Origin of the sequence: Agrobacterium sp. CNPSo 2736 (assembly GCF_004005385.1) — a bacterium.
GTDB lineage: Bacteria > Pseudomonadota > Alphaproteobacteria > Rhizobiales > Rhizobiaceae > Agrobacterium > Agrobacterium leguminum.
Genome location: NZ_RZTX01000011.1, coordinates 1 through 113,950, shown reverse-complemented (window position 1 = coordinate 113,950; position 113,950 = coordinate 1). Strand labels below are relative to the sequence as shown.

Below are 113,950 nucleotides of genomic sequence, written 5' to 3'. Positions count from 1 at the left end.
GCTAAGCGCAGGGGGGGCATCCGGATTTTGCAATCAGCGAGCGAAATCGCTCGCTCATTTCAGGGTTGGCGGGATTATAGACCATCATGTTGAGATCCGAGCGTCCCTCCACCGCAAAGCATGAAAACTCCAGTTCGATTGTTCCCAGAACCGGATGGTGTAGGCGCTTGAGGCCCTCGTGCATGCTTGTGACCTCGTTGTCATCCCACATGGCCTTGAATTCGGAGCTGGCGGCCGAGAGCTCATCGACAAGTTGCTGGATGCCGGCGCCAGCGCCGGCGCGCGCGGCATCTGCCCGGAACGCGCCGACCACGTAGCGGGCGACATTGCGCCAGTCCTCTTGGGCAGTGCGCACCCGTTCATCGGAGAAAATCAGACGCAGAATGTTGCGGTTCTCCCTCGCCAGTTTGCTGTAATCCGTGAGGATGACGGCGGCGGCCCGGTTCCATGCCAGAACGTCCCATGTCGCCGTTCTGATGATCGCGGGGCTGAAGGGCAACGCGTCAAGCACGCCCTGAAGACGGGGCGTTATCGTCTCGGGCTGGCGATAATGCTGCTCGGGCGGATGTCCGAAGGCCAATATATGCAGGTGGTCGCGCTCGGGATCGGTCAACATCAGTCCTTTGGCGATACGATCCAGCACATCCGCCGAGGGCGAACCGCCGCGACCCTGCTCCAGCCACGTATACCAGGTCGGACTTATGTTAGCACGCTGGGCGACCTCCTCCCGGCGCAGACCGGGTGTGCGGCGGCGGCCGATGGGAAAACCAAACGTTGCAGGATCAAGCCGCAGGCGGCGATCGCGCAGGAAGGTGCTAAGTGCATTCTCCGTCATTGCATTCCTCGTCGCAGCCTGTTGATAATTATACCATGATAAAGTCACTACTTTAACAGGACAATTCTTCATGAGATCACCCTCCCCGTCAACGCGGGAGATTTTGTATGCGTGTTTTTCTGACAGGTGCCACCGGGTTCATCGGCTCCCGGATTCTTCGTGAACTGCTCATCGACGGCCATGAGGTGATCGGCCTCACCCGCTCGGAGGCAGGCGCAAAAGCGCTGCAGGCCGCTGGAGCTTCCGCCCACATCGCAACGCTGGAAGATGCGGCCAGACTCGCCGGGGGCGCAGAGACTGCCGATGCCGTCATCCATACGGCTTTCGACCATGATTTCGCGAATTTCGCCGCCAATTGCGAAAAGGATCGCCGGGTGATCGCGGCGCTCGGTGCCGTATTGGCTGGTTCCGACAGGCCGATGCTCATCACCTCAGGGGTCGGCATGGGTGACCTCGGCAATGGCGAACCCGCCCGGGAGGATGTGTTCGATACGCATCATTTCAATCCGCGCGTCGCCTCGGAACTCGCGGGCCAGGAGCAATTGCAGGCGGGCGTCAATCTCGGCGTCGTCCGGCTCCCGCAGGTGCATGACACGGTAAAACAGGGCCTCATCTCGCCCTATATCGAGATGTCGCGCGAAAAAGGCATCGTCGCTTATGTCGAGGACGGCGGCAATCGCTGGTCAGCCGGGCATGTGGACGATGTGGCGAAGCTCTACGTGATGGCGCTCCTTCGGGCCGAGCGGGGTGCTCGCTATAATGCCGTGGCGGAAGAAGGCGTTATGGTGCGCGATATTGCCGGGATAGTTGCCGAGAGGCTTGGGCTGCCGCTCGTTTCCATAGGCAAAGAGGACGCCGCCGGCCATTTCGGCTGGTTTGCCCTGTTCGCCGCCATGGATCTTACGGCCTCCAGCGCGCTCACCCGGGAGAAACTCGGTTGGATACCGACTGGACCGGGCCTGCTCGACGATCTTAGAGCCATGGACTACGCGACGATCGAATAACCGGCAGGCGGGCGTCCGCCTCACGCCTGTCGTCAGGATCAGATGCGGTGAAGATGGCAGCACCGGGAAAACCGATGCTGCTTCCAAACATGGTGGATGTTCAGGTGGCAGGCATCACTTGCCCGACGCCCGTCTGCCAAGGCCCAGCAGGTGGTAAAAGGCAATCGCTCCGATTGTTGCCGTGCCGATGCCATCGAGCGTGAAGCCCGCGACATTGAGCTTGAAGTTGCCGGCGCCCAGCACCAGCGCGATACCCACGGTGATGAGGTTGCGCGGCTCGGAAAAATCGACCCTGTTTTCAACCCAGATCCGCCCAGCTGTCGCCGCGATGAGGCCGAAGACCACGACGGAAAGGCCACCGATGACCGGTCCGGGAATGGTCTGAATGAGCGCACCGAATTTCGGCGAAAAGCCGAGAATGATGGCCACCAGTGCAGCTACGACGAAGACGAGCGTCGAAAAAATGCGGGTTATCGCCATGACACCCATGTTTTCGGCATAGGTCGTCATGCCGGTTCCACCGAAGGCGCCTGAGAACATCGTCGCAATGCCGTCACCGATAAAGGCGCGACCGAGATAACGATCGAGGTTCTGCCCGGTCATCGCGCCTATCGCCTTGATATGCCCGAGATTTTCCGCCACGAGGATGACGACGACCGGAGCAATCAGCGCAATCGCGGAGCCGGAAAATACCGGCGCGGTGAATGTCGGCAGACCGAACCACGATGCGGCCGCAACGCCTGCAAAATCGACCGGTTTGCCGAGACCGAGGCCGTTCGCCACCACGAGATAAGCGATATAGGCAATCGCGCCGCCGAGAAGAATGGGCAAGCGGCGCGCCATGCCGGGCGCGTAGACAGCAATCGCGCCGACCGATGTGACAGTCAGGATCGCAATCCAGCGCGACAGCTGGTCGCCGTCGGGATTGCCCGGGCCGGAGCCGGAAGCGCTTGCAATCGCAATGGGTGCGAGAACGAGACCAATTGCCGCTACAATCGCGCCGGTCAGAACCGGCGGCATCAGCTTTTCGATCCAGTCATGGCCGGCGATCATGACGATGACGCCGATCAGGGCATAAAGCACACCGGCGGCGATGATGCCGCCGAGCGCCAGCGCGATATCAGGACTCGCCGCACCCGCGGCCGCCCCCGTTGCCACGAGCACCGGTCCGATGAACGCAAAGGAAGAGCCAAGATAGCTCGGGACACGTCCGCCAACGGCGATGAAGAAGATCAGTGTCGAGATGCCCGAAAACAGGATAGAGACGTTCGGATCAAACCCCATGATCAGTGGTGCAAGAACCGTCGACCCGAACATCGCCACGACATGCTGAAGACCGAGCACCGCGGTCTGCCCCGCAGGCAGACGCTCATCGGGCAGGATGAGCCCTTCGGTTTTCAGTCGCCAGCGCGGAAAATAACCACCGGTATCACTCATGTCGTCCCCCCAGGAAACAGCCGGCACGCGCTTCCCGGATTTTCCGGTTTCAGTTCGTCGCCGCGCAAAAGATTTGCTTTTTATGATTTGCGCCCGCCTCCGGAGATCGAATCGGCAGCCGATGCATCTTTTCTCCGTTAGCGCGATCGGCTGCACCTGTCATCGGCAACGGACCGTTTCCCACTGTTACGCATTCCGGCGCGGAACAATCAGCTCCCGCGCCGGTCAAAAAAGATACCAGATCGACGGTATTAGCGCGCTTTTTCAAGCGCCGTCAGAATCTCATAGGCCGCCGAAACCCGCTCCTCATTGGGGTAGTTTTTATTGGCCAGAATGACGATGCCCAATTTCTGCTTTGGTATGAACGCCACATAAGCGCCAAAACCATTGGTGGAGCCGGTCTTGTTGATGAAGACATCCTGGCGCGGTTTCATGGGCGGTGAGATTTCGGAAACCGGAACAGTCTTGAGCAGGGCACCGGAATTCAGCTCTCGCAATGTCTTCAGCGGTGCGGGATGGGCATATTGCTCCCAGACCATGTCCTGCGTCATTGCGCCGACGCTGAAATATCCCGTATGGGTGTTGGTGAGCGCCTGCTGGATTTTTCCGTCCAGCTTTTCCAGTCCCATATTCGCATTGACGAAACGGATCATATCTTCCGCTGTCGATTTGACGCCGTAGGCTTCCGAAGAGAGAACGGCGGGTGTCACGCGGACGGGCTCGCCCGTTCGCTTGTAGCCCTGCGCGTAATCGGCCATCTTTGCCTCAGGCACCACGGTAAAGGTGTTCTTCAAGCCCAGAGCGGGAAAGAGGGTATCTTTCATGGCGTCATCGAAGCTTTGGCCCATGGCCTTTGCGGTGATGTATCCGAGCATTCCGATGCTGGGATTGGCATAAGTTCTGTGTGTTCCGGGCTTGTATGAGGGTTTCCAGGCCTTGAGGTAGGTCAGCAACTGCTGTTCCGTCTTGACGTTATCCGGCACCTGCAACGGAAAACCGCCGGCGGTGTGGGTGCCGAGTTGCATCAGCGTGACATCACCGAAGGGCTTGCCCTTCATGGAGGGAAGATAATCTTCCGCCTTGCCGGAGAGCGAAAGCTGGCCATTCATCTCGGCATAGGTGCTGAGGGTGACCGTGAAAGTCTTGGAGATGGAGCCGAGTTCGAAAAGCGTCTGCGCCGTCACCGGCTGGCCCGAGCTTTTGGACATGACGCCATAGGTGAAGATGTGGCTTTCACCATCGACACTGATACCAACGGCAAGGCCCGGAATGCCGTTTTTCTCCATGACCGGTTTGATCGCGGCATCCGTTATCGCCTTCAGCTTCGCATCATCTGCGGCGAAGGTCTGCGTGAACAGGCTCGTCGAGAGCAATGCGGCCAGTGCGACGTGTCTGCGATTAAGTTTCATCTTTCGCGTTCTCCAAAACCTTGGGTGGATTTTCAGCCCGTGGGCCGTCCCCAGCGAAAGACGTTTAACCGGGCTACATTGCACGAACAAATCATGATATCTCGGAGGAGACACAAGAAAATCTAGGTCTTGAATGGTTCGGCAATTTCTTCCCCTGAACGGCTTACGGGCTTTTGAGGCATCGGCGCGGCACCTGAGCTTCACCCGCGCGGCCATCGAATTGTGTGTGACGCAGGCGGCTGTGAGCCAGCAGGTGAAAGGGCTGGAAAAGCGGCTTGGCGTTTCGCTTTTTCAGCGGCTTCCACGCGGCCTGAAGATTACCGCCGAAGGCGAGGCCCTGCTGCCGACGGTGACCAGCTCCTTCGACCAGATGGCGACGACGCTCGACCGGATCGAGGCCGGGCAGGTGCGCGAATTGCTGTTTCTGGGTGTCGTGGGAACCTTTGCGGTGGGCTGGCTGCTGCCCCGCCTGAATGCCTTTCAGAAGCAGCACCCCTTCATCGATGTCAGGGTTTCCACCAATAATAACCGGGTGGATATGGCCGCTGAAGGGCTGGATTTCGCCATTCGTTTCGGCCAGGGGTCCTGGCATGGCACGGATGCCTTTCGTTTATTCGAGGCGCCTCTCTCCCCGCTCTGCACGCCGAAACTGGCGGAGACGCTGAAAACGCCCGCTGATCTGATGGAAGCGACGCTGCTGCGCAGCTACAGGGCAGATGAATGGAGCAACTGGTTTGCCGCGGCCGGCGTGACGCCTGCGGCGCAGGTGAATGCCGGCATTGTTTTCGATACGTCTCTGGGAATGATGGAGGCCGCCCTGCAGGGGCTGGGCGTGGCGCTGGCGCCGCCATCGATGTTTTCGCGGCATCTGGCCTCCGGCGCGATCATCCAGCCTTTTCCGGTTACCATTTCGCTCGGGAGCTATTGGCTGACCCGGCTGCAATCGAAACCGCCCACCCCCGCCATGCAGGCCTTTTCCGACTGGATGTTCGACAGCATCGGCGCTGCGGGATAAGGCTTATGTCAGGGTGAGCAGAACGCCGCCGCCCGCGCAGAGGACCACCACGGCCCATGGCGGGGTTTTCCAGGTCGTCAACAGGATGAAGCCAGTGAGCGCCAGGGTGAAATCCTTCGGGGTGAAGATGGCGCTTGTCCAGACCGGATCATAAAGCGCTGCACCCAGAATGCCGACGACGGCGGCATTTGCGCCGCGCATGGCGGCCTGTGCCAGAAGGTGTTTGCGGAACCCTTCCCAGAAAGGCAGTGCGCCGACGAGCAGCAACATGCCGGGCAGGAAGATCGCGACAAGGGCGATCGCCGCACCTGCAACGCCGTTTGGCTGCGGCCCCACCACCGCACCGAGATAGGCGGCGAAAGTGAAGAGCGGACCGGGCACGGCCTGGGTTGCGCCATAACCGGCGATGAAGGCATCCTCCGTGACCCACCCCGTGGCGACGACTTCCGATTGCAGCAGCGGCAACACCACATGGCCGCCGCCGAAGACGAGCGCACCGGCGCGATAAAAGGCATCGAACAAGGAGAGTCCCTGTGACGCCGCGACCGCCGCAAGCAGCGGCAGGAAGCCAAGAAGCAGGGCAAAGGTGGCGAGCGCAATGTATCCGGCGCTTTTCGGCACCCGGAAGGCGAGATGGGTGGCCTGTCGCGCGGCATCGGCGCGGCAGAAGACAAGCCCGGCGAGCGCGCCGACGGCAAGCGCCAGGATCTGCCCGAAGGCGCCGGCGACAAACACGACGCAGACGATGCCGGCAAGCGCGATGCTGGCCCGCTCACGATCCGGCGCAAGGCTTTTTGCCATGCCCCAGACCGCCTGCGCCACGACGGCGACGGCGACGATTTTCAGCCCATGCAGGAGGCCGGTGCCGACCGGCCCTTCGATGGAGGCGGCAACCATGGCGAAGAAAAGAAGGAGAATGGCGGATGGCAGGGTAAACGCCGTCCAGGCCGCCAGCGCGCCGAGCGGGCCTGCCCGCAGCAGCCCGAGCGCAAACCCCACCTGACTGGAGGCCGGGCCGGGAAGAAACTGGCACAGCGCCACGAGATCGGCATAACCAGCCTCGTCGATCCATTTGCGCCGCACGACCAGCTCATCGCGAAAATAACCGAGATGGGCGATGGGACCGCCGAAGGAGGTGACGCCAAGCTTCAGGAAGGCTGCGAAAACCTCGCCGGGCGTGCCGTGTCTCTGGCCGTGCACTTCGGTCTCCATGCTTCGCGTTGACGATTTCACCAAAGAACTCCCTGCGTGCAACGGCTAGTCGTCAACACATATCAGCCTCAAGACGGTTTCGGTATCAGATACCATTATGACAGGCATATGAAGGGACTGACGGCGTTGACGCCGGAACGTTGCGATAACGTTCCGGCGTCGTTTGGCGATTATCCGGCGAAGGGCCTATCGCTCGGTCGGCAACAGGTCGGCGAAGTGCGAAATCCAGCCATTTTCATCCGTGCCGCCGGAAAAGCCCGTTGCCTCCCAGATGATGTGATGCCTGTTACTGCCGTTGTGAATAGTCACCGCGGCGGCAATGGGGGTCGGGGATCGCCACGAAAAGTTGCGGTTCGCCCCGGGCTCGAGATGGCTGAGGGATTCGAGCTGAACATCGTCGAGGAAAAGCACCGTGCTCATCTGGGTCTCATACAGGTACTCCCATCGGGCCTGCGCCAGCGCATTCGCTGCCGCAACGAGAAGATTGCTCTCACCGACGGGATCGGCCAGGGCCGCCAGGCGCCATGCGGCGAAGATATTGGCGATATCCCCCGTGCTGAGCCCGAGGCTCGAGAGGAATTCGATGGTCTGCGCATTGCCGAAAGCATCATAGCCCGCTTCACCAAAGGGCCGGATATGCTTGACCACGAAATTGCTGAGAATTGGCATGTGTGTCTCCTTTTTTGGACATGAGCCACCTGGTCCCGGACGTAGACGTGCGGGATCGCATGGTGGGATCTGTGGGTTGATTGGGTGCCGGATATCTCCGGCAATCGAGGGGAATGCGGTCGGCTTGCCGGCTTAACCGAAGGCGATGGCGACGCGGGCCGGCATGCCCAGAAATTCCTGCAGGCCGATGCGGGTTCTGGCTCCGCCCCGCCCGGCCGGCCATGGATCGAGGATATGAAGTTCGAGATCCTTGCCGTTCACGGTGTAGCCGTAGACGAGGTAATAGTGGTACTCCGTTCCGATCACGAAGACGCGGTTGTTATCGATCTCGTGTCTGACGATATCGGCCGTCAGGCCATTGACGAAGTGGCCGCCCGTCGTGGTGTGATCGAAGGCGTTCCACTGGCTGGAAACCAGCTTGACGACATTGCTGTTCGCATTAGCGCCGCCCTGTTCATCGATGCCGGCGGATTGATCCAGAACCTGCGCCAGCTCCCAGCGTTCCTGAACCTGCGGATCGACGGTCGCAAGCGCTTCGGTGTTGCGCCTTGCAATCTCGTATTGGGTGGCCGCGGGAAGCCCGTAATAGGCCCGCACCATCTGCTCGACGGCGGCAAAGCACCAGGCGGGGGTGTCCTGAGGCACCAAAATGGGAGGGTTGTTGATTGTCGGCATGGTCTTCTCCTTTCTGAAAATGACGTGGCATGGGGCGCTTCGATGGCGGCCGGATGCCTGTCGTTGATTTGGTGAATATGGAAGTTTCGGCGGCCGTCCTGCCGGCATCTGCGCCGGCAGGACATTGCCCATGATCCCATGCCCGGGGGGACGTGTTCGGCCGGGACCATGGAAACGCTTCCTGCCGGGCCGGGACAGGAGCGGCAGGCTCCCACGGGATCAGGCGGTTTTGCCCAGATCCTGACGATAGGCCTGCAACGACGCGATTTTTGCGTCCGCGGCGGCCTCACGTTCGGCGACGATGGCCGAGACCTTTTCCGCGATCCCTGCCAGATAGCCCGGCAGCGCGCCGCTAGGGATATAGGTGCCCTGCAGCTTGTTGAGCATCGACCATCCGTCCGCAAAGCTGCGATTGAACAGGTCAGAGACGATCACCACCGCATGCCACTGGGCGGTCTGCCTGACGAAGAACTCGTCGACGGAGCGAACGAGTTGGGCGAAGCGGTTCTTGCGAATGACCTCCACTTCGGCAACATTGTCGATAGCCTTGATCTGGTGCTCGGCATCATCTGCAACCGCCTGCATGAAATCGGCGAAGCTTTTGAAGAAGAAGGCGACTTCCTGGATGATTTCCTTCATGCGTTTCAGCGCCGTGATGCTGACATTGAGCGATTGAACCGCAAGCTTGATCTTGTCGTCCTCGGCCTGTTTTCCTTTCAGGAGCGCATTGATCTTTATGAGCTCAGCGGTCTGGGTGCGGCGTTCCTTCTGATATGCCTCCGCCTTGTCGATCATCTGCATCTGGATTTCACGCAGGCTCGCCGCTTGCTGCTGCTGCTCATCGGTAAGCTTGCCCAGTCCCTTGTCGAGCGCGTCGAGCGAAGCCTGCAGGCTGGAAATCAGCGTCTGCTGACCTGCAATCTTTTCCTCCTGCGCCTTCAGTTCCGCAGCGCGCGCGGTCAGGCGTTTATCGAGTTCGGCAAGCTCGACCGCTTTGCTCGATTTCGGATCCGCACCCTCGGCGTCCTTCGCCAGCGCCGACCTGTTGTCCTGCAGCACTTTGATATCCGTCTTCAAGGCGTCGCGTTTTTCCTCACTTTTGCGCAATTCGGCTTTCTGCTCGGAAAGTTTGCTCTGCGTTGCGGCCGCATCCGCCTTGTCGTCGCCCGTCGGCGTGCGGGAGCCGCCACCCTGCCCCCGCCCATCAGCGCCCTGACCATCCTTGGACTGTCCCGAAAGCGCACCACCAACGGAAGAGGCCAGCATGGAGGCTGGGCCACCTGCGACCATGGCGATGGCGGGAACGACGCCTGAAATCATCTGCGCCCCGACGCGGACGATCGACATGATAAAAGCGCGGTCTTCTGCCGTATTGGCCCGTTTTTCATATTCGCTGGCTTTCTTTTCGAATTCCGCGACCTCCGCCGTCAGTTCCTTCACGAGCGATTCAAGCTGCTCGCGCCGAGCATCGGCCTCCCGGATCTCCCGCTCCATCACCGCCTTGTCTTCGAGACGCCGGCTCAAAGCCGTTTCGCTCATACTCGTGGCTTGCGTTATGTCGTAGATGATGGCGTCATAGGTCTCGGCAAGGGAAACGAGGTCGTTACGCACCCCCAGTGCTTTATCGCGGATACGTTCTGCCAATTTTATCAGTTTGTTGGAGACGAACGCCTTGACCTCGGCTTGATCATTCCCCTCCTTGACATCGAGCCAGTCCGGGAAAAGAAAGGCGATGGACTCGCCGATGCGGCTGGCCGTATCGATCGCTCTTCTCATGACTATTTCGCTTTTCTGCTGCGAAGCAATCAACCCGTTCATGATCGCGGTGATGCGATTACGAATCTTGTCCTCCTCCTGCGGCGTGGTGTTGTAGGCTATGTAGAGGAGATCGATCGCATTGTCGGTATCGCGCTTGGCGCGCTCGACATCGTAGGTCCCCTGGATCTTATCGACATAGGATCGGACGAGCGCCGTATTCGACTTGGGAAGATTGAAGCTCGGCTGCGAAACAATCGCATCGACGTCGGCGTCGATCGCGCTGTTGATCTGGGCGGCCCGACTTTCAAAATTAACGACATTGTTCATTTTAAAGACTCCTGTTGGTGTGTGGCTGGTTTCCGATAAGCATGTGACTACTCAGGGCGAGCATCGACGCTTCGCCTCGTCCGGCAGGTCAGCTTCGGTGGAGGAAATGAATTGCGGTACGCTATTGGTCAGACCCGCGATTTCCTCAGACAGCCGCGTCACCTGGCGTATCTGCGCATCGTCGGGATTGACTTCACGCGCGTCCTGGAGGGCATTGCTGAAGGTGCCGACCTGGATGTTGAAGTCCTGAACCTTGACGTTAATGGTGGAAATCGCCGCCTTGAGCTTGATGATCTGCTCTTCGAGCTGATTCACGGCATTCTGGTTTTCCGCGCGGCTCTGCCGCGCTGACTCAAGCTGGCGGCGATTGTCTTCCAACTGTTTGTGAACGCCCGCAAGGGCTTCTTCTGCACTGCGCAACCGGGGCTGCGCGGTACGGAGTTCCCGCTCCGCATTGTTCATCCAGCCCAGCGCCTTGACCGCGGCATCACCGGCCTGGCAGATCCCGGGCAGGAAGATCAGCACCTGGCTGCAGATTTTTACTCTTTTAGCCTGCTCCTCCATTTCCCTTCGGGCTTTTTCGAAAGCGGCATAGCGCGTTTTGACATACTCGCTCTCAGACCGGACCTGCTCCTCATAACCTTTCACGCTGGCTTCGGATTGCGCCACCTGCCGCTCCAGCTCGATCTGCAGGGACAAGGCCTGCCCCAGCGCCGCCTCGCGGTCGGCGCTGAGCTGCTGTTGCGCCGTCAGATGTTCCATCAGGCACACGGATCGGCGGCCGAGCAGCTCGCGGCTCGCTTCCGCCTGCTCCAGCTTCGACTGGAAAGCCGCCGTCTGCTCGGCGGTGAGGGTGGCCGCGTTCGCAAGGGCCGGCTGGCCCATGGACGGGATATCGAATTGCATTGCGAAGGCCGCAAGGCCGGCAAAAACAACGTGTTTAAGTTGTATCATTTCAACCTCCTCTGGAGAATTGGGGATGAATAAAAGGCATGACGGGCTCCATGCGCCGCCCGGCATCGCTGCCGACCGTGCCAGAGACATGGCAGTAACATTCGGATATCGGGTGGTTTCGGACGCATCGTCTGCGACGTCGTCAAGACCTAAAAAACAACCATCAAAGATTGCATTCAGGGCAAATGAACGGAAGATTCCGCATCCGACACTTTATTAAATTATGCAATAAAAACAGTATATAAAGCCATTATCAGCGTTACTCTCGCAAACCGTCTCAAAAGGGAACACATTTTTACGCGCCCCTTAACATTCAATTTATGAGAGTATTTTTTAATACCGCTCAACAGAGCTTCGGGGGAGTGCAACAAAATGCACGCATCTTCCGGAGCGGAACTTTTTGGCCGTCACGACTGCCCTGCACGGCCGTCGTCAGCCAACAGAACTCACGTTTTCGAATTCGCCATAAAGTAGCGATGAGCAAAAAACCAAGGGAGAAAGGTATCCGGAAAAGCAGGCGCCCCAGCTTCAAAGACACACCCGAACAGGGACTTCGTCCGGCCTCGACCGGACATGCTTCGAGAGAGGCTGGACATACTTGCGAACCGAATCCTGAATGACGATGCCTTTGGTGATGCTGTCGCCTATCTTTGCACCCACATATCGACCGCCTTCAAACAGGAGCAGCGCCTCGTCCGCGCGCTCGGAGACTTCGGCGCATTCGCCACCGTCATGTGCGCCGCAGGCATCGCATCGGTCCATGGCGGGCAATTTACGCTGGCGGCGGTTCAGGCAGTCGTCGTTCCACCCGGCTGGGCATCCAGCCGCAGGACACGCGCGTTGATCGACTGGCTGGAACTGGAAAATACCGCGCAGCGTCACCCGCCCGGCGGCGATAACCGCGAGCGGCCGTGGTCGCTAAACGGGTGGATTATTTCGGCAATCGAGACGCTTGCCAGCACCTATCGCCTCGCGGCCTCGCCGTGGGAAACCCTCCCGGCGCCTGCGAAGGGAGCAATCGGAACGGACGCCCTTATCGACGGTGTGAGCTGGTTTCTGCGGCACGCGCAGGATCTACCTTTTCTCTCAGAGGAAATGCGGATGTTCCTTGGGCATGCGCCGGGTTTCCCCATCCTGCTGGACCTGCTATCCGCCGCGAAGACAGATGCGTGCGATGCGACGGGTTGCGTCTTCTCCCGCAAGGCGACGGCGCGCGCCTATGGGGTCAGCCGCGCCCATGTCACGGCCATCCTTGCCAGGGCCGAGCGGTTGAACATCCTGAAAAGAAACGGATCCAGAATAGTTCTGAGCGATCTGGCATTGCAGAACGTCCGGCGCGATCTGGCCTATCAGCTCGCCTTCGTCGTTTTATGGGCGGAGGCGGTGAGACCGTCGCCGCCGTCTGCCGATGCCCCGGAGAGCCTGTCCGGCTGGAATGGCTCCAGCAATCCGCGATAGGGCTTGGCGAGCGGCGTGGCATAGGCACCGCGCTTGGCGGTGGACAACCCCATGGACACCAGCGATTCCGCCTGCTTGACGGCCGCCGCGACGCCATCGACAACCGGGACGCCGAACTCATCGCGCAGTTCGGCAGCAAGATCCGCCATGCCGGCGCAACCAAGCACGATCGCTTCCGCCCTGTCCTCTTTCAGGGCCAGCGAGATTTCCGCGCGCAGCCTTTCACGAGCGTTCGAGGCGGGATCTTCCAGCGACAGAACCGGAATATCGGCGGCGCGCACATTGCAGCGGGCGGACATGCCATAACGATGGACGAGATGTTCCAGCGGCAGCCGCGAGCGTTCCATCGTCGTGACGATGGTGAATTTCTGGGCGATGAAGGCGGTGGCGGAGACCGCCGCCTCGCAGATGCCGATAACCGGAATATCGGCCAGAGCGCGGGCCGCATCGAGCCCGGTATCGTCGAAACAGGCGATGATCGCCGCGCCGGCGCCAAGCGCGGGCGCCTTTGCCAGCTCCAGCAGCAGGCCGGGCACGGCGAAAACCTCGTCGTAATAACCTTCGATGGAGACAGGCCCCATGGACGAGGTTACGGCCAGTATGTCCGTATCGCGGCCGGCTATCCGCGTCGCGGCGTCGGCAATGGTCGCGGTCATGGATTGCGTGGTGTTGGGATTGATGACGAGAATGCGCATTTTACGTTTCTTTATCCGCGTGAATGGCGGCGGTTGAGCGTGACGATCAGGCCGAGCGTGGCCGCGATCACCAGGAAGGAAAACAGGGTTGTAACAGCACCGAGCGCATAAAGCACCGGCGTCGTGACATTGGTGGTCATGCCGTAGATTTCCAGCGGCAGCGTGTTGTAGGTGCCTGACGTCATCAATGTACGGGCGAACTCGTCATAAGAAAGCGTGAAGCCGAAGAGGCCGACGCCGATCAGGCTCGGCGCGATCATCGGCAGCACCACATGGGCGAAGGTCTGCCAGGAGGATGCGCCGAGATCGCGGGCCGCTTCCTCATAGGACGGCGAAAAACGGTTGAAGACGGCCAGCATGATGAGCACGCCGAAGGGCAGCGTCCAGGTGAGATGCGCGCCGAAGGCGGAGGTATACCATGACGGTTCCAGCCCGAGCTGCTGGAACAGAACGCCGATGCCGAGCGAAATGATGATCGACGGCACCACGAGGCTTGCGACCGACAGATAGAACAACGGCGTCGCACCGATGAATTTGCGCCGGAAGGCAAGGCCCGCCAGCAGCGAGACCAGCACGGTAACGGCCATGACCATCAGGCCAAGCGCGAAGGAGCGGCGGAAGGAGCCGCCGAAATCGCCGACGGCCTGCTGTTCGAAGAGATTGCCGAACCAGTGCAGCGAAACGCCGTTCAGCGGGAAAGTCAGGCCACCATTCGGCCCCTGGAAGGCGAGGATGAGGATGGCCGACAGCGGACCGTAAAGAAACAGCACGAAGAGGGCGAAAAAGAATGCGAGGATATAGAATTCGCGGCCGCGTTTTTCCTGATGCATGGGATCAAAGCTCCTTGCGGATATCGACGATGCGCAGGATGCCCGCGACCATCAGAAGAACGAGGATGAGCAGGATGACGGCGTTCGCAGCGGCGGCCGGATATTGCAGCAGCGACATCTGGTTCTTCATCATCAGCGCCACCGAGGCGCTCTGGCCGCCGGACATGACCTGAACGGTGGAGAAATCGGCCATGACCAGCGTGACGACGAAGATGCTGCCAATCGCCATGCCGGGCTTGGCAAGCGGAATGATGACGTTACTGAGCGTCTGCCAGCCCGTCGCGCCGGCGTCACGCGCCGCCTCGATCAGCGATTTGTCGATGCGCATCAACGTGTTGAAGATGGGCGTGACCATGAACAGCGTATAAAGATGCACCATGGCGAGCACCACGGCGAAATCCGAATAAAGCAGCCATTCGATAGGCTCGGGAATGATGCCGGTGCCGACCAGCGCGCTGTTGACGAGGCCGTTTCGCCCAAGCACCGGAATCCAGGAAATCATGCGGATGATGTTCGACGTCAGGAAGGGCACGGTGCAGACGAGGAAGAGCACCATCTGCATGGTGGTGGTGCGAATGTGGAAGGCGAGGAAATAGGCGACCCAGAAACCGCAGAACAGCGTGATCGCCCAGACCATGGCGGCATATTTCAGGGTATTGAGATAGGTCTGCCAGGTGACCCAGGAGCCGAGCGTTTCCAGATAGTTGAACGTCACGAAATCCGGATACATCTGGGCGAAATCGTAATCCCAGAAGCTGACGACGGCGATCATGAGGATCGGCAAAGCCAGGAAAAAGCCGAGGATCAGCAAAAGCGGTGCGGCCTGAACATAGGAGACGAGCTTTTGCGGCAGCGCGAAGCTGCGGGGCGGCCTGTCCTTTTTGTCGCTGACGCCGATGAGTCTGACCGTCACCATCATGAAGCCTTTCGCTGTTTATGGGCAGGCACCGGCGGCATTGACCGCCGGCGCCGTCTTTTCAGGACATCAGGCCGCGATGAATTCGTTCCAGCGGCGGACCATGTAGCGGTCTTCATCCATGACGGAGTTCCAGCACGCGACCTTGCCCATGCGTTCCTCGAAGGAGCCGCCATCGCGCACCGCGCCGGCCTTTTCCATGACCTTGCCGTCGGGCGCGATGATATCGCCCTGCGCCGGCTTGCCTTCGACCCAGTAGCCCCACTCGTCGGCGCTCATGTGCTCCTTGGCCGTTTCCATGGCGGCGGAATAATACCCCTGACGGTTGAGGTAAGCGCCGACCCAGCCCGAGGTGTACCAGTTGATATATTCATAGGCCGCATCGAGCTTCGCGCCCGAAAGGTGCTTGGCAAGCCCGAGACCGCCGCCCCAGGAGCGATAACCTTCCTTCAGCGGCTGGTATTTGCAGGCGATGCCCTTGGAACGGACAGCCGCAACGGCGGGCGACCACATGGACTGGATGATGACTTCGCCCGAGGCCATGAGGTTGACGCTTTCGTCGAAGCTCTTCCAGAAGGCGCGGAACTGGCCGTCCTTCTTCGCCTTGATGAGGAAGTCGATGGTCTTGTCGATCTCCTCCTTGGTCATGTTGCCCTTGTCGGCATATTTGATGTTGCCCATGGCTTCCATGATCATCGCCGCATCCATGATGCCGATGGAGGGGATGTTGAGAATGGAGGTCTTGCCCTTGAACTTCGGGTCCATGATATCGGCCCAGCTGGTGATATCGCGGCCGACGAGATCGGGGCGGATGCCGAGGGTGTCGGCGTTATAGATGGTCGGGACCATGGTGAAATAATCGGTCTCGCCCTTGGCGAACTTCTTGTCGCCGGGCTTTTCGACGAAACCGACCGTGTGCGGGGCCGTGCCCTGCGCCACGACGCTGTCCGGCTTCAGCTTGCCGTTTTTGAACAGCGGCACGATCTTGTCGTAATATTTGAGCTTCTTGATTTCCATCGGCTGGATGACGCCGGCCGGATAGACCTTCTTCAGGATCCAGTATTCGATATCGGCGATATCGTAGGAATTCGGCTGGGTGACGGCGCGCTGGGCGGCGGCATCCGAATCCGTCGCCGTCATTTCGAGCGTGATGCCGAGATCGGCCTTGCACTTTTCGGCAATGGCGTTGAGGTTCGATACACCCGTGCCGAACTGGCGGATGGTGATCGGGTTCTGCGCCCAGATGGTCGGGAAGCCGGTGATGAGGCCGGAGCCGATCGCCGCACCCGTGGCGGCAGCGCCCGCCTTCAGGAGGCCGCGGCGGGACAGGCCCTTTTTGCTGCTGGTGGTATCGGTCATTTCAAAGTTCTCCTCTGGTTATTTTTGGGGTCACTTCTCTACCCGGCCGAGCACGATGGCATCGGCCGCATTCCATGAAAGCGGTATGGCGTCTCCGGTCCTGACCGGATTTTCGAAGAAGGCGGCATCGCTGAGGATGACGTTGAAATCCTCGATGCCCGCGCCGGTTACGGCGATCTTCACGCTTGCGCCGCGATATTCGACATTCGAGACGATGCCGGTGAAACCGAGGCCCGGCTGGTCTGCTTCACCGACGCGCACCCGGTCGGTGCGCACGGCGATATCGACCGCGCCGTCATCCGGGGCGACGCCACTTGCCGTGAAAATGCCGCCGCCCGCCACTTCGAGCGTGACGAGATCGTCCGTTTTTTCCCGGTAACGCCCGGAAATGACATTGTGGTCGCCCATGAAGCGGGCAACGAAGGCGGTGGCCGGGCGCTCGAACACCTCGCGCGGCGTGGCTGCCTGTTCGATGCGGCCGTCATTCATGACGACGATGATATCGGCCAGCGCCATGGCCTCTTCCTGGCTGTGGGTGACGTGGACGAAGGTGATGCCAAGCGAGGTCTGCAGCTTCTTCAATTCTGCGCGCATGCGGATCTTGAGGAACGGGTCGAGCGCCGAAAGCGGCTCGTCCAGCAGCAGCGCCTCGGGATCGGTAATCAGCGCACGCGCCAGCGCCACGCGCTGCTGCTGACCGCCGGAAAGCTGGGCCGGCCGGCGGCTGGCATAGGGTTCGAGCTGCATCAGCCGCAACATTTCGAGCGCCTTCGCCCGGCGGGTTTCCTTGTCCACACCCTTCATCTTGAGGCTGAAAGCGACATTGTCGACGAGATCGAGATGCGGAAACAGCGCATAGGACTGGAACATCATCGCCGTGCCGCGCCGGGCGGGCGGCAGATCGGTGACGACTGTATTGCCCAGCCGGACATCGCCGCTGGAGATGCTTTCGTGGCCGGCAATCATCCGCAATGTCGAGGTCTTGCCGCAGCCCGACGGGCCAAGCAGGCAGCAATAGCTCCCGGCCGGAATCTTGAGGCTTATCGCATGCACGGCGGTGGTGTTGCCGTAAATCTTGGATACGGACGCGATGTCGATTGCTGCGGCTTTGCTCATAAACACTCTCCTGCGACGTCTTTGTCATGCAGGAGGCGTGCCAACCGGCCTAGCCATTGATGTAAAACGATATTTTTCTGCGCCTTGGAGACCCTTGCGCGGACCTGCCCAATTTTACAGCGATTGTTTTCGATTCATTGCAGAAATTGTATGCAATCCGCGAACCCGGAATGCCCCGCGCTTCACCCGGCCTTGAACCGGTCGAAAGCGGTGAGATATTTGACCGTGGGATCGGCGTCCCAGCGGTAGATTTCGGTCCGCAGGAAATGCAGTTCCTCTTCGAGCTTTTCCTCCGGCAGTTCCACCCACCAGGATTTCGGCCGGCCATCGGAACCGTCCGACCAGCGATAGCCCCGCTTTTTCAGGTGATCCTTCATATCGAACGGGCTGTTTTCCGCATAGAGGCGCACCCTTGAGCGCCGGCTCGCGTCATGGAGTTCGGCAAAGGGCGTACTGCCCTGGCCGGGGCGCGTCTGCTCCAGCACTTCCAGCAGGGCGAAACAATCGTCCACCGCGCGATGACCATCGTGGAAATAGCCGGATTGCCCGATCAGATAACCGAGCTTGTTGCCCTCGAAACCACGCGTGCGCCAGTCTATTTCCGAAACGGAGCAGGCCCACGCCTTATCGCGGAAGATCGGCGAGAAGGCCTCGCAAAAGGGGCGGTCGAAACCGGCATTGTGGGCGATGATCAGATCGGCATGGGCAATGAGGGAGGTCAGCCGGTCCATGTCTATCGACTGTCCCGCGACCATCTCGTCGGTAATACCGGTCAGGCGGGTGATCTCTTCGGGAATGGCGATACCCGGCTGCCGCAACCCGCCATAGATGCCGGTGACATCGCCGATTGTGCCGTTATCATCGAATGTGAAGGTGATGACGCCGATTTCGATGATCTCGTTCGTGCGATGGTCGAGGCCCGTCGTTTCCGTATCGAGGATCACACCCTGGCGGGAAAATTCCGGCCTTGGCCGATCAACGACCGCGCGCGGCTGCAGGCGGCGCAGGACACGATAATTGCCGGTGGATTGAAGATAGGCGGCAAGGGCCTCATCGTCCGTACCGGTCTTCTGGGTCGCTTCGCGACCGCCCGCTTTTCGCCCTCTTTCAGCCTGCGGAAGCCGCGCTGCCGCGGGTGCGAAAAAATCCAACTGGGAGGTCATTATGCGCCTGTCCGCCGTGCCCGGAAATCAAGATTGAGTATTCCAACATATGCGCACAGGCTCACAGTAACAACAGCGGTCGCTCTCATCCACAGAAACGGCATAACTCACGGGGTACAGTTAAGGGTTGCGGCTTCAATTTACGATGGTAAAAAAGCGCACCGTTCCCGTGTTCAGGAGAGAAGAAGAATGCCGCTTCCATCGCCTTCCAACCCGAAAACGCTCGCTGACCAGAGCCGGCTAAAACTGTTTCCACTGCAGAGCGGGCCGCATTTCGCCAATGCAGGCCTTACCAACGGGGCGAGCGGCATTGTCTTTACCGGCTATACGCGCGATGCGAGCCTCGACAACGAAGCCTTTTCCTGCTGCGGCAGTTACACCCTGCGCAATTCCGTCCACGCCGCGATTGCCGGCACGACAAGCGACAATTGCACGGTCTTTGCCCTGAAGAGCATCATCAACCAGCGCCCGTGCCTGGCGGTCGGGAAGTTCGACCCGGATGGCAAGCCGCTGCCATTGTCGAAGTCGGAATTCGAAGAGGTCACCAAACCCCTGTTCCAGTTCGCGGACAAGGTTTCGCCGATTCTCGGCAGCGAACCGGCGCCGGGCATCCAGATCCGCAGCGGCGACGCCTCCTATAATTATCAGGTGGACGCACGCAGCGGCCGCTTCCGCTTCACCTATAAGGACGCCATGAATGGCGGTCGTTTCGGACCTTCGGCCGACGGCAATTTTTCCCTGGAGCATGACGGCCATCGGCTCGCCAGAATAAGCGCCGGCGGCAGCTATAGCAGCTCGGACAATTCGATTGCCGCCTCGGCCTATCGCGACATCGAATCCCGCGGCTTCGAAACGACGGTGCGCAGCGGCCAGGCTTCCGCCATGTTCGGAAGAACCTACACGGAAAACGCCATTACCCGCAAAATCGGCGTCGGTTACGGCGACACCTCGTTCCGGCGCGAGGATACGCCGGGAGGAACGATCAAGGAAACCCTTGGGCACAAGCTGGACAAGGTCACGCTTGAAGTCTCCCGCACGCGTGACCGGGCGAAGGGCACCGAATATATGCTGACCATCAAGATGGAGCTTTGAGGCTTCGGCAATCGGAACGGCCGCGACAGCGGTTCCTCAGGAGGCCTGCCGGTCGAGAAGGTTTTCGCAATTGGCCGGATTGCCGATGATCTCGCTCGTCCTGACGATGGAGGCGGCATCCGCCGTTATCTTGACGATGCAGTCGCGGCGATGTTCCTTGATCTTCATGCCCTCGGTTTCCGAGACCTGCGCCTGCCCGTCGACGGTCTTGACTTCGCGCCTGTTGCTGAGGCCGGCATAAATCTCCCTGTCTACTTTCAGCCAGTAGGATTCGGTTTCGCCGTTTTCGATGATGACCTTGTTCGGGCGGCCGAGTCGGGCGATTGCGGCCTCACGCGGTTGCCCCACGAAACCTGCGACTGTGCGGGAAATCTCCGTCTCGCCGGCGCTGGTGCACGCCGCAACGACGACCAGCACGGCCGCCAGACATCCTCTTTCAAGCCATCTCATTTCCAGATCATTCCCTACAAAACCTCGCCGGCCCCGGTTCTCGGCCGGCATCCGGGGCAAATCTAGGCACGATCATTTTGCACGGAAAGATCGAACGGCCGCAAAGCCGATCAACTTGTTATGATCAGCCCTGTCGCGAAAGGACGATTTACCGGTTCGGCACGTGCCGTTTTTACCTGTTGCGGAACACGGTGCAGGGAACGCCCGCCCGCCGGATATCGCCACAAAGCGCATTGGCTTCGGCTCTGGTTTCCCGGCCGATGCGGGCTGCATAACGCGGCCGCGAACCGAAATTCCCGCCCCGCTGCCGCACGATCAAAGCCCGCTCGGCATTCAGCGGCTCCGAAAGCTGCAGGATCGCCCGGGTGAAAAGCCGGTTCGCCACGGCCGGATTATAATGCGCCGCAAGCTGCACGCCCCAGGGCGCCCAGTCGGCCGATGCAATGAGAACGGGATCGTTCATGGTGCGGGTGTCGGCGAGACGCACGCAGGCATCGAGGAAGGAACGGTTGTCATCCAGCGCCGGCGCCGCCTTTTCCGGCGGATTGTCCTTCCATGTCTCCACCGGATAACCGGTGATCGCGAACACATAATCGCGGGTTTCGGTGGGCAGGCGGCCGTTGGCGATGAAGTTTCGCAAGCCCGCCTCCCCCGCATTGTAAGCTGCGGCGGCAAGGCCGAAATTGCCGAACTGCACGTTCAATTCGGAAAGATATCGGGAAGACGCCTCAAGCGCGGCGATGATGTTGAAACTGTCTTCGAGACCGCGCAACCGCGCCGTTCCCGGCATGAACTGGGCAATGCCCTCCGCCCCCTTCGGACTGACCGCATTGGGCCGAAACAGGCTTTCCCGCCAGATCAGCCGGGCGAAATAATCCGGCGGAACGGCATGGCGGGCGGCGAGAACCTCAATGGCATGGCAAAGATCGTTATTGTAACTGCCGGCATTGATGCACAGGTCCGGCGCGACGGCATGGGTATAGGCGCAGGCGGCTTTTTCCCCGGCGGGTTCTTCGGCTTGCGCCGCGCCGAAGGCTGCGGTCAGCAGACACAGGGCAAGAGCCATGCGGCTTGTCGATATCCCTGCCAAGCGAAAGTCCCCGAAAATTCCAGACGCGATGTGCCGATTATCGGCCAATCCGGAAGATATGCCCAGCTTTCCGGCTTGTCATCACGTATCGAACATCGAATGGACTGGCGTGATCGGATGGGAAGGCAAGTCGAGCCAATCACGCCGACGTCATCCTCGGGCCTGCCCCGAGGATCTGCAACGTATTGATTTTATTAAACGTGATTAGATCCTCGGCACAGGGCCGAGGATGACGCCGAGAGAATGTTGATACTCAGCGGCTGACTTTAATGGGTGCTGCGGACCGTCCGGAATTTAAACCGGACGACAGTGGCACAGGGCCGATGATGAGAGAATGTGGGCTCACCACCGGCTTCAAAGCAACCGAGGCCTCACTCTAAAAGTCCTGCCATTCCTCATGCTTGACGGCAACCGCGGCGGAACCGCGCGCCGCAGGCGGGCGGGATGCGCTGCGATGCGAGCTCACCGGCGCGGATTGCTGCTCGAAGCCGCTGCGCGCAGCGGCGGAGGAGCGCGGAGCGTCCTCGAACCGGAATTGCCCCAGAAGTTCGAACAGGGCCGCCGCTTCCCGCGCAAGGCTGTGGCTTGCGGCGGTCTGCTCCTCGACCATGGCGGCGTTCTGCTGGGTGCCCTGATCGACAGTGTTGACCGCCTGATTGATTTCCGCGAGCGCCGTGGACTGTTCGCGCGCCGCATCGACAATCGCAACGACATTGGTGTTGATATCCCGCACCTGCTCGGCGATCTCCTGCAGGGCCGAACCCGCCCTGGTGACGAGACCGACGCCGTTTTCCACCTGCGCGCCGGAGGCATTGATCAGGCTCTTGATTTCCTTGGCGGCCGTTGCGGAACGCTGCGCGAGTTCACGAACTTCCTGTGCAACCACGGCAAAACCCTTGCCCGCCTCACCCGCGCGGGCGGCTTCCACGCCTGCATTCAATGCCAGAAGATTGGTCTGGAAGGCGATTTCGTCGATCACGCCGATAATGTTGGAAATCTCGCGCGATGATTTTTCGATCTGGTCCATGGCGCCGATCGCATCGCGCACCACCTGGCCCGAATGTTCCGCATGGTCGCGGGCACGGGCGACGATCTTGCCGGCCTCTTCGGCGCGGCGGCTCGAATCGTTGACGGCTGTGGTGATTTCTTCGAGCGCGGCTGCCGTTTCCTCGATGGAGGCGGCCTGCTGCTCCGTGCGTCTGGCGAGATCGTCGGCAGCGGACCTGATCTCGTTGGAACCGGACGAAATGGCGCCGGCATTTTCAGACACCAGCGTCATGGCCCTTTTCAGCTTTTCCGAAGCCGCGTTGAAATCCGTGCGCAATCTTTCAAGCGAGGGGATGAAGGGTTTGTCGATGCTCTGGGCAAGATCGCCCTCGGCCAGATCGGTGAGGCACTGCGCCAGCTTTTCGACGTTTTCGACGCGGCCGGTCACGTCGGTCGCGAATTTGACGACCTTGAACACCTTGCCGTTGAGATCGAAGATCGGGTTATAGGACGCCTGAATGAAGACCTTGCGGCCGCCCTTGCCAAGCCGCATGAACTCGTCCGCCACGAGATCGCCGCCGGCCAGCCTTTCCCAGAACTGCTTGTATTGCGGCGACTGCGTATAGGCCGGTTCGCAGAACATGGAATGATGCCTGCCCTGCACCTCCGCCAGCGAATAACCGAGCGCCGCCAGAAAATTCTCGTTTGCCGTCAAAACCTCGCCGTTCGGGGAGAATTCGATGATGGCCTGCGCCCGCGAGAGCGCATCGATCTTGCCCGCATCTTCCGCCGCCTTCAGCTTGCGGTCGGTAATATCGGTGGCGATCTTGACCACCTTCACCGGCTTGCCGCGACGAAACACCGGATTGTAGGACGCCTCGATCCAGACTTCCCGGCCGCCCTTGCCGATGCGCTTATATTGCCGCTGATCGAACTGGCCGGCCGAAAGCTTGGACCAGAAGGCCTTGTAATCCTGCGAGGACACGACCGCAGGTTCCACGAACATGCTGTGGTGCCTGCCGACGATTTCCGAAAGCTCGTAACCGAGCGCCCGGCAGAAATTCTCGTTGGCGGTGAGAATCTTGCCCGAAAGGTCGAATTCAATGATGGCCTGGGATTTGGAAAGCGCGGCGAGAACCGCGAAAGCATTGGCACCACGATCAAGAATACTCACGCGCGTTTCTCCGATGAAAAGGGATGATTTCTATTCAAAATCATTCGTGAATATTATGATTACATTATTAAATAATATTTAAGGATAAAGTTGATGTTCGTCATCTGAAGTTGCAGATAGCGTGGCAATGTGTTGCCTGCCGGTGTTCCCTCGCTGCCGTTTTTTGGGAACGTTCGGCGCATGGTCGCATTCTATACCGAATGGGGAACCGGCAATGGCCGGCGAATTTCCGCGTCGGCATGACGACGATTTCAATTTGGGAGGAACACACAAATGAAAAAGAACACGATCTGTATCTGGTACGACAAGGATGCCGAGGCTGCGGCCAGATTTTATGCCGAAACCTTTCCAGATAGCGCGGTAACCGGCGTTCACCATGCGCCGAGCGACTATCCCTCCGGCAAGAAGGGAGACGTGCTGACGGTGCAGTTCACCGTGGCAGGCGTTTCCTGCATCGGCCTCAATGGCGGGCCGGTCTTCAAGCAGAGCGAGGCTTTCTCGTTCCAGATATCGACCGAAGACCAGGAAGAAACCGACCGTTACTGGAACGCCATCGTCGGCAATGGCGGCGAAGAAAGCGCCTGCGGCTGGTGCAAGGACAAATGGGGCGTCTCCTGGCAGATCACGCCGCGCGTGCTGATGGAAGCCATGGCCGCCGGCGGCGCGGAGGCCAAACGCGCCTTCGACGCGATGATGGACATGAAGAAAATCGACGTTGCCGCCATCGAGGCTGCACGTCGCGGTTGATTGGCGAAAGCTGTTCAGCAGCAAGTAGCGATGCAAGCCGGGAACAGGAAGCACTTGATAAACAAGATTAAATTCCGATTTTCCGCATTTGTCGCACTTTTTTCGCCGCGCAGAAAGGTCTGCGCGGCCAGTCATCATAAAACGTTCAACAAACTGTAAGCCATCCGTCAAAGACGGCTGTTAGCAGAGCCCGTGGCTACGTGCCGGGGACATGAGGTCCTTGCCGAGCAGGCCATCATTCCATCAACGGGGCTCAACTCATGAAATCTTCCGCTCTGACTTCCTTCGTGGCCGGCGTCGCCATTGCCGCCGCCTTCGGCGCCACGGCTGCCCAGGCAGAAAAGACCAAGTTCGAATTCTGGTACGGTCTTTCCGGCGATCTCGGCGACCGCGTTCAGGAAACCTGCAAGAAGTTCAACGACTCCCAGGCCGAATTCGAGATCGTCTGCACCTCGCAGAACGATTACGAATCCACCCTGCAGAACACCATTGCCGCCTATCGCGCCAAGAAGCAGCCCGCCATCACCCAGATTTATGACGCCGGCACGCTGGACATGATGCTGTCCAAGGCTTTCGTTCCCGCCAAGAAGCTGATGGCCGACAATGGCTACAAGATCGACTGGAACAATTATTTCCCCGGCATCGCCAATTATTACGCCACGGCTTCGGGCGAGCTGAACTCCTTCCCCTATAATTCTTCGACCGCGATGTTCTATTACAATGTCGACGCTTTCGAAAAAGCCGGCATCACCTTCAAGCCCGACACATGGGAACAGGTCGAAGAAGCTTCGAAGAAGCTGAAAGCCGCCGGTTTCGAATGCCCGCTCGCCTTCAACTTCGACACATGGATGCTGATGGAGCAGTTCTCCGCCATCCACAACCAGCCGATCGCCACCAAGGCCAACGGTTATCAGGGCCTCGACGCGGAACTGACGATCAACAAGACCAAGTTCGTCGACCAGGTGAAATTCTTCAAGAAGATGCAGGACGAGAAGCTGTTCGTCGTCAAGACCAAGCAGCTCGGCATGGACATCCTGCCTGCCTTCACCTCGCAGACCTGCCAGATGTTCATGACCTCCATCGCCAACCACGGCACCGTCGGCAAGTCCATGCCGGAAGGTGTGAAGTGGGACGTCGCCATGCTGCCGATCTGGAAGGGCACCGAGCGTCACAACTCGCTGGTGGGCGGCGCTTCGCTGTGGGTTCTCGCCGGTCGTCCGGAAGCTGAATACAAGGGCGCTGCCGCATTCCTGAACTTCATCGCCCAGCCTGACATGGTTGAGTGGTGGTCGACGGTCACCGGTTACATTCCGGTCACCAAGACCGGCTTCGACGCCATGAAGGCCAATGGTTTTTACGACAAGGCCCCCTATAAGGGCCGCGAAAAGGCCATCGAGAGCCTGACGTTTACGCCGCCTTCCGAATATACCCGGGGTATCCGCCTCGGCGGTTTCACGCAGATCCGCAAGGAAGTCGCCACCTCGCTCGAAGCCATCTTCATGCAGAACGCCGATATCCAGGCTGAACTCGACAAGGCCGTCGAGCGCGCCAATACCGGCCTGCGCCGCTTCGAAAAGACCTATGAAGGCGCCAAGCTGAACTAAGCGCGCTTCCATCGCCGTCAAAGGCCTGTCCGGACAGCCGTTCGGGCAGGCCCGCCGAAATCTCGAACCCTGCCGGACTCCAATGGAAAAGCGTACCGTCTTCAAAAGCACATGGCTGCCTGTGCTCTTCGCCCTGCCGCAGTTCCTGCTTATCCTTCTGTTCTTCTATTGGCCGGTTGCGGCGGTGCTGAACTGGGCATTCACGCTGGAGCCGCCTTTCGGCGGCCAGGCGGAATTCGTCGGTTTAGCCAATTTCATCGAAACCTTCGGCGATCCGCTTTATTGGCAGTCGATCCTCACCAGCCTGATCTTTGCGATCGCCGGGCCGTTTTTCGCGATCCTCATCGGCCTTGTGCTCGCCCTTGCAGTCGATCGCCAGCTTCCGGGCTCGGGCTTTTTCCGGGTGCTTTATATCCTGCCCTATGCGATTGCCGGTCCTGCCGCCGGCATGGCCTTCCGCTTCATCCTGTCGCCGGAACGCGGCATCGCCGCATCGCTGAATTCTTGGTGGCCCGATATCTGGAACCCGGCCAAATACGGCGAGCACGCGCTCATCCTCGTCATCGTCATCTTCATCTGGAAATGGGCGGGCTACACCTTCATCTTCCTGTTCGCCGGCCTGCAATCCGTGCCGCGTTCACTGACGGAGGCGGCCGCCATGGACGGTTCCGGGCCCATTCGCCGCGCCATCGACATTCAGGTGCCGCTGCTGGCGCCGACCCTGTTCTTCCTCACCGTCATCATGATGACCGAAGGTTTCGTCGGCGCCGACACGTTCGGCATCGTCGCCTCCACCACGGAGGGCGGCCCAAACCACGCCACCGAAGTGATGGTCTACCGCATCGTCAGCGAGGCCTTCGAGGGGCTGAACTATTCCGGCGCCTCGGCGCAGAGCCTCGTCCTCATCGGCCTCATCATGGTCTTCACCTTCATCCAGTTCCGCTTCGTCGAGCGGCAAGTCCATTACAAGTGAGGCGGCGATGATCCAGCGCACACCCTATGCCGACGCCCTGACCTATGCGATCATGGTGGCCGGCTTCTTCCTGCTCATCGGTCCCTTCATCGTCGTCATTTCCGGCGCCAGCCAGTCGGTCCAGCAGGTCAACAGCGTCCCCTTCAACTTCATGCCGCAGGGCGAATTCTTCACCAATGCGCAGGCCGCCTGGCAACGCGCCAATCTCGGCAACGCCCTCCTCAACAGCGTGATCATGGCGACGCTGGTGACCATCGGCAAGGTGGCGCTTTCGGCTTTCACCGCCTTCGCCATCGTGTTCTTCCGCTCGCCGCTCAGACACCTGTTCTTCTGGACGGTGTTCATCACCCTGATGCTGCCGCTCGAAGTGCGCGTGGTGCCGACCTATTCGGTCGCAGCCGATCTTTTCCAGCCGTTCCGCTCCATCCTCGGCCTGTTCGGCATTGAGGTCACGCTGGAATGGAACCTGCTGAACTCCTATGCCGGCCTCACCCTGCCGCTGATCGCCACCGCCACCGGCACCTTTCTCTACCGGCAGTTCTTCATGACGATCCCGGACGAGCTGGCGGAGGCCGCGCGCATGGACGGTTCGGGCGCGGCGCGTTTCTTCGTGGACATGCTGCTGCCGCTGTCGCGCACCAACATGCTGGCACTCACCACCATCATGTTCGTTTATGCCTGGAACCAGTATCTGTGGCCGCTGCTGATGGTCACCGACCCGTCCTACAAGACAGTGATGATGTCGCTGCGCGCGCTTTTGCCCGCCGATGACGGCACGCCGGACTGGAACGTCACGCTGGCCGGTTCGCTCATCATCATCCTGCCGCCGCTTCTCGTCGTGGCCTTCCTGCAACGCTGGTTCGTCCGCGGCCTCGTCTCGTCCGACAAGTAACAGCGCGGCTTTCAACAACAAGGTTTTCCCATCATGGCTCAGATCGATATCCGTCAGGTCCGCAAATCCTATGGCAAGACGCCCACCCTGCACGGCGTGGACCTCACTTTCGACTCAGGCGAATTCGTCGTCATCCTCGGCCCGTCGGGCTGTGGCAAATCCACGCTTCTGCGCATGATCGCCGGTCTGGAGGACATCACCTCCGGAGAGATCGCCATTGGCGGACGGGTGGTCAACACACTGGAACCGCGCGAGCGCGGCTGCGCCATGGTGTTCCAGAACTATGCGCTTTACCCGCATATGTCGGTGGCCGGCAATATCGGCTATGCGCTGAAGGTGGCAGGCGTTCCCAAGGCCGAACGCCAGCGCCGCATCGAGGAAACCGCAAAGATAGTCGGCCTTTCCGATTATCTGGAGCGCAAGCCCGCGGCCCTTTCCGGCGGCCAGCGCCAGCGCGTCGCCATGGCCCGCGCCATCATCCGCGAACCTGCGGTGTTTCTTTTCGACGAGCCGCTCTCCAACCTCGACGCCAAGCTGCGCGTGACCATGCGCGCGGAAATCCGCAAGCTGCACCAGCGCCTTTCCGCCACCTCCATCTTCGTCACCCACGATCAGGTGGAGGCCATGACGCTGGCCGACCGGCTGGTGGTGATGAACAGGGGCAATGTCGAGCAGGTCGGCCACCCGCTGGATATCTATCACCGCCCGGCCAGCACCTTCGTGGCATCCTTCATCGGCTCGCCGGCAATGAACCTGTTCACGACAAGGGTGGAGGTGGAATCCCCCGCCGTGATGCTGCATGGCACGCCCGTAAAGCTCTTCCCCGAAACCGCGCTGGAACTGCGCGGCCGCGATGTGACGGTGGGCATCCGCCCGGAACAGTGCGTGGTCAGCACGGATGGCGCCGGCGTGCCTGCAGTCGTGGATTTCGTCGAGGAACTCGGATCGGGCCGCATCGTCCATGCCGATATCGCCGGCGAGACCTTCTCCGCCGCCATCGGTGAGGACCTCTCGGTAAAACCCGGCCAGCGCATCCACCTCGATCTCCCCGCCGCCCACCTTCATTTCTTCGATCCGGCCACCGGCAAGCGGATCGAAACCGAGGGCGCCGTCGAAACCACCCGTATCGGCAACGAGAAACTGCTGGCGGTTTAGGCCCGCGTAGGATGCCTCCGGTGCGGTTTCGGATATAGTCCACCCGCACCGGCTCCGGAAGCGATGGTGCCGGATAATTGATTAAGTCTGATAAATCACATCAGAAAAAATATTTAATATATTGAATTTTATATATTTTCTTATGGAGGCTTGACAGCGAAGCATCCGCCGTCAGCTGTCTTGCCGCGGCCACTCCGCCGTTGCACTTCAAAGATGACCGAGCGGCTGCCGCCACGGGATCATCGCCAGATGCAGAATTTCAGCAAAAATCTTTCGGTTCGGAAATCATAATCGGAATAGTCTTTGCCGCGCCAATCCCCCGGCGGGGATATCGTCGCGACGAGCAAAGGCCTGCCTGCGGCTGAGGCCCTCCGCAACGCGCCGCGCAAGCCAAAACATCGACGAAAGTGAAGCCCAATGGCAAATGATCGCAAACTGCATCTCGGCGCCTTCATGCGGCCCGTCAGTCTCCATACGGGTGCATGGCGTTATCCGGGCGCCTTCCCGGATGCGAATTTCAATTTCGCCCATCTGGCGCGCTTCGCACAGCAGCTCGAGGCTGCGAAGTTCGACGCATTCTTCATGGCCGATCATCTGGCGGTGCTGAACATGCCCACGGAGGCGCTGCGCCGCAGCCACACCGTCACCTCCTTCGAGCCCTTCACTTTGCTTTCGGCACTCGCCGCCGTCACCTCCCGCATCGGGCTGGTCGCCACCGCCTCCACCACATTCGATGAGCCCTATCACGTCGCCCGGCGTTTCGCCTCGCTCGATCACCTCAGCAACGGTCGCGCCGGCTGGAACATCGTCACCACGTCAAATCCCGACGCCGCCCGGAATTTCGGCCGCGAACAACAGCCTGACCATGCCGAGCGCTATGGCCGCGCGCGGGAATTTTACGATGTCGTCACCGGCCTCTGGGACTCCTTTTCCGACGACGCCTTTATCCGGGATGTCGATAGCGGGCTGTTCTTCGATCCCGAAAAGATGCATGTGCTGGATCACAAGGGACCCGAATTTTCCGTGCGCGGACCGCTCAACATCGCGCGCCCGGTGCAGGGTTGGCCCGTCATCGTGCAGGCCGGAGCGTCCGAACCGGGACGCCAGCTTGCCGCCGAGACGGCAGAGGTGGTTTTTGCCGCAACACCCACGCTTGCGGCGGGCAAGGCTTTTTATAAGGACGTCAAGGACAGGACTGTCGCGGCGGGCCGTTCGCGCGACGGAATTGTCATCCTACCGGGCGCTTTCGTTCTCGTCGGCGACAGCGTGGAAGAGGCGAAGGCCAAACGCGCCAAACTCGACAGCCTTGTCCATTATGACAGCGCAATCGCCTCGCTCTCGATTGCGCTCGGCCACGGTGTTTCCGGCTTCGATCCCGATGGTCCCCTGCCTGATATTCCGGAAACGAACGCCAGCAAATCCAGCCGTGAAAGGGTGATCGAGCTTGCCCGAAGCGAGGGCCTGACGGTGCGCCAGCTTGCCCAGCGACTGGGCGGTTATGCGGGTCTTGCCTTTGTCGGCACGCCAAAGACCATCGCCGACGAGATGGAGCAATGGCTCCATGAGGAGGGTTCGGATGGTTTCAACGTCACCTTCCCTTTCCTGCCGGCCGGCCTCGACGACTTCACGACGCAGGTGGTGCCGGAACTGCAAAGGCGCGGGCTATTCCGCAAGGACTATGAGGGGCCGACATTGCGCGACCATCTCGGCCTGCAACGACCGGCCAATCGTTTTTTCACCTGAATAAAGCGCCGTCGCGCCGATTGCGCTCCCGGTAGGGAGATTTTCCACGCGGCTCGCAAAGTTTGGCATGAGGTTCCAGAAGGGCGGATTGACCTTAAAAACACCCGCCCATACCCTTTAAATACATAAAATACATAAATTAGGTGAATTAATATGAAGACTGAACATTCCCGCCGCCAGATCCTCAAATTCGGCATTGCCGGCGCTCTTGCCGCACCGCTTGCCACGGGCAAGGCGCTGGCCCAGAGTTCCCCGGAATTTCCTGCCGAGCTGAAGCTGGACTGGGGATTTTACTCCTCCCATACGCTGCTGATAAAGAACAAGGGCTGGCTTGAGGAGGCTTTCAAGGATGTCGGCACGAAGATCACCTGGGTGCAATCCCGCGGCAGCAACAATTCGCTCGAATTCCTGAAGGTCGGTTCGACGGATTTTGCCGGCTCGGCCGCCCTTTCCGCCTTTCTCGCCCGCGCCAATGGCGTGCCGCTGAAGGTGATCTATGTGGCGAGCTGGGGCGGTTCTTCCATCATTCAGGTGCGCCCGGATTCGCCCATCAAAACCGTCGCCGATCTCAAGGGCAAGACCATTGCGGTCACCAAGGGCACCGCGCCCTATTTCACCCTCGTCCGCGCGCTTGACCAGAACAAGCTGTCCATCGACGACCTGAAGGTCGTGAACCTGCAGCATCCGGAAGGGTTCAACGCGCTTCAGCAGGGTCAGGTGGATGCCTGGGTCGGCATCGATCCACATACATCCCAGGCCGAGCTTGCCGGCGACCGCGCGATTTTCGACGAGCGCAGCTGGCGCGACGGCAGCGTCTTCAGCGTCTCCGAGGAGTTTCTGGCGAAGTACCCGAAAGCGGTCGACAGACTTCTCGGCGTCTGGGTGCAGACGCAGAAGTGGATTCGTGAAAACAAGGGCGAATTCATCGATTTCGTCACGCAGGTCACCGGCAACGATCCCAAGATCACCAGGCTGACAATCGAGAAGCGCGACTGGAATAATCCCGTTCCGGGTGAGGAATTGCTGAACTCGATCCGCATCGTCACGCCGCTTCTGGGTGACGACGTCCTGCGCCCCGGCGTCAATGTCGACAATGTCCTCTCCTCCCTGAGCGACCCGGCACCGGCGAAAAAGGCGCTTGGCGCATGAATTCCCATCCGCGCGAATTCCAGCGCGTGAAACAGACTGCGGGACAATTCCCTTCCCGATTGCCGCTTGTGCAGAGGGTGGGGAATTTCCTTGGCCGTTTCGACCTGCGCGGCGCAATCGTGCCCGTCGGGTCGCTGCTGCTGCTTGAGCTTTTCGTCCGCCTCGGCTGGGTCAGCCCCTATGTGCTGCCGCCGCCTTCCGAACTTTACGATACGTTCCTGCGGCTTGCGGAAGGTCCCCTGTGGACGAATGTTGCGGCCAGTACCGCGCGCGTCTTCGTCGGCTTCGTCATCGGCTCCCTGCTCGCCATCGTCGTCGGTTCGCTCGTCGGTCTGGTGATTGCCGCCGAACGTTATCTCGAGCCGACGTTTCAGGCGCTGCGGGCGGTCCCGAGCCTTGCATGGGTGCCGCTGCTGATGATCTGGTTCGGCATCGGCGAAACCTCGAAAATCGTGCTGATCGCCAAAAGCGCGTTTTTCCCGGTCTATCTCAACCTCTTTTCCGGCATCCGAAATGTCGACCGCAAGCTGGTGGAGGTGGGCGAGATGTATCGCCAGCCGCTGCCCGTGCTGGTGTGGCGGATTTTCATTCCCGCCTCGTTGCCGCATCTCTTCACGGGCCTGCGTTACGGGCTGTCACTCGCCTGGCTGAGCGTCGTTGCGGCCGAGCTTCTGGCCGCCTCGGAAGGTATCGGCTACATGCTGTCCGACGGGCGGGAGCTTTCCCGGCCCGATCTCGTTATGATCGCCATCATCTGCCTTGCGGTACTGGGCAAGATTTCCGACAGCCTCTTCAAGATCGTCGAAGACCGCTGCCTGCGCTGGCGCGACACCTATCCGCTTCAGCAGGAAGGACGCCTGCGATGAGTTTGCTCAATGTCGATGTGCGCGAAAAGGCTTTCGGCGACACGGTGATCCTTCAGGATATCCAGCTCACGCTGGGCGATGGCGAAGCGGCGGTTCTTCTCGGCCCCAGCGGCTGCGGCAAGAGCACATTGCTGCGCATCGCCGCCGGCCTCGACCGACGTTTTTCAGGCGCGGTCAGGGTTCAGCAGGACGAGGAGCAGACATCCAACTCACCGCCCATCGCCTTCGTCTTTCAGGAACCCCGCCTGATGCCCTGGCTGACGGTTGCCGAAAACATCGGTTATGCGGCGGGGAGGAAATATGATGTCGGGCGCGTGGAGAAGCTGATCGACGATGTGGGTTTAAGCGGCCATGGCGGGGCGCTGCCGAAAGCCCTTTCGGGCGGCATGGCGCAACGTGTGGCAATCGCAAGGGCGCTCTATACCGAGCCGCGCATTCTGCTCCTCGATGAACCCTTCAGCGCGGTCGATGCTTTTACACGGATGAAATTGCAGGATCTGGTGCTGAAGCTCGTCGAACAGCGCGGCATCTCCTTCCTGCTCGTCACCCACGATATCGACGAAGCGCTCTATCTCGGCGACCGGATTTACATGATGGGCGCCCATGACGGCCGTATCCAGCAGCGGATAGAGGTGGACGTACCGCGCCCGCGCGACCGGAGGGCGCCACAGCTCGCAAACCTCAAGAACGAGGTACTGACCGCCCTGCACAATGCCCACGTCATCTGAGGAGCATCTCAGCCCTTAACACCCGACGAAATCATGATGGCCTCCGTCACGCGCCGCTGGAAGATGACATAGGCGATGATGACCGGCAGGGCCGCCAGCATGGCGACGGCCATCAGCCGCGCATAGGCGACACCGAAAGCGTCGTTGACCTGGGTGATGCCGACCGGGATCGTCATCATGTTTTCGGAGGTGACCACGAGGAAGGGCCAGAAGAAGGCGTTCCATACCGTAATGAAGGTCACGATCGCCATGGCCGTCGTGATGCCCCAGTTGAGCGGCAGATAGACCCGGAACAGGATCGTATATTCGCCGCCGCCATCCAGCACCACCGCTTCGCGCATCTCCTTCGGCACGCTGTCGAAAAACTGCTTGTAGACGATGATGACGATGGGCGTGATCAACTGCGGCAGGATGATGCCCGCCCAGGTGTTGATGAGGTTGAGGTTCTTCATCAGGATGAACTGGGTGACGACCAGCGTCTGCGCCGGCACCATGAAGCTTGCCAGCACGATGCCATAAAGCAGCCGCCTGCCTGGAAAGCGTATCTGCGACAGCGCATAGGCGCAGAGCATGGAAATGAACAGCACCGAGATCGTGACGATGACGGCCGTGCCGATGGAGTTCACATACCAGGTCATCAGCCGGGTATTGGATATCGCATTGAAATAAGCGCCGAGGCGAAACTCGTCCGGCAAAAGCGACATGTTGCCGGCAACGTTCTCATCGGCTCGAAGCGAGGTGACGAAGCTCCAGTAGAGCGGAAAAATCCAGACGAGGGCCGCCGAAAAAGTCAGCAGCGTCAGAACCAGGTTCTCGAGTTTTCTCATCGGGCTCATGAATTCCTCCGGATGCGCAGCAGCTGGAACTGGAAAACGGAAACGATGACGATCAGCAGGAAAAGCACCGTCGCCACGGCAGACGCATAACCGCCATTGTTCATCTGAAAGGCCTCGCGATAGACCTTGAGGAGCAGCACGAAGCTGGAATTGAACGGCCCGCCGCCGCTTAAGAGATAGATCTGGTCGAATATCTTCAGTTGCAGGATCAGTTGCAGCGTCAGCACCAGCGCCGTGACCGGCCACAGAAGCGGCCAGGTGACGCGGCGGAAGCGCTGCCAGGTTGTCGCGCCATCCAGAGCCGCCGCCTCATAAAGCTCGGCCGGTATGTTCCGCAATCCGGCAATGAAGAGCAGCACGTTGAAGCCGTTCGTCCACCAGATGGTGACGACGGCAACCATCGGCATGACCCAGTAGGGGTTCTTGAAAACGGCGACGGGTTTGCCGGCAATCAGCGAAATCACCGGCTGGAGAATGCCGAACTGCAGATCGAGCATCCAGGCCCAGATTTCGGTGACGACCGAAACCGGCAGCACATAGGGCAGGAAAAACAGGCTCATCGCAATCGTCTGCTTCACGCCCGAGAGGCGGCTGACGGCCAGCGCGATCATCAGGGCGATGACCGTTGTCGGTATGACGGTCAAAAGCACGAAATAGCCGTTGTTCTTGAGCGAGGTGACGAACAGGCGGTCGCCCAGCAGTTTCGCGTAATTCTCCAGGCCGATCCAGTTTCCCTCACCGATCAGCGGCGCATCGGTGAAGCTGATGCGCACCATCTCTATCAGCGGATAAAGAAAGAAGGTGGTGAAGACCAGAACGAACGGCGTCACCATCGACAGCGCGATCAGCGATTTCTTGCGCCGGTTTTCAATCATAGCCATGGAATGTCTCCGGGAGCTTGCGCATTGCACTCTGCCCTCCGGGCTCAAACCGGAGGGCAGGCTGCCGATTACCTGAGCTTGCCCTGCAGCTCATCCTTGATCTGCTCCACGGCGTCGGTGCTGCTCATGAAGCCCTGAATGGCAGGGGCGATGACGTTGAGAGCGGCATCATAGGCGGGCGAAGCGACCCCGGTTATGGTGGTCTTCGGATCGAACACCGCCGCTTCCGCCAGCGAGGCATAGGTGGCATTCGGCTGCATCGCCTTGTATTCGCTGCTTTCGGTGATGGACTTGTAGGCCGGAATATGCCCGGCATCGGCCCAGCTGATGGCGTGTTTTTCCATCCAGCCGATCACCTTCATCACGGCGGCGCGTTTTTCGCCGGAGACCGTTTTGTCACCTTCATTCGGAATGGCGAAGGCATGGGAATCCGCCCAGGTGGCGCGCTTGCCCATCAGGGGCGGCACTTCCACCGCACTCCATTTGAAGCCGAGCTTGCCGTTCTTTTCCAGATCCTTGTAGGTCGGAACTTCCCAGACGCCGTTCAGCTGGAACGCGGATTTGCCGGCGGAAAACAGCGCCACCGAGGCCTCATATTCCGCCTGTTCGGGGGCCCAGCCGTTTTCCCGCCATCTGGACATGGTCTCGATGGCCTTTGCCGCCTTTTCAGCATTGTCGCCGGCGAGAACCTCCTTTTCGGTGACGAGTTCGCCGCCCTGTTGCGACAGCAGCGTATAAAAGACGCGCCACACCCCGCCTTCGCCACCCGATTGATAGGTGATCGGCGTCTCAACGCCATTGTCCTTCGCCCAGGCCAGCGCCTTCTCGAAATCCTCAATCGTCTTGATGCCGGTCAGCTTGCCCTCGGCATCGAGATAGGGCGAGCCTTTGAGAAGATCGGCATTGTAATAAAGGACAAGCGCATGGATATCGAACGGCACGGCGTAGAGTTTGCCGTTCTGGGTGGCCGCTTCCACGGGTGCGCTGAAGAAGTCTCCGGTCTTCAGCCCCGCATCCTCGAGATCCTTTTCGGTGATTTCGCTCAGCACTTTTTCTTCAAGGCCGAGCGGCGCGCGTGACAGGTGATAGGTCATGACATCCGGCCCCTCACCCACCGCGGAAGCCGTGCGCACCTTGGTATAAAAGGGCACGCCCCATTCGAGCGTCGTTCCCTTGATCTGGATGTCCGGGTGTTCCTTGTTGAAGGCATCGATCAACGCCTTCATGCGCACGCCGTCACCGCCCGACAGAAAGTCCCACCAGATGATATCCTGCTTCGCGAGAGCCGGCAGGGCGCTGAGACCCAGAGCCGCACCAACAAGCAATGTCTTGATCAGTCGCATCGTTCACTCCTCCCGTTTGATCGAACATCCCGTCGAGGGATGGTTTGCTGTTTCGAAAGACGCCTCCTCGCGCCTATCGCAACCGTCTGCCGTCATCGTCGAAGACAAGGACATGGTCGGGCGAGGCGGTAAGCGATACCGACCGGCCATCCAGCCTTTCCCGCGTGCCCTGCCGCTGCACGATGATTTCTTTCCCGGCTCCGGTGCGGGTATAGAGGTAGGAAAGATCGCCTAGCTCTTCCGCGACCTCGACGACGACCGGCAGGGCGCCCTGTTCCGCAATCGTCAGATGCTCCGGCCGAATTCCGATTTCGACCCGCTGGCCGGGGGAAACGGACTGGGCAAGCCGGGCCCTGAGATGCCCCGCCCCGCCCTCTGGCGCGAGCGTCACGATGCCATCCGCCTGGGAGACGATATCTGCCCGCAGGAAGTTCATCGCGGGCGATCCGATAAACCCGGCCACGAAGCGGTTGTCCGGATCGTCGTAAAGGGTGAGCGGCGCCCCCGCCTGCTGCACGATGCCGCCCTTCAGCACGAAAATCCTGTCCGCAAGCGTCATGGCTTCCACCTGGTCATGCGTGACATAGATCATCGTCGCGCCCAGCTTGCGGTGAAGCCGGGTCAGTTCCAGCCGCATCTGCACACGCAGTTCGGCGTCCAGATTGGACAGCGGCTCATCGAAGAGGAATACCTTCGGCTGCCGCACGATGGCGCGGCCGATGGCCACGCGCTGCCTCTGGCCGCCGGAAAGCTGCGAGGGCCGTTTGTGCAGATGCTCCTCAAGCTGGAGGATGCGCGCGGCCTCGCCCACCCTCTCCGTCACCTCCGCCTTCGGCCGGCGGGCAAGACGCAGGCTGAACGCCATGTTCTCGAACACCGTCAGATGCGGATAGAGCGCATAGTTCTGGAACACCATCGCAACGCCGCGATCCGCCGGTTCGACCGCGGTGACATCACGCTCATCGATGGCGATGCGCCCGCCGCTGGTTTCCTCAAGGCCGGCGATCATGCGCAACAGGGTGGATTTTCCGCAGCCGGAAGGCCCCACGAAAACCGCGAAGCTGCCGGCTGGAATTTCCATCGAAACATCCCGGATCGCCGCGAAAGATCCGAAGGACTTGGCGACATTGTTGAGACGGACACCCATGGCCGCCTCACTGAACCTTCAGCCGCAGCACATGATAGGACAGCGCAGGCACCGAACCCTTCAGCGCCCCGTCCTCCACGGCGACGCCGCTGCCCGGCACCGGCACGACGCGATCCGGCTGATCCGGGCCGTTGCCGAGGCGCAGATCATATCCCGCCATGGCAAGATGCAGGCTGAGAGTGGCGGATGAATAGCCGGTGAGGCTGACATCGATCTCCGCCGCTTCTGTCAGATGGCGGTTGAGCACGAACAGCGTCACGACGCCTTCCGCTTCGTCATAAACACCGGCAACATCGAGATATTTGACGTCGTCGGCCGCGTTGCAATCGTAAGTCGGGCAATCGACCGCAACATTCAGTGCGACGCCACGGCCATAAAGCGAGGCGAACTGATAGGGATAATAGATCGTCTGCCGCCAGGCCGGCCCGTTCTTTTCCGCCCGGATGGGGGCGATGACATTGACGAGCTGGGCGATGCAGGCGATGCGCACGCGGTCCGAACGGCGGATGAACTCGTTGAGAAGGCCGGCGACGAAAAGCGCGTCCTCGAAATTATAGGTCTCTTCCAGAAGTGCCGGCGCTTCCGGCCAGTCCCAGCTCTTGATGCGTTTGCCGTCTTCTTCGCGGATGTGATACCAGACGTTCCATTCGTCGAAGCAGATGGAGACCTCGTTTTTGGCGCGCTTCTTGGCCTTCACGTAATCGATGACCCCGGCAATCGTCTGGATATAGCGCCCGGTTTCCTCGATCTTGCCGAAATAATTCAGCGTGTCGCGGCTGTTATTACCGAAATATTTGTGCAGCGAGATGTGGTCGACATTCTCATAGCACTCCTCCAGCACCTCGCGCTCCCATTCGGGATAGGTCGGCATGCCGTCATTGGAACTGCCGCAGACAATCGCTTCAATCGTCGGATCGAAACCCTTGAAGGCCTTGGCGGTTTCATTGGCCAGACGGCCGTATTCCACCGCCGTCTTGTGACCGATCTGCCAGGGACCGTCCATCTCGTTGCCGAGGCACCACATTTTAACACCGTGGGGCTTTTCAGTGCCGTGACTGCGGCGCAGATCGCTGAGCGTGGTGCCGCCCGGAAAATTCACATATTCGAGGAAATTACGGGCATCATCCAGACCACGGGAACCGAGATTGACGGCGAGCATCATCTCGATGCCGGCCATCTGCGCCCAGTCGGCGAATTCGTTGATGCCGATCTGGTTGGTTTCCCTGGAGCGCCATGCGAGATCGAGACGAATGGGGCGCTGATCGCGCGGCCCGATGCCGTCTTCCCAGCGATAGGCGGAAACGAAGTTGCCGCCGGGGTAGCGAATGGCGGGAATTTTCAGGTCCTGCACGAATTTCAGAACGTCCCTGCGGAAGCCGTTTTCGTCCGCCTGCGGATGGCCGGGCTCATAGATGCCGCCATAGATGGCACGCCCCATATGTTCGATGAAGGCGGAATAAAGACGATCGTCGATACGCCCAATCCGGAAGTCCCGGTGGACTGAAACCCGCGCTTTCATAAGGCTCTCCTCCCCTGCGCATTTATATCTCAAAATATGATATAAACCATATTTGATAATATAGTTGCCGAGGGAATCCGCGCCTGTCAACCGCGAAAATCATACTTTTGAAAATTGGCTGGATCAGCCTGCGGTACGCAGGCGCAGAACGATGTCCTGATCGTAATTTCCGAAGCCGCGGCCAAAGATATTCAGCCCGCCCGGATGTTTTGCATCGGCCTTGACCTCGATGCGCAAGCGGATGGAACGGTGGCTGGTCAGATCGATATCCGCCAGCGTCACATCCGAAATCCGGGTTCCGTCGACATAGGTTCCCTGCGCGGTGATGCGCCAGGTCTTGAGCATGCCATATTGGGAACCGGAGAGCTTCCACCAGTCCGGCGTAAACGCGCCGCGCTTGTCGCCGAAGTCGCCGGGCGAGGTCCAGACCCCGATTTCCCGGCCGTTGACGGATAGCGTAATATCGGACGGCCAGTTGCTGTGCGTTCCCGGCACTTCGGAGCTGACCTCCATCGAAAACTCGATTTCCTCGACTTCCCGCCCCTGAATCTTGGCATTATTGGGAAATTGATATTCCACGAAGCCGGAGGTCAACCACAACAGCGCCGCCTTCATGCGGTCCGGATCCATGAATGTATCGGGCACATCGAGCAGGCCGATGATGCCCTCCGGCGAGCAGATGCCGCAGGGCGCGGTTACCGAACTTTGGGTGTAAAGACCGAGCGGCATGGCGACCGCGATGTAATTCGATGCGGCCGGCGCCTCGGGTTTCCGGAAGGAAACAATGAGTTCGTCGCAGGTGGCGAAACAGATTTTCTGGTTGCCCTTGCGCGCCTTGCGCGTTTCGGTTCGCAGCAGCCCCGCTTCCTCGAGAACGGCCACGCCGGCGGAAACGGTGGACTGGGGGAGTTCCAGTCTCTGCGCAATTTCGTTGACGTTGAGGCCGCTCGCCTCATGCAGCAGCTTCAATATCTGCACGCGGATCAGCGACGCCGCCGCTTTCAGGACATCGAATTCTTTTTCAGCATCAACGAGGAGGAAATTGGGCGCCATATTCTAATCTTCAGATTTATCGATCCAGATCAGAATTTCTGGCTTAAATGCCATGCACTTGTCCAGTGCTGTTTGTCACGCAGTCGCTTTTGAAAGGCGTGAAGCGCCATCCACCCCACTCACTTCACAAAAAAGAGCACCGCCACACGGTCTCGATACCGTGCGGCGGTGCCCGTTTCGTCGTCAGCCGCGCTTGCGCAGGGTCCGCGTGCCGGTGTCGACGAGGTTTTGCGCCGCTTCATCCACGCTGGCGCGGCCGAAGGCGAGCGAATCGGCAATGGGGCGCATCACGCCACGGTCGAACTCGTTGGCGCCGATCGGTGCGGGTTCCGGATAGGAATCGAGCTTGCCCGACAGGCTTTCGATATAATTCACCGTCTTGCGCTCGGTCTCGTTGAGGCTCGGCAGCAATGCTTCCCGCACGACCTTGGCCGGCGGTACGCCACGCTCGACGCCGAGCACCTTGCCGGCTTCCAGATCGTTGACGAAGAAGTTGATGAATTTCGCGGCCGCTTCCGCATTGGTCGAGGTGGACGAAATGGACCAGATGAGGCCCGGCCGGTAATAATGCCCGGTCGGCTTGCCCGGCCCCTCACCCGGCAGCATGCCGATGGACAGCGTTTGTTTATTCAGCTTCTGATAACCGACAAGCTGGTTGGAATAGGCGAAACCGATGGCAGAATTGCCGAGCGTCAGGGCGTTGGATTCGATGGTGTTGTCGTCACGCGTCTGGATATCGGCGGAAACGCAGAGCTTGTTCTCGCGCAGGTCTTCCCAATAGGCGAACCATTCCTTGGCGTCTTCCTTGTTGAAGCCGATGGTGCCGTCCTGAAACAGCAGCTTGCCGCGCTGGCGCAGCCAGACATCGAAAACATAATGATAACGCGCGCCATAGGGCACCGCCCAATAGTTCCGTTTTGCCGGACCGTTCTTCTTGAAATCGCGCGCCAGTTCCGAGAGCGCCTTCCAGGTGATCTGCTCCTGCGGCACGGAAACGCCGGCTTCCTTCAGCGTATCGGCATCGTACATCATGCAGAAGGAATTCAGCCCGAGGCCGACGCCGTAAAGCTTGCCATCGATGCGGCAGAGATCGACCTCGCTTTTGCCGAAGGTGGAAAGATCGAGCGACTTGCCGACGAACTGGTCCAGCTCCATGCAGGCGCCACGGCCGGAATAATCGGCAATGGTGGAAGGTTCGAGCTGGAAGATGTCGGCGACGTTGCGCCCCGCCATCGATGTCGCAAGCTTGGTCCAGTAATCGGAACCGGCGATCATTTCGCCGCTGATCTCCGTCTGCGGGTTAGCCTTCTGGTAAAGGGCGATCACGTCGTTGGTGCGCTTGCTGCGGTCGGCCGATCCCCACCATACGCAGCGAAGCCGGGTCTCAGCCGCGGCCGCGCGAAAACCGCCCCCCACTGCACCAAGACCAACCACGCCGAGACCGGCCAGCGCCGCCGTCACCAAAAATCCACGTCTGTCGATAGTTTGCATCTGCTCCTCCCGCGTTTTGCAAATTTTTCACTGACTACTTAAATTCTTGCAAATTTTCTTTGTTTGCAATATTTGCATCATATTAGATTTTTTTGCAAGCGCAGGAGACGATATGAACGATACGCCCGACATCAGCCGCCCGCGCCAGTCGGATATCGCCCAGCGCGCCGGCGTTTCCATCAGCACCGTCTCGCGCGTTCTTGCGGGAGAGAAAGGTATCAGCGCGTCGATCCAGACCAAGGTTCTGGGGGTGGCGGCGGAGCTTGGCTATCCGTTGCGACCGGTCGCGAACCAGACCGGCGGCGTGCCGCTGGAGGGCAAGAAAATCCTCGCACTCATGTCGGCCGAAAGGGCAACCGGCGATATCGGCGCTTTTTATCACGATATTTTCGACATGCTGCGCAGCCTTGCCCAGACCGATGGTTTCGAACTCGACATCCGGCTTTTGCACCAGAAACAGGTGGATGACGCGCTGACCCAGCGGGTCTGCGAGGTGGACGGCCTTCTCGCAATAGGCCTCGACCCCGAGGATGAAATCATCCACCGCATCACGCAGGGGGTGCTGCAACCGGTTCTGGTCAACAGCGCCGATCCTTCGATGATGCTGGATTGCGTCTCGCCTTCCAATTTTTACGGCGGCGCGCTGGCGGCGCGGCGGCTGCTGGAACTGGGTCACCGCAAGGTCGCCTATATCGGCCCGCATCATCGCCACACCATAAGGGAGCGTATGCGCGGCTTCCGCCACACGATCCTTGAGGAAGAGGGAACGACCTATGAGGAGTTTCTGCTTTCGACGGCGGATAGCGGCTTCGGACAGGCGGGCGACGCGGTTCGCCAGCTATTGGCCAAAAACCCTGAACTCACCGGCATTTTCTGCATGAATGACGCGATTGCGCTCGGGGCGCTGGGGGCGGCGCAGGAGCTTGGCCTCGCCGTGCCGGACGATCTTTCCATTATCGGCTTCGATGACCTGCCCTTTGCCGAGCTCTCCACCCCCCGTCTCAGCACCATCCGCGTCGACCGTCGAGAAATCGCCCGCGAGGCGGTGGAGCTGATGCGCCGACGGCTGACGGAACCTTCCGCCAATGCCCGCCAGGTGCAGCTCGGCGTGCAGCTGGTGGAAGGACAGACGGCCGGTAAGGCGAAAAAGACGGGAAAGGCGGCACGCGATGCATGACACCATGAATAAGCTCACCATGGCCAGATTCAATCCGCTGCACGGCAATCCGCTCAAAAGCCGCGCCGATGTCCGGCGGGCGCTGGATGACAGTTTTGCGCCGCTTCTTGCCCATTTTTCACCGGGCGGCGCAAGAGTGACGCTGAGCGGCACCGCCGCGCATTTCGACCGGGCGGCGGCCGATCTGGAAGGTTTTGCCCGGCCGCTCTGGGGCATCGCGCCGCTTGCGCTGAGCGGCGATCATTTCGACCATTGGCCGCTTCTGGCACGGGGAATAGCCAACGGCACCGACCCTTCCCATCCCGAATATTGGGGCGACGTACGCCAGAAGGATCAGCGGCTGGTGGAACTGGCCGCCCTCGGTTTTGCGCTGCGGCTTGCGCCGCAGCACCTGTGGGAACCGCTATCCGACGCGCAGAAAGACAATGTGCGCCGCTATCTGCTGACGGCGCGCGAGCGCAATTACGCCGATAATAACTGGAAGTTCTTCCGGGTGATGGTCGATATGGCGCTGGATCATCTCGGCATCGATTTCGACCGCAGCCTGACCCAGACATTCCAGAAGGAACTGGACGAATTCTATATCGCCGACGGCTGGTATCGCGATGGCAATTACCGCCGCATCGACCATTACATCGCCTTCGCCATGCATTTTTACGGCCTGATCTACGCGAAACTCAGCAAGCCTGACGATGCCTACGCCGCACGCTACCGGAAGCGGGCGCGGCTCTTCGCCGGCGATTTCGCCAGCTGGTTCGATGAGGATGGCGGCACGCTCGCCTTCGGCCGCTCCATGACCTACCGCTTTGCCTGCGGCGGCTTCTGGGCGGGTCTCGCCTTTGCCGATGAGGAGGCGTTGCCCTGGGGCGAGATCAAGGGGCTTTATCTGCAACATCTGCGCTGGTGGGCGAAAAAGCCGATTGCCGACCGCGACGGCGTGCTTTTCATCGGTTATGCCTATCCGCAGCTCACCATGTCGGAAAGCTATAATTCGGCGGGCTCGCCCTATTGGGCCTTCAAGGCCTTCCTGCCGCTCGCGCTGCCGGAAAGCCACCCCTTCTGGCAGGCGGAGGAAAAGCAGCCTGAAACATCGGCAAAACCAAAGGCGCTCATTCACCCCGGCATGGTGATGATGCGGACCAGTGGCAATGTCACGGCGCTTTCCAGCGGGCAGGAAAACCTCTCCATGCGCGGCGGACCTGAGAAATATGCCAAATTCGCCTATTCCTCCCGTTACGGTTTCGGCGTCGAAGTGGACGAACGCGGTTTCAGGACCAACGGTTTCGACAATATGCTGGCCTTCTCCGAAGACGGCCTGCACTACCGCGTGCGCGAGACCAACGAGAAGGTCCTGCTGGCCGGGGAAAGCCTGCGGGCGACATGGAAGCCGTTCCCGGATGTGGCGGTTGAAACGACGCTGGTTGCGGCTGGCGGCTGGCATATCAGGCTGCACCGGATCACCTCCGCCCGCGCCCTTTTGGTGACTGAAGGCGGCTTCGCGATCAACCGCAACGATGGCGACCGCGATGTCGTGCGCGAAGAGACCGGCCGGGCGACCGCCGATTGCGGCACGGACATATCCGCCATTGTCGATCTCGGCTCCAGCATAACCCGCCACGGCGTGGCGCTGAAGGCGCTGCCCAACACCAATCTCATCAACGCCAAGACCACGGTGCCGCAACTGCGGGGCGAGATTCCGGCGGGAGAAACCCTGCTTGCCTGCGCGGTCTTTGCCGGGGTGACCGGGCCAGAAAGCGAAACAGCGCTGTCGACGGGCCCAGCACTTCCGGATATGGAGACGCTCGACCGCCTGTTTGCGGAACGGGGCGTTCCGGTCAGCAGCATGGCGGCAACAGGAGAGCCGCAATGACGAGCCCGCTTCCGCGTCTCAGCCTTGCCATGGACCCGGAGCGAACCCAGCATGTGCTGACACCGCAGGCGCTCGAAAGGCTGTCGCACAGCGTCGATATTCTCGACACGGGGCGGATCTTCGATTTCCACGATCCCGCAGTGAAAGAGCAGCTGGCGCGGACGGATATTCTTCTGACCGGCTGGGGCTGTCCGGATATCGGCGCGCGGGAGCTGGCGCTGATGCCGCGCCTCAGGCTGATTTCCCATGCCGCCGGCACGGTCAAATATTTCCTGTCGCAAGCGGTGTTCGATCGCGGCGTTACCGTGTGCAGCGCGGCCGAGGCGAATGCGCAGCCGGTCGCCGAATTTTCGCTGGCGATGATCCTGCTGGCCGGCAAGCGCACCTTCGGCTTCCGACGCCTTTATCTGGAGCATCGCGACCGCGCCCCTGTCGAGCGATTGCAGGCGCAGGCCATCGGCAATCTCGGCCTGACGGTCGGCATCGTCGGCGCATCGCGCATCGGACGTCGCGTCATCAATCTGTTGCAGCCCTTCGATCTCAACCTCATCCTTTTCGATCCGCTTCTAAGCCCTGCGGAGGCGGAGAAGCTCGGCGTGCAGCTTGTGTCGCTCGAGGAGCTGATGACGGTGAGCGATGTCATTTCGCTGCATGCACCCTCCCTGCCGCAGACGCGGCATATGATCGGCGCGGCAGCGCTTGCCCGCATGAAGGATGGTGCGACCCTGATCAATACGGCGCGCGGCGCGCTGGTGGATGAAGACGCGCTTCTGGCCGAACTGAAAACCGGACGCATCGAGGCTGTCATCGACGTGACCGACCCGGAAGTGCCGCCGCCGGATTCGCCCTTTTACAGCCTGCCGAACGTGTTCCTGACGCCGCATATCGCCGGCGCCACCGGCCTTGAACGCGCAAGACTCGGCGACATGGCGATTGCCGAAATCGAACGCTTCTGCCGCGCGGCACCCTTGCAACAACAGGTGCGGCCGGAACATCTGGAACTGATCGCATGAGATTTTTCGAGCCAGGCCTCTGCTCCGTCACCTTCCGTTCCCTGTCGCCACAGGCCGTCATCGAGCTTGCCGCCGCAAACGGCATCAGGTCCATCGAATGGGGTGCGGATATCCATGTGCCGCCCGGCGACCTTGCCAATTCAAGGGATGTGGCGGCGCGGACGGCGGAAGCCGGCCTCTCCGTCTCCTCTTACGGCTCCTATATCTTTGCACCGGATTTTGCGCCGGAAGATGTGACCGCCGTGCTGGAAACGGCAAAGGCCCTCGGCGCCGGCCATATCCGCATCTGGCCCGGCAGCCGCAGACGCCCATCTGCCGATTACTCCCCTGACGAACGCCGCGCGGCAACGGAAGCGCTGGCGACAATCGCCCGCCGGGCGAACGACTACGGCATCACAATCGGCCTCGAATATCACCCCAACTCACTGACGGACACCCTGCCCTCGGCCTTGCAACTCATGCAGGATTTACCGATGCCCAACCTCTTTTTCTACTGGCAACCCGCCCCCGGTCTGCCGCTGGAAGACGCACTCGCGGAAATATCCGCACTCGGCCCACGCATCTGCCATCTGCATGTCTTCGCGTGGCTCGCCGACGCCAGCCGCCTGCCGCTTCACGAACGCGCGGAGTATTGGCGGGCGTGCGTTGAGGCTTTGCCGGAGAGCGAATGGACGAAACCGGCCTATGCGATGCTGGAATTCGTCAGGGATGATGACATCGGACAGTTTGCGGAAGATGCGGTGACGCTAAGCGAGATACTCGCCGGCCACAGAGTGGCCGACTAGTGCACGATTGCAACCTCGCACGCGACGTCATCCTCGGCCCTGTGCCGGTGATCTAATAATGTTTAATAAAATCAATACGTTGTAGATCCTCGGGACAAGCCCGAGGATGACAAACGCAAGCTTTGCGGACTTCGTTAGCCCCCTATGGTGAGACAGCTCACCCACTCGTTTTCATATCCGCCGCCCATCCGCCCCGAAGAGATGCGTCTTCGAAAGATCGAAAGCAAAGGGAATGGTCTCGCCGATGCGGATATGGCGCTGGCCGTCCAGCAGCACGGTGGCGGCCTGGCCGTCCGGGGTGTTGGTGTAAACCACCGTCGAACCGCCGAGATGCTCCACAAGTTGGATCGAAGCTTCGCCGAGCGAAGATTGCGCCTGCGGGTTCACATGTTCCGGGCGCACGCCGAAGGTGAGCGGTTCGCCCTGCTGCGCGGCGACCGGTTTTTCCAGCACGATGCGCTGGCCGGCGACTTCGATGGTGCGATTGGAACTATCGCCTGAAGCCACCTTGGCGGAGAGGAAATTCATCTTCGGCGAGCCGATGAAACCGGCCACGAACTGGTTGGCCGGGTTGTTGTAGAGATCGAGCGGACGGCCGACCTGCATGATGCGGCCGTCGCGCAGCACGACGATCTTGTCGGCCATCGTCATGGCCTCCACCTGGTCGTGCGTCACATAAATCATGGTGCTGCCGAGCGTCTGGTGCAGCTTGGCGATTTCGACGCGCATCTGCACGCGCAGTTCCGCATCGAGGTTGGACAGAGGCTCATCGAACAGGAAGATTTTCGGCTCGCGCACGATGGCGCGGCCGATGGCGACGCGCTGGCGCTGGCCGCCCGAAAGCGCCTTCGGCTTGCGCTGCAAAAGCGGGCCGATCTGCAGGATATCGGCGGCTTTCTGCACCCGCGCCTGGACTTCCGGTTTCTTGTAGCCTGCCGTCTCCAGACCGAAAGCGAGGTTCTTGTAGACGCTCATATGCGGATAAAGCGCATAGGACTGGAAGACCATGGCGATGCCGCGCTTGGAGGCGGCGGTTTCATTGACCCTTTCGCCATCGATACGAAGATCGCCTTCGGAGATTTCCTCCAGCCCGGCAATCATGCGCAGAAGCGTGGATTTGCCACAGCCCGAGGGGCCGACAAAAACGGTGAATTCACCCGGTTCGATTTTCAGATCGATGCCGTGAACGACCGGAAAAGCGCCGAACCGCTTGACGATTTTTTCGAGCGTAATGCTGCTTGCCATGCTGTTTCTCCCGACTGTCGCGTCGCATGCGGGGCGGCAGCGACAGTGTTGATTGTCTTAAAATGCGTTCCCGATGCGGGTTCCGTTCAGCGTTTCATTCCCGTTGTGGCGATGCCTTCGATCAGCAGCCGCTGGAAAAACAGGAAGAACAGGAAGACCGGCACCAGTGAAAGGTTGGACATGGCGAAAAGCGACGTCCAGTCCGAGCTGCCGGTGGAATCCACGAAGGATCTGAGGCCGAGCTGCACGGTGTAGGTGTTGATGTCGTTCAGATAGATCAGCGGACCGAAGAAATCGTCCCAGGTCCAGATGAAGGAAAAGATGGCGGCCGTCGCCAGCACCGGCAGCGACAGGGGCAGCATGATCTTCCAGTAGATGCGGAAGGGCGAGCAGCCATCCATGACAGCCGCCTCGTCCAGCTCACGCGGGATGCCGCGGAAGAACTGCACCATCAAAAAAATAAAGAAGGCGTCAGTTGCGAGGTATTTCGGCACGATCAGCGGCAGCGATGTGTTCACCCAGCCCATTTCCAGAAACAGGATATATTGCGGGATGAGCACGACGTGATAGGGCAGCATCAGGGTGCCGAGCATCAGCGCGAACCAGAAATTGCGCCCGCCGAAACGCAGCCGGGCAAAAGCGAAGGCGGCGAGCGAGCAGCCGACCACGTTGCCTATGGTGGCGAGCACCGAGATGAAGAAGGAGTTCCAGAAGAACTGCCCGAAGCTCACCTGCAGCCCGGTCCAGCCGCGAATATATCCGCCGACATCCACCGCCGAGGGAATGAGGGAGGAAGAACCGAACAGCTCGTCCTGCGGCCGAAACGAACCTGAAATCATCCACAGGATCGGATAGAGCATCGCAAAGGACGCGATGATCAGCGCGGTGTGGAGCATCACCGATTTCAGCGGTGTGCGTTGCGGGCCTTGTCCGGGCCGGGGAGCGGTAACAGCGTCAGTCATCGTAATGCACCCAGTATTTCGCGCTGAGGAACGAGAAGGCCGTGAACAGCGAGATGATGATCACCAAAATCCAGGCAAGCGCCGAGGCGTAACCCATGCGGAAGAAACCAAAGGCTTCCTGATAGAGGTAGAGCGTGTAGAACAGCGTCGAGTTGATCGGCCCGCCGGTGCCTTCCGAGATGATGAAGGCGGGCGTGAAGGCCTTGAAGGCATCGATCGTCTGGATCACGGCATTGAAGAAGATCACCGGGGTCAGGAGCGGCAGGGTAATGCGGAAGAACTGCCGCACCTTGCTTGCACCATCGATTTCGGCGGCTTCATACATATCCTGCGGGATTTGTCTCAGACCCGCGAGGAAGATGATCATCGGCGAACCGAACTGCCAGACGGACAGGATGACGAGCGTGTAGATCGAATAATCCGGATTGGAAATCCAGCTCGGCCCTTCGTAACCGAAGGCCTGCCACAGGATCATGTTGACGAGACCGTCAGAGGCGAAAAGCTGGCGCCAGAGCACGGCAATCGCGACGCTCGAACCCAGCAGCGACGGCAGATAGAAGATCGCCCGGTAAAGCGTCAGCCCCTTGATGCCGCGGTTGAAGGCGAGCGCGACCAGCAGCGCGAAGATCAGCTTCAGCGGCACCGACAGCAGCACATAGGTGAAGGTGACCTGCATGGCTGCGGCGAATTTCGGATCGGCCGTGGCGATGCGCACATAGTTTGCCGCCCCCACCCAGTCCGGAGACTGCAACAGGTCGTAATTGGTGAAGGACAGATAAAGCGACGCAAGCGCGGGACCGAGGGTGAGGCCGAAAAAGCCAATCAGCCAGGGCAGCAGAAACAGGTAGGCGTGAATGTTGCGGTCGAAAATCCGCTTCACGCCGCCCCGCTTCGGGAGAGCCGCGCCACGGCTCTCCCCCACAAGAGTTTCAGATCGAAAGGCCATAAACCATCACTTCCGTTTGATAACGGTTTCGGATTCCTTGACGAGGCGGTCCCCGCCCTCGTCCGGCGTGATCTTGCCGAAGCCGATTTCCTCCGCCGTACGTTTGAGGACGAAGGCGAATTCGCCCGCGCCCGGAGGCGGCGCCGGCGGCAGATCGCCGACGCCGGGGGTAATCTGGGCAATATAGTCCACCATGGTCTTGCTGACCTCGTCGAGCTTGCTGCTCAACTGGCTACGCATGGATTCCGAAGCCGGAACGCCGCGCTCGACGCCGAGAATATCGATGCCCTGCGGTTCAGCCACAAGGAAGTTGATGAAACCGACGGCCTGCTCAATGCCGGCGCTGCCATTGGCGACGCTGATGAGCATGGAAGGTTTCAGATAGTGGCCGGAAGGGCCATCCTTCGTGCTCTTCGGATAGGAGCTTATGGCAAGCTTGGCCTTGTTGAGCTTCTGATAACCGACGAACTGGTTGGAATGGGCGAATGCGGTTGCCGCCTTGCCTGTCGTCAAAGGGTTCGTTTCGATGTTGAGCTGGTCGAGCGCCTGCACATCGGCCGGCACACAGGCGCCGCTCTTGCGCAGATCCGCCCACAAAGTGAACCACTTGGTCGCATCAGCAGGATCAAAGCCGATGCCGCCATCCTGCGTGTAGAGCGATTTGCCGTTCTGACGCAGCCAGTTCTCAAAGCTAGGCTCCACGCCGCTGGCATCGGCCGTGGCGTAATAACCGGGCTTCGGCTTGTTCTTGCTGAGCTTGGCGGCGTTTTCGGCAAACTCTTCCCAGGTCTGGCCGATGGATGGCGGTGTCGCGCCGGATTTTTCCCAGGCGGCCTGATCGAAGAAAACGGCGCTGGAATTGACGCCGAGATTAATGCCGTAAAGCTTGCCATCGACCCGGCCGGAATCGATGTTCATCTTGCCGAAATCTTCGATCTTCAGGCCCTTGCCGATATATTCATCGAGCGGCGCAAGCGCGCCGCGACGGCCATATTCGAAGATGTAACGATAATCCATCTGGATCAGATCAGGCGCGTTGCGGCCCGCCACCTGCGTGGCAAGGCGCGGCCAGTAATCACTCCAGCCGGCAAACTCACCGGCAATATCGAGATCCGGCTTGACTTGCTTGTAGGCCGATATCGCCTTGTTGGTGCGATCGGCGCGTTCCTGCGAACCCCACCACAACATGCGAAGGCGCGCGGCCTGCGCCTGCGCCGACCCTCCTCCCAATGTTGCAAGCGACAGGGCCGCAAGCCCTGCTGAAAGCACACCTCTCCTGTGAAGCATCATGGGCATTGGCAACTCCTCCCTATTGACTGCCAATTGATGATGAACGTAAACGACACTTGCCGTTTTATAACTAATTGGTTACATGGGAACACTGATCGCAAACATTGTCAAGCGGGTGCTGAAATGGAAGAAACGACAAAAAACCAGCCACTCGATCCGGCTTCGGAAAAAGCGCCTGCCCCCAAGCGCAAACGCGCCACCGCACAGGTGCGAAACCCTGAAAGAACCCGGGCCGCCATTCTTGAAGCCGCCCGCCGCGAGGTGGCCGCCAAGGGGCTGGCGGGGGCTCGAATCGATGTTGTTGCCCGCCGCGCCGGCACCAACAAGCGGATGATCTACCATTATTTCGGCGACAAGGATGCGCTTTATCTCGCCGTTCTGGAAGATGCCTATCGCCATATTCGCCACACCGAAAGGCGGCTCGACCTTACCCGCAAGCCCCCTTCGGAGGGGCTGCGGGAGCTTGCACTTTTCACCTGGCACTATTTCCTCGATCACCCCGAATTCCTGAGCATCCTTGCCACCGAAAACCTCAATAAAGCCCGCTATCTCAGGCAATCTCCGACAATTGCCGCCATGCATTCGAATTTCATTTCGGAGCTGGAAGAGGTGCTGCGGCGCGGCAGCGACGCCGGCGAATTCCGCGACGGCCTCGATCCGATCGACGTCTATCTGACCATCGCTTCACTCGGCGCTTTCTATCTGTCGAACCGGTTCACGCTGTCGACGATCTTCCAGCGCGACCTGACCGACCCTGCCGAACTGGAAAGATGGGGCCAGCACATCGTCGACACGCTGCTTGCTGCAGTGCGGCCAGTCTGAGCCGGCAGAACCGAATTCTCGTTTAACAACAGTGACGACGCGCTTTCGCATCCGCGAAGCGCGTCGTTTTCTTTTGCGGCGCGGTGAAGAAGCCAGACGGCGACCTCTCTCGAAATTTGAATTTTGTCCGCCAAAAACACCTTGACAGATCGCATCCTTCACGACCACAAATAACCAAATGGTTACAAATTGCCATGTTTGACGGAAGCGGCTTTCGGGAAAAGGCCGCCTTGGGAGGAAATTCATGAAACGTATCGGCGTCATCATGCACGGCATCACCGGCCGCATGGGTTACAACCAGCATCTCGTGCGCTCCGTTCTCGCCATTCGCGACCAGGGCGGCGTGCTGTTGAAGAACGGCGAAAGGGTCATGCTTGACCCCATTCTGGTCGGCCGCAACGGCGCGAAGATCGAGGAAATCGCGAAAAAGCATAATGTCGCCCGCTGGACGACCGATATCGATGCGGCGCTTGCAAACCCTGACGATACGCTGTTCTTCGATGCCGGCACGACGCAGATGCGCGGCAGCCTGCTGGAGAAAGCCATCAAGGCCGGCAAGAACGTTTATTGCGAAAAGCCGATTTCCGACACGATGGAAGAGGCGCTGGCGATTGCCCGGCTCGCCGAAAGCGCCGGTATCAAGCACGGCGTGGTTCAGGACAAGCTGTTCCTGCCCGGCCTGCGCAAGCTCGCCATGCTGCGCGACAGCGGCTTTTTCGGCAAAATCCTCTCGGTGCGTGGCGAGTTCGGCTACTGGGTTTTCGAAGGCGACTGGCAGCCGGCGCAGCGCCCCTCATGGAACTACCGTCTGAAAGATGGCGGCGGCATCATTCTCGATATGCTGTGCCATTGGCGTTATGTGCTCGACAATCTGTTCGGCCCGGTGAAATCGGTGAGCTGCCTTGGCGCCACCCATATTCCGGAACGTTTCGACGAGCAGGGCAAAGCCTATAAGGCGGATGCGGACGATGCGGCCTATGCCACTTTCGAGCTGGAAGGCGGCGCCATTGCCCACATCAACTCTTCATGGGCGGTGCGCGTACGCCGCGACGATCTCGTCACCTTCCAGGTGGATGGCACCCATGGTTCGGCGGTGGCGGGCCTGACCAAATGCTTTACCCAGCACCGCACCAACACGCCGAAGCCGGTGTGGAACCCCGACCAGCCGCAGACCATCGATTTCTACAAGACGTGGCAGGAAGTGCCGGACAATGTCGTCTATGACAACGGCTTCAAGGCGCAGTGGGAAATGTTCGTGCGCCACCTCGTCGACAACGATCCGTGGCCCTATGGCCTGATGGAAGGCGTGAAGGGCGTGCAGCTTGCCGAACTGGGGCTGAAATCATGGAAGGAACGCCGCTGGCTCGACGTTCCCGCCCTTTCCTGAGGAGGCAATGGTGAGCGAACTCAAGCTTCCGAAGGACGACCGCAGCATCGAGGTCTACAAATTATCCGGTACGCCGGTCGCGGTTGAGAAACGAAGTGCGGCGGATTTCAACCGCGTCGCCTTCGCGGCCGCTCATGTGGTGGCCGATCCCCTTGCCGATAACGACCCATGGCTGACGCCCGCCATCGACTGGGACGCCACTTTACGTTTCCGTCACCGCCTGTGGGATCTCGGCCTCGGCGTCGCTGAGGCGATGGATACGGCGCAGCGCGGCATGGGGCTCGCATGGCCGCAGGCGCAGGAACTGATTTCCCGTTCGCTGAAGGAGGCGGCCAGTCGCAAGGATGCGCTGATTGCCTGCGGCGTCGGCACCGATCATCTGAATGGCGGCGGTTACGACCTGAACCAGATTGTCGACTCTTACCTGGAACAGCTTGATTTTGTTCAGGGAGAAGGCGGACGCGTAATCCTGATGGCGAGCCGCGCTCTGGCCGCTGCCGCCCGCTCGCCGGATGATTATCTCAAGGCTTATGCCAGAGTTTTATCCCATGCCGAGCAGAAAGTAGTGATCCACTGGCTGGGTGAGATGTTTGACCCGGCGCTTGAGGGTTACTGGGGCTCCGGTGACCACATGCAGGCCATGGAAACCTGCCTTGCCATGATCGAGGAAAATGCCGACAAGATCGACGGCATCAAGATTTCGCTTCTTTCCAAGGAAAAGGAAATCGTCATGCGCCGCCGCCTGCCGGCTGGTGCGCGCATGTATACCGGCGACGACTTCAACTATGCCGAACTGATCGCCGGTGACGAACAGGGGCATTCGGACGCCCTGCTCGGCATTTTTGACGCCATTGCGCCGGCCGCCTCCAAGGCTCTCGCCAGTCTGAAGCGCGGCGCGGACAATGAGTTCTTCGATATTCTGGAGCCGACGGTGGCGCTGTCGCGCCATATCTTCAAGGCGCCCACCCGCTTCTACAAGACCGGCGTGGTGTTCCTCGCCTATCTCAACGGGTTGCAGGAGCATTTCACCATGGTTGGCGGGCAGGAAAGCACTCGCTCCACGCAGCATTTCGCCGAGCTTTTCCGGCTGGCGGACAAGGCCAATGTGCTGGCCGAGCCAGATCTGGCGACGCATCGCATGAAGGCGTTTCTGGCCGTCCGTGGCATCGGGTGAAGCAAAACGAGGGGAGATACCGAAATGAGCCTTGAAGGCCTTTCCATCAATTTCGCCACCGTGCGTCAGGGCGGAGACTTCGGCGCAATCGTCGATGCCTGCCTTGCCCACGGCATTACCGCCATCTCGCCCTGGCGCGAGCAGGTGCATGGTATCGGGCTTGCCGAAGCCGCCCGCATCGTCGAGCAGAATGGCATCCGCCTCTCCGGCCATTGCCGGGGCGGCTTTTTCCCCGCGCCGGACGCGGAAGGCCGACGCCGCGCCATCGAGGACAATAAACGCGCCGTCGATGAGGCCGCCGCCATGAAGGCCGACTGCCTCGTGCTTGTTGTCGGTGGCCTGCCCGCCGGTTCCCGCGATCTGAAAGGCGCGCGGCAGATGGTGGAGGATGGCATGGCCGAGCTTCTTCCCTATGCGCGGGCCGCCGGCGTGCCGCTCGCCATCGAGCCGCTTCACCCCTTTTACGCCGCCGAGCGCGCCTGCTTCAACACACTGAAACAGTCGCTCGATCTCTGCGACCGGCTGGGGGCCGGCACCGGCGTTGCCATCGACGTCTATCACGTCTGGTGGGACCCGGAACTGGAGGAACAGGTGGCGCGGGCCGGCAGGAACGGGCAAATCCTTGCCCACCACATCTGCGACTGGCTGGTGCCGACCACCGATCCGCTCAATGATCGCGGCATGATGGGTGACGGCGTGATTGACCTGAAGGCATTTCGCGCCATGATCGAGGCTGCCGGCTTCCACGGCCCGCAGGAAGTGGAAATCTTTTCGCATCGCTGGCAGGCGCGGCCAATGGACGAGGTTCTGTCCACGGTGGTCGAGCGTTTCAAGACTGTTTGTTGAGATATCCGGGAGAGAGACAATGCCTGAAAGGGTGAAACGCAAACGCTATGCGCTGGTCGGCACCGGCAATCGCGGCACCACCATGTGGGGCCGCGAACTTCTGGCCGGCTGGAGCGACTATGTCGAACTGGTCGGCATTTGCGACCTGAACCTGATGCGCGCCGAACGCGCCCGCGCCATGATGGGATCGAACGCGCCGCTTTATGACGATTTCGACCGGATGATGGAGGAGCAGCGACCCGAACTGGTGATCGTCTGCACACCTGACGACACCCATGACGACATCATCATCCGCGCGCTGGAAGGCGGGGCCGATGTCATCAGCGAAAAGCCCATGACCACCACCCCCGAAAAGATCGACCGCATTCGCGCGGCGGAGGCCAAAAGCGGCCGCCGTGTGGACGTTTCCTTCAATTACCGTTTCTCGCCCACCGCCGCCCGCATCAAGGAGCTGATCGACGAAGGCGCAATCGGCACCGTCACCTCGGTCGATTTCCACTGGTATCTCGACAACCAGCACGGCGCGGACTACTTCCGCCGCTGGCACGCCTTTACCGAACATTCCGGCAGCCTGTTCGTGCACAAGGCCACGCACCATTTCGATCTCTTGAACTGGTATCTCGATTCCGATCCCGTGGAAGTGAAGGGCTTCGGGCAATTGCTGCATTATGGCAAGAACGGCCCCTTCCGCGGAACGCGCTGTCGCACCTGTCCGCACAAGAACGAGTGCGATTATTTCATGGATCTCGGCGCCGATCCTTTCCTCGATGCGCTTTATGAAGACCCTTCGACGGTGGACGGTTATGTGCGCGATGCCTGCGTCTTCCGCGAGGAGATCGACATTCCCGACACGATGAGCGCCTCGATCCGTTATGCCAGCGGCGTGCAGGTCTCCTATTCGCTCAACACCTATATGCCGATCGAGGGCCATCACATCGCCTTCAACGGCCATAAAGGCCGCATCGAGATGCGCCAGTATGAAAAGCAACCCTGGACGGAGCCGCCGGCCGATGAAATCCTGCTGGTGAAAAGCTTCGGCGGCGGTGTCGAACGCATATGGGTGCCGCATGAGCCCGGCGGCCATTATGGCGGCGACAACCGCATGCGCGACATGATCTTCAAGCCCGGCTCCAACGACCGGCTGCGGCAGCGGGCGGGTTCGCGCGCCGGCGCCATGTCCGTTCTGACAGGCGTGGCCGCGCTGAAAAGCGCCCGTGAAGGCGGCACGGCGGCGGTGAAATCGCTGCCGGTTTAACCGCCTTCGTCTGCGGCCCATCGGCAGCTGGGCCGCAGACGGCAATGGCCAAAAAAGAACGGACGATATTCCGCAGATTACGCGCTTCTTCCATGCCGGTAAAATGACCGCCGGGGGAAGAAAGAGTGAGTCATGTCCAGTTTTGAATCCTTCGTTCCGCTCATCATCATCGGCGTCAGCCTCGTCGTATTTTTCAAATGGGTCGGGCGAGATATGAACCGGGAAGAGAAAAAGCCGCGTTCCCGCCGCTGACGGCGGAAAAGCGCGCCCGCGCGGCGTGGAAACGGAACCCGCGCCTTTTCCCCAGCGTTTTCCTACCAAAAGGAGGACGCGACATGACGAAGAAAACGAAGCCGAAAACGCTCGACAAAGGGCCTTCCAGCCCGAACGATATTCCTCCCGCCGGCCCGCACGCCAAACCGTCCCTCACCGACTATGACAAGACGCCCGGCGCAGGCAGCCTGCCGGATGACGGTGCGAAAGACGTGTCTCCCGGCGGAGGCTGATGCGCGCAAGACCAAAGGCCGCGCCGAACCGGGTGCATGTTGGGGCCATCGGGAAATAGTGCCGTGAACCAGATACTTAGCCGATGAGCCGTCGCTCGCCGGTGCTTTTTCCTCCAAGGCCCATTGCAAAATCAAAAATTGCGCCTATATTTTCTTCATCGACCATTGCTTGTGACGTCGTTCTGGAACGCTGTGTTCCCCGTCGGATTTCCTCTCAAATAATCGATCTAATCCCGCAAGGTATCGCGGGAACCACAACGATTCTACGAAAGGAAATCGTTATGAACACTGGTACTGTAAAGTGGTTCAACGCCACCAAGGGCTTCGGCTTCATTCAGCCTGACAATGGCGGCGCGGACGTTTTCGTTCACATTTCCGCTGTTGAGCGCGCTGGCATGCGTTCGCTGAACGACGGCCAGAAGATCAGCTACGAGATCGTCCAGGACCGTCGGTCCGGCAAAAGCTCGGCTGATAACCTTCAGGCAGCTTGATATTCGTCATTTGCCCCCGCAGACCACGGATGTACTGGCTGCAGGTTAGAATGATCGTGAGAGGTCGGGTCAAAGCCCGGCCTTTTGTTTTTGGGCCAGGGAAAAGCGCGTCCGCGAAGAAGCGGAAGCCACGCGCCACCGCCGCAAGAGGGCAAAGAAGAAAATTCAGCGCGAAGGGCTGCTGCCCGCCCGCCCCCAAAAAGGTTACGCGCCCCTAGCCGTCCGATACCGCTCTTCCATAAAGGAGAATGCCATGGCCGCGTCAAAGGAAGCTTTTTTCAAACCCGGCAAACTATCCGCACAGGACAGGGCGTCATTGACGGATAACGCCGCAAAGCAGATCATAAACGCCGAGGCCGACCAGCGCGCCCGTAAAACGGAACGCCTTCGCCAGCTTCGCGAAGCGCAGGAAGCGACGATTATCCCCGACGCGCCGGTTTCCGCAAAAAAACGATCCGGCAAGAACTGACTGGCCGGATTTCCAGCATCGCCCGGTCGAACGGGCCTTGAACGGATTGTCTCATAGCCGCTCGAGGCCGCATCAATCCAACAGGAGGAGGACACCATGGCCAAGGGTCAATTGCACAGCAACAAGGAAATCCGCAAACCGAAGAAGGACAAGACGAAAGCACCTGCTTCGCCGCCCGCCGGTTCGCAGGTCAAATTCGCAAACGCCACGACAGCGGATAGCAAAAAGAAATAGGCGCCAGGCGGGCCGGCAAGTCACGGCGAATAAAAGCATCGCCATCTATGCCGGACTTGTTTTGGCCACATTGCCCATTTATACAACTCTCATGGCAACTGCTGGTGAGCGCGAATGAAATCGACGTTCGCAGTTGTTTTAGTCGCTTCAGACTTTTGACCACGGATGTACTGGCACTGGTGTTGAGAGCGATATGAGGAAGGTCGGTGCAATATTGCCCCGGCCTTTTTTGTTGCCTGCGGCAGCGCCTGCTGCGTTGTCCCCGTTAGCGGAATTAGCTTGCCTATTCCCCCTAAACGGCGCAAGCTTCTCCATCGGTAATTAAAGGGCGTTGCCGCCGTCAGGCCTGTTGCACTCCTAGCCCTGTCCCGCCTGTTGCCCGGCGGGCACGATCCTTATTCACGCGACATGCATGACGGACGGGCCGGGAACGGTTTCCCTGACGTCGCCCGCGTTTCAAGGCGTTGAAGCGTCCCCGCACCATCTCCGGATTGAGGCGCGACGCTCTGGGTTTTGTGAACCCCACAAGAAAGGAGGACGTCATGTCTTCCGCATATGAAAATTGCATCATCACATCGCAGGACCTGAAAATGCTCCAGTCGGTGCTGGAAGGTCTCGGTTACGATCGTCACACCATGGATGACGAAGTCATTCTCTACAACAATGCCGCCCGCAAGGTGATCGAGCTCTTTCAAGATGGCTTGACCGACCCTGCCGATATCTCCGAGGAAATGCTGTTCCTGTTCGGCGTTCACAAACATGAACGCGTCAAACCGTGGAAACCGCTGCCGCGTTACGCCATTCAGGGCCTGCCGCCTCTTTACCGGTAATGGACTTGCCGCCCTTTCCGTGGCGGCCTTCAAAATCACCGATGAAAATAACGGCTTGGCAAAAGGCGTATATCAGGCAACACTGAAATTGAGCGTCCCGCGCGCGATCAGGCGTGTCCCGGGAAGTTTGGGTATGGAATGTGCACCCTGTGCGTAGCGGGACCATAACCGGTCTTCGCGAGGCCAGCGTTGTTTCCCATGCCGGTAAGTTTTGCGTCTGCGTGGAGGTGAGTATGACGTATGACTGGAGCGGCCGCAAAATGCGCCGCATGCGAGCGGCGAAACTGACGATCATCAGCCTCGTCGCAGCTTTCGTGCTGACTGCCCCGATTTTCGCCCATTATTGAGGTTTGCAGCCGCAAGGCAGGATCATACCGGTTGGCGGATTTCACTCCGCTTTCTCAACCGGTTCTTCAGCCATTTCTGAACCGGCTGATCGTAATGGACCGTCAGCCACCATGACAGGCACGTCGTGCCGATGAGGAAAACAATACCCGCCGGCAAAGCCAGGTTTTCCCGGTGCACCGCCGGGATCAGAAGCTCCGTCCAGGCCAGAAGCGGAATATGCAGCACATAGACCGCATAGGACGCCGTGCCGAGAAACACCGACACCATTCCCACCCCGCGCCCCGGAACCGTCTTGCTGGCGACGAACAGCAGCAGCGGCCAGACGACGAGGACAACCGCAAGATCGAAGAACGGCCGAAGCTCGCGCGACATCGGCACGGCCAGAATGAAACAGACCAGCAGAAGGCAAAGCGCCGCCTGAAAGGGTTTCAACTGCGGTACGCGATTGCGGAAACGGTAAATCAGCACGCCGGCAAAAAACGAAAAGAACACCCGCCCCATGCCGGCATACATTTCATGCCAGCGAAAACCGGCATGCAGACGGCCGAACTCGGCGGCGGCCACCATCAGCACAAGGGCGCTGACCGTGAGCACCGCGGCAGTCTGTTTCGTCGTGGCCCGGACGCCGAAGCGGGCGTAAAACGCATTCACCACCAGCTCATTGAAAAGCGACCATGCCGGGCTGACGAGAAACAGCGCACCGTTCAGGGTGAGCGTGAAGGGCGCCGGTAAAAAGAGCAGCCCCGTTACCAGGGCGAAAGCAAGCTCGCCGGGATCGATGCGGCGATGCAGATCGTCGATCGGCGTCGGCAGGCCCAGCACGTAGAGACAGATGAAATAGGCCGCCATCAGAGCCAGCGCCAGCCCATAAAGAGGGTAGAGACGTGCGAAGCGCGCTTTCATGAAAAAGCCTGGCGTAATCGCCCCTTCGGCCAGTTTCCGACTATAGGCATGCGCGAGCACGAAACCGCTGAGCGCAAAGAACATATCCACGGCGAGATAGCTCGACGCCGTGCTTTTTCCGAACAGATCCTCGGCATGGCGGTGGACGATGAAAAGGGCGGCCACGCCCCTTATGCCGTCGAGCAATATGAAGCGTTCCGGGGACGACTGGACCATGGCATGAGGCTCGGTTTGGCTGACGGATTTAAGGTTCACAGGCAACGAGCTTTACCGCGTCGCGGTTCACCGCTGCCAGTCACAAACTGTTTAACGTGGCGAACGTCCCATATTATTATGGAATACTAACGGGTGATCGACACCCTTTCGCGGCTGCGAAAGGCGTGCTACGTCCGGATGTCATCGATCTTCCGAGCCTTTGACTCTGCGCCCTGTCCTTTCGAAATTCAGCTTGATTTCGCTTGGATATCTTCGGCGCAAATTCAGATGGAGCGGAATTAGACGGCAGGCAACTTTCGCGGAGTCTCACCATGTCCACCATTGCAGAACGTATCAGAAAAATCATCGTGGACCAGCTTGGCGCAGACCCTGCCACCATCGTGGACGAGGCCAGTTTTGCTGACGATCTCGGTGCGGATTCGCTCGAGACCGTTCAGATCGTCATGGAAATCGAAGAGGAATTCGGGGTCGAAATTCCAGATTCCGCCGCAAGCACGATCCTGACCGTTGGCGACGCCATCCGCTTCGTCGAAAAAAACAAGGCGTGACCGGCGGGGGGATTTACCCCGCAGACAAAGCCGCGACGGGATCGAGTTTCGACGCGTTGCGCGCCGGCAGATAACCGAAAACAACGCCGATCAGTGTCGAGCAGACGAAGGCGGCGACGATCGACGTCGTGGAATAGACCATGGCGAAATTGCTGCTGAAGGCGGAGAAAAGCGCGCCGAAGCCGAGGCTGCCCAGCACGCCCAGCGTACCGCCGATGATGCAGACAAGCACCGCCTCGATGAGGAACTGCCGCAGAATATCGGTGCGCCGTGCGCCGACCGCCATGCGCACGCCGATTTCCGATACGCGTTCAGACACGGAAACGAGCATGATGTTCATCACCCCGATGCCGCCGACCAGCAGCGAAATCACCGCAATGGCCGCAATCAGAAGGGTCAGCGTCTGCGTGGTGCTGGTGATGGTCTGGCGAATGTCGTCGGTATTGAGAATGTAGAAGTCCCGTGTGCCATGCCGCTGGGTCAGAAGAGTCGTCACCGCCTGTTCGGCGATTGAGGCATCGGTATCGTCGGCCACCTGCACCGTGATGCTGCGCAGCGACAGGCTGCCGAGAAAGCGCGACTGGACGGCGGTATAGGGCAGGTAAAGCGACAGGTTCTGGCTTGAGCCGAAACCGCCCTGCTGCGCCTGCGTGACGCCGACGATGCGGGCCGGCACCTTGCCGATGAGAATGACCTGGCCGACAGGACTGCCATCGAAATCCGCAAACAGCGATTTGCGGGTATTTTCGTCGATCACCACTTCCTGCGCCTTCTGCGCGACGCTTCCGCCATCGAAAAAGCGGCCCTGCGACAGCTTGGTGCCCTTGGCGACGAAATAGCGCTCGCTGACGCCGTTCACCAGCGCATTCGCCTCCTTCGCGCCGAAACGCACCGTGCTGGAGGTCGAGACCGTCGGCGTCACCGCCGCGACATAGGATTGCTTGGCAAGCGCTTCGGCATCGGAAACGACGAGCGTGGTGATCTTGCCCGACCTTATGTCGCCGAAATCCTTGCCCGCGAAGATTTCCAGCGTGTTGGTGCCAAGACTCGATATGTTCTGCAGCACCCGCTGCTGCGACCCCTGCCCCAGCGCCACGACGCTGATGACCGAGGCGATGCCGATGATGATGCCGAGCATGGTGAGAAAAGTGCGCAGCTTGTGCGCCCGCATCGACAGAAGCGCCATGCGCAATGCCTCGCGCAGAGACGAAACGAGACCCGCGAGACTGGAAGACCCGCCGGAAGCGGCAGCGGGTTTGGCATCGTCCCGCGGTACGGGCGTTGCATCTGTCCTGCGGTCGGAAATGATCGTGCCGTCGCTGATTTCGATGATCCGCCCGGCGCGTCTGGCAATCGACATGTCATGGGTAACGATGATGACGGTGCGGCCTTCGGCATGCAGCTCGCCGAGGATGCGCAGCACCTCGTCGCCGCTGGCGCTGTCGAGCGCGCCGGTCGGTTCGTCGGCAAGAATGATCTCGGCGTCGTTCATCAGGGCGCGGGCGATGGAAACGCGCTGCTGCTGGCCGCCGGAAAGCTGGCCGGGACGGTGATCGAGGCGTTCCGCCATGCCGAGGCGGCCAAGCAGCCTTGCGGCATTGTGCCTGCGGTCGCCCTGTGTCTTGCCGGCATAGATCGCCGGAATTTCGACATTGCCGAGCGCCGTCAACTCGGCCAGCAGATGGTAGCGCTGGAAGATGAAGCCGAGATTTTCACGCCGCAGCGCCGAAAGCGCGTCGGCATCGAGATTGCCCGTTTCCCGGCCCCTGATGCTGTAGCTACCCGATGTCGGGCGGTCGAGACAGCCGAGAATATTCATCAGCGTCGACTTGCCCGACCCGGACGCGCCGACGATCGCCACCATCTCACCGGCCTCGATGGTGAGGTCGATGTGCTTCAGCACGCTGATCGTGCCTTCGCCGGAGGGATAATCCCGCCGCACGGATTTAAGCGAAATCAGAGGTTCAGCCATGGTTTCAAAGCCCCATTGGCGGGCCGCCCGGCCCCGGCATGGCGTTTGCGGTGGTGTCGGTGGAACGTTCGCCGGTCACCACCCGCTCGTTTTCGACAAGGCCCGAACGCACTTCCGCCGTGACCTTGTTGTTCAACCCGATTTCGACCTTGCGCTCGGAAACCCTGCCATCGGCGCCGGCCACGCGCACGGCATAGCTGCCGTCGCTGTCCATGCTGCCAAGGGCTGCCGAAGGGACAGTCAGCACATCCTTCGCTTCACCCAGAACGATATGGACCTCCGCCGTCATATAGGTACGCAGCTTGCCTTCCGGGTTCGGCACTTCGAACACGCCATTATAATAGATCGCCTCGGATGACGACGTGCTGGAAGAGGATGAGCTGGAGGATGAAGAGGTCGAGGAACTGAAGCTGGAATCGCTGCGCACCGATTCCGGCGCCGGCTCTATCGACGCAAGCGTCGCGTCGTAACGCTGCTGCGGCTCGCCGAGCACCGTGAAATAGACCGGCAGGTCCGGCTTGACCCGCGTTACATCGGCCTCGGAAATTTCCGTGCGCACCGTCATCCGGTCGAGTTGGCCGAGAATGACGATGGTTGGTGCGGATTGCGTGGCGTTGACGGTCTGCCCTTCCTGGCTGACGATCGACAGAACCGTGCCTTCGATGGGGGCTGTGATCTTGGTATAGCCAAGATTGGCCTCGGCCGTTTCCACCGCCACCTGCGCTTCCTCGATCTGGGCGTCGATGGCTTCGATCTGCGCCTCGGTGACGGCAAGGGCTGCGGTGGCGCTTTCGAAATCGGCGCGGGAGGCGGCGTTTTTCGACACCATCTCCTGCTGACGGGCAAGGCTCTGGCGGTTGAGAATAAGCGTCGCCTGCTTCTCCACCCGCTGCGCCTTCACGTTCGCCAGGGCCGCCTGCGCCGTGCGCAGACTGTTCGTCTGGGTAACGGAATCGATTTCGGCGATCAGATCGCCCGCCTTGACCGTATCGCCGAGCGCCACCCTGACGGCGGTGATGCGGCCGGAGGCCTGCGCGCCGACGGCGACAAGGCGAACGGGTTTCAGCGTTCCCGTCGCCAGCACCGTCTGCTCGATATCGCCGCGCGTCACCGGTGCGGTGATATAGCCGGGTGTGGCCGCCCGCGTATATTGCGAGGACAGCCAGTAGCCGCCCACAGCGAGAGCGACAACCGCCAGCAATGCGCCTGCCTTGCGTGCCGTTTTCATCTTGATGTCCTGTCCAGCCGGTTCACTCGAAGGAAGAAACCGGCGTCATGTCGTGTTTCACGAGGATGAAACCCCTGTCCGCTTCGATCCATTCATAGGCAGAAGCGGATTTCCGCGCCGCCGCCTTGCGGCAGGTGCTGCGAAAACGTCTGGAATCCGTCTTCTCGCGCTGATCCTTCGCGCAGGCGGGCTGACGCCGCTGTTCTTCCTGGCGGAATTTGACCGCCGGCTGTTGCACGGGCTTGTCCTTCGCCACGGCCATCGACCAGGCAAAGCTCAAACCAAAAGCCGTTGCCAGCACCAGATAAAAATATCTCATCATCGTCTTCCTGCTTGAAAATCACGCGGGGGATCGCAGGCGTGCGATCCCCCGGCTCCAGCCGTTGCCGGCTGATTTCCTCCTTTACTGGGGGGCAGATTAAAGGAGGAAACTTCGAAAACTTGCCTCAGCCCCGTTCCACCTCGGGAACCGGCGGCCTCATGTCGCCATGCGGGGGAGCAAAGCCGCCGCGCTCTGCGGGGCCATGACGCGGGCCGGGAGGCGGAGGCGGCATCAGGGCACGCTCAAGCTCGGCAAGCTTCGTCACCTGCTGCGGCGAAAGCTTCGGTTTCAGCGCCGCAATGGCGTCCTGCAGGGCTTTGGCCTTTTCCGCCTTCTGCGCGATGATGCCTGCCAGTTCCTCTCCCGCAAGACGCGGCTCGGGCTTGGCCTTGCCTTCACCCGGCACTGGCGGCGGCGGATTGCGTTCCGGACCGGGAGAAACGAGATCGATCAGCGCCGTGGTATAGGCGCGCCAGGGACCGAGCTGCTCCGGCGTGACACCGAGATAGATTTCGGCCGCCGAAAGCTTCGTCGCCAGGCCGAGAACATCCGGGCCGGGCATTCTGCGCATATGCGGCAGCAGCGGCCTTTCATCCGGACCCCGATCCGGGCCGATGTCCGGGCCGAGATCGAGATTGACGGGCGGCGGCGTAGACTGTTCGGTCGTGCGGGGTGCGGGTGCATTCTCTTCTGCCGCCTGCGCGGCGGCGGAAACGCCCATCGTTGCTGTCGCGATGGCGGCGGCCAGTATCGAGTTTCTCATCTTACCTTCCTTCCGTTTTCCAACATGAAAGGACGATAGGAGCATCGCGTTTCCGGCTTTGGTCCGAATGTTTCCGGGCTGCTTCCGCAAACCGCCTATTTGTAACCGAATGTTGCCAGAACGGCCCCGGCAAGCTTTCGTTGCAAAAATCCGCCGTTTCTTTTCAGCGCTTATGTATAGTGGCATCAAAAGGTTGGACGATATGACGACAGTTTCGGTGACACATATATTGATCGTCGATGACGATCCGGAAATACGCACATTGCTCGCGAAATATCTCAGCTCACAGGGGTTCCGCGTGTCGATGGCCGCCGACAGGCGTGAGTTCGAGGAAAAGATCGCCAGTTCCGATCCCGACCTCATCGTGCTCGACGTGATGCTGCCCGATGGTTCCGGCCTCGATATCTGCCGCGACCTGCAGGGCCGCCGGCCGCGCACGCCGGTCATTCTCCTGACTGCGCTGAAGGAAGATGTCGACCGGATCGTCGGGCTGGAAATCGGCGCCGACGACTATCTCGGCAAACCCTTCAATCCGCGCGAACTGACAGCGCGCATCAAGGCCGTGCTGCGCCGCGCCACACCGCAGGAAGCCCCCCGCCCCTCCTCCGCCGCCTATGGTTTTGCGGATTTCACCGCCGATCCCGAGCAGCGTTCCGTCATCCGCGCCAGCGGTGAAAAGATAGATTTGACGGGAGCGGAATTCGATCTGCTGAAAGTCTTTCTCGACAGGCCCGGTCGGCTTCTCTCCCGCGATCAGCTTCTCGATCTCACGCAGGGCAAGGATCGCGGACCGTTCGACCGCTCCATCGACGTGCTGATGAGCCGCTTGCGCAAGAAGCTGGACGCCGACACCCAAACGCCGATCTTCAAGACCGTGCGCAATGGCGGTTACCAGATGACGGTTCAGGTCAAAACCCTGCCGGTGCAGCGATGAGTTCGCTTAGAAACCGCATCACGGCGCTGATGATCGTCTCCATCATCGCAGTCATCGCGCTTGCGACTTTTGTGGCGGACCGTACATTGCAGCCGCCGCCGCCCGACGCCACCATCGAGCCGCTCGCCCGCAGCCTCGCCTTTGCCGTCACCATGGCCGAGCGTGATCCCTCCCTGCAGCAGCCCGGTTATTTCCAGATCGAACAGAAACCGCCGGAAGGCGATCTCGACGGCATGCTTTCGGAATTTCTGGAAAAGGCGTTGGCCCGCGTCGGAGAGCCGCGCACCGCCATGGTCATCCGCTCGCCGGGAAATCCTGCCCCCGTGGCGGCTATCCCGCTGGAAAAAGGCGGCTGGCTGGTCGCGGAAATCCCGCATATGGGTCCTCCGCCGGGCGGCTGGAAAATTTTCGGCATGTGGATAGGGCTGATCATTCTCGGTAGCGCCGCCGTTTCGATCTTTGCCGCCAGCAAGATCACCCGCCCGCTCGACATGCTGGAAAATGCCGCCGCCAGCATCGGGCCTGACGGTTCGCTGCCGCACCTGCCGGAAACCGGACCGGGCGAAATCCGCGCCACCGCGCGGGCGCTGAACGAACTCGCCACCCGCCTGAAGGCGGCGATGGAAAGCCGTATGCGCCTCGTCGCCGCCGCCGGCCACGATCTCAGAACCCCGATGACCCGCATGCGGCTGAGGGCGGAATTCATCGAAAACGACGAGGAACGGGCCAAATGGCTGGCGGACCTTGAGGAGCTGGACGCCATCGCCGACAGCGCCATTCTTCTGGTGCGGGAAGAGGTCAGCCAGGACAGCGTCAAAACGATCGACATCGGCACGCTTCTTAGCGAAATCGTCAGCGATGTTTCCGATCTCGGTCACGCGGGTGCGCTCGACTTCATCGAGCCGGAGGCCGCGATGACTATCAAGGCGGCCCCGCTGGCGCTGAAAAGAGCCCTGCGCAACCTCATCCTGAACGCCGTCACCCATGGCAAGAAGGCGCATATCGATCTGACCGGAGACGAGAGCGAAATCGTCGTGACGATCAGGGATGAAGGCCCCGGCATTCCGCAGGAACTGATCGGCCGGGTGTTCGAACCCTTCTTCCGGGTGGACCTCGCGCGGCGCAAATCAATCCCCGGCGTCGGTCTTGGTCTTGCCATCGCCAGGGAAATCATCGAGCGCTTCGGCGGCACGATCACCATTGCCAACCACAAGAAACAGGGCCTGATCCAGACCGTGATCTTCGCAAGGGCGGCGTGACGTCACGCCGCTGAAACAGCCTGCGCCTGCGGCTTGGCCAGAAGCAGGCTATCGGCATAGGCCATCATCAGCGGCCCGACGCCCTTGGCATCGTCGGACACCACCGGCTCGGTCAGATAATATTCCGGCGTTCCATCGCGATAATTGCCCTCAAAGCCGCCAAGGCCCGCGACATGCACGATGCCGGTGAGGCGCGTCACGCCCTCTTCATCGGTTTTCAGCCGCGTTTTCAGAAGCGCCTCAAGCGCGCGACGGCCCGCCGAAATGGCGGCATTCGCCTCTTCGCCCTGCACGAGCTTCAACCGCACTGCGTGCAGCAAGGCATAGGCAAACATGGCCGAGGCGGATGTTTCCTCATAATTGCCCGCAAGGCCCGGATTGTCGAGAACCTGCATCCAGAGGCCGGCCTCGGTCTGCCGGGCGATGACACCGGCCAGAAGCAACTGCGTCTTGTTGCGAAGCGCCGCCGTCGCGCCGTCCTCCGGCAGGATGGCGAGCGCATCCACCAGCGCCATGGAGAGCCAGCCCACCGCGCGCGCCCATATGGCGGGAGACTTGCCGCTTTGCGGATCGGCCCAGCGCTGGCTGCGGCTGTCGTCGTAACCATGGGCATAGAGCCCACCGCTATCCGCCGTCGCCGCGAGCGCTGCTGAAAACTGCCGCAGCGCATCGTCGATCAGTTCCGCCCGCCCCGTCGCCTGCGCGTATTCGATCTGGAAAGGAAGCCCCATGTAAAGCCCGTCCAGCCAGACCTGATGCGGATAACGCTTCTTGTGCCAGTAATTTCCGGATGCGATGCGCGGATGGCTGCGCAGTTGCCCCGCCAGATGCTCCGCCGCAGCGAGGTAACGCGGATCGCCCGTTTCCGCCGCAAGGGGAAAGAGGATACGGCCAGCGAGGATATGGTCGATATTATATTCCTGCGGATCGTAACCGGCGAGTGTACCGTCTGGCGCTATCTGTGCATCGGCGAGACGATGCAGATGGTCGTTCCAGCGCGCTTCCCCGGTCGCCTCGAACAGCTGCTGCAGGCCGCGATAAACGCATCCATCCTCATAACACCAGCTTCCGCCCTTGTAATGCTTATAGCGACTGGAGAATTGATCAAAATATTCAGTGGCTTTCATCGGTTTTCTCAATCGGAATCTGACACAATGGAAACGGAAGCATCGCTCAGCAGGGCGGGATTATCGCAGACTATATGCGCCTGCTCGAAAACAATCGCCTCATGGCGCATGGGACGCACCCGGTCGGCCATGATCGGCGGCGTTGCGATGGCCGAAGGATCACGCGAGACGATGGTGAGATTGCTGATGGCGATGTTGCGGATAGGCGCTTCGGCAAGGCCAAGAAAAGCGCCGGCCGCATGGGAGAGATTGCGAATTTCGACATCCTCCACGGTAATACCGTCGATAAAGGGCGTGCCGCCATCGACCGGCACCGAGTTTCGCGATTGCACCCAGTCATCATGTCCATCGGCATCGCAATGGTAATGGGCATTGGCGGAAAGCGCGGTCTGCACGCCATCCAGCAGCACCCGGCGCATGGCGATATTGCTGACGGTGCCGCCCCGCCCGCGCCGTGTCTTGAGGCGCAGACCGCGATCCGTGCCGACCATGTCGCAATCCTCAACCGCCACGTCATGCACACCGCCGGACATTTCCGAACCGATCACCAACCCGCCATGGCCCCGCTCCATCAGGCAATGGCGCACCCGAACGCCGCGCGTTTCCGCGAGATGATCGTCCTCCCCATCGGGGCCGCGCTTTCCCGCCTTCACCGCGATGCAATCGTCGCCGACGGAAAAGCGCACGCCTGATATCGTGACGTTACGGCAGCTTTCGGGGTTGAAACCATCGGTGTTCGGGCTGTCATGCGGTGCGACGATGCTGAGGCCGGCGGCGATCAAGTCTTCGCAGCCCTGCGGATGGATCGTCCAGGAGGCTGCATTTCGGATGGTGAAACCGAGCAGGTTTGTCTTCCGGCAGGAAACGAGATGCAGGCCGCGTGGCCGGCGCGCGCCGTCGCGGGTTTCTTTCGGCCAGCTCCACCAATCGCCGCTATCGCCCGAACCATCCAGAACGCCCCTGCCCTCGATGACGAGATTATCTGCCGCGATGGCGTGAACCGGTGCGGCAAAACAGGCATCCGGCAAGCCTTCCCAGCTTCCGAGCATGCGTCCAGCCTCATCGCGGGCAGGCAGGATCGGCCAGCCCCTGCGGCTGGAGGGCGCGCGCAGCACGGCTCCTTCGGCAAGGTGGAAGGTCATGTTGCTTTTGAGGCGTACGGGAAAGGCCGTCCAGAGACCGGCCGTGAGACGCAACGTGCCGCCCTGCGGCACCGCAGCCACGGCCCTTTCCAGCGCCTGCGCATTGGCGCGCGCGCGTGTCTCATCATCGAGCGCAACATCCGGCATGAGGGAGAACGCCGCAGCCTCGACTAGCCCGGCACAGGCGGCGGTTCTGAACGCCAACTGTCCGAACCCTTCCGCTTCGAAGACATAGCGGGTATCCGGGGAGAGATCATGCAGCAGCGTCACCACGGTCGCGGTTTCGCCGCGCCGCTCGTCACCATCCGCCGACGTCAGACGCCATACCGTTTTGGATGAAAGGAAATAGCGAGCGCCGGGAGCGGCAAGGCAAAGCGCTGCCGTTCGCGCCGAAGACGCGATGATAAGGGGTTCGTTCATGCTCTTTTCTCGTCTTTGGTGCCCGTCCGGCCAAACCCTTGGCGGACACGCCTCACATCATCCGGCAGCCGGATAGGGAGCCCGCCGCCATGCAGGCGGCAGGCCATGGTCGTCAATCGAATTTGGCGAGAACATCGTTGGTCGTATCGATGATCTGCTCGGCCGCCTCTTCCGCCGTCAGCTGGCCATAGGCGTATTCCTCCAGCGTATCGATGAAGCCCGAGCGAATTTCAGGATGTTCGTTGAAGGGCGACACCACCGGTCCCGACGCGGCCATGACTATGGCGTTGGCGGCCCGCACTTCCGGCTCGCCCTTGTTCCCCAGACGCGCCGCCGCAGCCTTCGAGGCGGGCAGACCGCGTGAGGTGCCGAGTGCATCGATGCCTTCCGGTTCGTTCAGCAGGCAGTTCAGAACTTGCGCGGCCGCTTCCGGGTTCTTCGAGTTTTTCGAGATCGAAAACACCATGGAAGGCTTGCGATAGACGCCTTCGGTCACGGCATCGGCAAGCTTCAGCATCGGCACCGGTTTCAGAACCTGCCCTTCCTTCAGCGGATCGGCATATTTCGAATAGGTCGAATCCCATTCATAGGAGCCGGCAATCCGGCCTTCCGACCAGGACGGCTTTTCATAGAGATTGACGTTACCGTCGGCCGCTTCCTCTTTCTGGGAGCGGATGGAGCCGGTTTCGACCAGCTTGCCGACGAAAGAGATACCCTCGGCCAGCTCCTCCGGCGTCCAGGCCACACGGTTGGTCTTGGGATCGACCAGATCCTTGCCGGTCTTCTGCACGACGGCCAGCGTCACCAGAAGCTGGGCAGTCTCCTTCACGGCATTGAAGGTGTAATAGTCCTTGCCGAGCTTTTCCTTGATGGTCTTGGTTGCCGCGAAAAACTCGTCCCAGGTCTTCGGAATTTCCACGCCGGCCTTTTCGAAGGTGGTGGCGTTGAAGAAAAAGACGCGGCCGGTGGTGGAAACGGAAAGCCCCTGCAGCACGCCGTTCATCGAACCGGCGTCCAGATCGCTCTCGGCCCATTGCGAAAGATCGAGCGGCTTCAGCTGGCGCAGATCGGCAAAACCTTCGCCGTTCTTGGAAAACAGCGGCAGCCACGGCCAGTTGACCTGAACGATATCGGCCTCCGTCTTGCCGGCCATCTGGGTGGTGAGCTTTTCCAGATAGCCATCGAATCCGGTGAATTCGCCCTTCACCGTGTGACCGTATTTCTCGCCACAGGCGGCAATGGCCTTCTGGGTGGCGACGTGGCGGCTTTCGCCGCCCCACCACGACATGCGCAGTTCCGCAGCACCTGCCGCCGGAGCGGTTGCCATCGCCACATAAGCGGCGCCTGCGAGCATCGCCATCATTCTTGTCATCGTCTTCATTGTTCTTCTCCTCCTCGAAAAATCAGGCACACCCGTCCGCTCCTCACAGCGAGACGTTGCGACCGTCGGCCTTGTCGAAAATATGCAGCTTCTCCGGGTCCGGCTTCAGCCGCAGGATGCCGTCGCGCCCGAGTGCCTCGAATTCCGCCGCGCCAACGACGCTGACGACTTTCTGGCCGCCTAGATCGGCGTGCAGATAGACCTCGTGGCCCATGAACTCCGCATTGGTGAGTTTCGCCTGCAGCGCCGGGCCATCCGTCTCCCCCGCCAGCGCAAGATGCTGCGGGCGGATGCCGATGACGGCATTCGCGGGTCTCGCCGATAGCCGTTGCTCCAGATGCGCGCCGATCGGCAGCCGCTGGCCAGCGATGACGAACTCCGCATCCTCGATTGCCACATCCACCAGGTTCATTTCCGGCGTGCCGATAAAGCCGGCAACAAAGAGATTGGCGGGGTGGTTGTAAAGCTCCTTCGGCGTCGCGACCTGCATGATGCGGCCGGCCTGCATGACGCAGATACGGTCTCCCATGGTCATGGCCTCCGTCTGGTCATGGGTGACGTAAATGACCGTCGAGGACAGCCCCTCCGCCTTCAGCTGGCGATGCAGATCGGTGATGCGCACCCGCATGGAGGCGCGCAGCTTGGCGTCGAGATTGGACAGCGGCTCATCGAACAGGAACACGCCGGGCTTCTTGATGAGCGCGCGGCCCAGCGCCACACGCTGCGCCTGCCCGCCGGAGAGCTGCTTCGGCAGACGGTCGAGCAGCGGCTCGATTTCGAGAATGCGCGCGACATTATCGATTGCCTTTTCTATCTCGGGCCTGGCGACACCGGCGATCTTCAGGCCGAAGGCGAGATTGCCGCGCACCTTCATATGCGGATAAAGCGCGTAATTCTGGAACACCATGGCGATGGAGCGCTTGCCGGGCGGCAGGTCGTTGACGCGCTGGTCGCCGATCAGGATTTCACCGCCGGTAATTTCTTCCAGCCCCGCCACCATGCGCAATGTCGTGGATTTGGCGCAGCCGGAAGGGCCGACGAACACCATGAACTCACCATCCTCGACCTCGAGATTGATGCCGTGCACGGCCTTGAAGCTGCCGCCATAGATTTTTTCGAGATTTTTAAGTTGTACGCTTGCCATTTTCAGCCCTTGACCCCGCCAGACGAGATCCCTTCAATGAAATACCGTTGCGCCGCGAAGAACACGATCAGCGCAGGCGCGATCGTCAGCACCGACATCGCCAGGATGCGGTTCCATTCGAAGGCTTCGGTGGTGTCGATGGAGAGTTTGAGCGCCAGGCTCACCGGATATTTGTCGACCGAGGACAGGTAGATCAGCGGCCCTAGAAAGTCGTTCATCGTCCACATGAACTGGAACAGGCAGACCGAGATCAGCGCCGGCGCCAGCATCGGCACGACGATGTAAATCAGCGTCTGCAGGCTGTTGGCGCCATCCACCCGAGCGGCCTCCTCCATGTCCGATGGCAGCGAGCGCAGGAACTGCACCAGCATGAAAACGAAGAAGGCATCGCCGGCGAGCGCGGACGGCACCCAGAGCGGCAGGAAACTGTCCAGCCAGCCGAGATCGCGAAACAGGATATATTGCGGAATGCGGGTAACGACATTCGGCAACAGCAGGATGGCGATGACCGAGCCGAACAGGATTTTCTTCAATGGAAAATCGAAGCGTGCGAAGGCATAGGCCGCCATGGTGCAGGAAATCGCCGTGCCGATGACTTTCGGCAGGATGATCAGGAACGAATTCCAGAAGAACCGGCCGAACGTATAGGGCGTCGAGGTTTCCCAGCCGCGAATATAGCCGTCCAGCGTCGGGTTTTCAGGAATGAAGCCGGCGCCGGAGAAGATTTCCGAATTGGTCTTGAAGCTTGCGCCCACCAGCCAGATCAGCGGGTAGAGCATGATGAGGCCGACCGCGAAGAGAAGCACGTAGCGGACTGAGGTGGAGACGAGCCTGAGCCGCGCCCGGCGGGCCGCCTGCATGTCGTTCAGGGTTGCAATATCGGTCATGGCATCAGTTCCGCTTGTCGCCGGCGTAATAGACCCACTTCTTCGAGGACCAGAAGGCCACGAGGGTCAGCACGGTGATGATGGTAAAGAGCACCCAGGCGATGGCGGAGGCATAGCCCATGTTGAACTTCTTGAAGGCCTCGTCGTAGATATAAAGAGGCAGCAGGTAAGTGGACTTCAGCGGCCCGCCCTGGGTGATGATATAAGGCCCGTTGAACTCCTGAAACGCCTGCACCATCTGCATGATGAGGTTGAAGAAGATCACGGGCGTCAGAAGCGGCAGCGTGATGAAGAAGAAGGTTCTCACCTTGCCCGCGCCATCGATGGCGGCCGCCTCGTAAAGCGACTTGTCGATGGATTGCAGGGCGGCGAGAAAGATCACCATGGCCGAACCGAACTGCCAGCAGCGCAACAGCGTGATGGTGAAAAGCGCATTGCCCGGATCGCCGAACCAGTCCACCGGCGACAGGCCGATGGCGGCCAGCGCCATATTGGCGAGCCCCTCGCTCGCGAAGATATAGCGCCACAGCACCGCAATCGCGATGGAGCCGCCGAGAATGGACGGCACGTAAAAGGCGGTGCGGAAGAAGTTGATGAATTGCAGCTTGTAATTGAGTATGGCCGCAATGAACAGCGCGAAGGCAAGCTTCAGCGGCACCGTCAGAAACACGTAGAACAGGGTAACGTTCAGCGATTTCATGAAGGTGCGGTCGCGGGTGAACAGCCGCTCGTAATTGGCCAGCCCCGCCCAGGTGGGATCGCTCATCAGATCGTAACGGGTGAAGCTGAGATAGAGCGAGCCGAGAAACGGGATGGCCGTGAAGACCAAAAGCCCGACGATATAAGGCGTCAGATATCCCAGCCCGAGGAAGCGCTGAGATTTCATAATGCTCCTCCCCGCGTCCCGGTGGAACGCGAATGACAGAATACAATTTCGTACAAGTGATTCTCCCGGAACGGCAGGCGGCAGGCGCGTGATGGCGCAATTTCTCGCCGCGACCGATCTCCTCCCTCATTGATACGGCGCGTAAAAGCAATTTATGCGGTGACAAAACCAAATTTCCGCGCCAAGGTGAATTAACAAAGACGAGGAAAAAGATGGACGAAATCGAAGGTGGCATTCTATCGTCCGTTCCGCCTGCGGCGCTCAACCTCAACCTGACGCGCGCAACGATCAAGATGGAGCATTCGCGCACCTGGCAGATCGACAAATCCAATCAGGTGGACGACCTCATCATCTGCCTGGAAGGGCGCGGGCATTATCTCGTCGATGGCGAGGCGCGGATGCTGGAACCCGGTGACGCCATGCTGATTTTCCGGGGGCAGCGCTTTATCGGCTGGAACGAGCAGGCCGTCACCTATCGCGGGGTGGCGCAGCATTTCACGCTGGATATCTACGGCCGCCACAACCTGATCGCGCAGATGGACCTGAAGCCCAAAGTGAAGCTGAGCCGTTGGCCGCTGCTGGAACCGCTGGTGCGCCACTACCGGCAGAGCGCCCCGCCCTCCTCCGTCACGCTTGGCCAGCACCATCTTTTCATGGTGCTTCTCATCGCCTTCATCGACGACGCCTTCCTCGGATGGGTCGACCGGCCGAGTTTCCAGCCGGAGGGTACGGAAGGCCTCGACCTTGCGGTGATGAAGGCGATCACCATGATTTCGGCCAATCCGCTCGACCCCGACATTGCCGGCCGGGCGACCGACGCGGCTCCCTATAATCGCGATTATTTTCTGCGCGAATTTCAAAAACGGGTGGGACGGACGCCGCGTAAATATCAGGAGTTCAAACGCATGGAGCGCGCCATGCATTTTCTCGAGGCTGGGCTTTCGGTTACGGCAGCGGCCGCCGAAGTGGGCTATGGCGACCCCTATTATTTCTCACGCATGTTCAAACGGACATTGGGGTTAAGCCCGCGCGACCATATGAACCGCATACGCCGCAGCCGGCATGGCAATCTCCTGGCCTTTGACGAACACGAGCAGCAGAGGCTGCTTGCCACTGAAACGGAAAAGGCCCCGGCATAGCGGGGCCTTCTCGTTTGAGAGCGCTGGAATTACCGGAACAGTGACGGCAACCACAGGGACAGCGACGGAATATAGGTGACGGCAAGCAGCACCGCGATGCTGGCCCCGAAGAACGGCCAGATCGTCCGCATCGCTTCCCGTATCGATATGCCGCCGACCGCGCAGCCGACGAAAAGCACCGTTCCGACTGGCGGCGTGTTGAGCCCGATACCGGCGTTCAGGATCATCACCACGCCGAAATGTACGGGGTCGATGCCGAAGGCCTTCACCACGGGCAGAAGCACCGGCGTGGATATGATGACCATCGGCGCCATATCCATGAAGGTGCCGAGCAACAGCAGGATGACGTTGATGACGAGCAGCACGATGATCGGATTGTCCGAAATCGCGCTGATTGCGGCAATCATCAGCGTCTGCACCTGCAGGAAGGCCATCAGCCAGCCGAAGGACGCCGCCGTGCCGATGACCAGCAGAACCATGGCCGTCGTGCGCACCGCACCCATCACCGCCTCCACGAAACCGCTCCAGTCCAGTTCGCGATAGACCAGCATCGCAACGAGGAAGGCATAGAGAACCGCGATGCAGGAACTTTCCGTCGCGGTGAAGATGCCCGAACGCACACCGCCGAAGATGATGCCGATCAGCAGGATGCCGGGGAACGAGGCCAGGAGATAATACATCAGCTTCGAGAAGCCCGGGAACGGCTCGGAAGGATAACCCTTGCGCCGGGCGACGATATAGGCCGTCACCATCAGCGCCGCGGCAAGCAGGAAACCCGGAACGATGCCGGCGGTAAAAAGATCGGCCACCGAAACATTGCCGCCCGCCGCAATCGAATAAAGGATCATGTTATGCGAGGGCGGTATCATCAGCGCGATGATGGCCGCATTGACCGTGACATTGACCGCATAGTCCCTGTCATAACCGCGCTTGGCCATTTGCGGGATCATCAGCCCGCCGACGGCCGAGGCGTCGGCCACGGCCGAACCGGAAATGCCGCCGAACAGCGTCGAGGCCACGATGTTGACCTGGCCGAGACCGCCGCGCAGGTGTCCCACGAGGCCGGCCGCGAAGCGGATGAGGCGATGGGCGATGCCGCCGCGCACCATCAGGTCGCCGGCGAAGATGAAAAACGGTATCGCCATCATCGCAAACACGTTCATGCCGGAATTCATCTGCTGAAACACGACAATGGGCGGCAGGCCGAGATAAAGAACCGTGGCGAAAGAGGCAATGCCGAGGCAAAATGCTATCGGCGTGCCGATCAGCATCAGCAGGGTGAAGACCCCGAAGAGAATGGTGTAAGCCATCTACGCTGCCTCCTGCACGATCACATCCGCCGCAATCTCCTCGCCGATGGCGAGATCGACGAAACGTTCAGCCGCAAACAGCGCGATGAGGAAACCGCCGCCGATCAGCGGGAAGAAATCCGTGCCGCCCGGCCAGCCGAGAACCGGGATCGTCGCCGTCCATGTGCCCATGGAAAGCGAGGTGCCATACCAGGCCATGCCGGCGCCGAAGAAAAAGATCAGGGCAAGGCTGGTAAGGTCCATTCCCTTCTGCACCCGTGGCGGCATCATGTAGCGCAGGATATCCAGCCCCAGATGCACGCTTTCGCGCACGCCGACGGCCGCCCCCAGCATGATGAACCATGACATGAGATGCAGCGACAGCGGCTCCGACCAGCTGGGTGAATCGTTCAGAATATACCGCGCAAAGACCTGCCAGCCGACGATAAGCGTCATGGCGATCATGCCGATACCGGCAATATAAAGCGACGCGTGACTGAGCGCGCCGAGAAAGGGGCGAATGGCCCGCATGAAATTTCGCATTGTCTGTTCCTCCGCGTCAACGGCGACAAAAGAAAACCGGCCCTGTTCCCAGGGCCGGTTTTCCGCGCATTACTTGACCGCTTTCACCCGTTCCAGAAGGTCTTTCATCTTCGGATCGGTGACGAACTTGTCGTAGACGGGACCCATCGCGGCAGCGAATTCCTCCTTGTCGACCTTGATGACGTTGACGCCGCCGGCGCGGACCTTTTCTTCCGATGCCTTTTCGCGGGCGCTCCAGAGTTCACGCATCTTGCCGACGGAATCCTTGGCCGCCTGACGCAACAGCTTCTGATCTTCCGGAGAGAGTTTGTCGTAAGAGACCTTGGAAATGACGAGGATTTCCGGGTTCAGCGAATGTTCCGTGAGCGAATAGTTCTTCGCAACTTCGTAGTGGCGGGCGGATTCGTAAGAGGGCCAGTTGTTTTCCGCACCGTCGACGACACCGGTTTCAAGCGAGGAATAGACTTCGCCCATCGGCATCGGCGTCGGGTTGGCGCCAAAGGCCTGCATCATCGAAATCCACAGATCCGACTGCTGCACGCGGATTTTCAGGCCCTTCAGGTCCGCGAGTTTTTCGATGGGCTTTTTGGTGGTGTAGAAAGACCGCGCGCCGGAATCGTAAAAGGCGAGACCGATGAGGCCGTGCGGTTCGAAGGCCGCCAGAACCTCATCGCCGATCGGGCCGTCGACCGTGTTGTGCATGTGTTCCGTCGAGCGGAACAGGAAAGGCAGGCCGAGGACGGTGGTTTCCTTGACCAGATTGTTGAAGGGCGCGGCATTGACGCGGTTCATGTCGATGACGCCGAAGCGGGTCTGCTCGATGGTATCCTTCTCGCCGCCGAGAACGGAATTGTTCATGACCTGTATCTTGATGCGGCCCTTGCTGCGCTCGGCCAGAAGCTCGCCCATGTATTTCACCGCTTCGACTGTCGGATAACCGTCGGGATGAATATCGGCCGAACGCAGGGTGATTTCCTGCGCCTTGGCGGAAACACCGGCGAGCGCGATCCCCATCGCGACGCACATCATGCTTGCAATCTTTTTCATGCTTTCCTCCTCCATTGTTGAAACGATCCAGCCCCTCCAAGGCTATCGGACCGATTTTTCACGCCCATCCGGGCCGGCATGCAAAGACCTTTCACTTTAAAAGGATGATGGGGACCTCCCTTCCCCGGCCATCCCCGATTGACCTATGCCGCCGTGACTGGCGACAGCTTGAACAGCGCTTCCGGATTTTCCACCAGCGCGCGGTGGCGCGCCGCTTCATCCGGCAGCCAGCCGAGTATGAGTTCCGCAAGCCGGGCATCGTCGGGATAAGCCGCCGTCTCGCGGATGGAATTATGCGGCCAGTTGGTGCCCCAGACGATGCGCTCCGGCGCATGGGCGGCAATCACCCGCGAAAAGGCGGCGACGTCCTCATAGGGCCAGCTCTCGCGCGAACTTTCGTAGACGCCGGCGAATTTGAACCAGAGATTGCCGCGGTCGATGAGCTTCAGAAGCGCCGCCATTTCCGGTCCGTCGGTTCTGATGCCCTTGAAGAACTTACCGTGGTGATCGAACACCCAGCGCGAGCGGATGTTCTGAAGGCGCGGCAGGCGATCGAGCAGCGTATTGCCGTCGAATTGCACCGCCACCATCCAGTCCGCCGCATGCGCGCGCTCGTCCACGGCTTCCAGTTCGGACAGGTTCACCGCACCGCCCGGCAAATCCATGATACGCGCACCGACGGCGCCTGCGGCGGCAAGCTTTTCCATGTCCTTTTCGGTCGTTGCGGCATCGATGATGACCACCGCCCGGGCCGCCTCGCCCATTTCCGCGACACAGGCGAGCGTGTTGCCGTTATCGCGCTGATGGGCGTTGCCCTGGGTGATGATGACCCGGTCGATGCCGAGCCATCGCATGAGGCTTCGATAATCCTCCGGTCCGGGCAGAGCGCCCGGCGGCAGGCCCGGTCCACCCGGCAGGGCGGGATAGTGGCGCAGATAGAGATGCATCTGCGTATCGACGGCGCCTTTCGGGAAAGCGGGCCGGGGCGCTGTGCCGCTCAGTTTTCTGACAAGTTCGCTCACGGGTCTGGCATCCTGAATTCAAGCAATGCGTCGCGGTTGATCTCTATTCCGAGGCCGGGGCCGTTCGGGATCGTGACGACGCCGTTTACCGCCTCTATCGGCTCGCTCAGCACGGCCTGCCGGAACGGATTATAGGTGCGGTCGAATTCCATGATCGGCTCGACGGGATTGACCCGCACCGGATCGGGCGTCATCGCCGCCATGAATTGCAGGGCTGCCGCAATCTGTACGCCAGTGCCCCAGACATGCGGCACGATGCGCACGCCGTGCAGCGTGGCGAGCGCCGCAATCTTCTGCGTTTCAGAAAAGCCGCCGCAGCCGCAGAGATCGGGCTGGAGAATATCCACCGCACCGGCGGAAAGCGCCTGCCACATGCCATAACGCCCGTGCCAGGTCTCGCCGCCCGCAACCGGTATCGGCTGGCCGGCCCGCACGCGGGCATAGGCATCGAGCTGTTCGGGAACCACCGGCTCCTCGAACCAGTCGATACCATAGTCGGCGGCGCGGTTGCCGAGCGCGATGGCTTCGGTGACGGTGTAGCCGTGATTGGCGTCGATCATCAGCCGCATATCCGGCCCAATCGCCTCGCGCACGGCGGCGATGACGCGGAGGTCCTCCTCGATGCCGAAGCCGATCTTGATCTTGCAGGCATGAAAGCCCTCCGCCCGGCGATCCGCCATCTCGGACGCATTGTCCGACACGCGGTCGACGCCATCGCGCTTGAAGCTGCCGGTGGCATAGGCCCGCACGCTTTCGCGCCAGCGCCCGCCGAGCAGCATCGAGATGGAAGCGCCATAATGCTTGCCCTTGATGTCCCACAGCGCGATATCGATGCCGGACAGGGCCGTGAGGCTGAGGCCGCGCTGGCCCTGATCGCGCAGGGCGTTATAAAGCACGGCCCAGATCTTTTCGGTTTCACGCGGGTCCTGGCCGATAAGCCAGCCGGAATAGGCCTGAACCACGGCGGCGTTGGGCCGCGCCGGGCCGAGGCATTCGCCCCAGCCGACGGTTCCGTCGTCGCATTCGATTTCCACCAGAATATGGGCGCGGCGATCAAAACGCATGGATGCGCTTTCGAACGGCGTATCCAGCCGGTGTTCGAGCAGATGCGTGCGCACCGCTGTGATCTTCATGGCTCCCCTCCCGCTTGTCTCGATCAGGCCCCCAATCAGGCTTTGCGCTTGTGCGTACCGATCAGGGCGTCGAGCATGCCGATTTCCTCATTGGTCAGGTCCTTCAGCGGCGCGCGCACCGGACCGGCATTGAAGCCCTGCAGGCGAACGCCGGCCTTGACGGCGGAGACGGCATAACCCTTGGCGCGGTTACGGATCGCCATGAACGGATAGAAGAATTCCGTCAGGATACGTTCGCAGGTGGCGCGTTCGCCGGCGCGCAGGGCGGCGTAGAATTCATTGGCAAGGCCCGGCACGAAGTTGAAGACCGCCGAGGAATAGGTGGTGAAACCGGCGCCGAGATAGGCTTCGGCAAACAGTTCCGCCGTCGGCATGCCGCCGAGATACATCAGGCGGTCGCCCATCTTGGCGGTGATCTGGCGCACGAGGCCGATATCGCCGGTGCCGTCCTTGAAGCCCACGAGGTTCGGGCATTCGTCGCAGAGACGCGCCAGCGTATCGGCCTGCAGCACGGAATTGTCGCGATTATAAACCATGACGCCGATGCCAACCGACTGACACACTTTCTTGATGTGGGCGTAAAGGCCTTCCTGCGGCGCATCGATGAGATAATGCGGCAGAAGCAGGATACCGTCCGCACCGACCTTTTCGACCGAGCGGGCAATGTCGACGGCAATCTCGGTGCCGTAACCGCAGCCGGAAACGATGGCGGTTTCACCGGCCACGTCCTTGGCGGCGGAAACGATGGTGGGGATTTCATCCGGCTTCAGCGAGAAGAACTCGCCCGTGCCGCCGGCGGCAAACAGCACCGGCGCTTTATAACCGGCAAGCCATTCGACATGCGCCCTGTAGCTATCGGCCGCAAAACGACCCTCGGCATCGAAATGGGTGACCGGGAAAGACAAGAGGCCGGAGCCGAGCGCCGCCTTGATTTGTTCAGGGTTCATGTTTGGTATTCCTTTGTAAATTCATTGACTGGAAGCCACCTAACCCGGTTGCCGCATGCTTGTCAACAATTCATCATACATGTTGTATGATGAATTGTTGAAATCTGTAACAGATCAGCGCGCCAGCCAGCCGCCATCGACATTGAGAATGGCGCCATGCACATAATCCGCCGCCGGCGAGGCAAGGAAAACCGCCGCCCCGGCTATATCGTCGGAATGGCCCCAGCGGCCGGCCGGAATACGCTCGAGAATGGCCTTGTTGCGGGCCGCATCCGCGCGTAGCGCCTCGGTATTGTTGGTTTCGATGTAACCGGGCGCAATCGCATTCACATTGATGCCCTTTGCGGCCCACTCATTCGCCAGAAGCTTGGTGAGGCCGGCGACGCCATGTTTCGCCGCCGTATAGGACGGCACGCGAATGCCACCCTGAAAGGAGAGGAGCGAAGCGATATTGACCACCTTGCCGGAGCGGCCTTTCGCCAGCAGCTCTTTCGCAAAAGCCTGGGTGGTGAAAAACAGCGCCTTGAGATTGACGTCCATCACCTCGTCCCAGTCGAGTTCGGAAAACTCGACGGAATCGGCACGGCGGATGATGCCGGCATTGTTGACGAGAATATCGAAACCGGCGTCGGCAAAACTGTCCTTGGCCGCCAGCGGATCGGCAAAATCGATAGACAATGCGCTGGCCTTGCCGCCGTCCCTGGCGATCATCTCCAGCGTTTCATCCGGCGCGCGACGGGCGGCGCAGACCACCTCCGCGCCGGCAGCGGCGAGCCCCACCGCAATCGCCTGGCCAAGCCCCGTATTCGCGCCGGTGACGAGCGCCTTACGCCCCTGAAGCGAAAAGGGATTCTTCATTTCAGGTCTCCCGGCTGGATGAAGTCCATGTCGGTGTAATCGACATTGTCTCCCGCCATGGCCCAGATGAAGGTGTAAGAACCGATGCCGGCGCCGGAATGGATGGACCAGGGCGGGGAGATCGCACCCTCTTCATTCGAAATGAACAGATGCCGGGTCTCCTGCGGCTCACCCATCAGATGCAGCACGCGCGACTTTTCATCCATGCCGAAATAGAGATAGGCCTCCATGCGGCGGTCATGAATATGCGAGGGAATCGTGTTCCAGACCGAACCATCCTCCAGCGTCGTATAGCCCAGCACCAGCTGGCAGCTTTCCATGACCAGCGGGTGGATGAACTGGTTGATGGTGCGCTTGTTGGAGGTTTCGGTCGCGCCGAGCTTGACTTCCTTGCTGTTGGCCAGTGTCACGAGCTTTGCCGGCAGGCTGCGATGCGCCGGGCAGGAGGTGATATAGAATCGCCCTGCCCCGTCAAAGGTCACCGCGCCGCTGCCTGCACCGAGATAAAGCACATCGCCGCGATTGAGGGTATAGGTCTCGCCGCCGGCGCTGACCGTGCCGGTCTCGCCGATATTGACGATGCCCATCTCGCGCCGGTCGAGGAAGGACGGCGTCTTGGTTTCCTCCACCTTGTCCAGCGTCAGCGGCGCACCGTTCGACACCGCGCCGCCCATCACGAAGCGGTCATAATGGGTGTAGATCAGCCTGATTTCGCCGGAACGAAACATGTCGTTGGCGAGGAAATGCCGGCGGAGCCCTTCGGTATCCAGCGTTTTTGCATATTCCGGGTTCACGGCCTGCCTTGTTTCGACGGTCAACATCAAACTCATCCTTCATGATTGTTGCGTATGGCACATAATATATGTTATCCGCTTTTTGTACGATCTGTATGACAAGGTCAAGAGGCATAGGCATATCTCGACCACGCCAGGGACGTGCAACGCTGAGGGAGAATGGCAATGAAACGGCTTCTTGTTACCGGTGCTGCGGGCCAGCTTGGCCGCGTCATGCGCAAACGCCTTGCATCGATGGCCGAGACCATTCGCCTTGCCGATCTCGCCCCGCTCGATCCGGCCGGCCCGAACGAGGAATGCATGCAATGCGATCTGGCCGATGCGGCAGCCGTCGATGCGATGGTGGCCGGTTGCGACGGTATCGTGCATCTGGGCGGCATATCCGTGGAAAAGCCCTTCGAACAAATCCTTCAGGGCAACATCATCGGGCTTTACAATCTCTATGAGGCCGCCCGCGCCCACGGCCAGCCGCGCATCATCTTCGCCAGCTCGAACCACACGATCGGTTATTACGCGCAGACGGAGAGGCTCGGTCCGGATGTTCCCTTCCGCCCGGACGGGCTTTACGGCGTTTCCAAATGTTTCGGCGAAAACCTCGCCCGCATGTATTTCGAGAAATTCGGTCAGGAGACGGCGCTTGTCCGCATCGGCTCCTGCACCCCGGAACCCAACAATTACCGCATGCTGTCCACCTGGTTCTCGCATGACGATTTCGTGTCGCTGATCGAAGCGGCATTCCGCGCACCCGTTCTCGGCTGCCCGGTCGTCTGGGGTGCATCCGCCAACGATGCCGGCTGGTGGGACAATTCGCATCTCGGCTTTCTTGGGTGGAAACCGAAGGACAATGCCGAGACCTTCCGGGAGCACATCGCCCGGACCGCCCCCAAACCGGACCCGAGCGACGCGGTAGTCCGCTTTCAGGGTGGCGTGTTTGTCGACAACCCGATCTTCAAGGAGACGTGAAATGTCGCACGGATCCTTCCCGCTAAAAAGGCGGGATTGCATGCCAGGCCGCGAATGACGTATCGAGGAACGGTGCACGCAACCGACATTTTTTAGAACGGCGACCAAGATGACAAAAGCGACAAGCTCCGAACCGGCAGCCCCACAAGGCAGAACGCTTGTGGTGAAGGTTTCGGAGGAACTCCGCAGCCAGATCGCCAAGGGTCGTTACAAGACGGGCGAACGCCTGCCTTCCGAAGCGCAGATGACACAGGAATTCGGGGTCAGCCGTACCGTGGTGCGGGAGGCGATTGCTTCACTGCGCTCCGACGGTCTGGTCGAGCCGCGTCAGGGCGCGGGCGTTTTCGTACTGGAACCCGCACCCACTGAGCGGCGTCCCTTCCACAATGTCGATCTCGCACGTGTCTCGTCGCTGATCGAAATGCTGGAATTGCGTACCGCCGTGGAAGGTGACGCCGCCGGTCTTGCCGCCATTCGCCGCTCGCCGGCGCAGGAGGAAAAGATCATCGAGGCCTTCGATGCCTTCCGCGCCAGCGCCACCAGGGGCGTGCCGACGGCGGAGGCCGATTTCGCCTTCCATCTCGCCATTGCCGAAGCGACCAACAATCCCCGTTTCAGCGAGTTTCTGCAGGTGCTCGGCCCCACCCTCATTCCGCGCCGCGCCGTGGCCGAAAACGGCACGGAAACCGTGCTTTCGCCCGCCGATCTCGCCCGGCTCGTCGGTGAACATGAAGCGATCCTGATCGCGATACAGGACGGCGACGAGGAGGCGGCGCGCAGCGCCATGCGCAGCCACCTGAAAAGCAGCCAGACGCGTTATCGCTCCATGCTGCGCGCGCCGCGCTGAGATTGCCCGTTTAAACCGCATTGCATGACTGAGGAGAACGATATGCAGCAGCTTCCCACCTTCCCCACCGTTTCCCCCGACGATGGCGTGGAGCGCACCGTGCTTTCCGAAGCGCCGGAACTGATGGTGGTCTCCTTCCGCTTCAAGACCGGGGCCGAAGGCAGGCTGCACAGCCATCCACATGTGCAGTCCACCTATGTCGCCAGCGGCAGCTTCCGCTTTTACCGCGACGGTGAGGCCTATGACCTGCAGAAAGGCGACAGCCTCGTCGTTCCCGGCCATATCGAGCATGGCTGCCTGTGTCTGGAAGAGGGCGAACTGATCGATTGCTTCACCCCGCGCCGCGACGATTTCCTCTGATCCGGCGCTCAGTCCGCGGATAAATCCCGCAGGGTGCGTGGCAGGCTGTTCATGCATTCCGCGCCGGAGGAGGTGACGAGGAACTGGTCCTCGATCATCAGCGCGCCCAGCCCTTCGCCATAAAACGGCGCTTCGAGCGCGACGACCATGCCGGGAAGAATGATTTCCGGATTGGCATGGGAAAAGAACGGCCATTCCTCGATACCCACGCCGCCGCCGACGGAATGGCCGAAATGACCGCGATAATATTCGCCGAAACCTTGCCTGCGCATCGAGGCCAGCATGGCCGCGTGCACCGCGCCAAAGCTGTTGCCGGGGCGGAGCGCTTCCAGCCCGCAGCCGAAGGCTGCCTCCAGCGCCTTGAAAATATCGGCAGCGAGAGCCGAGACCGGCCCCCACGAGAAAGTCCGCGCACCGTCAGAGGAATAACCGTCGACCAGCGTGCCGACATCGGCCTTGATCAGCGCGCCCGGTGTGACCGCCGCCGTCATGTCCGACAGGGCTGGACCGACGGAAATATAGTCCCAATGCCCGCTCAGCGAAAAACCGGATGTCGCGGCATATGCCTGCGCGCCGGATTTCCAGGCGGCGGAGAGCTCACCAAGGGCTGCTCCCGGTCGGACGGCGGCCGCCATCTCGACCAACCCTGCCTCGGCGGCGGCTGCCGCCTGCCTGAGAAGTTTGATCTCGCGTTCTGACTTCACCGCCCTCAGACGTTTCAGCACCGTCGAACCATCAATCCAGTTCACCTCGGGCAGTGCCTGCCGCAGCGCTGAAAAATCAGCGGCGGGTATGAATTCAAGATCGGCACCAATGCGCGCTGCAGCCAACCCGCGCTCCCGCAAAAGATCGGCGAGCAAGCCGAAACAGGCGGTGCGATCGAATGTCTCCGGCCGCGGCCCACCGGAATTGCTGCGGCGATAGGCATCATCCACCTGCGCGACGGTTTCCACACCCGAAAGATCGACCATATCGATCCAGATGCGATGGCAGCGCAGATCGACATCCGGCGCGGCCCTCCTGATGATCGGCGCGGCATGATCACTGACGACAGCGGCAAGCCCTGCCCCGGCATCGGCCGGCACCAGCGCAATCGCGGAACCCGCTTTGCCCCACATCGTCGCCACGCCGGCATGCGCACCGACGGCATAACGGAAGGCTTCGGGCTGGAACAGCACCAGCGCGTCGATATCCGCCTCCCGCATCAGCTGCTGCGCACGGCTTCGGTCGATATCGCTCATGGGAACCCCGATGATTGTTTGGCGACAGGTTTATGAACCTACGCTTTAGCAGTCGCCGGGAGAGGAAAGAAGGTGGAAGATGATGTCTCCACCCTGAGATTCGTCAGTTGCGTGAGCGCTTCCCGCTTGTTTCTTCTCCCCGCCGGGGAGAAGTCCGCGGCAGCGGGATGAGGGGGCAAGGGTAGAGTTATCCGGAGAGCTGGCCCCCTCATCCGACCCTTCGGGCCACCTTCTCCCCCTTGGGGAGAAGAAATATGCCGCAACGCCTTGCCCTATCCGAATGAGCGGCGGATGAATCCGCCGGTCATTACCTTTCACGCCTCCAGCCACTTCACCTGCTCATCCGTCAGCGCAATATCCAGCGCCGAAAGACTATCTTCCAGCTCCGCAATCGTGCGCGGCCCGATCAGCGGAATGACCGGGAAAGGCTGGGCGATGACATAAGCGAGCGCGATATGGATCGGGTGGCGGCCGAGTTTTTGCGCAAGCTCGATCGCCCGGTCGCGGCGTACGAAGTTGCGGTCGGAATACCAGACGCGGACGATTTCCTCATCATCATGCTTGTCGCGCCCCGCCCGGTCGGTGAAGAAACCGCGCCCCTGGCTGGACCAGGCGAAATTGGGGATCTGGCGTGATTGCAGCCAGGCCTTCCACTCGTCGTCTGATGCCGCAACGCAGCCTGCCCAGATGGGATCGAGCATTTCGGCAAGCGAGAAATTGTTGGAAAGCGCGCCGGGGGCCTGTTTGCCGTTCTTCTGCGCGTAAGCCGCGGCCTCATCCATGCGCTCGCGCGTCCAGTTGGAGCCGCCGAAAATGCCGCGAATGCGTCCACGCCGGACTTCGGCATCCATGGCGTCGACGAATTCGGCAACCGGAACGTCGAGATTATCGCGATGCATGAAATAGGCATCGACATAATCCGTCTCCAGGCGCTCAAGCGACTGATCGAGCTGTTTGGTGATCATATCGGGATAGCAGAGCGGCGAATGCGCGCCCTTGCCGATCAGCACGATCTCCTCACGCGGCACATTGCGGCTGGTGTGCCAGTCGCCGAAAATCGCTTCGGTCTTTCCCCCGCCATAGACATAGGCAGTATCGAAGAGATTGCCGCCGGCCTCGTAAAAGGCATCAAGTGTCAGGGATGCGGAGGCGAAATTGGGGAAGAATTCGAAACCGAGCGCGACCACGGACGCCGGCTTGGCAAGGCCCGGTATCTGCCGCTTGGGAACCGAATTTCCGGCGACGACCTTGCCACCGGCGATATTTCCGATGCGCGATGTCGCCTTTTCGATGCTGTATTCCAGCCCGACGGAAGCCCGCCACTGGTCCATGACACGCAGATTGCCGAGGCTGTCGGCCCAGGCCATGCCGGGTGCCGCGAATTCGTGTCTGCCCTGGCGGATTGCCTCACCCGCTGCATCGACTTCGAAGGAATAAAGCCAGCGATCCTCGGGCAATTCGATGGTTTCGACCTTGTCGCCCCTGATGATATCGATCCGGCCGGTGCCACCCTTGTGGCCGGCAGCGAACCAGAAATCCTTGACTTCTATGCGCCCTTCCGAGCCGATGATGCGCAGCACATTGTCCTGCGCCGCCATGATCGAGCACGAGACTTCGGCGACGATGCCGTTTGCGAATTTCAGCACGGCCGAGGCCCATTCATCAACGCCCGACTGGCCGAGATGCGCCGCACCCGAGACCTTTTCCGGTTCGGCGAAAGGTTTGCCCTCCACGGCACCGGCGATCATCCGCACCATGGAAACCGGATAACCGCCGACATCAAGAATGCCGCCGCCCGCCGTTTCATTGGCGAACAGCCGGTGATCGGCCCGGAACGAACCCATGTTGAAACCGAAGCTGGAGCGGATGATGCGGATATCGCCCACCGCCCGGGCCTTCACCAGTTCCAGCAATTTCGCCGTCTGCGGATGCAGGCGGTACATATAGGCCTCGCCGGCGAAAACGCCTGCCTTTTTCGCCTCGTGGAAAATGGCGTCGGCATCATAGGCCGAGAGCGCGATGGGTTTTTCCACCAGCACGTTCTTGCCGGCCCGGATCGCCTTGATCGCCCATTCGGCATGGCCGGTATGGGGCGTGGCGATATAGACCGCATCGATAGCGGGATCGGCAAGCAGGGCATCGTAACCCTTGATAATGCGCGCGCCGGCAAAAGCTTCTGCAAGGCCGGGCTTGTCCGGATTGCGGGTGGCGATGGCCTCTAACCTGCCGGTGCGGGAATGGGCAATACCATCAGCAAAGGTTCTGGCGATGGTGCCCGGGCCGATGATGCCCCAGCGGATCGGTTGTACGGTCGTCATGAAATCCTCGTCTTTCATATCAGTCTTGGGTGCTTGGGAAAGGGTTCAGCGCAGGCGTTCGCCCTTGTTGTCGAAAAGGAAAGCCCGGCGGGCGGAAAGGCCGACCGTCAGCCGGTCGCGATTGACGACATCGCGCGATTCCGGCCGCTCGATGATGAGCTGCTCGCCGCCTTCGGTTCGGGCATAGACATAGCTGGTATTGCCGAGATGTTCGGCGACATCGACATGCACGGTGAGATCGGCATCGCCCCCGCCCGCATCGGCAAAATGCTCCGGCCGAATGCCAAGCGAGACCTTGGCACCCTCGTTGACGCCTTCCTTTATCGGCAAAGTCAGCCGTACCGCGGGATCGCTGTCGAGAGCGAGCGTGACGCTGTCGGCGCCGCTGCCGATGATGGTAGCGTCGAGAAAATTCATCTTCGGCGAACCGACGAAACCGGCAACGAAGCGGTTGGCGGGGTCGTCATAGAGATCGAGCGGCGCGCCGACCTGTTCGATATTGCCCGCCCGCAGCACGACGATCTTGTCGGCGAGCGTCATCGCCTCGGTCTGGTCATGCGTCACATAGATCATCGTGGTGCCGAGCTGCTTGTGCAGGCGCGAGATTTCCACGCGCATCTGCACCCGCAATTCCGCATCGAGGTTCGATAGCGGCTCGTCGAACAGGAAGACCTGCGGTTCGCGCACGATGGCGCGGCCGATGGCAACACGCTGGCGCTGGCCGCCAGACAGCTGCTTCGGCCGGCGCTGCATCAACTCGTTGATCTGCAGAATTTCGGCGGCGCGGTTGACCCGCTTTTGCGTATCCGCCTTGGGGTTGCCGTTCATTCTAAGGCCGAAGGAGAGGTTTTCGGCCACCGTCATATGCGGATAAAGCGCATAGGACTGGAACACCATGGCAATGCCACGATCTGCCGGATCGGCGTCGCTGACAGTCCTGCCGCCAATCACGATATCGCCGCCGGAAATATCCTCCAGCCCGGCGATCATTCTTAGAAGCGTGGATTTGCCGCAGCCGGAGGGGCCGACGAAAACGACGAACTCCCCGTCCTTTACCTCCAGATTTGCGCCATGGATCACTTCCAGCGCGCCGTAACGCTTGACCACGTTGTTGAGCGAAAGTTCCGCCATGCGGCCCCCTTACTTGACTGCCCCGGCGGAAATGCCGGCGATGAAGTGACGCTGCAAAGCCACGAAAACCACGAGGATGGGTGCGGTGAGCAGCACCGCGCCGGCCATGATGCCGCCCCATGACACTTTGGTGAGCCCAATGAGGGTGCCAAGCGCCACGGGTGCGGTCATCATTCCTGGGCGGGAATTGATGAGAAGCGGCCAGAGGTAATTGTTCCACGAGGCCAGGAAGAGAATGATCGACAGCGCCGCCATGGTGGGTCGCGCCAATGGCAGGGCGATGCGCAGGAAGATCTGCCATTCCTTGACGCCCTCCACCCGTGCCGCATCGAAAAGCTCGGTCGGCATCATCGAGAAGGATTGCCGCATGAACAGCACGCCGAGCGAGTTGAACAGCGGCGGCACGATCAGCGCCACCCAGGTGTTGGCGAGCTTGAACTCCCGTGCCACCATGATGAATTGCGGAATGACGACGACGGCAAAAGGCAAAGTGATGGTGCCGAGAATGATGGCGATGACCACCCCGCGTCCGGCAAAGCGGTAACGCGCCAGCGCCCAGCCGGCCATCGACGTCAGGAACACCGAAAGCACGGTGTAAATGACGGCGACGGTGATCGAGATGAACATGGCCCTGAGGAAATTGGTATCCGCCTGCAGATTGTTGAAATTCTCGACGAAATTGGTGGATGGCACCAGAACAATGTCCGGGCTGAAAATGCCGTAATCCGGCATGGTCGAGAACACGAACATCATCCACAGCGGAAACAGCCAGATGATGGCAAGCGGCGTCAGCGCCGCATGCAGCGCGATCTTCTGCCAGAAAAGCGATCTCGATTTCGATCTCATTTCGGCTCCCTCCCGACCCAGAGATTGAGGAGTGAAATGGCGATGGCGAGCGCCGCCATGGTGTAGGCAATGGCCGAGGCGTAGCCGAAATTGAGCGAGGTGAAGCCCTGGCGATAAAGGAACAGCCCCAGCGTTTCCGTGCCGCCGCCCGGCCCTCCCCTGTTGGTGATGAGGAAGGGTTCGGCAAACAGCTGCATGGTGCCGATGACCGACAGGACAACGCAGAACAGGATGATGGGTTTGAGGAGCGGCAGGGTGATATAAAAGAACTGCTGGCGCTTGCTGACTTTGTCCAGCGTCGCCGCTTCATAGACATCGCCGGGGATGGATTGTAGCCCGGCCAGAATGATGATGGCGTTATACCCCGCCCAGCGCCATGTCACCGCGATAATCACCAGCGCCATGGCGGCATTGGCATTGTCGAACCAAGAGACGGGCGAAAGGCCGACGGAGGTGATGAGCTTGTTGATGATGCCGAAATCGGCGCTGAACATCAGCCGGAAGACAGCCGCATAGGCCACCTCGCCAACGACGACAGGCGCAAAAAAGGCAAAACGATAAAGCGGCCGCGCCTTCAGGAGCGGCGAATTCAACAGCACCGCCATGACGGTGGCGAGCGCGATCATCACGGGCACCTGAATGACCAGAATGATCAGCGTGTTATAAAGCGCATTATAAAAGGCCGGATCGGAAACCAGCCGCCCCCAGTTCATGGAAGGCGCAAACCGCCACGGATTGATCCGCGTGTTCTGGAACGACAGCATGAACGAGCTGATGATCGGCCAGACCCAGAAGGTGGCGAAAATCAGGAGATAGGGCGCAAGGAACGCATAAGCGATCCTGTTCCTGGACGGCATGACGACCTCCATATGCCGGACGATGGGCCGGATAAATGGAAAAGCTTCAGAAAGAGCGCGCCCCTATGTGGGGAATGCCTTTGCAAAACGGTGCGGCCTATTTCTTCTCCCCGAGGGGGAGAAGGTGGCCCAAAGGGTCGGATGAGGGGGCTGGCTCTCCAGATATCTCTACCCTCGCCCCCTCATCCCGCTGCCGCGGACTTCTCCCCCTCGGGGAGAAGAAACTTGTGGCACCCGCCCGGTCCTGGCCGCCGGCTTACTGCGCGACGGGCAAACCCGTGGCCGTTTCGATCTGCTTGGCTGCATCATCAAGCGCCGCTTTCGCATCGGGATAACCGCCGGCGAAATATTTCGTCTGCGTCGCCTTGTAGATCGCATCCGCATCCGACTGGAACGCCGTGCCGCGGCTCGGCACGATCTTCGGCAGCGTGGCCAGAATATCGGTCCACACCGCCTGCCCGCCCCAATAGGCCTGCTTTTCCTTGACGAAAGGATCGTCGATGGCGGACAGCAGTGAGGGAACGAGGCCGAAGGATTTCAGCATCGTCACCTGACCTTCATTGGTGGTCAGCGCGTAGTCGATATATTTCCACGCCGCTTCCTTGTGTTCGGATGTCGAGCTGATCGCCAGCGACGAACCGCCGAGATTGGCCGCATGCGGACCATCCGCCGTCAGGCTCGGCATCAGATAGACGCCCCATTTGCCGGAAAGATCAGGAGAGCCGGAACGAACCGTACCTTCATACCAGGCGCCATACATCTGGCTGGCGGCCTTGCCGGCCGTATTGGCCTGGATTTTCTCATCCCAGATCGCCGCCGTGATGATGCCGGCGTCCTTCATTTCCTTGACCTTTTCAAGGGTCGCGACACAGGCGGGCTGGTTGATGGTGATGTTCTGGCCATCGGTCGAAAAGTAACCGCATCCCTGCTCATTGGCGATCATGCGAAACCATTCGCTATCGCCGTTAAAATCGGCCTGCGCCATGACGGTGCCGGGATTGGCGGCCATGACCTTCTTGCCGGCGGCGATGAAATCATCCCAGCTTTTGATGGTGGCCGGATCGACGCCTGCCTTCTCATAGAAATCGCGGCGATAAAATACCGCCACCGGACCGGAATCCCACGGAACCGCATAGGCGACGCCGTCAACCTCCAGTTCCGTGCGCTTGAAATCAGGGAAAAGCGCCTGTTTCTCAGGCGTATAGCCAAGCTCGGTCAGATTGGCGAAACAATCGGGAAAACGACTCCAGAACAGTTCCGCCTCGAAATTTTCAATGGTGACGATATCAGGAAGACCGTCGCCCCCGGCTGCGCAGGCAGCCAGCGTCTTGTCAAAAACCTGATTGTTTCCAAGGTCTTCAACGACGATCTTGATATCCGGATTCTGCTTGTTGAAGCCCTCTACCGTGGATTTCAGCGCGGAAGCCGCGACGTTCCAGCTCCAGATGGTGACGGTTTCGGTTTGCGCGAAAGCCGGGGCTGCGAGAAGCAGCATGGCCGTAGACGCGCCAAGAAATTTCAAGCACATTGAAAACCTCCCTTTTTCAATTGCCGTTCTTCAGCGAACATGGGCACATTAGCGGCGGCAGGAAATCTGTCTCGTAAAAAGGGAACATCGATTTGGCGGAAAGTAAGATTGCTGAAAGAGCCTTCTACCAGCCGGGTGCAAGCAGCATCGAAGGCATGCCGACGACGCTGCAGCTTTTTCACAATCATCCGCCCATCATGCTCAGGCCTCACTGGCACGCGCAGGTGGAAGTGAATTACGTGATGTCGGGATCGGTGCATTATCGCATGGGCGATCACGAGCTCTCGCTCGATGCCGGCCAGATGTGCATCTTCTGGGGTGGCCAGCCGCACCAGATGGACCATTCCTCCGACGATTCCTTTTACGCCGGCGCGCATCTGCCGCTGGTGCACTTCTTCCGCATGCGGCTGCCCGCCACCGTTTCCAGCCTGCTGATGGGTGGTGCTACGATGGTGAGTGCTGAGACCGACCGGGCAGATGCGGAAAACTTCGGCCGTTGGTTTCGTTACGTCACTTCGGGCGAACAGGCGAAAGCCCAGCACGCAGTGGAGGAATTGCTGCTCAGGGTCGAGCGGATGTTCCTTGAACCCTACTCCGTCATATCATCCGCCGCCAATGGCAAACGCAGGGAGGATGACGAGGGCATGGCGCCCTCCATCGGCGTGGTGCGCATGTGCGACTTCATCGCCGCAAATTTTCTCGACGATATCGACGCGACGGAGATTGCCCGCGCCGCCTCGCTGCATCCGAAATATGCGATGAACCTGTTCCGCAAATCCACCGGCATGACGCTGATCAAATATCTGACCCTGCTGCGGCTTTCGCGCGCGCAGGCGATGCTGATGACCGGCAAGGACAATATCCTGCAGATCGCCATGGAAAGCGGCTTCGGCTCCGTCAGCGCCTTCAACAAGGCGTTCCGCCAAATCGCCGGCATGTCACCTTCCGATTTCCGCCGTGACATGCGGGCGACTGCGGCTTAACCCTCGATCTCTTCAAAATCGGAAAAAGCAGCGCTGCGCTGCCGCGCCGCCTGCCGATAGGCCCTTGGTGAACTGCCCAGCATTCGCCGGAACATGGTGGTGAAAGCCGGTATGTTTTCATAACCGGCATCCAGCGCCACATTCGTCACCGCTTCGCCGGCTGCCAGCCTTGGCAGGGAGGCGAAAATGCAGGCCTGCTGGCGCCAGGTGACGAAACTCAACCCCAGTTCCTTGCGGAACAGCCGCGTAAAAGAACGCCGGCTGATGCCCATGGCCGCCGCCCAGTCATCGATCTCCACCCGCGCCACGGGCTTTTTCAGGAAATCGCGGCACAGCGCCGCCAGACGCTGATTATCGGGAAAAGGCAGTCCGAGCGGCCTTTCCGGCAGGCGGTTGACCTCGTCCAGCAACAGCGCCCGCACAAGGCCCTGCCGGTGAAAAGCCGTCGGCTGGTGTTCCTCACCCAGCAATTCCGAAATCAGGCTGGAGGCGAGATCGGTTATTTCCACCACGCGCGGTGCGCCCGCATGAAACAGGTCCGGATGGACGTAGATCGAATGCATCTCCACCGTCGAGATGGTTTCCGCCTCATGTTGCAGCCCGGCGGGTATGAGCAACCCATGACCGGGCGGTATCATCCAGCGACCATCCGCAGTGCTGACAAGCACGACGCCCTGACGGGCGCACCAGATCTGCACGCGGCTATGGCTGTGGGGCGGCGTCCGGTGCCCGGTGGGGTAAACGCGGCAAAGCGCCAGCACCGGCTCATTGGTGCCGTCGATCAATTTCAGGCTGCGTTCATGCTCGTCATGCGTCAGTCCTGAAGGCTGCCGCGATTTGATTTTTGCCATTTGGCCCACTCACAAAGAAAATCGTCCAGAACACAAATGCAGGCCAGAAACAATATGAATAAAAGCGGGAAGAAATAAAGACATGTTTCCCGTCTTCCGCCGGGAGCCCGAGAGGACTTAAATTATGGCCACTGTTACCAGCGCCGGCAACAGCTTCAATCCGCAACGCACGGCGTTTTCGATCATCGCAGCCGCCAGCTTCTGCCACATGCTGAACGACATCATGCAATCGCTGCTGACGTCGCTTTATCCGCTGCTGAAGGCAAATTACGCGCTCGATTTCATGCAGATCGGCCTGCTTACCTTCGCCTTTCAGGTCACCGCCTCGCTGCTGCAGCCGGTTGTCGGCATGGTGACGGACCGCTGGCCCATGCCGTTCTCCCTGCCCGTCGCCATGCTGTCCACCTGCGCCGGCCTCATCACGCTTGCTTTTGCCCATAGTTTCGAGGTTCTGGTGATCGGCGCCTGCCTCATCGGCATCGGTTCGGCGATCTTCCATCCGGAAGCCTCCCGCGTGGCGCGCCTGGCATCCGGCGGCCGTCATGGTCTGGCGCAGTCCTTCTTCCAGGTGGGCGGCAATACCGGCACGGCCATCGGCCCGCTGCTCGCCGCCTTCATCGTCATCCCGCTCGGCCAGACGAGCCTCAGCTGGTTCTCGCTGATCGCGCTCGTCGGTTTTGGCGTGCTTTCCTGGGTTGGCGTCTGGTACACCCGCCACCGCCGCGCAACGGTCGGCAAGGCGCCGGCCAGCCGCACGCTTCCCCTTGCGCGTGGCACTGTCATGATGACGCTTCTGGTGCTGGTGGTTCTGACCGCCACCAAGAATGCCTATCTCGCCAGCCTGTCCAGCTACTTCACCTTCTACACCATCGACAAGTTCGGTCTTGGTGTTCAGGACGCGCAGGTTCTGCTGTTCCTCTTCCTCGGCGCTTCGGCACTGGGCGTGTTCTTCGGCGGCCCGATCGGCGACCGTTTCGGCTCGCGCGTCGTCATCTGGTTCTCGATCCTCGGCGTCATTCCCTTCGCGCTGCTGCTGCCCTATGCGAACCTGTTCTGGACGGCCATTCTCGTCGTCGTCATCGGCTTCGTGTTCTCCTCCGCCTTCTCGGCCATCGTCGTGTTCGCGCAGGAACTGGTGCCGGGCCGCGTCGGCCTCATCGCCGGCATGTTCTTCGGTTTCGCCTTCGGTTTCGGCGGCATCGGCGCTGCGGTTCTGGGTGTTTATGCGGACAAGGAAGGCATCGAATTCGTCTACCGCATCTGCTCCTACATGCCGCTGCTCGGCCTGCTCACGGTGTTCCTGCCGAAACTGCCGAGCCACCGCTAAAAGCCTCGCGTTCAACGCTTTTCAACACGGCGGTCACCTGTGATACTCAGGTGACCGCCGTATTCCGTTGAGCAAAGCCCTACCCATGCAAATCCCGATAAAATCGATCCTCGTTTTCCACGCCGCGGCAAGGGCGGGCAGCATTTCCCGGGCGGCAGAGGAACTGAGCGTCACACCATCTGCCGTTTCCCAGCAGATCCAGTTGCTGGAAGGCCAGCTCGGCACGACCCTGATGGCGCGAACCGGCCGCAAGGTGACATTGACGGAAGCGGGCGAGCGCTATTTCTCGATGATCACCGCCCAGATCGAACAGATATCAGACGCCACCGACAGTATTCGCGGCTTCCGCTCTGTCACCACGCTGACGATCCGGGCGACGCCGACAATCTCCAACAAATGGCTGCTGCCGCGTCTCGGCTCGTTTCTGGAGGAACACCCGGAACTGGAAGTGCGCCTCGACGGCACCAACGAGCCGACCGATTTTTCGCAGGAACTCGTCGATATAGAGCTGCGCCATGGCGATGGCCGCTGGCCGGGCCTCTTCGTGGAAGGGCTGGTGGAGGAGGAATTCCTGCCGGTCTGTTCGCCAAATTATAAGGGCGCCGGTAAATTTCTGCCCGAGGAATTGCAGAACCAGCGGCTCATCCATTCGGTGAAGGCGCAGGCGCAATGGAACCACTGGTTCCCTCTGGCCGGCGTGACAGCCGAAAAGCGCTGGCGGCGGGTCCTGTTCGACCGCAGCCACATGGCCATCGATGCCGCCGTTCTCGGCATCGGCGTGGCGCTGGAAAGCACCTTGATGATGGAGCGGGAGCTGCAGGACAAGATGCTGGTGCCGGCCGTGACGGACGCGCCGCGCATCAAGCTCGTCACCCAATGGATCGTCTGCCCGCATTCCCATCTGCGGCAGAGAAAAGTCATGCTGTTTCTGGAGTGGATGCGAAAACAACGCGACGAGTGGCAAGCCCGTCGCGTTGTCTGAGGTTTCAGGCAATCCGTTTTCGCGTCAATAAAGCCCCATCAGCCTGATTGGCCCGAGCGTCAGCACCGGGAAAAGTACCAGCGCGAAGATGGCAAGCGTCAGCACCGTCATCGGCGCCAGCGAACCGCGAATGACATCCTCGATCTTCATATTCGCCACCTGTGCCGCCGCAAACAGGCAGACCCCCACCGGCGGCGTCACCAGCCCGAGTGTCAGCGTCATGACAGTCACGATCAGGAAATGGATCGGATCGATGCCCAGTGCCTCCACCGGCGGCATCAGTACCGGGATGAGGATGAACATCGCCGGGATCGCTTCCATGAAGATGCCGATGATCAGCAGGAAGACGAAGATGACGAGCATGCCGGTCATGGGGCCGAGGTTCATGGCCTGCAAAAGCTCGGCCACCTGTTCGGGCAGCCCATCGAAGGTGAAGACCCAGGCGGCAAGCTGCGAGGTGGCGGCAATGAACAGGATGGTGCCAGAAATGCGCGCCGTCGAGATCAATATTTCCGGCAGTTCCCGCACCGGCAGCGTGCGATAGACGATGACGCCAAGCACCGCGACATAAACCACCGCGATGGCAGCTGCTTCCGTTGGCGTGAACAGGCCGCTGGCAATGCCGATGATCAGGATCAGCGGTGTCAGCATTGGCAGGACGGCGCGCAGACCCGTGACGACCACCAGACGGAAATTGAACGGTGTCGGCGGATTGTAACCGTAATGCACCGAATAGAAGTGGTTGAAGACCAGAAAGGCGAAGGCGATGAAGAGGCCGGGCACCAGACCGGCGATCAGCAGCGTGCCGATCGACACGTTGGCGATGGAGCCGGCAATCACGATCAGGATCGACGGCGGAATGATCGAGGAGAGCGTCGAGGTGCAGAGCGTCATGCCGACGGCATAACCCTTCGGAAAACCATGCCGTTCCATGGCCTTGATCTCGATGGCGCCGACCGAGGCGATATCGGCGACGGAGGAGCCGGAGACACCGGAAAAAATCACCGAGGAGATGACGTTGACGTGGCCAAGCCCGCCGGGAAGCCAGCCGACCATGGCCTCGGCGAAATCAAAGATGCGCTCCGCCACCCGCCCCCGCTCCATGACCGTGCCGACGAGAATGAAAAGCGGCACGGCGACAAGAAGGAAGGAGTTCATCGACGAGAACATCGTCTGCGACAGCAGGTCCATGGGCATGGAGGTGAAGAGCCACAGCGTGCCGACACTGGCGAGCGCCAGCGCAATGGCAAGCGGCACGCCAAGCATGCTGAGACCGAAAAAGGCGATGAGAAGAAAGACCGACATGGCTCAATGTCCTGCTGAAATGGAGATATCGGCATGGGCGATCTCGTCCGCCGGCAGGCCAAGCTCGGGAAGCGCGATGAGCTCCCGGCGGCTGCGCAGCGATTCGATGATGGCGAGCACGGCGATGATGGCGGAAACGGGCAAAACCATGCCGATGGCCCACATCGGGATCGGCAGGGTGGCGGCGGTCTCGTTCATCATGATCTGCTGGCGCACCAGGGTGAAGCCCGTCCAGCCCATCATGCCGAAGAAGAACACCGATGAACCGACATAGATCGGCACCGCCAGCCGCCGGAAGAAGCGGTGGAACAGCACCAGAAACACCACGACACGGGCGCTTTCCACGGTGCGGAAACCGGCGGCAAGGCCAAGGAACACCATCCAGATGAAAAGAAAGCGCGTCGCCTCCTCGGTCCAGGGAAGCGGACTGCCGATGAGGCGGCCGATGACCTGAAGAAGCACGACGATGAGAATGCCGGCACAGGCTGCCCCCGCGGCTATATCGGCGATGAGTTTTACGATGGTGCCGAGCACCGAAGGTTTCGTATCGCGCATGACAATACCCTTCCACTGCTGAAACCGGATATCCGGTGAAACGAATGTCACCCTGCCTTTCCGGCAAAGCAACGCCTGCTGACGTTTGGGGACGGCCGGGCCTGCCAAAAGATGCAGGCACGGCCTCCAACTGCGGGAAACGTCAGTTCGTCTTAAGGAAAGCCTGCGTCTTGTCGAAGAACGCCTGATCTTTCACCAGCGCCGAGAACTTCGCCGAGAGACCGGCCGCAACCTCTACGAAGGCCTTGCGCTCGTCATCGGTCAGCGTGTTGACCTCCATGCCGTTCTTCTTCAGCGTCTCAAGCGACTTGTCGATATCGGCAGCGTCGTTCTGGGCTTTCCAAAGCTCGGTTTCAGTCGCCGCTTCCTTCAGCGCCGTCTTGAAGCCCTCGTCGAGACCTTCAAAGCGGGCCGGGTTCATGCCCAGCACCCAGGCGTCAGCAATGTGGTTGCTGATCGTCAGATACTTCTGCACCTCGTAAAGCTTGGCGCTGACAGGCACGTTGACCGGATTTTCCTGCCCATCGACAACTTTCAGCTGGAGCGCATTGTAGACTTCTGCGAAGGCCATCGGTGTCGGGGCAGCCCCCATGGCGCCGAAGAACTCGACCCAGAGCGGATTGTTCGGCACCCGCAGCTTCATGCCCTTGAGGTCCGCCGGCGATTTGATCGGCGCCTTGGAATTGGTGATCTGGCGCAGCGGCCGCGACCAGAGATCGAGCCCAAGAATGCCGATCTTGCTCAGATCGGTGGAAAGCTCCTTACCGAGATCGCTGTCGAGATAGACCCGGAGCTGGTCGATATCGCGGAACTGGTAGGGAATGGCGATGGCCGTGAACTTGGGATTGAAGGTCGCGTAAAGCGAGGTCGAATTCAAAAGCATGTCCAGCGAACCGCCGGCCAGCTGCTTGACGCCCGCCGAAGGGTCGCCGCCATAAAGCGTGCCGTTCGGGAATACCTTGATCTTGAGTTTGCCGTCGGTCTTTTTCGAAACGATCTCGGCAAACTTGTTGGCGGCGAGCGTGATTTCGGAATTGTCGGCATCCGGCGTCGAAAGCGTCAGCGTTTCGGCCTGCGCGATGGATGCGACCAGCATGGTGGCGGCGAGAGCCAGCCCGTAAAGTTTCGAAATTTTCATGTGTTCCTCCCTTGTTATCTATGAAGCACGTCCGGTTAAAACGGAATCTTTGGACGTGCTCTATCTCTTTGTTTTAGCGCATTATCCGGACGTAAAACCGCTACGCACTTTTACTGGAAATGCTCTAGACAGTTTCGAGCGTTCCTCCGAACGCATTCATGCGCTTAATCTCAAGGATCACACCGCTGTGATCAAGCTCACCCGCGCCATGCTCGACCATGGAGCGGAACAGCCGGTCAACCTCCTCGCCGACCGGTAATTTCAGGCCACGGCTTTCGGCGAAAGCCAGCGCCGTGGACGTATCCTTCACCTGGTATTTCGCAGGGCCGCCGGGGCGGAAATCGCCCTCCACCATGCGTTTTCCGTGCTGGCGGAAGACGGTGGATTCGGCAAAACCGCCCAGCAAAGCCTGGCGCACCTGCGCCGGGTCGGCTCCCCCGGCTTCAACGAGGGTGAGAGCCTCGGCGACAGCGCAGATTGTCGAGGCGACGATCAGCTGGTTGGCAAGCTTGGCCAGTGAGCCGCAGCCCACCGGCCCGACATGGGTGACGCGGCCAAGGCAATTGAGGAGTGGCCGCAATGCATCCACATCCCGCTGTTCACCGCCGGCCATGATGGCGAGCGTTCCCTCTATCGCCCCCTTTTCACCGCCGGAAACCGGTGCGTCGACATAAGCGACGCCATAAGCCTTTGCCGCCTCCGCCTGTTCCCGTGCGCTGTCGACCGGGATGGAACTCATCACCAGCAGAATAGCACCGGGCTTCATGGTGGAAACGACACCCGAGGCACCGAGCAGTACCTCGTCGCAGACCGGCCCGGAACTCAGCATGCAGATGACGACATCGGCTTCGGCCACAGCTTCGGCAGCCGTGGCCGCCAGCTGCACGCCCTTTGCCGCCAGAACCGCAGCTTTTTCAGCGCTGCGGTTCCAGGCCTTGACGGAAAAACCGGCCTCCGCCAGACGCCCCGCCATGGGAGCGCCCATGATACCCGTTCCGATAACGGCGATCCGGCGAATGTCAGCCATCGTTTCCATCCTTCAGAGCCATTGCCGGTTCAGGAAACGCACCGGCAGTTCTTCTTCGATGAGGGCGGGAAATGCTTCCCGAAACCGGTCGAGATGGGGTGTCTTCAGATGGTCGTCGAAAGCCTGTCTGTCGTCGTAGACCTCGTAGAACACCACGTTGTTTCCGGTTTCCGGCCGCACCACATCGAATTGCCGGCAGCCCGGTTCATCCTGAACCGAATGCCTGGCGTCATCGCGCGCCGCATCGAGAAAGGCGTCCATCGCGTCGGGCTTCACCCGGAATTCTGCGATCACCACGAAAGCTCCCTTCGACATGTCCTCTCTCCCGTCCATTACGCCGCGGCGTCCTTTTGCGGACGGAACTGGTTTTCCATGTCCTGGCGCAGCTTCACCACATCGAGATCATTGACCAGCTCCACATCGTCGAAGCTGACGATCTGGTCTTTCTTGATGGCGCGCTTCAGCTTGACATTATGGGCAAGGCCGATCGGCAGTGCCTTGATGTCGAGGCTGCGGGTGGCCGGAATGGCGTTTGCCCAGACCGCGTAACCGCCCTCGCCGTCGAGCATCTCGCCGGGCTGCATATCCTTCTTCGCGGTCGCCACCGCATCGCCGCGGAACTCCCTGGAGCAACCGGTAGCCTCATTGCGCAGCACGGCGGAGAGCACGCTGATCGAGGTTTCCAGCCCGATGATGTGGAAAGGACGCCACATGGAGGCGTACCAGCCGGAGGGATCGGTCAGCAGGCCATATTGCTTGAAGCAGGCACGGGCATATTCATTATGCGCCTTGAAGGTGACGAAAACGCCGTAGCGAATGTTGTTGAACACCTCGCGTCCGTCCGGCTCCTGGCTCGCGGCAATATCGACCAGACCGGAGCGCGACATACGTCCGCCATCGGCAGCGGGGCGGAAGACGCGGGCGAGATCGTGCAGGCCGGCGGGCGGGAAGGCCAGACCGTCATCCGGGCAATCCAGCCCCGTGCCGTTGGCGACGGCCGCCATTTCGATGGCCGCCTTGGTGCCGTCGGTGAAGGAATTGTACATTTTCGGATTGAAGTCGCCCTTGGCCACTTCCTCGTCCGTCCAGCCGAAATAACCCCAGACCGTGTCCGGCGTCGAATAACGGTAACGCGGCTCGAAATTCATGCCCTTGCCGGCGGAAACGACCTCGAAGCCGGTGGCGCGCGCCCAGTCCACCAGCTCGCAGATCAGCGCCGGCTGGTCGCCGTAAGCCATGGAATAGATCAGGCCCTTGGCCCGGGCCTTCTCAGCAAGGATCGGCCCGACCATGACATCGGCTTCGACATTGACCATGACGACGTGCTTGTTGTGCTCGATGGCGCCCAGTGCATGGCGCGCGCCGGCCAGCGGATGGCCGGTCGCTTCGATCACGCATTCGATCTCGCCGCAGGCGAAAAGCTCGTTCACATCGTCGGTCACATAGGTCTTGCCGCTCTTCAGCGCATCGGCGCAGCTCGCCGCGTCGTAACGCTCCTTCGGCCAGCCGACGCGGTCAAACGATTCCCTTGCCTTGCCGACATTGAGGTCTGCGACGGCGACCATGTGGAAACCGGCGATGCGCTGCGCCTGCGCCAGCACCATGGAGCCGAACTTGCCGGCACCGATGAGACCAACCCGGACAGGTTTGCCGCCGGCTGCACGCGCTGACAGAAGAGAATAGAGATTCATGTTTTGACATCCTTAGCTGGGGAAATTGCTGGCGAGAATGTCCAGACTGCCCGGCGAAGGCCATGCGATACCGAGGCTGCGAAGGTTCACCCCTCGCGGCGCTGGCCACATGACGTTTCTGCGTTCCTCCCGGATCCCGGCACACACTTGCGCCGGCTCTCGCGGTCGCCTCCCAAAGCAACCTTGAGACCAGAGTAGGAGCGTTCAGATATTAGTTCTATTTAGAAAATCAGATTTTTCGTTTAGTTTATCTAACAACCCATCAGGCCGATTTGCGCAGCATCAGATCGGCGCTGAGCAGGATGCGTTCACGCATCCGCGTCGTGTCATCCGTCTCATCATCCAGCTTCTGCAGCAGAAGCTCGATCGACAGCCTGCCGATCTCGTTATAATTCTGCGCCACCGTGGTAATCGGCGGGCAGGCATAACGCGACAGAGGATGATCGTCATGGCCGGCAACCCTGAGGTCGTAATCCGCTCCGTGGCCAACCTTGATGCCCTTCTGGAAGGCGGCGGCGATGACGCCGAAGGCGATACGGTCATTGGCGCATAAAATGGTGCGCGATGGCAAATGCCCTGCCCCATCCAGCAGCCTGCTCGCTTCATCAAAGGCGAAACGCTCGAAATCCCAGGTGACGATGCCGGGAACATCAATGACATGCGGCTCGAAGCCCAGACGCTGCATCGCTTCCTCATAGGCCGTGCGGCGTGTCGCAGCGTTGGTATTGACCTGCGGCATATCGAAGAAACAGGGCGGTTCGCCCGAACGGCAGAGATAATCCACCATCAGCCCGACACTCTGGCGGTTGTCCGTGCCGACAAAGGCCGAAGTCTCATCCAGCGGCGAATCGACATAAACGATCGGAATGCTAGCAGCGAGCTGCTCCAGCGTGGCGCGATGGGATTTGACGCCGAGCGGCGCGATGATTGCACCCGCCACATTCATCGACTTGAAGGTGCGGATAGCCCGGTCCTCGATTTCCGCCTTGCCATCCGAAGACAGCACGAAGGCAAGGAACCCCGCCTCGTTGGCGATGAGTTCGATGCGGCTCGTCAGCGCCATGTAGAACGGATCGGTGGAGTTCGGAATGATGATGCCGATGATATTGGAACGGCGGCGGTTGAGGTTGACGGCGAAGATATTCGGCCGGAAGCCCGATTTCTTCAGCGCATCCTCGATGGTGTCCCGCGTCTTCTTGCGGACCGAGGCGGGATCATTGAAGTATTTCGAAACGGTCGGGCGGGAAAGGCCGACGAATTCCGAAAATTCTTCCATCGTCCTGATAGATTTGGCCAAAGTGCTTGCCCCCATGAAATATTACATGTGGTACTCTATATCGACCGGCCTTCGCACGAAAAGCCGGTCGAATGGTTATCAACGGCCAAACGATCATTCGGCCGTAAACTGCACTTTCATCGTCGCCGGATCAGACGGTTTTTTCGTAAAGAATGGCAGCATTTCCGAAAGCGGCAGCCGGTGCGACACCAGCCGCGCCATGACATCGCCATCCGTCTCCAGAATGGCAAGCGCCTGCGGTATGTTGCGGTTCAGAGAATGTGAGCCGACAAGCTTCAGCTGACGCCGGAAGATTTCGAAAGGCGCCACCGAAATGCGGGCATCCGGCGCGCAGACGCCGAAAAACAGCGCGGTGCCGCCATCCGCGACCAGCGGGATCATCGCTTCGGCAACGGCGGCAATACCCGTCGCATCGGCCACAAAATCAAAAGACTTCTGTTGCCGCAAGAGCGCTTCCGAGCCCGAAACCGCCACCTTGAGCCCAAGACTTTCGGCAAAGGCCAGTCTGCTTTCATTGATATCGGCCATCGTCACCGTCGCAATGCCGCGTGCTTTCAGCGACAGGGCAAGCAGCAGGCCGATGGGACCGGCGCCGAACACCAGCGCACTCTCCGGCACCACGCCAGTCTCGCCGATGCCAGCGCTCTGCATGCCGTTGACGACGCAGGCGAGCGGTTCGGCCAGTGCCGCGACATGATAGGGCATCGAACCAATGCCGTGCAGGTGATCTGCGCGCACAACGCTGAATTCGGCAAAGCCGCCATTGTGGGAAACGCCATAGGCCTTCAGCGTGCTGCAAAGGTTGGTCAGCCCCTTCCTGCAGCTGGCGCAGGTGCCGCAGGGCAGATTGGGATCGACGGCCACACGGTCACCGGCCCTGAAGCCTGTCACATCGGAAGCCACGGACGCAACTTCACCGGCATATTCATGGCCGGGGATGACGGGAAACGCACCGTCACCATAACGCGCATGCAGCACGTCTATATCGGTGTGGCAAAGCCCCGAAGCCCTGACCCGCACGAGCGCGTGACCCGGCGGCAGATCGGCGACGGGGAGTTCCGCCAGCACGGCGCGTCCCTTCTCGACGAATTGAATGGCATGCATGGTCATCTCCGGCTTTTCAGCTCATCCAGTTGCCGCCGTCGACATTGTATGTCTGGGCGAGAATATAATCGCTGTCGGCGGAGGCGAGGAAAACCGCCAGACCCTTGATATCGTCAGGCGTGGCGAAACGGCCGATCGGCACGGATTTGGCCACCGCCGCCTTCTTCTCGCCGGGCTTCAAGCCTTCCCATTTGGCGAAATGCGCATCGACCACTTCCCAATGCTCGCCATCCACGACGCCGGGCGCAATGGCGTTGACATTGATGCCGTGCTTGACGAGCGCCAGCGCCGCCGACTGCGTGGCGGAAATGATCGCCGCCTTGGAGGCGCAATAAAGCGTCACCAGCGCCTCGCCGCGCCGGCCGGCCTGGCTTGCCATATTGATGATCTTGCCGCCGCGCGCGCGCTCGATCATGACATTGGAGACGGCCTTCATCATGAACAGCGGGCCCTTGAGATTGATGTCGAACACCCGCTCATAGCTCTCTTCGGTAATGCCGTTGATCGGCGCCATATCGAAGATCGCGGCATTGTTGACGAGAATATCGATGCCGCCGAACTCCTCATCCACCGCCTTCACCACCGCATCGATCTGAGCGAGGTCGGTGACATCCAGCCGCACCGCCTTTGCCGAAGGGCCGATGGCGGCGGCAGACGCCGTGGCGCGGGCAATATCGATATCGGCGATGATGACCTTTGCGCCCTCATCGGCGAAAGCCTGCGCAAAACCAAGGCCGATACCGCGGGCAGCGCCGGTGATCAGCGCAACCTTGTTGTTCAATCTCATGTCGATCTCCGTGATGCATGGCGGGTCAATTGGCCCTGCTCGTTTGTTGTTCGATGCTTTTCCTCACTCCCCTCATTCCTGTGCTTGTCACAGGAATCCAGCCGACGCGGCTCTCACGCGGCGAGAAAGTCCTTCCAGCCCAAAGACTTGGGCTGACTGGATTCCTGTGACAGGCACAGGAATGAGGGAAGAACTGGCCCTCAATCCCCACCCATGCCGCCCGCCACCAGAAGGCGAACGGGCGGCACGCCGGGAGGACGCGGCTACTTGATGTAGCCCGCGCGGGTCATGTCACGTTCGACCTGTTTCTGCGCGCCTTCGAGCGCCGCATCAACGGTCTGCTGGCCGGAAAGGGCTGCCGCAATCTGCTGGCCGACAACCGTACCGATGGACTGGAATTCCGGTATGGCGACGAACTGCACGCCGGTATAGGGCACCGGATCCTTGGTCGGCTTGGACGGATCGGCAGACATGATCGCCTTCAGCACCGTATCCGCGAAAGGCGCAGCCTTCTTGTATTCCGGCAGCTCATAGGTGGATTTGCGCGTGCCCGGCGGCACGGCCACCCAGCCTTCGCTTTCACCAACCGTCTTCACATAGGACTTCGAAGTCGCCCATTTGACGAAGGACTTGGCGGTTTCAAGCTTCTTCGTGCTGTTTGGAATTGCAAGGTTCCAGGACCACGACCAGCTCGAACCGTTCGGCGTTACCTCGACCGGAGCACGCGTAAACGCGGTCTTGTCGGCAACCTGGCTCTGCTTGGGGTCATAAACGCGGCCCGCCGCCGAGGTGGCGTCGATCCACATGGCGCAACGGCCAGATGAAAACAGCGTCTGGTTTTCATTGAAGCCGTTGGCGGCCGCACCGGGCGGGCCGTAGGAGGTCATCAGCGCCACATAATCCGCAATCGCCTTTTTCCACGGCTCGCTCGTCAGCTGCGGTTTCCAGTCCATGTCGAACCAGCGGCCGCCATAGGTATTGATCATGGTGCCGAGGAAGGCCATGTTTTCGCCCCAGCCCGGCTTGCCGCGCAGGCATATGCCATATTGCTGTTTCGACTTGTCGGTCAGCTTGGCGGCGAAATCCTTGATCTGGTCGTAGGTCGGATTGTCAGGCATCTTCAGGCCGGCGGCGTCGAACAGATCCTTGCGGTAAAGCGTGAACGAGCTTTCGGTGTAGAACGGCACGGCGTAAAGCTTGCCGTCCACCGTCAGGCCCTTTTTAATCGGGTCGAGCAGATCGGCGTAATCATAATCGTCGCCGAGATCATCGACGGGCGCCAGCCAGCCCTGCTTGCCCCAGATCGGCGCTTCGTAACCGCCAATGGTCATGATGTCGAACTGGCCGCCATTGGTGGCGATGTCGGTCGTGACGCGCTCGCGCAGAACATTCTCCTCCAGCACGATCCAGTTGATCTTGTTGCCTGTTTCCTTCTCCCAGGCGCTGGAAAGCTTCTGCATGATGATCATGTCGCCATTGTTGACGGTGGCGATGTTGATCTCTTCCGCCTGCGCCAGCCCGGCCAGAAGCCCGGCCCCAACCACAGACGACGACAGAATTCCGATGAATTTGCTCATGATACCCGCTCCTCCTTTACGGATGTCTACGCATAACAATACATGCGTAAAATTTTTATCTCGCAAAACTCGCTCTATTGTCAACATCCGAAAATAAATCGGGGCATGGAGATATAGTGGCGCGCGCCAATAAACCGCTGTTTTAAAACATATAATATCGCAAAAAATTATTTGCAGAGGCGCCTTCACTGCTGCGACGCAACAAAATTTTTATCGTTCAATATATTGACGCGCGTAAATTTTTGAATGATATCCGAAAAGCATAGGCCCTTGGAACGGTGGAATTTGCATCCGCAAAGAACGGGAGCCGAATGCATATGGAGGAGACGATGAGGCAGACATCCGCACTGGCGCCGCACACGAAAGGCCCGACCATCACGGCGGGGGAAATCCTAGTGGAAATCATGGCGACGACGGTGGGCAGCGGCTTTCTGGAGCCGCAGGCGCTGATCGGCCCGTTTCCGAGCGGCGCACCGGCCATCTTCATCGACCAGGTGGCGCGCTGCGGCGGAGCCGCCGGCATTATTGCGGCGGTGGGTGACGACGATTTCGGCCGGCTCAATGTCGAAAGGCTGCGCGGCGATGGCGTCGATGTCTCGGCCATCGCCACCATAGCCGACCGGCCGACGGGCAGCGCCTTCGTGCGTTACCGGGAAAACGGCGCAAGGGACTTCGTTTTCAACATTGCCCATTCGGCGGCCAGCGAAACGCATATGACCGATGAAGCACAGGCTCTTATCGAAAAAGCGGGCCATGTGCACGTCATGGGATCGGCCTTTGCAATTGCCGGCATTGGCGAAATCATTCTCGAAGCCATCAGGAGCGTCAAGGCGCGCGGCGGCTCGGTCTCCTTCGATCCCAACATCCGCAAGGAACTGGCGCAGGACGATGCCGGCCGCAGGCTGATCGACGATCTGCTTGAGATTACCGATCTTCTCCTGCCCTCCGGCGAGGAACTTCAGGCGGCCTCCGGACTGGATGACGAGGACGCGGCAATTGAAAAGCTGCTTGCGTCCGGTATCGGCGAAATCGTTCTGAAACGCGGCGCGGATGGCGCAAGCCATTTCAGCCGCGCCCATGGACGCATCGACGTCCCCGGCTTGCGGGTCCGCGAAATCGACCCGACCGGTGCCGGCGACTGTTTCGGCGCAACCTATCTCACCTGCCGTCGCCTCGGCATGCATCCGCAAAAGGCACTCACCTATGCCAATGCCGCCGGCGCGCACAATGTCACCCGCCGCGGCCCGATGGAGGGCGCCGCCAGCCTTTCCGAACTCGACACCTTTCTGACCGCGCATCTGTCGGAGGAAATCCTGTGACCGGTATACTCGAAAATCTCGCCGCCGCGCGCCGCTCCGGCAAGCCCGCCGGCATCACCTCCGTCTGCTCCGCCCATCCCGTTGTTCTGCGCGCCGCAATCCGCCGCGCCGCCACCGGCAAGACACCGGTGCTAATCGAGGCAACCTGCAATCAGGTCAATCACCTCGGCGGTTATACCGGCATGACGCCACGGGACTTCGTCAGCTTCGTCAACAGCATTGCCGAGGAGGAAGGACTGCCCCGCGAACTGGTGATTTTTGGCGGAGATCATCTCGGTCCCAATCCCTGGCGCAGGGAACCGGCCGAGGAGGCTCTGACAAAAGCCGCCGCCATGGTCGAGGCCTATGTGGCGGCGGGTTTTCGCAAGATCCATCTCGATGCCTCGATGGGCTGTGCCGGTGAGCCGGCAGCGCTGGATGACGTCACCATCGCCAACCGCGCCGCCAAACTTGCGGCCGTTGCCGAAAAGGCGGCCACCGATGCCGGCCTGCCCAAACCGCTTTATATTCTCGGCACCGAAGTGCCGGTGCCTGGCGGTGCCGACCATGTGCTCGACACGGTTGCGCCAACGCAGCCGCAGGCGGCGCGCAACACCATCGACCTTCACCGCGAGATATTCGCGCAGCACGGTCTTTCACAAGCCTTCGAACGGGTCATCGCTTTCGTCGTGCAACCCGGCGTGGAATTCGGCAGCGACAATGTCGTCGCTTACGATCCGCAGGCCGCGGAAGCGCTGAGCGCCGTTCTGGACGGCGAACCGCAGCTGGTGTTCGAGGCCCATTCCACCGATTACCAGACCGAGCCTGCCCTTGCCGCACTGGTGCGCGACGGATATCCGATCCTCAAGGTGGGTCCGGGCCTCACCTTCGCTTACCGGGAAGCGCTTTATGCGCTTGATATGATCGCATCCGAAATGGTCGGCACCTATGGCGACCGGCCGCTGGCACGGACCATGGAAAAACTGATGTTGAGCGCGCCGGGCGACTGGCAGGGCCATTACCATGGCGACGACATCACGCTGCGATTGCAGCGCCACTATAGTTACAGCGACCGTATCCGTTATTACTGGACGCGACCGGAAGCGTTGCAGGCCGTTTCCGCCTTGCATAAGGCGCTGGATGGGAAGACAATTCCCGAAACCCTGCTGCGCCAGTATCTCGGCGAATTACCGCTCGCCACAGTTGCGGGCGAAGACGCGGAAGAGATTTTGATCGCGGCTGTGGATCAGGTTCTGGCGACCTATCACGCGGCGACGGGCGAAGGCCGCCACTGACGGCAATCATGAATCCGGATGCCCCTGCGGCAGAGGCCGCCGGAGCGAAATGGGGGAAGTGCGAGCGGTTTCATCTGAAGTCCCGCTCATACTCATAACTGTATCCGTGAGGGAGGACGACTAATGGCAACTCGAAACACGAGCGGTCTGGCGCGGGTGATGCTTGCGCCATCGGTGCTGTTATTGCTGGTGTGGATGATCGTGCCCCTGGCGATGACGCTGTGGTTCTCGTTCCAGAACTACAATCTCCTCAACCCGGCCAATGTCAGCTTTGCGGGCCTGTTCAATTACCAGTATTTCTACACCGACCCGGCCTTCTTCCAGTCGATCTGGAACACGCTTTTGATCGTCGGTGGCGTGCTGTTGATCACCGTCATCGGCGGCATCGCCATTGCGCTTCTGCTCGACAATGACATTTTCGGCCAGGGCATCGTCCGCATCATGATCATCTCGCCCTTCTTCGTCATGCCGCCGGTCGCCGCATTGGTGTGGAAGAACATGATCATGCATCCCGGTTACGGCGTGCTCGCCGATCTCTCACGCTTCTTCGGCCTGCAGCCGGTCGACTGGTTTGCGCAGTTTCCGCTGCTGTCGATCATCATCATCGTCGCCTGGCAATGGCTGCCGTTTGCGACGCTGATCCTGCTTACCGCCCTGCAGTCGCTCGATGGCGAGCAGAAGGAAGCCGCCGAGATGGATGGCGCCAACTTCATCAACCGCTTCATCCATCTGACGCTGCCGCATCTGTCGCGCGCCATCACCGTCGTCATCCTCATCCAGACGATCTTCCTGCTTGGCGTCTACGCGGAAATCCTCGTCACCACCAATGGCGGACCGGGTTATGCCTCCACCAACCTCGCCTTCCTCATCTATCGCACCGCACTTCTGGGTTACGACGTCGGCGGCGCTTCGGCCGGCGGCATCATCGCCGTCATCCTCGCCAATATCGTCGCCATCTTCCTGATGCGCGCCGTCGGCAAGAACCTCGACCGGTAAAGGGGAAACATCATGGCCCGCAAGACAACCACACGTGCGAAGATCGGCTTTTCCATCGCGGCCTGGGCCGTGGCGCTGTTGCTGTTCTTCCCGATCCTCTATGCCTTCCTCACCTCGCTCAAGACCGAACCGGAGGCAATCGCCGGCTTCAGCCTCATTCCCTCGGGCACCTTCGAGAATTACGTGACGGTCCAGACCCAGCGCGATTACTTCAAGCCGTTCATGAACTCGGTGGTGCTGTCGCTCGGCTCGACGATCATTGCGCTGATCATCGCCATTCCCGCCGCCTGGGCCATGGCCTTTTCGCCGACCAAGCGCACCAAGGACATCTTGATGTGGATGCTCTCCACCAAGATGATGCCGGCCGTCGCCGTGCTTGTGCCGATCTATCTGATCTTCCGCAATGCCGGCCTGCTCGATACCCGCATTGGCCTCACCATCATGCTCACCTTCATCAACCTGCCGATCGTCATCTGGATGCTCTATACCTACTTCCGGGAAATCCCCGGCGAGATCCTCGAAGCCGCCCGCATGGATGGCGCATCCCTGTGGAACGAGATCGTCCATGTGCTCACACCAATGGCGGTGCCGGGCATTGCCTCGACGCTGCTCTTGAACGTCATCCTTGCCTGGAACGAAGCCTTCTGGACCATCCGGCTGACGACCACCAATGCCGCGCCGCTGACGGCCTTCATCGCCTCCTTCTCGAGCCCACAGGGGCTGTTCTGGGCAAAACTCTCGGCCGCCTCGATGATGGCGATCGCCCCCATTCTCGTCATCGGCTGGTTCTCGCAGAAACAACTCGTGCGTGGCCTGACCTTTGGCGCCGTGAAATAAGGAACGACAAACATGGGCAGCATTTCCCTTCAGAACGTGTCCAAGCTCTTCGGTGAGGCGAAAGTCATCCCGTCGATCGATCTTGATATCAACGACGGCGAGTTCGTCGTCTTCGTCGGCCCGTCCGGCTGCGGCAAGTCCACGCTTCTGCGGCTGATCGCCGGGCTGGAGGACGTCTCCGGCGGCAAGATCGTCATCGACGGCAATGACGCCACCGAAAAGGCCCCGGCCGAGCGCGGCCTTGCCATGGTGTTCCAGTCCTATGCGCTTTATCCGCATATGAGCGTGCGCAACAACATCGCCTTCCCGCTGAAGATGGCCAAGCTCGACAAGGCGGTGATCGACAAAAAGGTGGAAGACGCCGCCCGGGTGCTGAACCTCACCGATTATCTCGAGCGCCGGCCCTCGCAGCTGTCGGGCGGCCAGCGCCAGCGCGTCGCCATCGGCCGCGCCATCGTGCGCGAACCGAAAGCCTTCCTGTTCGACGAGCCGCTTTCCAACCTCGATGCGGCGCTGCGCGGCACCATGCGGCTGGAAATCTCCGAGCTGCACAACACGCTGAAGACAACGATGATCTACGTCACCCACGACCAGGTGGAGGCCATGACCATGGCCGACAAGATCGTCGTCTTGAACCGCGGCAATATCGAGCAGGTCGGTTCGCCGATGGAGCTTTACCGCACCCCCGCCAACCTCTTCGTCGCCGGCTTCATCGGCTCACCGCGCATGAACCTCATCACCGGTGACTTTGCCCGCCAAAAGGGTGCGACCACCGCCGGCGTGCGGCCCGAACATCTGGTGCTGTCGAAGGAAAGCGGGTTGTGGCAGGGCAAGGTCACGGTGGCCGAACATCTCGGATCGGATACCTTCCTGCATCTCGAGGTGTCAGGCATCGGCCCGATCACCGCCCGCACGGACGGCGAGTTCGAATGCAGGCATGGCGATACCGTGTTCATCACCCCCGACGAGACCAAGATACACAGGTTTGATGAGAAGGGTGTGGCGATCTAGGTGCTGGCTTTCACAAGGTTTTTCATTCACAGCGGACCCGCAGGCGCGTGGAGCTTACCCCCCTCTGCCCTGCCGGGCATCTCCCCCTCAAGGGGGGAGATCGGCAAGAGGCTCTTTCATCGCTTCATTCGCAAGCTTCCAGATGTGCGAGACTTTGCCGCAGATCGATCTCCCCCCTTGAGGGGGAGATGCCCGGCAGGGCAGAGGGGGGTAAGGCCGGAATGACGGAGGTGGGTGTGCGACCGCCCAGGAAATATTCCTGGGTACTATGCCGAACCTCACGCCTCCCCGATCCTCACGCCATTCCGATCAAAGACATGCAGCCTTTCCTGCGGGAAACCGACCCGCAGGGACTTGCCTGGCTGCAACAATGCCCGGTCTGATGAAAACAGCTTGAAGGGCAATCCATGCACGGTGAGGTGCAGGATGACGCCGAGGCCGGTCGGCTCGACCAGATCGACCGTCGCTTCCACACCGCCTTCAGCCGGCGCA

General features: G+C 60.4%; 108 protein-coding genes and 1 pseudogene. 44 read left to right on the top strand and 65 right to left on the bottom strand.

What is annotated here, in order from left to right; genetic code table 11:
* Position 1: 1 nt before the first annotated feature.
* A complete protein-coding gene (locus EM858_RS18150) occupies positions 2-835 on the bottom strand; it encodes a helix-turn-helix transcriptional regulator (protein ID WP_127757535.1) in 834 nt (277 codons plus the stop codon).
* Between the two features lie 107 nt (positions 836-942).
* On the opposite strand from EM858_RS18150, the gene EM858_RS18145 reads away from it, so the two are divergent.
* Entirely contained in the window at positions 943-1,839 is an 897-nt protein-coding gene (locus tag EM858_RS18145) for an SDR family oxidoreductase (RefSeq protein WP_080820865.1), read from the top strand.
* 114 nt (positions 1,840-1,953) lie between these two features.
* On the opposite strand, the gene EM858_RS18140 is transcribed toward EM858_RS18145, so the two are convergent.
* Both EM858_RS18140 and ampC read right to left on the bottom strand, forming a co-directional pair.
* Positions 1,954-3,276: a solute carrier family 23 protein gene (locus EM858_RS18140; protein WP_127757534.1), complete on the bottom strand. Its 1,323-nt coding sequence runs from the start codon at positions 3,274-3,276 to the stop codon at positions 1,954-1,956.
* Between the two features lie 251 nt (positions 3,277-3,527).
* The gene (gene ampC, locus EM858_RS18135; RefSeq protein WP_080820864.1) at positions 3,528-4,685 is read right to left on the bottom strand and encodes a class C beta-lactamase; all 1,158 of its coding nucleotides are present in this window, start codon (positions 4,683-4,685) and stop codon (positions 3,528-3,530) included.
* Positions 4,686-4,818: 133 nt separating this feature from the next.
* Between ampC and EM858_RS18130 the strand changes: the two genes are divergently transcribed.
* On the top strand, positions 4,819-5,700 hold the full coding sequence (locus tag EM858_RS18130; protein ID WP_127757533.1) for a LysR substrate-binding domain-containing protein: 882 nt from the start codon (positions 4,819-4,821) through the stop codon (positions 5,698-5,700).
* A gap of 3 nt (positions 5,701-5,703) precedes the next feature.
* On the opposite strand, the gene chrA is transcribed toward EM858_RS18130, so the two are convergent.
* From chrA to EM858_RS18105, 5 genes are all read right to left on the bottom strand, one after another.
* The gene (chrA, locus tag EM858_RS18125) at positions 5,704-6,912 is read right to left on the bottom strand and encodes a chromate efflux transporter (RefSeq protein WP_127757555.1); all 1,209 of its coding nucleotides are present in this window, start codon (positions 6,910-6,912) and stop codon (positions 5,704-5,706) included.
* 186 nt (positions 6,913-7,098) lie between these two features.
* A complete protein-coding gene (locus tag EM858_RS18120; RefSeq protein WP_080820861.1) occupies positions 7,099-7,581 on the bottom strand; it encodes a hypothetical protein in 483 nt (160 codons plus the stop codon).
* A 132-nt stretch (positions 7,582-7,713) separates the two neighbouring features.
* Entirely contained in the window at positions 7,714-8,256 is a 543-nt protein-coding gene (locus EM858_RS18115; RefSeq protein ID WP_127757532.1) for a hypothetical protein, read from the bottom strand.
* Between the two features lie 219 nt (positions 8,257-8,475).
* A complete protein-coding gene (locus EM858_RS18110; protein WP_127757531.1) occupies positions 8,476-10,341 on the bottom strand; it encodes a tyrosyl-tRNA deacylase in 1,866 nt (621 codons plus the stop codon).
* A 51-nt stretch (positions 10,342-10,392) separates the two neighbouring features.
* Positions 10,393-11,385 (bottom strand): hypothetical protein, encoded by a 993-nt coding sequence (locus EM858_RS18105; RefSeq protein ID WP_245483024.1) that lies wholly within the window; start codon positions 11,383-11,385, stop codon positions 10,393-10,395.
* 483 nt (positions 11,386-11,868) lie between these two features.
* On the opposite strand from EM858_RS18105, the gene EM858_RS18100 reads away from it, so the two are divergent.
* A complete protein-coding gene (locus tag EM858_RS18100) occupies positions 11,869-12,753 on the top strand; it encodes a hypothetical protein (protein WP_127757530.1) in 885 nt (294 codons plus the stop codon).
* Here EM858_RS18100 and EM858_RS18095 read toward each other — a convergent pair.
* The 6 genes from EM858_RS18095 to EM858_RS18070 all read right to left on the bottom strand — a co-directional run bounded on the left by EM858_RS18095 (position 12,645) and on the right by EM858_RS18070 (position 18,832).
* Positions 12,645-13,448 (bottom strand): aspartate/glutamate racemase family protein, encoded by an 804-nt coding sequence (locus EM858_RS18095; RefSeq protein ID WP_127757529.1) that lies wholly within the window; start codon positions 13,446-13,448, stop codon positions 12,645-12,647. The two genes, EM858_RS18100 and EM858_RS18095, sit on opposite strands and share 109 nt — an antisense overlap.
* 11 nt (positions 13,449-13,459) lie before the next feature.
* A complete protein-coding gene (locus EM858_RS18090) occupies positions 13,460-14,278 on the bottom strand; it encodes an ABC transporter permease (protein ID WP_004432890.1) in 819 nt (272 codons plus the stop codon).
* Positions 14,279-14,282: 4 nt separating this feature from the next.
* Entirely contained in the window at positions 14,283-15,194 is a 912-nt protein-coding gene (locus tag EM858_RS18085) for an ABC transporter permease (RefSeq protein WP_065656055.1), read from the bottom strand.
* A gap of 69 nt (positions 15,195-15,263) precedes the next feature.
* Entirely contained in the window at positions 15,264-16,553 is a 1,290-nt protein-coding gene (locus tag EM858_RS18080; protein ID WP_080820856.1) for a PotD/PotF family extracellular solute-binding protein, read from the bottom strand.
* Positions 16,554-16,583: 30 nt separating this feature from the next.
* Positions 16,584-17,669 carry an ABC transporter ATP-binding protein gene (locus EM858_RS18075; protein ID WP_080820855.1) on the bottom strand — a complete coding sequence of 362 codons (1,086 nt, stop codon included), beginning with the start codon at positions 17,667-17,669 and terminating at the stop codon, positions 16,584-16,586.
* Between the two features lie 182 nt (positions 17,670-17,851).
* Positions 17,852-18,832 carry a 3'-5' exonuclease gene (locus EM858_RS18070; RefSeq protein WP_127757528.1) on the bottom strand — a complete coding sequence of 327 codons (981 nt, stop codon included), beginning with the start codon at positions 18,830-18,832 and terminating at the stop codon, positions 17,852-17,854.
* A gap of 189 nt (positions 18,833-19,021) precedes the next feature.
* Between EM858_RS18070 and EM858_RS18065 the strand changes: the two genes are divergently transcribed.
* On the top strand, positions 19,022-19,924 hold the full coding sequence (locus EM858_RS18065; RefSeq protein ID WP_080820853.1) for a hypothetical protein: 903 nt from the start codon (positions 19,022-19,024) through the stop codon (positions 19,922-19,924).
* A gap of 36 nt (positions 19,925-19,960) precedes the next feature.
* On the opposite strand, the gene EM858_RS18060 is transcribed toward EM858_RS18065, so the two are convergent.
* Both EM858_RS18060 and EM858_RS18055 read right to left on the bottom strand, forming a co-directional pair.
* Positions 19,961-20,374 (bottom strand): hypothetical protein, encoded by a 414-nt coding sequence (locus EM858_RS18060; protein ID WP_080821090.1) that lies wholly within the window; start codon positions 20,372-20,374, stop codon positions 19,961-19,963.
* Between the two features lie 172 nt (positions 20,375-20,546).
* The gene (locus tag EM858_RS18055) at positions 20,547-21,440 is read right to left on the bottom strand and encodes a lytic transglycosylase domain-containing protein (protein ID WP_127757527.1); all 894 of its coding nucleotides are present in this window, start codon (positions 21,438-21,440) and stop codon (positions 20,547-20,549) included.
* Here EM858_RS18055 and EM858_RS18050 point away from each other — a divergent pair.
* Positions 21,439-21,672 (top strand): hypothetical protein, encoded by a 234-nt coding sequence (locus EM858_RS18050; protein ID WP_127757526.1) that lies wholly within the window; start codon positions 21,439-21,441, stop codon positions 21,670-21,672. The two genes, EM858_RS18055 and EM858_RS18050, sit on opposite strands and share 2 nt — an antisense overlap.
* 168 nt (positions 21,673-21,840) lie before the next feature.
* Here EM858_RS18050 and EM858_RS18045 read toward each other — a convergent pair whose 3' ends face one another.
* Entirely contained in the window at positions 21,841-23,625 is a 1,785-nt protein-coding gene (locus tag EM858_RS18045; RefSeq protein WP_127757525.1) for a PAS domain-containing methyl-accepting chemotaxis protein, read from the bottom strand.
* A gap of 273 nt (positions 23,626-23,898) precedes the next feature.
* Here EM858_RS18045 and EM858_RS18040 point away from each other — a divergent pair, with 273 nt between their 5' ends.
* From EM858_RS18040 to EM858_RS18000, 9 genes are all read left to right on the top strand, one after another.
* A complete protein-coding gene (locus EM858_RS18040; RefSeq protein ID WP_080820850.1) occupies positions 23,899-24,372 on the top strand; it encodes a VOC family protein in 474 nt (157 codons plus the stop codon).
* A gap of 260 nt (positions 24,373-24,632) precedes the next feature.
* Positions 24,633-25,976: an extracellular solute-binding protein gene (locus EM858_RS18035; protein WP_127757524.1), complete on the top strand. Its 1,344-nt coding sequence runs from the start codon at positions 24,633-24,635 to the stop codon at positions 25,974-25,976.
* A gap of 82 nt (positions 25,977-26,058) precedes the next feature.
* The gene (locus tag EM858_RS18030) at positions 26,059-26,949 is read left to right on the top strand and encodes a sugar ABC transporter permease (RefSeq protein WP_004432873.1); all 891 of its coding nucleotides are present in this window, start codon (positions 26,059-26,061) and stop codon (positions 26,947-26,949) included.
* A 7-nt stretch (positions 26,950-26,956) separates the two neighbouring features.
* Positions 26,957-27,841, top strand: coding sequence for an ABC transporter permease subunit (locus EM858_RS18025; RefSeq protein ID WP_080820847.1), 885 nt, complete (start codon positions 26,957-26,959; stop codon positions 27,839-27,841).
* Positions 27,842-27,874: 33 nt separating this feature from the next.
* Positions 27,875-28,996, top strand: a complete 1,122-nt coding sequence (locus EM858_RS18020; protein ID WP_127757523.1) for a sn-glycerol-3-phosphate import ATP-binding protein UgpC — start codon at positions 27,875-27,877, stop codon at positions 28,994-28,996.
* A 417-nt stretch (positions 28,997-29,413) separates the two neighbouring features.
* On the top strand, positions 29,414-30,739 hold the full coding sequence (locus EM858_RS18015) for an LLM class flavin-dependent oxidoreductase (RefSeq protein ID WP_127757522.1): 1,326 nt from the start codon (positions 29,414-29,416) through the stop codon (positions 30,737-30,739).
* A 153-nt stretch (positions 30,740-30,892) separates the two neighbouring features.
* Positions 30,893-31,888, top strand: a complete 996-nt coding sequence (locus EM858_RS18010; RefSeq protein ID WP_127757521.1) for an aliphatic sulfonate ABC transporter substrate-binding protein — start codon at positions 30,893-30,895, stop codon at positions 31,886-31,888.
* On the top strand, positions 31,885-32,754 hold the full coding sequence (locus tag EM858_RS18005; RefSeq protein WP_127757520.1) for an ABC transporter permease: 870 nt from the start codon (positions 31,885-31,887) through the stop codon (positions 32,752-32,754). Before EM858_RS18010 ends, EM858_RS18005 begins: the two co-directional genes overlap by 4 nt.
* Entirely contained in the window at positions 32,751-33,482 is a 732-nt protein-coding gene (locus tag EM858_RS18000) for an ABC transporter ATP-binding protein (protein WP_127757519.1), read from the top strand. Before EM858_RS18005 ends, EM858_RS18000 begins: the two co-directional genes overlap by 4 nt.
* Before the next feature lie 8 nt (positions 33,483-33,490).
* Here EM858_RS18000 and EM858_RS17995 read toward each other — a convergent pair whose 3' ends face one another.
* The 7 genes from EM858_RS17995 to EM858_RS17965 all read right to left on the bottom strand — a co-directional run bounded on the left by EM858_RS17995 (position 33,491) and on the right by EM858_RS17965 (position 41,752).
* Positions 33,491-34,318, bottom strand: a complete 828-nt coding sequence (locus EM858_RS17995) for a carbohydrate ABC transporter permease (RefSeq protein ID WP_127757518.1) — start codon at positions 34,316-34,318, stop codon at positions 33,491-33,493.
* Positions 34,315-35,199: a sugar ABC transporter permease gene (locus tag EM858_RS17990; RefSeq protein WP_164865472.1), complete on the bottom strand. Its 885-nt coding sequence runs from the start codon at positions 35,197-35,199 to the stop codon at positions 34,315-34,317. The genes EM858_RS17995 and EM858_RS17990 overlap by 4 nt, the downstream gene beginning before the upstream one ends.
* A 68-nt stretch (positions 35,200-35,267) precedes the next feature.
* On the bottom strand, positions 35,268-36,542 hold the full coding sequence (locus tag EM858_RS17985; RefSeq protein WP_127757517.1) for an extracellular solute-binding protein: 1,275 nt from the start codon (positions 36,540-36,542) through the stop codon (positions 35,268-35,270).
* A gap of 73 nt (positions 36,543-36,615) precedes the next feature.
* Positions 36,616-37,689 (bottom strand): ABC transporter ATP-binding protein, encoded by a 1,074-nt coding sequence (locus EM858_RS17980; protein ID WP_080820842.1) that lies wholly within the window; start codon positions 37,687-37,689, stop codon positions 36,616-36,618.
* Between the two features lie 7 nt (positions 37,690-37,696).
* On the bottom strand, positions 37,697-39,208 hold the full coding sequence (locus EM858_RS17975) for an alpha-N-arabinofuranosidase (protein ID WP_127757516.1): 1,512 nt from the start codon (positions 39,206-39,208) through the stop codon (positions 37,697-37,699).
* A gap of 123 nt (positions 39,209-39,331) precedes the next feature.
* Entirely contained in the window at positions 39,332-40,261 is a 930-nt protein-coding gene (locus tag EM858_RS17970) for a transcriptional regulator (RefSeq protein WP_065656073.1), read from the bottom strand.
* Between the two features lie 183 nt (positions 40,262-40,444).
* Complete coding sequence (locus EM858_RS17965) at positions 40,445-41,752, bottom strand: ABC transporter substrate-binding protein (protein WP_127757515.1); 1,308 nt, start codon at positions 41,750-41,752, stop codon at positions 40,445-40,447.
* Positions 41,753-41,864: 112 nt separating this feature from the next.
* On the opposite strand from EM858_RS17965, the gene EM858_RS17960 reads away from it, so the two are divergent.
* From EM858_RS17960 to EM858_RS17945, 4 genes are read left to right on the top strand one after another with little or no spacing between them, the layout of a single operon-like run.
* Positions 41,865-42,929, top strand: a complete 1,065-nt coding sequence (locus EM858_RS17960) for a LacI family DNA-binding transcriptional regulator (RefSeq protein ID WP_065656075.1) — start codon at positions 41,865-41,867, stop codon at positions 42,927-42,929.
* The gene (locus EM858_RS17955; protein ID WP_127757514.1) at positions 42,922-44,799 is read left to right on the top strand and encodes a DUF2264 domain-containing protein; all 1,878 of its coding nucleotides are present in this window, start codon (positions 42,922-42,924) and stop codon (positions 44,797-44,799) included. Before EM858_RS17960 ends, EM858_RS17955 begins: the two co-directional genes overlap by 8 nt.
* On the top strand, positions 44,796-45,812 hold the full coding sequence (locus EM858_RS17950; RefSeq protein WP_127757513.1) for a hydroxyacid dehydrogenase: 1,017 nt from the start codon (positions 44,796-44,798) through the stop codon (positions 45,810-45,812). Before EM858_RS17955 ends, EM858_RS17950 begins: the two co-directional genes overlap by 4 nt.
* Positions 45,809-46,597, top strand: coding sequence for a TIM barrel protein (locus EM858_RS17945; protein WP_127757512.1), 789 nt, complete (start codon positions 45,809-45,811; stop codon positions 46,595-46,597). The genes EM858_RS17950 and EM858_RS17945 overlap by 4 nt, the downstream gene beginning before the upstream one ends.
* Before the next feature lie 171 nt (positions 46,598-46,768).
* Here EM858_RS17945 and EM858_RS17940 read toward each other — a convergent pair whose 3' ends face one another.
* The 4 genes from EM858_RS17940 to EM858_RS17925 all read right to left on the bottom strand — a co-directional run bounded on the left by EM858_RS17940 (position 46,769) and on the right by EM858_RS17925 (position 51,046).
* The gene (locus tag EM858_RS17940) at positions 46,769-47,842 is read right to left on the bottom strand and encodes an ABC transporter ATP-binding protein (RefSeq protein ID WP_127757511.1); all 1,074 of its coding nucleotides are present in this window, start codon (positions 47,840-47,842) and stop codon (positions 46,769-46,771) included.
* Positions 47,843-47,928: 86 nt separating this feature from the next.
* Complete coding sequence (locus EM858_RS17935; protein ID WP_127757510.1) at positions 47,929-48,804, bottom strand: carbohydrate ABC transporter permease; 876 nt, start codon at positions 48,802-48,804, stop codon at positions 47,929-47,931.
* Positions 48,797-49,750: a sugar ABC transporter permease gene (locus tag EM858_RS17930; protein ID WP_003520181.1), complete on the bottom strand. Its 954-nt coding sequence runs from the start codon at positions 49,748-49,750 to the stop codon at positions 48,797-48,799. Before EM858_RS17930 ends, EM858_RS17935 begins: the two co-directional genes overlap by 8 nt.
* Positions 49,751-49,756: 6 nt before the next feature.
* A complete protein-coding gene (locus EM858_RS17925) occupies positions 49,757-51,046 on the bottom strand; it encodes an ABC transporter substrate-binding protein (RefSeq protein ID WP_127757509.1) in 1,290 nt (429 codons plus the stop codon).
* Positions 51,047-51,163: 117 nt separating this feature from the next.
* Between EM858_RS17925 and EM858_RS17920 the strand changes: the two genes are divergently transcribed.
* The 11 genes and pseudogenes from EM858_RS17920 (at position 51,164) to EM858_RS17875 (ending at position 59,054) form a co-directional block, all read left to right on the top strand.
* Entirely contained in the window at positions 51,164-51,862 is a 699-nt protein-coding gene (locus EM858_RS17920) for a TetR/AcrR family transcriptional regulator (RefSeq protein ID WP_110760058.1), read from the top strand.
* A gap of 244 nt (positions 51,863-52,106) precedes the next feature.
* A complete protein-coding gene (locus tag EM858_RS17915; RefSeq protein ID WP_003520186.1) occupies positions 52,107-53,249 on the top strand; it encodes a Gfo/Idh/MocA family oxidoreductase in 1,143 nt (380 codons plus the stop codon).
* A 10-nt stretch (positions 53,250-53,259) separates the two neighbouring features.
* The gene (locus EM858_RS17910; protein WP_127757508.1) at positions 53,260-54,423 is read left to right on the top strand and encodes a dihydrodipicolinate synthase family protein; all 1,164 of its coding nucleotides are present in this window, start codon (positions 53,260-53,262) and stop codon (positions 54,421-54,423) included.
* Between the two features lie 24 nt (positions 54,424-54,447).
* A complete protein-coding gene (locus EM858_RS17905; RefSeq protein ID WP_127757507.1) occupies positions 54,448-55,269 on the top strand; it encodes a sugar phosphate isomerase/epimerase family protein in 822 nt (273 codons plus the stop codon).
* A gap of 19 nt (positions 55,270-55,288) precedes the next feature.
* A complete protein-coding gene (locus EM858_RS17900) occupies positions 55,289-56,524 on the top strand; it encodes a Gfo/Idh/MocA family oxidoreductase (RefSeq protein ID WP_127757506.1) in 1,236 nt (411 codons plus the stop codon).
* 335 nt (positions 56,525-56,859) lie between these two features.
* Positions 56,860-57,030 carry a hypothetical protein gene (locus EM858_RS27185; protein WP_162936937.1) on the top strand — a complete coding sequence of 57 codons (171 nt, stop codon included), beginning with the start codon at positions 56,860-56,862 and terminating at the stop codon, positions 57,028-57,030.
* Positions 57,031-57,311: 281 nt separating this feature from the next.
* A complete protein-coding gene (locus EM858_RS17890) occupies positions 57,312-57,521 on the top strand; it encodes a cold-shock protein (protein ID WP_003520191.1) in 210 nt (69 codons plus the stop codon).
* Positions 57,522-57,621: 100 nt separating this feature from the next.
* A pseudogene (locus EM858_RS27450) lies at positions 57,622-57,720 on the top strand (30S ribosomal protein S21); the annotation flags it as partial.
* A gap of 54 nt (positions 57,721-57,774) precedes the next feature.
* The gene (locus tag EM858_RS17880; RefSeq protein ID WP_080821088.1) at positions 57,775-57,990 is read left to right on the top strand and encodes a hypothetical protein; all 216 of its coding nucleotides are present in this window, start codon (positions 57,775-57,777) and stop codon (positions 57,988-57,990) included.
* A 96-nt stretch (positions 57,991-58,086) separates the two neighbouring features.
* Positions 58,087-58,224 (top strand): hypothetical protein, encoded by a 138-nt coding sequence (locus EM858_RS27180; protein ID WP_164865471.1) that lies wholly within the window; start codon positions 58,087-58,089, stop codon positions 58,222-58,224.
* A 542-nt stretch (positions 58,225-58,766) separates the two neighbouring features.
* Positions 58,767-59,054, top strand: a complete 288-nt coding sequence (locus EM858_RS17875; RefSeq protein WP_127757505.1) for a hypothetical protein — start codon at positions 58,767-58,769, stop codon at positions 59,052-59,054.
* 369 nt (positions 59,055-59,423) lie between these two features.
* Here the strand turns inward: EM858_RS17875 and EM858_RS17870 are convergent, their stop codons facing one another.
* A complete protein-coding gene (locus EM858_RS17870) occupies positions 59,424-60,521 on the bottom strand; it encodes an acyltransferase (protein ID WP_127757504.1) in 1,098 nt (365 codons plus the stop codon).
* A 311-nt stretch (positions 60,522-60,832) separates the two neighbouring features.
* Here EM858_RS17870 and EM858_RS17865 point away from each other — a divergent pair, with 311 nt between their 5' ends.
* Positions 60,833-61,069, top strand: a complete 237-nt coding sequence (locus tag EM858_RS17865; protein WP_003520197.1) for an acyl carrier protein — start codon at positions 60,833-60,835, stop codon at positions 61,067-61,069.
* A 13-nt stretch (positions 61,070-61,082) separates the two neighbouring features.
* On the opposite strand, the gene EM858_RS17860 is transcribed toward EM858_RS17865, so the two are convergent.
* The 4 genes from EM858_RS17860 to EM858_RS17845 all read right to left on the bottom strand — a co-directional run bounded on the left by EM858_RS17860 (position 61,083) and on the right by EM858_RS17845 (position 65,354).
* A complete protein-coding gene (locus tag EM858_RS17860) occupies positions 61,083-63,041 on the bottom strand; it encodes a MacB family efflux pump subunit (protein WP_127757503.1) in 1,959 nt (652 codons plus the stop codon).
* A gap of 4 nt (positions 63,042-63,045) precedes the next feature.
* On the bottom strand, positions 63,046-64,269 hold the full coding sequence (locus tag EM858_RS17855; RefSeq protein WP_127757502.1) for an efflux RND transporter periplasmic adaptor subunit: 1,224 nt from the start codon (positions 64,267-64,269) through the stop codon (positions 63,046-63,048).
* A gap of 22 nt (positions 64,270-64,291) precedes the next feature.
* Positions 64,292-64,588, bottom strand: coding sequence for a hypothetical protein (locus EM858_RS17850; protein ID WP_127757552.1), 297 nt, complete (start codon positions 64,586-64,588; stop codon positions 64,292-64,294).
* A 127-nt stretch (positions 64,589-64,715) separates the two neighbouring features.
* Entirely contained in the window at positions 64,716-65,354 is a 639-nt protein-coding gene (locus EM858_RS17845; RefSeq protein WP_127757501.1) for a hypothetical protein, read from the bottom strand.
* A 202-nt stretch (positions 65,355-65,556) separates the two neighbouring features.
* On the opposite strand from EM858_RS17845, the gene EM858_RS17840 reads away from it, so the two are divergent.
* Entirely contained in the window at positions 65,557-66,288 is a 732-nt protein-coding gene (locus tag EM858_RS17840) for a response regulator transcription factor (protein WP_205529919.1), read from the top strand.
* A complete protein-coding gene (locus EM858_RS17835; RefSeq protein WP_127757500.1) occupies positions 66,285-67,547 on the top strand; it encodes an ATP-binding protein in 1,263 nt (420 codons plus the stop codon). Before EM858_RS17840 ends, EM858_RS17835 begins: the two co-directional genes overlap by 4 nt.
* A gap of 2 nt (positions 67,548-67,549) precedes the next feature.
* Here EM858_RS17835 and EM858_RS17830 read toward each other — a convergent pair whose 3' ends face one another.
* The 6 genes from EM858_RS17830 to EM858_RS17805 all read right to left on the bottom strand — a co-directional run bounded on the left by EM858_RS17830 (position 67,550) and on the right by EM858_RS17805 (position 74,534).
* Positions 67,550-68,674 (bottom strand): glycoside hydrolase family 88 protein, encoded by a 1,125-nt coding sequence (locus tag EM858_RS17830; protein WP_127757499.1) that lies wholly within the window; start codon positions 68,672-68,674, stop codon positions 67,550-67,552.
* Positions 68,675-68,682: 8 nt separating this feature from the next.
* A complete protein-coding gene (locus tag EM858_RS17825; protein ID WP_127757498.1) occupies positions 68,683-70,236 on the bottom strand; it encodes a glycoside hydrolase family 28 protein in 1,554 nt (517 codons plus the stop codon).
* A 112-nt stretch (positions 70,237-70,348) separates the two neighbouring features.
* Positions 70,349-71,617 (bottom strand): ABC transporter substrate-binding protein, encoded by a 1,269-nt coding sequence (locus EM858_RS17820; protein ID WP_127757497.1) that lies wholly within the window; start codon positions 71,615-71,617, stop codon positions 70,349-70,351.
* Between the two features lie 43 nt (positions 71,618-71,660).
* Positions 71,661-72,761 carry a sn-glycerol-3-phosphate ABC transporter ATP-binding protein UgpC gene (gene ugpC, locus EM858_RS17815; RefSeq protein ID WP_127757496.1) on the bottom strand — a complete coding sequence of 367 codons (1,101 nt, stop codon included), beginning with the start codon at positions 72,759-72,761 and terminating at the stop codon, positions 71,661-71,663.
* A 2-nt stretch (positions 72,762-72,763) separates the two neighbouring features.
* Positions 72,764-73,648 carry a carbohydrate ABC transporter permease gene (locus tag EM858_RS17810; protein WP_059757080.1) on the bottom strand — a complete coding sequence of 295 codons (885 nt, stop codon included), beginning with the start codon at positions 73,646-73,648 and terminating at the stop codon, positions 72,764-72,766.
* A 4-nt stretch (positions 73,649-73,652) separates the two neighbouring features.
* The gene (locus EM858_RS17805) at positions 73,653-74,534 is read right to left on the bottom strand and encodes a sugar ABC transporter permease (RefSeq protein WP_127757495.1); all 882 of its coding nucleotides are present in this window, start codon (positions 74,532-74,534) and stop codon (positions 73,653-73,655) included.
* Between the two features lie 212 nt (positions 74,535-74,746).
* Between EM858_RS17805 and EM858_RS17800 the strand changes: the two genes are divergently transcribed.
* Positions 74,747-75,673, top strand: a complete 927-nt coding sequence (locus EM858_RS17800) for an AraC family transcriptional regulator (protein ID WP_127757494.1) — start codon at positions 74,747-74,749, stop codon at positions 75,671-75,673.
* A gap of 29 nt (positions 75,674-75,702) precedes the next feature.
* Here the strand turns inward: EM858_RS17800 and EM858_RS17795 are convergent, their stop codons facing one another.
* The 8 genes from EM858_RS17795 to kduI form a co-directional block, all read right to left on the bottom strand.
* Positions 75,703-76,983 (bottom strand): TRAP transporter large permease, encoded by a 1,281-nt coding sequence (locus tag EM858_RS17795; protein WP_059757073.1) that lies wholly within the window; start codon positions 76,981-76,983, stop codon positions 75,703-75,705.
* Positions 76,984-77,505 carry a TRAP transporter small permease gene (locus EM858_RS17790; protein WP_003522682.1) on the bottom strand — a complete coding sequence of 174 codons (522 nt, stop codon included), beginning with the start codon at positions 77,503-77,505 and terminating at the stop codon, positions 76,984-76,986.
* Between the two features lie 69 nt (positions 77,506-77,574).
* Positions 77,575-78,552, bottom strand: a complete 978-nt coding sequence (locus EM858_RS17785) for a TRAP transporter substrate-binding protein (RefSeq protein WP_127757493.1) — start codon at positions 78,550-78,552, stop codon at positions 77,575-77,577.
* A 143-nt stretch (positions 78,553-78,695) separates the two neighbouring features.
* Positions 78,696-79,574 (bottom strand): amidohydrolase family protein, encoded by an 879-nt coding sequence (locus tag EM858_RS17780; RefSeq protein ID WP_127757492.1) that lies wholly within the window; start codon positions 79,572-79,574, stop codon positions 78,696-78,698.
* Complete coding sequence (locus EM858_RS17775; RefSeq protein WP_127757491.1) at positions 79,571-80,707, bottom strand: D-galactarolactone cycloisomerase; 1,137 nt, start codon at positions 80,705-80,707, stop codon at positions 79,571-79,573. The genes EM858_RS17780 and EM858_RS17775 overlap by 4 nt, the downstream gene beginning before the upstream one ends.
* A gap of 35 nt (positions 80,708-80,742) precedes the next feature.
* The gene (gene kdgD / locus EM858_RS17770; protein ID WP_080857183.1) at positions 80,743-81,654 is read right to left on the bottom strand and encodes a 5-dehydro-4-deoxyglucarate dehydratase; all 912 of its coding nucleotides are present in this window, start codon (positions 81,652-81,654) and stop codon (positions 80,743-80,745) included.
* A gap of 114 nt (positions 81,655-81,768) precedes the next feature.
* Complete coding sequence (gene kduD / locus EM858_RS17765; RefSeq protein WP_127757490.1) at positions 81,769-82,512, bottom strand: 2-dehydro-3-deoxy-D-gluconate 5-dehydrogenase KduD; 744 nt, start codon at positions 82,510-82,512, stop codon at positions 81,769-81,771.
* The gene (gene kduI / locus EM858_RS17760; RefSeq protein ID WP_127757489.1) at positions 82,509-83,333 is read right to left on the bottom strand and encodes a 5-dehydro-4-deoxy-D-glucuronate isomerase; all 825 of its coding nucleotides are present in this window, start codon (positions 83,331-83,333) and stop codon (positions 82,509-82,511) included. The genes kduD and kduI overlap by 4 nt, the downstream gene beginning before the upstream one ends.
* A gap of 138 nt (positions 83,334-83,471) precedes the next feature.
* Here kduI and EM858_RS17755 point away from each other — a divergent pair, with 138 nt between their 5' ends.
* The 3 genes from EM858_RS17755 (at position 83,472) to EM858_RS17745 (ending at position 85,476) form a co-directional block, all read left to right on the top strand.
* Complete coding sequence (locus EM858_RS17755; protein ID WP_127757488.1) at positions 83,472-84,269, top strand: NAD(P)-dependent oxidoreductase; 798 nt, start codon at positions 83,472-83,474, stop codon at positions 84,267-84,269.
* A gap of 109 nt (positions 84,270-84,378) precedes the next feature.
* On the top strand, positions 84,379-85,116 hold the full coding sequence (locus EM858_RS17750) for a FadR/GntR family transcriptional regulator (RefSeq protein WP_127757487.1): 738 nt from the start codon (positions 84,379-84,381) through the stop codon (positions 85,114-85,116).
* Positions 85,117-85,158: 42 nt separating this feature from the next.
* Positions 85,159-85,476: a cupin domain-containing protein gene (locus tag EM858_RS17745; protein ID WP_127757486.1), complete on the top strand. Its 318-nt coding sequence runs from the start codon at positions 85,159-85,161 to the stop codon at positions 85,474-85,476.
* Positions 85,477-85,484: 8 nt separating this feature from the next.
* On the opposite strand, the gene EM858_RS17740 is transcribed toward EM858_RS17745, so the two are convergent.
* From EM858_RS17740 to EM858_RS17715, 6 genes are all read right to left on the bottom strand, one after another.
* Positions 85,485-86,717: a Xaa-Pro peptidase family protein gene (locus EM858_RS17740; RefSeq protein WP_127757485.1), complete on the bottom strand. Its 1,233-nt coding sequence runs from the start codon at positions 86,715-86,717 to the stop codon at positions 85,485-85,487.
* Between the two features lie 314 nt (positions 86,718-87,031).
* Entirely contained in the window at positions 87,032-89,035 is a 2,004-nt protein-coding gene (locus EM858_RS17735; protein ID WP_127757484.1) for an aldo/keto reductase, read from the bottom strand.
* 45 nt (positions 89,036-89,080) lie between these two features.
* Complete coding sequence (gene ugpC / locus EM858_RS17730; RefSeq protein WP_127757483.1) at positions 89,081-90,166, bottom strand: sn-glycerol-3-phosphate ABC transporter ATP-binding protein UgpC; 1,086 nt, start codon at positions 90,164-90,166, stop codon at positions 89,081-89,083.
* A 9-nt stretch (positions 90,167-90,175) separates the two neighbouring features.
* The gene (locus EM858_RS17725) at positions 90,176-91,012 is read right to left on the bottom strand and encodes a carbohydrate ABC transporter permease (RefSeq protein ID WP_046800394.1); all 837 of its coding nucleotides are present in this window, start codon (positions 91,010-91,012) and stop codon (positions 90,176-90,178) included.
* A complete protein-coding gene (locus EM858_RS17720; protein WP_065656190.1) occupies positions 91,009-91,869 on the bottom strand; it encodes a sugar ABC transporter permease in 861 nt (286 codons plus the stop codon). Before EM858_RS17720 ends, EM858_RS17725 begins: the two co-directional genes overlap by 4 nt.
* A 256-nt stretch (positions 91,870-92,125) precedes the next feature.
* Positions 92,126-93,397 (bottom strand): sugar ABC transporter substrate-binding protein, encoded by a 1,272-nt coding sequence (locus EM858_RS17715; RefSeq protein ID WP_110760037.1) that lies wholly within the window; start codon positions 93,395-93,397, stop codon positions 92,126-92,128.
* An 86-nt stretch (positions 93,398-93,483) separates the two neighbouring features.
* Between EM858_RS17715 and EM858_RS17710 the strand changes: the two genes are divergently transcribed.
* The gene (locus tag EM858_RS17710; RefSeq protein WP_183232606.1) at positions 93,484-94,380 is read left to right on the top strand and encodes a helix-turn-helix domain-containing protein; all 897 of its coding nucleotides are present in this window, start codon (positions 93,484-93,486) and stop codon (positions 94,378-94,380) included.
* Here EM858_RS17710 and EM858_RS17705 read toward each other — a convergent pair.
* Positions 94,377-95,231: a helix-turn-helix transcriptional regulator gene (locus tag EM858_RS17705; RefSeq protein WP_080837053.1), complete on the bottom strand. Its 855-nt coding sequence runs from the start codon at positions 95,229-95,231 to the stop codon at positions 94,377-94,379. The two genes, EM858_RS17710 and EM858_RS17705, sit on opposite strands and share 4 nt — an antisense overlap.
* 124 nt (positions 95,232-95,355) lie before the next feature.
* On the opposite strand from EM858_RS17705, the gene EM858_RS17700 reads away from it, so the two are divergent.
* Complete coding sequence (locus tag EM858_RS17700) at positions 95,356-96,558, top strand: MFS transporter (protein WP_003522697.1); 1,203 nt, start codon at positions 95,356-95,358, stop codon at positions 96,556-96,558.
* An 85-nt stretch (positions 96,559-96,643) separates the two neighbouring features.
* Positions 96,644-97,540, top strand: coding sequence for a LysR substrate-binding domain-containing protein (locus EM858_RS17695; protein WP_065656179.1), 897 nt, complete (start codon positions 96,644-96,646; stop codon positions 97,538-97,540).
* Positions 97,541-97,564: 24 nt separating this feature from the next.
* Here the strand turns inward: EM858_RS17695 and EM858_RS17690 are convergent, their stop codons facing one another.
* The 10 genes from EM858_RS17690 to EM858_RS17640 all read right to left on the bottom strand — a co-directional run bounded on the left by EM858_RS17690 (position 97,565) and on the right by EM858_RS17640 (position 108,021).
* The gene (locus tag EM858_RS17690; RefSeq protein ID WP_127757482.1) at positions 97,565-98,845 is read right to left on the bottom strand and encodes a TRAP transporter large permease; all 1,281 of its coding nucleotides are present in this window, start codon (positions 98,843-98,845) and stop codon (positions 97,565-97,567) included.
* A gap of 3 nt (positions 98,846-98,848) precedes the next feature.
* A complete protein-coding gene (locus tag EM858_RS17685) occupies positions 98,849-99,400 on the bottom strand; it encodes a TRAP transporter small permease (protein ID WP_003522700.1) in 552 nt (183 codons plus the stop codon).
* 142 nt (positions 99,401-99,542) lie between these two features.
* Positions 99,543-100,538: a DctP family TRAP transporter solute-binding subunit gene (locus tag EM858_RS17680; RefSeq protein WP_080820762.1), complete on the bottom strand. Its 996-nt coding sequence runs from the start codon at positions 100,536-100,538 to the stop codon at positions 99,543-99,545.
* Between the two features lie 124 nt (positions 100,539-100,662).
* The gene (locus tag EM858_RS17675) at positions 100,663-101,565 is read right to left on the bottom strand and encodes an NAD(P)-dependent oxidoreductase (RefSeq protein ID WP_127757481.1); all 903 of its coding nucleotides are present in this window, start codon (positions 101,563-101,565) and stop codon (positions 100,663-100,665) included.
* A gap of 12 nt (positions 101,566-101,577) precedes the next feature.
* Positions 101,578-101,880, bottom strand: coding sequence for a putative quinol monooxygenase (locus tag EM858_RS17670; protein ID WP_127757480.1), 303 nt, complete (start codon positions 101,878-101,880; stop codon positions 101,578-101,580).
* A gap of 17 nt (positions 101,881-101,897) precedes the next feature.
* Positions 101,898-103,256, bottom strand: coding sequence for an NAD(P)H-dependent oxidoreductase (locus EM858_RS17665; RefSeq protein ID WP_127757479.1), 1,359 nt, complete (start codon positions 103,254-103,256; stop codon positions 101,898-101,900).
* A 262-nt stretch (positions 103,257-103,518) separates the two neighbouring features.
* Complete coding sequence (locus tag EM858_RS17660) at positions 103,519-104,532, bottom strand: LacI family DNA-binding transcriptional regulator (protein ID WP_127757551.1); 1,014 nt, start codon at positions 104,530-104,532, stop codon at positions 103,519-103,521.
* Positions 104,533-104,646: 114 nt separating this feature from the next.
* Positions 104,647-105,657 carry a D-altritol 5-dehydrogenase gene (locus EM858_RS17655; RefSeq protein WP_127757478.1) on the bottom strand — a complete coding sequence of 337 codons (1,011 nt, stop codon included), beginning with the start codon at positions 105,655-105,657 and terminating at the stop codon, positions 104,647-104,649.
* A 16-nt stretch (positions 105,658-105,673) separates the two neighbouring features.
* A complete protein-coding gene (locus tag EM858_RS17650) occupies positions 105,674-106,444 on the bottom strand; it encodes a galactitol 2-dehydrogenase (RefSeq protein WP_065116549.1) in 771 nt (256 codons plus the stop codon).
* A gap of 263 nt (positions 106,445-106,707) precedes the next feature.
* Positions 106,708-108,021, bottom strand: coding sequence for a sugar ABC transporter substrate-binding protein (locus EM858_RS17640; protein ID WP_046800382.1), 1,314 nt, complete (start codon positions 108,019-108,021; stop codon positions 106,708-106,710).
* 311 nt (positions 108,022-108,332) lie between these two features.
* Here EM858_RS17640 and EM858_RS17635 point away from each other — a divergent pair, with 311 nt between their 5' ends.
* The 5 genes from EM858_RS17635 (at position 108,333) to EM858_RS17615 (ending at position 113,458) form a co-directional block, all read left to right on the top strand.
* Entirely contained in the window at positions 108,333-109,340 is a 1,008-nt protein-coding gene (locus tag EM858_RS17635; protein ID WP_164865470.1) for a sugar kinase, read from the top strand.
* On the top strand, positions 109,337-110,614 hold the full coding sequence (locus tag EM858_RS17630) for a D-tagatose-bisphosphate aldolase, class II, non-catalytic subunit (protein WP_127757476.1): 1,278 nt from the start codon (positions 109,337-109,339) through the stop codon (positions 110,612-110,614). Before EM858_RS17635 ends, EM858_RS17630 begins: the two co-directional genes overlap by 4 nt.
* 123 nt (positions 110,615-110,737) lie before the next feature.
* Positions 110,738-111,610 carry a sugar ABC transporter permease gene (locus EM858_RS17625; RefSeq protein WP_127757475.1) on the top strand — a complete coding sequence of 291 codons (873 nt, stop codon included), beginning with the start codon at positions 110,738-110,740 and terminating at the stop codon, positions 111,608-111,610.
* Positions 111,611-111,622: 12 nt separating this feature from the next.
* A complete protein-coding gene (locus EM858_RS17620) occupies positions 111,623-112,447 on the top strand; it encodes a carbohydrate ABC transporter permease (RefSeq protein WP_065116739.1) in 825 nt (274 codons plus the stop codon).
* Positions 112,448-112,459: 12 nt separating this feature from the next.
* Positions 112,460-113,458, top strand: a complete 999-nt coding sequence (locus EM858_RS17615; RefSeq protein ID WP_127757474.1) for an ABC transporter ATP-binding protein — start codon at positions 112,460-112,462, stop codon at positions 113,456-113,458.
* 278 nt (positions 113,459-113,736) lie between these two features.
* Here the strand turns inward: EM858_RS17615 and EM858_RS17605 are convergent.
* Positions 113,737-113,950 (bottom strand): TOBE domain-containing protein (locus tag EM858_RS17605; RefSeq protein ID WP_127757473.1); only part of this gene is annotated, 214 nt, incomplete at its 5' end.

Excerpts from the sequence above, each read along its gene's own strand:
- EM858_RS18150 (WP_127757535.1), bottom strand. The coding sequence starts at position 835 with ATGACGGAGAATGCACTTAGCACCTTCCTGCGCGATCGCCGCCTGCGG.
- EM858_RS18145 (WP_080820865.1), top strand. The coding sequence starts at position 943 with ATGCGTGTTTTTCTGACAGGTGCCACCGGGTTCATCGGCTCCCGGATT.
- EM858_RS18140 (WP_127757534.1), bottom strand. The coding sequence starts at position 3,276 with ATGAGTGATACCGGTGGTTATTTTCCGCGCTGGCGACTGAAAACCGAA.
- ampC (WP_080820864.1), bottom strand. The coding sequence starts at position 4,685 with ATGAAACTTAATCGCAGACACGTCGCACTGGCCGCATTGCTCTCGACG.
- EM858_RS18130 (WP_127757533.1), top strand. The coding sequence starts at position 4,819 with ATGGTTCGGCAATTTCTTCCCCTGAACGGCTTACGGGCTTTTGAGGCA.
- chrA (WP_127757555.1), bottom strand. The coding sequence starts at position 6,912 with ATGGAGACCGAAGTGCACGGCCAGAGACACGGCACGCCCGGCGAGGTT.
- EM858_RS18120 (WP_080820861.1), bottom strand. The coding sequence starts at position 7,581 with ATGCCAATTCTCAGCAATTTCGTGGTCAAGCATATCCGGCCCTTTGGT.
- EM858_RS18115 (WP_127757532.1), bottom strand. The coding sequence starts at position 8,256 with ATGCCGACAATCAACAACCCTCCCATTTTGGTGCCTCAGGACACCCCC.
- EM858_RS18110 (WP_127757531.1), bottom strand. The coding sequence starts at position 10,341 with ATGAACAATGTCGTTAATTTTGAAAGTCGGGCCGCCCAGATCAACAGC.
- EM858_RS18105 (WP_245483024.1), bottom strand. The coding sequence starts at position 11,385 with ATGTCTCTGGCACGGTCGGCAGCGATGCCGGGCGGCGCATGGAGCCCG.
- EM858_RS18100 (WP_127757530.1), top strand. The coding sequence starts at position 11,869 with ATGCTTCGAGAGAGGCTGGACATACTTGCGAACCGAATCCTGAATGAC.
- EM858_RS18095 (WP_127757529.1), bottom strand. The coding sequence starts at position 13,448 with ATGCGCATTCTCGTCATCAATCCCAACACCACGCAATCCATGACCGCG.
- EM858_RS18090 (WP_004432890.1), bottom strand. The coding sequence starts at position 14,278 with ATGCATCAGGAAAAACGCGGCCGCGAATTCTATATCCTCGCATTCTTT.
- EM858_RS18085 (WP_065656055.1), bottom strand. The coding sequence starts at position 15,194 with ATGGTGACGGTCAGACTCATCGGCGTCAGCGACAAAAAGGACAGGCCG.
- EM858_RS18080 (WP_080820856.1), bottom strand. The coding sequence starts at position 16,553 with ATGACCGATACCACCAGCAGCAAAAAGGGCCTGTCCCGCCGCGGCCTC.
- EM858_RS18075 (WP_080820855.1), bottom strand. The coding sequence starts at position 17,669 with ATGAGCAAAGCCGCAGCAATCGACATCGCGTCCGTATCCAAGATTTAC.
- EM858_RS18070 (WP_127757528.1), bottom strand. The coding sequence starts at position 18,832 with ATGACCTCCCAGTTGGATTTTTTCGCACCCGCGGCAGCGCGGCTTCCG.
- EM858_RS18065 (WP_080820853.1), top strand. The coding sequence starts at position 19,022 with ATGCCGCTTCCATCGCCTTCCAACCCGAAAACGCTCGCTGACCAGAGC.
- EM858_RS18060 (WP_080821090.1), bottom strand. The coding sequence starts at position 20,374 with ATGAGATGGCTTGAAAGAGGATGTCTGGCGGCCGTGCTGGTCGTCGTT.
- EM858_RS18050 (WP_127757526.1), top strand. The coding sequence starts at position 21,439 with ATGCGGCTTGTCGATATCCCTGCCAAGCGAAAGTCCCCGAAAATTCCA.
- EM858_RS18055 (WP_127757527.1), bottom strand. The coding sequence starts at position 21,440 with ATGGCTCTTGCCCTGTGTCTGCTGACCGCAGCCTTCGGCGCGGCGCAA.
- EM858_RS18040 (WP_080820850.1), top strand. The coding sequence starts at position 23,899 with ATGAAAAAGAACACGATCTGTATCTGGTACGACAAGGATGCCGAGGCT.
- EM858_RS18035 (WP_127757524.1), top strand. The coding sequence starts at position 24,633 with ATGAAATCTTCCGCTCTGACTTCCTTCGTGGCCGGCGTCGCCATTGCC.
- EM858_RS18030 (WP_004432873.1), top strand. The coding sequence starts at position 26,059 with ATGGAAAAGCGTACCGTCTTCAAAAGCACATGGCTGCCTGTGCTCTTC.
- EM858_RS18025 (WP_080820847.1), top strand. The coding sequence starts at position 26,957 with ATGATCCAGCGCACACCCTATGCCGACGCCCTGACCTATGCGATCATG.
- EM858_RS18020 (WP_127757523.1), top strand. The coding sequence starts at position 27,875 with ATGGCTCAGATCGATATCCGTCAGGTCCGCAAATCCTATGGCAAGACG.
- EM858_RS18015 (WP_127757522.1), top strand. The coding sequence starts at position 29,414 with ATGGCAAATGATCGCAAACTGCATCTCGGCGCCTTCATGCGGCCCGTC.
- EM858_RS18010 (WP_127757521.1), top strand. The coding sequence starts at position 30,893 with ATGAAGACTGAACATTCCCGCCGCCAGATCCTCAAATTCGGCATTGCC.
- EM858_RS18005 (WP_127757520.1), top strand. The coding sequence starts at position 31,885 with ATGAATTCCCATCCGCGCGAATTCCAGCGCGTGAAACAGACTGCGGGA.
- EM858_RS18000 (WP_127757519.1), top strand. The coding sequence starts at position 32,751 with ATGAGTTTGCTCAATGTCGATGTGCGCGAAAAGGCTTTCGGCGACACG.
- EM858_RS17995 (WP_127757518.1), bottom strand. The coding sequence starts at position 34,318 with ATGAGCCCGATGAGAAAACTCGAGAACCTGGTTCTGACGCTGCTGACT.
- EM858_RS17990 (WP_164865472.1), bottom strand. The coding sequence starts at position 35,199 with ATGGCTATGATTGAAAACCGGCGCAAGAAATCGCTGATCGCGCTGTCG.
- EM858_RS17985 (WP_127757517.1), bottom strand. The coding sequence starts at position 36,542 with ATGCGACTGATCAAGACATTGCTTGTTGGTGCGGCTCTGGGTCTCAGC.
- EM858_RS17980 (WP_080820842.1), bottom strand. The coding sequence starts at position 37,689 with ATGGGTGTCCGTCTCAACAATGTCGCCAAGTCCTTCGGATCTTTCGCG.
- EM858_RS17975 (WP_127757516.1), bottom strand. The coding sequence starts at position 39,208 with ATGAAAGCGCGGGTTTCAGTCCACCGGGACTTCCGGATTGGGCGTATC.
- EM858_RS17970 (WP_065656073.1), bottom strand. The coding sequence starts at position 40,261 with ATGGCGCCCAATTTCCTCCTCGTTGATGCTGAAAAAGAATTCGATGTC.
- EM858_RS17965 (WP_127757515.1), bottom strand. The coding sequence starts at position 41,752 with ATGCAAACTATCGACAGACGTGGATTTTTGGTGACGGCGGCGCTGGCC.
- EM858_RS17960 (WP_065656075.1), top strand. The coding sequence starts at position 41,865 with ATGAACGATACGCCCGACATCAGCCGCCCGCGCCAGTCGGATATCGCC.
- EM858_RS17955 (WP_127757514.1), top strand. The coding sequence starts at position 42,922 with ATGCATGACACCATGAATAAGCTCACCATGGCCAGATTCAATCCGCTG.
- EM858_RS17950 (WP_127757513.1), top strand. The coding sequence starts at position 44,796 with ATGACGAGCCCGCTTCCGCGTCTCAGCCTTGCCATGGACCCGGAGCGA.
- EM858_RS17945 (WP_127757512.1), top strand. The coding sequence starts at position 45,809 with ATGAGATTTTTCGAGCCAGGCCTCTGCTCCGTCACCTTCCGTTCCCTG.
- EM858_RS17940 (WP_127757511.1), bottom strand. The coding sequence starts at position 47,842 with ATGGCAAGCAGCATTACGCTCGAAAAAATCGTCAAGCGGTTCGGCGCT.
- EM858_RS17935 (WP_127757510.1), bottom strand. The coding sequence starts at position 48,804 with ATGACTGACGCTGTTACCGCTCCCCGGCCCGGACAAGGCCCGCAACGC.
- EM858_RS17930 (WP_003520181.1), bottom strand. The coding sequence starts at position 49,750 with ATGGCCTTTCGATCTGAAACTCTTGTGGGGGAGAGCCGTGGCGCGGCT.
- EM858_RS17925 (WP_127757509.1), bottom strand. The coding sequence starts at position 51,046 with ATGCCCATGATGCTTCACAGGAGAGGTGTGCTTTCAGCAGGGCTTGCG.
- EM858_RS17920 (WP_110760058.1), top strand. The coding sequence starts at position 51,164 with ATGGAAGAAACGACAAAAAACCAGCCACTCGATCCGGCTTCGGAAAAA.
- EM858_RS17915 (WP_003520186.1), top strand. The coding sequence starts at position 52,107 with ATGAAACGTATCGGCGTCATCATGCACGGCATCACCGGCCGCATGGGT.
- EM858_RS17905 (WP_127757507.1), top strand. The coding sequence starts at position 54,448 with ATGAGCCTTGAAGGCCTTTCCATCAATTTCGCCACCGTGCGTCAGGGC.
- EM858_RS17900 (WP_127757506.1), top strand. The coding sequence starts at position 55,289 with ATGCCTGAAAGGGTGAAACGCAAACGCTATGCGCTGGTCGGCACCGGC.
- EM858_RS27185 (WP_162936937.1), top strand. The coding sequence starts at position 56,860 with ATGACGAAGAAAACGAAGCCGAAAACGCTCGACAAAGGGCCTTCCAGC.
- EM858_RS17890 (WP_003520191.1), top strand. The coding sequence starts at position 57,312 with ATGAACACTGGTACTGTAAAGTGGTTCAACGCCACCAAGGGCTTCGGC.
- EM858_RS17880 (WP_080821088.1), top strand. The coding sequence starts at position 57,775 with ATGGCCGCGTCAAAGGAAGCTTTTTTCAAACCCGGCAAACTATCCGCA.
- EM858_RS27180 (WP_164865471.1), top strand. The coding sequence starts at position 58,087 with ATGGCCAAGGGTCAATTGCACAGCAACAAGGAAATCCGCAAACCGAAG.
- EM858_RS17875 (WP_127757505.1), top strand. The coding sequence starts at position 58,767 with ATGTCTTCCGCATATGAAAATTGCATCATCACATCGCAGGACCTGAAA.
- EM858_RS17870 (WP_127757504.1), bottom strand. The coding sequence starts at position 60,521 with ATGGTCCAGTCGTCCCCGGAACGCTTCATATTGCTCGACGGCATAAGG.
- EM858_RS17865 (WP_003520197.1), top strand. The coding sequence starts at position 60,833 with ATGTCCACCATTGCAGAACGTATCAGAAAAATCATCGTGGACCAGCTT.
- EM858_RS17860 (WP_127757503.1), bottom strand. The coding sequence starts at position 63,041 with ATGGCTGAACCTCTGATTTCGCTTAAATCCGTGCGGCGGGATTATCCC.
- EM858_RS17855 (WP_127757502.1), bottom strand. The coding sequence starts at position 64,269 with ATGAAAACGGCACGCAAGGCAGGCGCATTGCTGGCGGTTGTCGCTCTC.
- EM858_RS17850 (WP_127757552.1), bottom strand. The coding sequence starts at position 64,588 with ATGAGATATTTTTATCTGGTGCTGGCAACGGCTTTTGGTTTGAGCTTT.
- EM858_RS17845 (WP_127757501.1), bottom strand. The coding sequence starts at position 65,354 with ATGAGAAACTCGATACTGGCCGCCGCCATCGCGACAGCAACGATGGGC.
- EM858_RS17840 (WP_205529919.1), top strand. The coding sequence starts at position 65,557 with ATGACGACAGTTTCGGTGACACATATATTGATCGTCGATGACGATCCG.
- EM858_RS17835 (WP_127757500.1), top strand. The coding sequence starts at position 66,285 with ATGAGTTCGCTTAGAAACCGCATCACGGCGCTGATGATCGTCTCCATC.
- EM858_RS17830 (WP_127757499.1), bottom strand. The coding sequence starts at position 68,674 with ATGAAAGCCACTGAATATTTTGATCAATTCTCCAGTCGCTATAAGCAT.
- EM858_RS17825 (WP_127757498.1), bottom strand. The coding sequence starts at position 70,236 with ATGAACGAACCCCTTATCATCGCGTCTTCGGCGCGAACGGCAGCGCTT.
- EM858_RS17820 (WP_127757497.1), bottom strand. The coding sequence starts at position 71,617 with ATGAAGACGATGACAAGAATGATGGCGATGCTCGCAGGCGCCGCTTAT.
- ugpC (WP_127757496.1), bottom strand. The coding sequence starts at position 72,761 with ATGGCAAGCGTACAACTTAAAAATCTCGAAAAAATCTATGGCGGCAGC.
- EM858_RS17810 (WP_059757080.1), bottom strand. The coding sequence starts at position 73,648 with ATGACCGATATTGCAACCCTGAACGACATGCAGGCGGCCCGCCGGGCG.
- EM858_RS17805 (WP_127757495.1), bottom strand. The coding sequence starts at position 74,534 with ATGAAATCTCAGCGCTTCCTCGGGCTGGGATATCTGACGCCTTATATC.
- EM858_RS17800 (WP_127757494.1), top strand. The coding sequence starts at position 74,747 with ATGGACGAAATCGAAGGTGGCATTCTATCGTCCGTTCCGCCTGCGGCG.
- EM858_RS17795 (WP_059757073.1), bottom strand. The coding sequence starts at position 76,983 with ATGGCTTACACCATTCTCTTCGGGGTCTTCACCCTGCTGATGCTGATC.
- EM858_RS17790 (WP_003522682.1), bottom strand. The coding sequence starts at position 77,505 with ATGCGAAATTTCATGCGGGCCATTCGCCCCTTTCTCGGCGCGCTCAGT.
- EM858_RS17785 (WP_127757493.1), bottom strand. The coding sequence starts at position 78,552 with ATGAAAAAGATTGCAAGCATGATGTGCGTCGCGATGGGGATCGCGCTC.
- EM858_RS17775 (WP_127757491.1), bottom strand. The coding sequence starts at position 80,707 with ATGAAGATCACAGCGGTGCGCACGCATCTGCTCGAACACCGGCTGGAT.
- kdgD (WP_080857183.1), bottom strand. The coding sequence starts at position 81,654 with ATGAACCCTGAACAAATCAAGGCGGCGCTCGGCTCCGGCCTCTTGTCT.
- kduD (WP_127757490.1), bottom strand. The coding sequence starts at position 82,512 with ATGAAGAATCCCTTTTCGCTTCAGGGGCGTAAGGCGCTCGTCACCGGC.
- kduI (WP_127757489.1), bottom strand. The coding sequence starts at position 83,333 with ATGTTGACCGTCGAAACAAGGCAGGCCGTGAACCCGGAATATGCAAAA.
- EM858_RS17755 (WP_127757488.1), top strand. The coding sequence starts at position 83,472 with ATGAAACGGCTTCTTGTTACCGGTGCTGCGGGCCAGCTTGGCCGCGTC.
- EM858_RS17750 (WP_127757487.1), top strand. The coding sequence starts at position 84,379 with ATGACAAAAGCGACAAGCTCCGAACCGGCAGCCCCACAAGGCAGAACG.
- EM858_RS17745 (WP_127757486.1), top strand. The coding sequence starts at position 85,159 with ATGCAGCAGCTTCCCACCTTCCCCACCGTTTCCCCCGACGATGGCGTG.
- EM858_RS17740 (WP_127757485.1), bottom strand. The coding sequence starts at position 86,717 with ATGAGCGATATCGACCGAAGCCGTGCGCAGCAGCTGATGCGGGAGGCG.
- EM858_RS17735 (WP_127757484.1), bottom strand. The coding sequence starts at position 89,035 with ATGACGACCGTACAACCGATCCGCTGGGGCATCATCGGCCCGGGCACC.
- ugpC (WP_127757483.1), bottom strand. The coding sequence starts at position 90,166 with ATGGCGGAACTTTCGCTCAACAACGTGGTCAAGCGTTACGGCGCGCTG.
- EM858_RS17725 (WP_046800394.1), bottom strand. The coding sequence starts at position 91,012 with ATGAGATCGAAATCGAGATCGCTTTTCTGGCAGAAGATCGCGCTGCAT.
- EM858_RS17720 (WP_065656190.1), bottom strand. The coding sequence starts at position 91,869 with ATGCCGTCCAGGAACAGGATCGCTTATGCGTTCCTTGCGCCCTATCTC.
- EM858_RS17715 (WP_110760037.1), bottom strand. The coding sequence starts at position 93,397 with ATGTGCTTGAAATTTCTTGGCGCGTCTACGGCCATGCTGCTTCTCGCA.
- EM858_RS17705 (WP_080837053.1), bottom strand. The coding sequence starts at position 95,231 with ATGGCAAAAATCAAATCGCGGCAGCCTTCAGGACTGACGCATGACGAG.
- EM858_RS17700 (WP_003522697.1), top strand. The coding sequence starts at position 95,356 with ATGGCCACTGTTACCAGCGCCGGCAACAGCTTCAATCCGCAACGCACG.
- EM858_RS17695 (WP_065656179.1), top strand. The coding sequence starts at position 96,644 with ATGCAAATCCCGATAAAATCGATCCTCGTTTTCCACGCCGCGGCAAGG.
- EM858_RS17690 (WP_127757482.1), bottom strand. The coding sequence starts at position 98,845 with ATGTCGGTCTTTCTTCTCATCGCCTTTTTCGGTCTCAGCATGCTTGGC.
- EM858_RS17685 (WP_003522700.1), bottom strand. The coding sequence starts at position 99,400 with ATGCGCGATACGAAACCTTCGGTGCTCGGCACCATCGTAAAACTCATC.
- EM858_RS17680 (WP_080820762.1), bottom strand. The coding sequence starts at position 100,538 with ATGAAAATTTCGAAACTTTACGGGCTGGCTCTCGCCGCCACCATGCTG.
- EM858_RS17675 (WP_127757481.1), bottom strand. The coding sequence starts at position 101,565 with ATGGCTGACATTCGCCGGATCGCCGTTATCGGAACGGGTATCATGGGC.
- EM858_RS17670 (WP_127757480.1), bottom strand. The coding sequence starts at position 101,880 with ATGTCGAAGGGAGCTTTCGTGGTGATCGCAGAATTCCGGGTGAAGCCC.
- EM858_RS17665 (WP_127757479.1), bottom strand. The coding sequence starts at position 103,256 with ATGAATCTCTATTCTCTTCTGTCAGCGCGTGCAGCCGGCGGCAAACCT.
- EM858_RS17660 (WP_127757551.1), bottom strand. The coding sequence starts at position 104,532 with ATGGAAGAATTTTCGGAATTCGTCGGCCTTTCCCGCCCGACCGTTTCG.
- EM858_RS17655 (WP_127757478.1), bottom strand. The coding sequence starts at position 105,657 with ATGCATGCCATTCAATTCGTCGAGAAGGGACGCGCCGTGCTGGCGGAA.
- EM858_RS17650 (WP_065116549.1), bottom strand. The coding sequence starts at position 106,444 with ATGAGATTGAACAACAAGGTTGCGCTGATCACCGGCGCTGCCCGCGGT.
- EM858_RS17640 (WP_046800382.1), bottom strand. The coding sequence starts at position 108,021 with ATGAGCAAATTCATCGGAATTCTGTCGTCGTCTGTGGTTGGGGCCGGG.
- EM858_RS17635 (WP_164865470.1), top strand. The coding sequence starts at position 108,333 with ATGCATATGGAGGAGACGATGAGGCAGACATCCGCACTGGCGCCGCAC.
- EM858_RS17625 (WP_127757475.1), top strand. The coding sequence starts at position 110,738 with ATGGCAACTCGAAACACGAGCGGTCTGGCGCGGGTGATGCTTGCGCCA.
- EM858_RS17620 (WP_065116739.1), top strand. The coding sequence starts at position 111,623 with ATGGCCCGCAAGACAACCACACGTGCGAAGATCGGCTTTTCCATCGCG.
- EM858_RS17615 (WP_127757474.1), top strand. The coding sequence starts at position 112,460 with ATGGGCAGCATTTCCCTTCAGAACGTGTCCAAGCTCTTCGGTGAGGCG.